The sequence below is a fragment of the Sphingomonas sp. 28-62-20 genome (genome assembly GCF_002281505.1).
Genome location: NZ_NCGH01000006.1, coordinates 114,023 through 204,113, shown reverse-complemented (window position 1 = coordinate 204,113; position 90,091 = coordinate 114,023). Strand labels below are relative to the sequence as shown.

Genomic DNA, 90,091 nt, shown 5'->3' with positions numbered 1-90,091 from the left:
CATCCATGCTGGCCTCCCTACCAGTGGACAGCTTGAATCACAGATCAGCGCGCCTGGGAATCCCCATCGATTCATTCAACTACAGAAAGACTCTAGCGGGACCGGGGAGTGAAGCAATGCTTCTACCCGCGCCTCATAGGAACCAATAGCTGCTTCATTTTCCATCGTTAGCGCGATTTCGTCTGTGCCATGGATCAAACAATCACGACGAAAGGCATCAAGATCGAAAATGAAACGATCCTGATAGGGTGTTGTTACTGTCATGGTCGTCAGATCAATCGTGATCGGCTCCGTCGTCGCGACTTCCATCAGCCGATCGATCGCGGGCTGCGGCAGGACGACGGTGACCATCCCGTTTTTGAAAGCATTGCCCGAGAAAATGTCGGAAAAAGATGGCGCGATCACCGCCATGATACCCCGGTCCATCAATGCCCATACGGCGTGCTCGCGGCTCGATCCGCAGCCGAAATTAGCCCCGGCGATCAGGATCGTCGCCCCCTGATAGGCGGGATCGTCGATCACATTGCCCGGCACACGACGCAGCGATTCCAGCGCATGCGCGCCCAGGCCAAGGCGCGTGACTGTCTTGAGATGATCCGCCGCGATAATCACATCGGTATCGATATTGGCGAGACCAAGCGGGATTGCGCGGCCAGTGACTTGGTCGACGGGGTTCATGCCATCATCTCCCGCACATCACTGAGCCTGCCGTTGATCGCTGCTGCTGCTGCCATCGCCGGCGAGACGAGATGCGTGCGCGCGCCGGGCCCCTGGCGGCCCATGAAATTGCGGTTCGACGTCGATGCGCAGCGCTCGCCCGGCGGCACTTTGTCAGGGTTCATGCCCAAGCACATCGAGCAGCCAGGCTCGCGCCATTCGAAGCCCGCCGCGATGAACAGCTGATCAAGCCCCTCGGCCTCGGCCTGGCGCCTGACCAGGCCGGATCCGGGCACGATCAATGCTTGCCGAATGCCCGGATGGACATGGCGGCCGCCGATGATCGCGGCTGCGGCCCGTAGATCCTCGATCCGGCTATTGGTGCAGCTGCCGATGAAGACATGCTGGACGGCAATGTCGGTCATCGCCGTGCCGGGGGTCAGCCCCATATAATCGAGTGCCTTGGCGGCAGCGGCCCGCTTGACGGGATCAGCAATGGCTGCCGGATCGGGGACCATGCCCGACACACCGACCACGTCATCCGGGCTGGTGCCCCAGGTGACGCTGGGTTCGATGCTGGCGGCATCGATCACGACGCGCTTGTCGAAATGCGCGCCGTCATCGGTCTTTAGCGTGCGCCAATAGCTGACCATCCGGTCCCAATCAGCACCGCTGGGGGCCATCGGGCGACCGGCGAGATACGCAAAGGTCACGTCGTCGGGAGCGATCAAGCCGGAACGGGCGCCTGCCTCGATCGACATATTGCACACCGTTAGCCGCGATTCGATGCTCATCGCTTCAAAGGTCGATCCGCGATATTCGATGACATGGCCGGCACCACCCGCGGCACCAATCACGCCGATAATCGTCAGGATCAGGTCCTTGGCCGTGACCCCAGGGCCAAGATCGCCGTCAACGCGGACTTCCATCGTTTTTGACGGGGTGAGCAGCAAGGTCTGCGTGGCGAGGACATGCTCGACCTCGCTGGTGCCGATCCCAAAGGCCAGCGCACCGAGCGCGCCATGCGCCGCTGTATGGCTATCCCCGCAGACCAAAGTCGTGCCCGGCAAGGTGAACCCCTGTTCGGGGCCGACGACATGGACAATCCCCTGTTCCGCCGCGCGATCAGTGAAATAAGGAACGCCGAACAGCGTGACATTGGCCTCAAGCGCGGCAAGCTGCGCCGCACTCGCCGGATCGGCGATTGGGATGCGCTTGCCATCGGCATCGACCCGCGCAGTGGTCGGCAAATTGTGATCCGGCACGGCAAGCGTCAAGTCAGGCCGCCGCACGCGCCTGCCCGCCAGCCTGAGCCCTTCAAACGCTTGCGGCGAGGTTACCTCGTGAACAAGGTGACGATCGATATAGATCAGGCACGTGCCATCATCGCGTCGATCGACGACATGTGCGTTCCAGATTTTTTCATAAAGCGTTTGCGGGTGCGGCTGCATGGTCATGTTTCCTAAAGCTCTTTTGCCGGGCATTCAGGCCGCAGCATCAGCCGATAGTTGCAGCCGCGCGCGGACGGCATCGCCAAATTCGCTGCATCGCGCGGTACCGCCAAGATCCGCGGTGCGCACCCCGTCCAGCAAGGTATCGCGAACCGCATCGCGCAGCGCCTGCGCGGCTGATGCATGGCCCAACGCGGCCAGCAGCATCGCCGCACTTTCCATCATCCCGGCCGGATTGGCGCGATCCTGCCCGGCAATGTCGGGCGCGGAGCCGTGGATTGGCTCGAATAGCCCTGCCCCGGCCCCGCTAGCACCCGTGCTCGCAGAGCCCAACAGGCCGATGGATCCCGGAATCACCGACAATTCATCTGACAGAATATCGCCGAACAGATTTTCGGTCAGGATCACGTCGAACCGCTTGGGGTTCTTGATCAATTCCATCGCGGCGGCATCGACATAGAGATGATCGAGCGTGACACCCGGATAGGATGTCGCGACTTCCGTGACGACCCGGCGCCAGAGCTTCGATGAGGCGAGCACATTGGCCTTGTCCACTGACGTCACGTTGCCGGAACGCCGCTCCGCTGCCTGGAAGGCAACATGGGCAATGCGTTCAATCTCCGCGCGGCTATACGCGCAGACATCGCTGGCATGATCGTCGGCCAGAATATGCTCGCCGAAATAAAGCCCGCCGGTCAGTTCGCGGACGACTAAAATGTCGATCCCAGCAACCAGTTCAGCGCGAAGCGGGGACAAATCTTCCATCCCACAGATCATACGGGCCGGGCGCAGATTGGCGAACAAGCCGAGTTCCTTGCGCAGCCGCAACAGGCCCGTTTCCGGCGTTATGGCCAGACCAGCCCATTTCGGCCCGCCAATCGCCCCCATCAAAATGCCGTCCGCCGCGCGCGCCGCCGCCAGCGTCGCCTCGGGCAGCGGATCGCCCTGCGCATCGATTGCGACGCCGCCGAATTCATAAGATGTAAAGCGCATACCGATCGCGAAACGTTTGGCCAGGATGGTCAGGCAAGCGATTGCCTCCGCCGTAACCTCAGGCCCGATGCCGTCACCGGGCAGAACCGCGATATCGGCAATCATGCTGGCGTTGCTGGTGGTCAAGAAAGTCCCTTTTCCCCAAAAGAAAGCCCTCGATCCCGATCGGGAATGAGGGCGGATCGGCGGTCTGAATTGGTGCCCGCTCCTTATCAGCAAACTAATATTGCGCAAGAATGGAGTTGGTGCGATGGAAAGTTTCGTCGATTCCGCAAACCTACCCCCAAAGGCGATGACATGACCGATCCCGCGCTCCCCCCGCGTGACTTGCCGTCTCGTGAACTGATCAACGGCGCCGCCCGGGCCCCAGCGCGCGCGATGCTCCGCGCCACCGGGCTTGATGATGCTGCGATGGCCAAGCCAATGGTCGCGATCGTCAATAGCTGGTCGAATGTGTCGCCCTGCAACATCAATCTGCGCGACCTGGCCGAACATGCCCGTGCCGGCATCATCGAAGCCGGTGGCACGCCAGTCGATTTCAACACAATCGTGGTCACCGACGGGATCGCGATGGGCACGCCGGGCATGCGCGCCTCGCTGATGAGCCGGGAATGCATCGCTGATTCAGCCGAGCTCGCGGTGCGCGGGCACATGCTTGATGCCGTGCTGTTCCTGGTCGGCTGCGACAAGACGATTCCTGCCGCTGCCATGGCGGCTGCACGGCTCGATCTGCCTTCCGTCATTCTCTATGGCGGCTCAATCATGCCCGGCAAGCTCGGCAGCAAGGCAATCACCATTCAGGACGTGTTCGAAGTCGTCGGTGGGCACGGCGCCGGCACGGTCGATGATGCCGGCCTGCTTGCCGTGGAAAAAGCAGCCTGCCCCGGTGCGGGTGCCTGTGGCGGGCAGTTCACCGCCAATACGATGGCGCTGGCGATGAGCTTCCTTGGCTTTTCGCCCATGGGGTTGAACGATGTGCCTGCCCCACACCCCAGCAAGAACGACACCGCGCGCGAGGCGGGCCGCATCCTGATGGATGCGGTGCGCGAAGGCCGCAACGCCCGCCAGTTCATCACGCCCGCCAGCCTGAAGAACGCGATCGTCGCTGGCACGGCAACGGCGGGATCGACCAACCTGATCCTGCATCTGCTCGCCATCGCGCGCGAAGCCGGGATCGGCGAAGACCATTTTGCGATCGATCTGTTCGACGACATCTCGCGCAGCACCCCCGTTATCGCTGATCTCAAACCTGGCGGTCGTTTCATGGCGCCGGATATGTCGGCGGCGGGCGGCACCGCATTGCTAGGCCGGCGCTTGATGGAAGCCGGGTTGATCACTGATGCGCCAACGGTGACCGGCAAGAGCCTGTTCGATTATTTCCGCGACGCCCCCGAAACGCCCGGCCAGCAAGTTATTCTGTCGGCTGACCACCCGCTCAAACCGCGCGGTGGCTATGGCATTCTATATGGCAATATCGCGCCCGAAGGCTGTGTCGTGAAGCTCGCCGGGCATCAGCGGATGCAGCATGAAGGCCCGGCCAAGGTGTTTGACGGCGAAGAAGCGGCTTTTGCCGCCGTCTCGGCTGGTCAGATCGAGCCGGGCGATGTCGTGGTGATCCGTGGCGAAGGGCCGGTCGGCGGCCCAGGCATGCGCGAAATGCTGGGCGTGACCGCTGCCATCCAGGGGCGCGGGCTTGGCGACAGCGTCGCGCTGGTGACCGACGGGCGTTTTTCCGGCGCGACCTATGGCTTCATGGTCGGCCATATCTCCCCCGAAATGGCGCGCGGCGGCCCGATCGGCCGGCTCATGACCGGTGACCGGATCCTGATCGATGTCGAAGGCCGGACGATTTCAACCGACGCTGATCTGGATAGCCGCCCGGCGGCATCACCGCCCAAGCGGGTCGTAACCGGGGCATATGCCAAATATGCCGCCCTGGTTGGATCAGCATCGCAAGGGGCAGTGACGAGCGGGGTTTAGCCAGCCCGCCCGCGCCAGCACGCCTGCCCTTAATGCGCCAGCTTGCCGCCCTTACGGGGGATGAAATGCAGGGCACCGGCAATTGCTGCGCCGACTATAAGACCGATAATCGCCGATCCAATAGCGCCGACCAGCCATTCAACCAGCCCGGCCATCATTGGCATGGCAGCTGCCGCGCCATGCGCGGCGCCATGCACCAGATGCGGAATGGCCTCCAGGTGGAACACCTCAAGGCCATGGATGATGATGCCGCCGCCGACCCACAACATCGCCACTGTGCCAATCGTCGCCAGCGCTTCCAGCAGCAACGGCATCGCCTTGACCAGTCCGCGGCCGATCGCGCGCACCATTGGCGGCTCGCGCCGGGCAAGGTTCAGGCCGATATCGTCCATCTTCACGATGATCGCGACCACGCCGTAAACGCCAACCGTCAAAACGACGCCAACCACGGCCAGTACCGTCGCCTGCATGGCAATCGCCATCACCGGCAAGCCCGCCAGCGTGATCGCCATAATCTCTGCCGAGAGGATCAGATCAGTACGGATCGCGCCCGCCACCTGGCGATCTTCGAGGGCGCGTGGATCAGTGATCTCCACGGCCTCGCTAGCATGATCATTACCGGTGAGCGCTGAAATGATCTTTTCCGCCCCTTCGAAACACAGATAGGCGCCGCCCAACATCAAGATCGGCGTGATCGCCCAAGGGGCAAAATAGCTGAGCACCAATGCCGCCGGCAGCAGGATCAAAATCTTGTTGCGCATGGAGCCGATCGCGATCTTGCCAATGATTGGCAGTTCGCGATCCGGCGTCAGACCAATCACATAGCTTGGCGTCACGGCTGTATCGTCGATGACGACACCGGCAGCTTTGGCGCCAGCCTTGCCAGCCGCGCCCGCGACGTCATCAACCGATGATGCCGCCAGTTTTGCGATCGCCGCAATATCGTCGAGTAATGCTACCAAGCCACCTGGCATGTCCGAATCCCCCCAAGACGCGAACTCGCGCCCTTATTCCTTAGCGATCCGCAGCGTCTGCGCAAAAGCCTGTGATCCAAAGAGCGAAGGGTTTTTCGGGGCAGCGGGTTACAGCAAGAGACGCCCAGATCCGGTGAGGAGTTCCCGATGCGCTTGCCCTTGTTGATTGCCGCGATCGCAGCGCTTAGCGGCGCGGCCTTTGCCCAGAACGCCAGTTCGCCCTCCGCGCCCGAAGCGACCAACCCAGCACCGCCCCCGGCCGCTGGTCAACGCGGCGCGGTAATGCAGGCCTGTCGCGTGGACTTTCAATCGCTTTGTGGCGGGATGGTGCCGGGCGATGGCAAGTTTGGCCCCTGCGTCCGTGCGAACCGCGAAAAAGTCTCGCCGAGTTGCCAGGCAGCATTGCAATCGATCCGCGCCACCCGGCTGTCACGCCAAGTGCCCCAGTCCCAGCCCCAACTGGCGCCCCAATAGATTTCAGGCAGCCATCAGCCCAGCGCGTGCTTCGGCGATCTGTTGGGCAAACACCGCTGGCTGATTTAGTGCGCGGGCGACAATCAGCGCCCCTTCGATCCGGCTGATCGCGGTGCTGGCGGCCGTCTGCGCTGATTCTTCTGATGCGCCGGTATCGACCAGCATCGCTTCAAGCGCTGCCAGCCAGTCCGCAAGTGCCGCCGCCAGAATATCCCGCACCGGCGGCGGGGCACCGGCCATCGTCATGCTGGCAATCAGGCACGGGGCCTGGCCATCGCGGAACAAGGTTTCGACACCGGCCAGCATTGCGGCGGTGCGGTGTTCGCGATCGCCGGGTGCGTTGAGCGGTGCAATGACATTTGCCTTGACCCAATCGACCGCCGTGCGCGCGACCGATTGCGCCATATCGTCCTTACCGCCCGGAAAATGGTAATAAAGGCTTGATCGCCCAAGCCCGGTCTGCCGGGAGATATCGCCAATCGACACGCCTTGGAAACCAAGCGTGCGGAACATCTCGTACAAGGTTGCGATCAACGCATCGCGCGGGGTTTCGGAATCGCTGACAGCCATGATCCCTCAATCCTCCCAAAAGGTTGCCCGCCGCAAGCCCAAAGGCTTACGGCGGGCAGGACCATCGCTGTTCCAGTGCGTCAGGCGGCAATTGCCGCGACGGGGAAGTCAACTTCGGTGCCGAACACTTCGTTGACATAGTTGGTCAGCGTGTTGAGCGCGACATGGGCGACAATTTCGACGAGCTGGGCATCGGTGAAACCAGCATCGCGAACCGCGTCGAGATCGGCAGCACTGACCTGGCCGCGCGTCTCCGTAACCTGCTTTGCAAAGGCAACAGCGGCGTTGGCGGCTGCGTCGGTGGAACCACCACGACGATTGGCTTCGATTTCCTCATCGCTCAGTTTGACGAGGTTCTTGGCGATATAGCCATGGGCCGAATTGCAATAGGTGCAGTGGTTTACATTGGCGACGGCCAGCGCGATCCGTTCGCCGGTCTTGGCACCGAGCGTGCCTTTGCCGAGCGCGCCGCTCAAGCCAAGAAAGCCTTCAAGCGCGGCCGGGCTGGTCGAAACCAAGCGAAACAGGTTCGGCACCGAGCCAAGCTGGCCGTGTACCTTGGTGAGGAAAGGCTGCGATGCAGCAGGCGCGGTGTCGATCGAGTCAGGATAAGAAATGCGTGCCATGGAGAAGGTCCTTTGATTGATGCGTGTCCGCGTCACTGCGGATGCACGTCAACTAGACTGTACCGAACGTTCGGTACAGTTAGCTTTGCTATGCAGCGTTAAAGGATAGCTTCGCCATGGATCACAGCAAAAAGGCGGGGGCAGATCGGTCCGCCCCCGCCCTTCCCCAAGGCTGTTGTGACGTCGGAGTGGACCAACCTATCCCCCGTTCGCTCAGGGAGAACGAGTGTGCGGTTCAATCGACCTAACGTCGTCACATGCTATTCGATCAGCGCACGCGCGCTATCAAGCCGGGTGGCATAGGCATTGATCACCGCCGCAGTGCGCACAGCATATGTTGCCGCATCGTCAAAGCGCCGCTCTTCAATCGCTTCCCGCACCCCCGGCAGCGTCTTGGCTCCATAGCCAGTGAAACGACCGGGCGCGTAAATAAGATTGCGGAACCAGGGGCGACCCGGCAGGCCTTTGTCGTCAACCAAAAGCTGATCGATATCGGCAAGCAAAGCGTTGAGCTTCTGGCGGGTGGCGGGCACCAGTCCAGCACCCTTGGCCGCATAGGCGGCATCATAGGCCATTGCGCTCGCCTTGAGACGGGCCACGGCATTTTCCAGCACGGCGAGTTCGATATAGGGTGTCGGCACGACCGGTGGCGGCGCGGCAATGGGATCAAGCGGATCGCTCGCAAGACCGAATGCCCCGTCCGCGATCAGCTTCGACCGCTTCTCATCGGCGACACGGCGGTCGGTCGCAAGCTTCTTCACCTCAGCGAGATAGCCCGACACCGCATTGGCGAAGTCGCCGAACCGCTGCGGCGGGGTATCCGCCTCAGCAATGCGCAGCACCAGGCGGCCGACCGTTTTTGACAGCACCGTGCCATAGACAAGCCCCGGATCGTCAAAGGTCGTAAAATGATGATAGCTGTCGTAGATCGAATGGTAGACGCCGTCGCCTTGATCCTCCCCCCCAAAGCTGATGTTAAGCGCCGGCAGGCCAAGATGCTGCAGGAACGCCGAATAATCGGAGCCTGACCCGAGCGGCCCCATCACCAGATCGCCCCCCGCCTCAGCACCGGCGAGCAAGTCTGCTGGAAAATTACCGCCGACAAAGGCATCCGCCCGTATCCCCTTTTGCAGGCGCTCCAGCACGCTGCGCCCGGTTTGTGGATCGGTCACATCGGCGGCGACGCTGCTGACGAGATGCTGATAGTCATGGCTGCCCAACGCCCCCAGAAACCCGCGGCCAGAGCCATCGGTGTTGATGTAGATCAGCGCCTTGGCCTTGAGCTCCACTGCATGCGTTTCGGCCCATTCGGTCGATCCGATCAGGCCAGGCTCCTCGCCGTCCCAGCTTGCATAGACAATCGTTCGATCGGGTCGCCAGCCGGTTTTGAGCAGCGCGCCAAGCGCCTTGGCTTCTGACAGCATCGCGACATTGCCCGACAGCGGATCCTGCGCGCCGAACACCCAGGCGTCATGATGATTGCCGCGGACAATCCACTGATCGGGATATTTCGCGCCCTTCAGCGTCGCGATTACGTCGTAAAGCGGCTTCAACGTCCAGTCCGACTTAACCGCCAGATGCACCTTCACGCCGCCGTCGCCGCCAAGATGATAGGTCAGCGGTAGCCCGCCCCGGAAATTGGCCGGCGCCTTGCGCCCGCCGAGCTGGCTCAGCAGCTTGGTGGCATCGCCATAGGAAATCGGCAGCGCCGGGATTTTCAAGATCGTCGGTGCGGTTTCCCGTGTGAGCCTTTTGGCTCCCTCGGTCGCGCCGATACCTGGTGTGAGCGGATCGCCGGGCGCCACAACCAGATCGACGACAGATCCGCGCTGCACCCCGGTTGGCGGCCGCGTGCCGCCCTTAGGATAAGTGTCGCCGGCGACATAGCCGTCCTGCGCGGGGTCCGAATAGATCAGGCAGCCGATTGCGCCATGTTCCTGCGCCAACTTAGGCTTCAGCCCGCGCCAGCCGCCGCCATAGCGCGTGATGACGATCTTGCCCTTGACGCTGATTCCGCGCCGCTCAAGCGCTTCATAGTCCTCGGGCAGGCCGTAATTGACATAAACCAGATCGGCGGTGACATCGCCGTCGCCCTGATAGGCGACATAGGGCGGCAAGGCGTTGGCGAGTTTGCCCGATGTATCATCTTCCGCAAGCGTCGGCTCCTGGCCGCCAAGCTTGATCGCATTGGGCGCAATCATCTCGATCGTGGTGGCGATCGGGGTCGGATAGAGCACCTGGAACGTTTCGATATGCGCATCCCAGCCCCATGATTTGAACAGGGCGAGCGTCGCCTCGGCATTGGCTTTGTTATGCGGCGATCCGACCTGATTGGGCTCGGCGGCCATGCGCTTCAGCCACTCGATCTGGTCGCTGGCGCTGATCTGCGCATCGAACGCCGCCTCAAGCGCCCGGCCGCTTTTTGGCCCGGCAGCGGGCGCAGCTGTCGCCAGCGCAAGTCCTGAAATCGCGGCGAGCAGCATCGCATGTCTGGCCATAAATCCCCCCTGTTCGGATGATTGTTATCGGGGAGTTTGGCGGGGCCAGTGCGGACGCGCAAGCACTGTTCCTGTGCGTCGCCAACCGCCGGGGGTCAGGGCAACGGATCAGCCCGGAGCAGCGCCGCCATGTCGGCGACATCGCTTGCCACTTGGTCGGCAAGCCGGGCTTCCATTGCCCGATAGCGAGCCAGAACATCGCGACCCGCATCGGTCAGCCGCGCGCCCCGCCCCTTGCCGCCGCCAGCCGTCGCCTCGACCAATCGATCCTGAAAACAGCGGTTCATGCTATCGACCAGCAGCCAGGTCCGCCGATAGCTCATGCCGAGCGCGCGCCCGGCGGCCGAGATCGATCCGCTGCGGTCAATTGCCTCCAGCAGATCGGCCTTGCCGGGCCCCATCGCGGGTTCATCACCGCAATAGAGCTGCAGCTTCAATTTGAGCGGACCAACGCGCATCACAGCCTCTCCTGGTGCCACCATAGCATTGGTGATGACCCTGGGTAGAACCTGAAGCGGGCCGCGCCTGCGTTGCGTAACGCGCCCTCTTTGCTACGACCTGTCGCCAGCAGAGAGGAAACCCGCATGCCGCTATATGAAGTTGAGGGCAAACGCCCGGTTGTCGCGCCCGAAGGCGCCTGGGTCGCGCCGAGCGCCGATGTGATTGGCGAGGTCCTTCTGGGCGCGCAATCAAGCGTCTGGTTCGGGGCGGTGATCCGCGGTGACAACACCCCGATGATCATCGGCGCGCGTACCAACATCCAGGAATCGGCGATGCTCCATTCCGATTTCGGCGCGCCGCTGACAATCGGCGAAGGCTGCACGATCGGCCATCATGCCATCCTGCACGGCTGCACGATCGGCGATTCGGTGCTGATCGGCATGGGGGCGATTGTCCTCAACCGCGCCGTCATTGGCGCAGGCTGCATTGTCGGCGCAGGGGCGCTCGTCACCGAAGGCAAGGAATTTCCGCCGAACAGCCTGATCGTCGGCAGCCCCGCGCGCGCGATCCGCGAGCTCGATGCTGCAACCGCCGCCATGCTCAAGGCGTCTGCCGATCACTATGTCGACAAGAGCCAAAGCTATGCCAAGGGGCTGACCCGCGTCGATTGACGCGGGCGAATCCTGTCGGCGCTTTTTATAAGGATGGCATAGATGAGGCTTAAATTAGTATTAGCAGCATTTTTGGCAGTTCCATTACTGTCCTGCTCGCACACAAACGGGTTTAGGTTTGTTAACCTGTCTGCGCGCCCTCTTGTTGTGATTGACCGTTATAGGGATAAAAGATCGACCTTTTTGCCAGGTGCTATGAGCAGATTGATCCTCCTAACGAAAACTAATCAATACGAGCTAATACGACCGGAAGAACCTAGCTGCCGTTACAGTTATCCATCAATAACGGGCGGCACATTCCCGATTCCCGATGGCCGAGGGATTCTTGATGGCAATTCCCCATGGACTTTGACTTTAATTACGATTGATCAAAACCTAGTCGCGCGAGCATATGCCTATCAAAAGGGCAAATCTATCGAGCAGAGTGTCGAATTTCAGCGCGGTGGTTTTCCGGCTAAACCGGTACGAGTGTGTTCGGATAGATCACTTTAAACCCCACACAATTAAATTAACGTTTGAATTACTGGATATTGTAGATGCATTGTTGCAAGGCGACAGTCTGTTAGACCTTCTCAATGAGTTTATTTTTTTCGCGCCAAGGTCTCGGAAGGTCGACCTTCTCGCATAAATGGTCGGGTGGTGCTTTCCCAACCTCCGTCGGCAAAGTGGATGAAGGTTGGTCTTGGCGGAATTATCGTTGCTGCGTCCATTTGGGTGACAACGGGTTCCTACGCGCGCATCAAGACTGATCTGGGGGTCATCACTTGACCCAGGCGGTCACCGCTGGCCGAGTCCGATCGGCAAGCTGCTGGCGAATACCCATTACGGCCACTGTCCGCTTGGCCCCGCCCTGCGACGCGACCGGCAGATTCTTTTCGGCAAAGGCAAGGATTTTCGCCGGCATCGCCGGATCGCTCGACCCCGACCCCAGGCTGGGCACATAGCCCGACCGCGTGCTCGTCTCCAAGAAGCTGTTGACCAGATCGAGATGCGCAATCGCATAATCAAAGGCAAGATCAGCGTGACGACCGGAAATTGCGCGCAACAGGCTCGATTTCTGCGGTGCCGTGAAATCATCCGCCGTCAACAACTCCAACGCCCGGTCCGCGAGCGCCGCATCGCGCGCTGAGCCGAGCAACTGCACATAACCGTTGCGCACAACCGGGTTCGTCGTGGCGCGCGTGAGTTTGAGCAACGCATCCCATTCGGCGGGCGTGGCGTTGACGGCATAAGTGGCCAGGATTGGACCGCGAATGGCGGGCGGGATCGCACTGCCATCGGCAATCAGCGCCGCCACATAGCGACGCGCTGCAGCTGCCACTTCGGGATCGCCATTCACGCCCAGGCGCCGGATGGCATTTTCGCGCAAATTGGTGATTAGCGGCGATTCACCCGCCTTTTCCTCAAAGCCGACCCGCTTCATCACTGGCCCCAGAAAGGCGACAGTGCGGGCGCGCACTGGCGTCTCCAGCGGCGTGCCTTCAAACACCCCGATGATCGTGCCGAGTTGGTCGGACACCTTGGCAAGTTCCAGCGGATTTGCGTCGGGCTTCACCTCGCCAATCAAGGCAAGGTACCGCGCCAGATCCTGATCCCCACTGAGCGCCAGCGCAAAATCGTCACCAAGCGTGCCGAGCCGATCGGTGAGTTCCATTTTGGTATAGTCGCGCACCAGCGCGGCATGCCCGGCATCGTCATACCGTGCGCGCAAATAGCTGCCTTTGTCGCGGTTGAGGACAATTGTGCCGCAGCCCTGAACATTGACCAGTGTCGGCGCTTCGCCGCTCACGACTGTGCTCATCACTGGTCCACCAACCATGCCCAGCGTCAGCGGTACGTGCCAGGTTTGCGGCTTTTTCGACGGCGCATCGAGCCCAAACCGGCCTTGCGAGAGCAGCACTTGGGTCTGCCCATTGGCGCAGGTTGCCCCGGTTAGCGTGACCATGGGCACGCCGCCTTGCAGCGTAAAATCATGCGCGCTCGTCACCACTGGCTTACCCGAAGCCTTTTCGAGTTCAGTCCAAAGCTGGTCGGTTTCGGTGTTCCGGTATTTGAATTTCGCCATGTAGTTGCGAATACCTGCCCGGAACGGGTCGGCGCCGATCGTGGATTCAATCATGCCGATCACCGCCTGGCCCTTCTGATAGGTGATCCCGTCAAACGCCTCGCCGATCTGATCGACGGTTTCGACCTTTTGGATGATCGGGTGCGTGGCTGCTGTCGCATCCAGCCCGATCGCGCCCTCGCGATCATTGGCCACCGCGCTGGCCTTCGAAAACCAATCGGGGTTCAGATCATTGCTGGCCTTGTTTTCCATCCATGACGCGAACCCCTCATTGAGCCAGAGATCGTCCCACCAGCGCATCGTCACCAGATCGCCAAACCATTGGTGCGCCACTTCATGCGCAACAACGGTGAAAATGCGTTCGCGCCCGCTTTGCGTTGCGCGCTTGGGATCGAACAACAGGGTTGGTTCAAAATAGAAAATGGCGCCCCAATTCTCCATCGCACCGAAAAACTGGCTGGAGCCGGGCCCGGCAATCATATCGAGCTTGGGCAGCGGATAGGGTTGGCCGAAATAGTCGTTATAATAGGTCAGCAGGCGTTTGGCCGATGCCAGCGCATAATCGCCCTGATCGACCACACCGCGCCGGGTAATCACACCGATCTCGGTTTTGCCGGCCATGACCGTTTTGCGTTCGACATCGCCCATGCCCAAAAAGAGCAGATAGCTGGACATCACCGGCGTCTCGGCAAAGCTGAACAGCTTACGGCCATCTTCCTGGGGGGTGATTGTTGCCGGCATGTTCGAGAAGGCGGTCTGCCCAGAGGGGGCGACGGCGCTCAGCTTGAACGTGGCCTTGAACGCCGGTTCGTCGAACATTGGCGCAAAACGGCGCGCATCGGGCGCCTCAAATTGGGTAGCGAGCATCCGGGCATCGCTGCCATCGGGATTTTTATAATCGATTGCGAAAAAACCAGCGGCAGTGTCGTTGATTTTGCCGCTCCAAGCGAAACTGAGCACGTGCTTGCCCGGCTTGGCAGCGGCGGGCAGCGTGATCGTCATCGTTTGATCATCCGGAGAGAGCGTAAATGCCGCCTTCTCGCCATCAAACATCGCAGAGGTGATGGTGAGGTCGGCTGCATTCAGAATGATCGTGCTGGTCGATTGCTTGACATCGACCGTCAACGTCTCGCGGCCGGTGAAGGTCTTGGCCTTGGCATCCGGATCGATCGTAATGTCATAGACGATGGGCAGCACGGTGCGTGGCAACTCGCCCGCAGCCAATGCCGGCGTTGATACCCCGGCCATCAAAGCAAGCGATAGGAGGGCGGCAGCAGAAACCTTCATCACGATACTCCAGATTGGATGCCGAGCGACCCCTAACCATTTCGTCAAGCGATGCAATTCCAGGGGTGCTGGACAGACTAATCAGTTGCGCTATGAAACGCGCATGAGCCTTCCTTCGCTTTTCGATCGCCTGCGGCTGCCCGTTATCGGGTCCCCGCTCTTCATCATCTCCGGTCCCGATCTGGTGATCGCCCAGTGCAAGGCAGGGATTGTCGGGTCATTCCCGGCACTGAATGCACGGCCGCAGGGGCTGCTGGATGAATGGCTGCACCGGATCACCGAGGAATTGGCCGCCTGGAACCGTGACAATCCCGATCGGCCGGCAGCGCCATATGCCGTCAACCAGATCGTCCACCGCTCGAACGACCGACTGGAAGCCGATCTGGCGACCTGCGCCAAATGGCAGGTACCGATTACGATTACCTCGCTCGGCGCGCGCGAAGACCTGAACGCGGCGGTCCACGGCTGGGGCGGCATCACGCTGCACGACATCATCGATGATCGCTTTGCCCGCAAGGCAATCGAAAAGGGTGCAGACGGCCTCATCGCCGTTGCCGCCGGTGCTGGTGGCCATGCCGGTCGGCTGTCGCCTTTCGCGCTGATCCAGGAAATCCGGCAATGGTTTGACGGCCCGCTGGCGCTTTCAGGGTCGATCGCCAATGGCGGCGCAGTGCTCGCCGCGCAGGCGATGGGTGCCGATCTCGCCTATATCGGTTCGGCCTTTATTGCCACCGACGAGGCCAATGCCGACGCCGCCTACAAGCAGTCAATCGTCGATAGCAAAGCGGCGGACATTGTCTATTCCAACCTGTTCACCGGGGTGCATGGCAATTATCTGCGCAGCTCGATCGAGGCAGCCGGGCTTGATCCCGATAATCTGCCCGAGGGCGATTTGAAGACGATGAACTTCGGCGGCGATAATGGATCAAAAGCCAAGGCTTGGCGCGACATTTGGGGCTCTGGTCAGGGCATTGGCGCGGTCGATGCGATTGAAAGCGTCGCGGTGCGGGTCGATCGGCTCGAAGCGGAATATCGCGCTGCCCTCGCCCGGATTGCGCCAGCGCGGCAATCCGTAGTCGCCTGAACGACCGAAAAGGCTAAAAGGCGACTTCCAGCCGCTCGAGCATCGAGCGCGCCGGGCTCAAGGCGGGCAGCGATTCGACCTGGGCATCGTCGAGCATCGCTGTACGGCGGAACAATTCCACGCTCGCGCCGATCAGCGCCTGCGCTTGTCCGGGCATCGCCGCGAACGCCGCCGCATCGGACACGGGTGCTGCCCCTAATCGGCGCGACGGATCAAGCGCATCCCGCTGGCTCATTTCGCCGGCATCGATCGCCCGCTGGGTCAGCAGCCAGGCGATGACGTGCATCAGCCGAGTCGTCACCTTGAGCGCTTCACAAGAGAATGCCACGCGCGAAAGCGGATCGAGCGCCTCGCGCTCCTGCCGCCCGCCGTCATCGAAATAGGTCCGCGCTTCGTCGGCAAGCAGCATCGCTTCGACATAGAGCGAATCAATTAGCCGACGATGGACGCGCAGTTCGATCACAAAAATCCCCTGTAACGCTTCGTGCCAGAAATGGGGTTGCCCGCAATAGCCCAGTTATTCGGGTCGGTTAGGCCATCCGTCCCATATCGGATCGATTAAGCGATGATATCAGGCACCAGCTGATCGGCGAGCATGGCAATTTCGTCACGCAGACGCAGTTTGCGCTTTTTCAGCCGCGCGATCTGCAATTGATCGGTCGAATTTTGCTCCAGCAACGCGTCGATGGCGGAATCGAGATCGCGATGTTCGATTCGTAGCAGTTCGATTCGCTTCGCGATCAGGCGCTCGTCCATCTCAACTCCTCAACCACCGCCTTCACCCTTAGCAAATTGGTGAAGCATCGCGAGGGGCAAAACCGACTATCGACAAAAAGCGGGGATCCACCGCGATCAACCACACAGGGGGGCGACAAGCCGTCCATTGCGTGATTTACTGAACTTTCGACTCGGTGAAGTCGATCATCAACCAAGGAGGTTCGCTCTCATGCATAGCGCTCATCTTTCGGCACTGGAAGCAAAGCACGCAAAACTCGACAGCCGGATTGCCAGTGAATCGCGACGTCCATTGCCCGATCCACTGACGCTCGCGGCGTTGAAAAAGGAAAAGCTGCGATTGAAGGAAGAGATCAGCATCGGCTGATCAGTCACCAGGGCGATCCGGTTAGGCGCCGGTATCGCCCTGACGGTTGCAGATCCTAGGGTTACAGGTGCAACGCTTCAGCGCGTCGGCAAAATCGGCAGGATTGGCTTCACATAGACCGGGGTTTGGGTGCCACCACCGATTGGCTTGCGCGCCAGAATCGGATCGATCATTTGATCAAAGGCGACGCCAACCCGGCCAGCTGCGTACCAAGCGATTTTGCCGCTGATCCAGCCCACGCCACGGACATCCAGCTCCACCTCTGTGCCTTGAGCAATCGGGCTCGACACTTCTGCCATCAAGCCGCCCGCCGAAAGGTTGCGGATCCGCACCTGTTCGGACTGACGTGACCCGGCCAAGCGAAACTGGGCGACGAGGAACAGGCTGTCCCGAACCTCATGGCGCTGGCTGGCCGCATCATCTGCTGCGGCCATTTTGAAGGGATCGTGTGCGAACTGGTCCATCTATCCTGCTCTGAAAGAAACAAGGCTGATGGGGGCATTTAGACCAGGAAACTTATCAAAAGGCTTAACGCAGCCCCTTCCCGATTACTCTTCGCGCGAAATTTTTTCGTGGCGCTCGTGGCGCTCCTGCGCTTCGACGGTCATCGTCGCAATTGGCCGAGCCTCCAGCCGGGCCAGCGAAATCGGTTCGCCGGTGACTTCGCAATAGCCATATTCGCCTTCATCAATCCGGCGAATGGCAGCGTCGATCTTTGAGATCAGCTTGCGCTGGCGATCACGAGTGCGCAGCTCGATCGACCAATCCGTCTCACTTGATGCCCGATCGGTAAGATCGGCTTCGCGCAAACTGTCGGTCTGCAACTGGGTTAGCGTCCCCTGCGCCTCAAGCAAAATCGCCTCTTTCCAGGCATTGAGCTTGTCGCGAAAATAATCGAGCTGCTGCGGATTCATGAAGGGCTCATCCGCACTCGGACGATAGCCATCAACGCTGCCCGCCTTTGGCAGCGAATCGGATTGGTTATGATCACCCACGCGTTTCAACACCGTTGCCATCCCCACTCTCCGGTCGACCGTAGCCCGGCAACTTAAGCGCCTCGGCTGGCCCTTCGCGGCGCTATACTCACGCAATCAGCGCACCACAAGCAACTGAAACGGCCGAAGCGACGCTTTTCCCGTCCCTTATCGATTTCTGCAACCTGGCGTGCGAATTGAAGCACAAACCCAGATGGACTAGGCTTACGTCCGCATCAATAATCGATACCGAATAGTTAACACTGACCGACCTGACGCTCGATATTATGTCCCGGCATGAAACGTTAACCATAGGGAATGCAGGTCAAGGACAAAGACCTGGCGACCAATGGGCAATTTGTTGGTTAACGCGGTTGAACTTAATATTTTCTTCTGCACTTTGGTTCAACAACGGCACGCCTGCTGCTGACTGAACCAGCGAGCGGCAACGCAGTGCGGTGAAGAAAGTGAGACGTGATGTCTGTTCGGATGGCCTTGGCGAAACTTTGCGCCTGCACCTGCGGGGGTGCCCTGATCGGTGGTGGCGCCGTGCATGTCACCGAATCGGCCCAGCCACGTCACGCCTATGTAAAAAAAGCGCATGCGAAGCGCGTCGTGCGCTCGGTCGCGCGCCGGTCGGCAAGCCGGGTGCGCCGCGTCGTCACGCAAACAACCGCGGCTTGTCCGCCTGCCGTTATTACTGTCGCCAGCCAGGGCACGCCGGTGCCCTTGCCGCCCCCTTATCTCGGCTCCAGCGGTGAATTTCCCGTTGTCTCGAGCAGTGGCGGCGTTGGCGCAGGCCCCGTCCTGATCGGCGGCAGCGGCGGCTTTGGTGGCGGAGGCTTCTTTGCCGGTGGATTCTTTGGCGGCGGCGGTGGCGGCGGCGGTGGCAACATCGTCATTTCGTCGACATCGAGCACCAGCGGCGGATCGACATCGTCAGGGGCGTCGTCAGGGGCATCATCGGGTGCCGCGTCGTCGGGCGCAACGTCGTCCGGCACGACGTCGTCCGGTACCACCTCTTCTGGCACCACCTCATCGGGCACGACCGGGTCCAGCGGGGTGATCATCAATATTTCGTCGACTTCGAGCGGATCAATCTCCAGCGGCGGGACATCGACCAGCACCGGCGGATCATCCACAGGCGGATCATCCACAGGCGGATCATCCACCAGCACAGGCGGATCGTCCACAGGCGGATCGTCCACAGGCGGATCATCCACCAGCACCGGTGGATCGTCCACCGGTGGATCGTCGACCAGCACGGGTGGATCGTCCACCGGCGGGTCATCGACGAGCACTGGCGGCTCCTCAACCAGCACGGGTGGGTCGTCGACGAGCACGGGCGGGTCTTCAACCAGCACGTCAAGCGGTGGCAGTGGGGGTAGCGGCGGCAGTGGCGGCAGCGGCGGATCGTCAACCAGCAGCTCGACCAGCACGGGCGGTCTATCGACCAGCACCACCTCCTCGACTGGCGGCTCATCGACCAGCAGCAGCAGCAATGTCGCCTCCTCATCGAGCAGCAACGTTGCCTCTTCAAGCTCGACCAGTTCGAGCAGCAATGTCGCCTCGTCGAGCAGCACAAGCTCGAGCGGCTTCAGCACCAGCAGCACCGGTTTCAGCACCAGCAATGGCATGACCACCAGCGGCATGACGACCAGTGGCATGACCAGCAGTGGCATGACGAGCAGCGGCGGGCCGCCAACGCCCGTTCCTGCCCCGCCAATGGTATTGCTGTTTGGTGCCGCCGCCGCCGCGCTGGTCGGCCGCAAGCGCTTCGCCAAAAAGGCAGCACCGCCCGCCACCGACGCGTGAAGGCTGCGACGGGAGTCGTTCAGCCCCCGTCGGACAGTGCTCGGTGCTTGCGCGGTGCGCGGCGGCCCGCCATAGCCTGCGGCCATGCACGATATCCGCCTGATCCGCGACAACCCGCACGCCTTTGACACGAGCCTCGCCCGGCGCGGCTTGGCGCCGGTTGCCGCTACGCTAGTTGCGCTTGACGAGCGTCGCCGCGCGCTGATCACCGAAGCCCAGCTCGGCCAGGCACGCCGCAATGAAGCCTCAAAAGCAATCGGCGCGGCGATGGCCAAGGGTGACAAAGATGTGGCCGAGGCGCTGAAGGCTGAGGTTGCCTCGCTGAAGGAACGGATGCCCGCGATTGAGGCCGAGGAAAAGCTGCTCGGCGAGCAATTGCAGGCTGCGTTGGCGATCATCCCGAACCTGCCCGCCGCCGATGTGCCCGATGGCGCAAGCGAGGAAGACAATGTCGAGGTCACCCGTTGGGGCACGCCGCGCGCGTTCGATTTTGCGCCCCGCGAACACGCCGACCTCGCGCCCGCGCTGGGCATGGATTTCGAAACAGGCGCGCGACTTTCTGGTTCACGCTTCACCTTCCTGCGCGGCGATATGGCGCGCCTGCACCGCGCGCTCGGCCAGTTCATGCTCGACGTGCAGACCCGCGAGCACAGTTATGAGGAATGCAACCCGCCGGTACTCGTCAAGGACGAGGCGATGTACGGCACGGATAAACTGCCGAAGTTTGCCGAGGACAGTTTTCGCACCACAGATGATCGCTGGCTCATCCCCACCAGCGAAGTATCCCTCACCGCCAGCGTCATGGGCGAGCTGCTCGACGACAGCGCGCTCCCCATGCGTCTCACCGCGCTCACGCTATGCTTCCGCTCCGAAGCGGGCGCGGCGGGGCGGGATACGCGCGGCTTCATCCGCCAGCACCAGTTCGAAAAGTGCGAGCTGGTCAGCATCGTTCGCCCCGAAGATTCCGAAACCGAGCACCAGCGCATGGTCCGCGCGGCCGAGACGATCCTCGAACGCCTGAACCTGCCCTATCGCAAGCTGTTGCTGTGCACCGGCGACATGGGCTTTGGCGCGCGCAAAACCTATGATCTTGAGGTCTGGCTGCCCGGACAGGGCGCTTACCGCGAGATTTCCTCCTGCTCGAACACCGGCGATTTTCAGGGCCGCCGCATGAACACCCGCTACCGCGTCGCGGGCGAGCAAAAAAAGACCGAGTTCGTCCACACCCTCAACGGCTCCGGTCTCGCCGTCGGTCGGACCTTGGTGGCGGTGCTCGAAAATTACCAGAATGAAGACGGCAGCGTCACGGTGCCAGAGGCGCTGCTGCCCTATATGGGCGGTATCGCCCAATTGGAGCCACAACGCTGATGCGCATCTTGCTCACCAATGATGATGGCTATTACGCGCCCGGCCTGAAGGTGCTGGAGGCGATTGCCGCGACATTATCTGACGATGTCTGGATCGTCGCCCCGGCCGACGAGCAATCGGGCGCTGGCCATTCGCTCACCCTCACCCGGCCCTTGCGCGTCCGCAAACATGGCGAAAAGCGCTTCGCGGTCGCGGGTACACCGACCGATGCAGTGATGATGGCGCTGGCCAAGATCATGAAGGACACCCCGCCTGATCTGATCCTGTCGGGCGTCAATCGCGGCGCCAATCTAGCCGAGGACGTGACCTATTCGGGCACCGTTTCCGCCGCGATGGAAGGCGCGCTGGCCGGGGTGCGATCGATCGCGCTGAGCCAGGTCTATGCGCGCGAGGGCATGGGCGATGTCGTGCCGTTCGATGCGGCGCAGGCATGGGGGGAGAAAGTGCTCCGCCCGCTGATCGATGCGCCGCTGGCGCCGCGCACGCTGATCAACATCAATTTTCCCGCGCTGGCTGCCGACAAGGTGCTCGGCGTGCGCGTCGTCGCTCAGGGTTTGCGCGATTATGGCCGGTTGCAGATCATCGGCAATCGCGATCCGCGCGGCTATGAATATTTCTGGTTCGGGCTTGGCCCGTCGATCGAAACGCCGGCGCATTCAACCGATGTCGAAGCAGTGGCAGACGGGTATATCGCCGTCACGCCGCTGCATCTTGACCTGACACATCGGGATTCGCTCGATATGCTCACCGACATCTATGCATAACGGCGTGGCGATGGGGGGAGGATCATGCGCATAATCGGCAAGATGATTTTTCCCCTGGTGCTGGTCGCGCTGTTGCCCGCCTGCATCCCCAATGGCGGTCGCTATGATGTCTACCGCGACCCTGGGCCGCAAATCGATCCCGGCCCCATCGATCGGGGACCGATTGAACCAATATCGCCGGGGCAACGGCAACAGGCATGGGAAGCGCGCCCGGTTTCACCCGATGCCCAGAATGTTGCCGCTGGCGACTATATCGTCCAGCCCGGCGACACGCTGCGCGGTATTGCCAATCGGACGGGCGCCGGATCGGAAGTTATCGCCCGCGCCAATGGCATTTTGCCGCCCTATACGATTTATGCCGGGCAACGGCTGAATATCCCGGGTGGCCGCTATCACCTTGTTCGCCCAGGTGAGACCGGCATCGCCATTGCCCGCGCTTATGGCGTCAGCTGGTCGCGGATTGTCGCTGACAATGATCTGGTCGAACCCTTTGTGCTGCGCGCTGGCCAGCGCATCATCATCCCGCATGACGGCCCGTTGACCCCGGCCGAGCGCGCCGCAGCCTTCCATCTCGACATTGAGGATATCGTCACCGGCGGTGAACCCGCGCTCGACGCCAATCAGCGCCCGGCGCGCCCGACCACTTCGCCCAGCCGCATCTTGCCGCCCACTGCCGCTGTTGAGCCGCCACTGCGGCGCACCGGCGCGTTCATCTGGCCCGTCAATGGCGCCGTGATCCACAAGTTCGGGCCAGGCGCGAGTGGTGAGCGCAACGACGGAATCAAGATTGCAGTGCCGCTCGATACGCCCGTGCTTGCCACCGCGGATGGCGTGGTTGCTTATACCGGCGATGGCGTCGCCGGGCTTGGCGGGCTGGTGATGCTGAAACATGGCGATGGCTGGACCAGCGTCTATGGCCATAATCGCCAGTTGCTGGTGCAGCGCGGCCAATCGGTTAAGCGCGGCCAGGCGATTGCGCTGTCGGGCGATACGGGTTTTGCTGATCGCCCCGAACTCCATTTCGAACTGCGCAATGGCCGCACCGCGGTTGATCCGCTGGGGCAATTGCCGAAACGCTGAGGCAAGGGCGACGTTGCGCGCGGCCCGGCTCTTCCGGTAAGGGCCGCTGCCATGACCGAATACACCTCTGATCTGCTCCGCCTGCTCGATGCGCGCGGCTATATCCACCAGCTGACCGATGCAGCCGGGCTCGATGCGCTTGCGGCAAAGCAGGTGGTGCCGATCTATGTGGGTTTTGACGCCACGGCCCCCTCGCTTCATGTCGGCAACCTTGTCTCGGTCATGCTGCTCCGCCGCGCCCAGCAGGCCGGGCACAAACCGATCGTCATCATGGGCGGCGGCACCACCAAGATCGGCGACCCGTCCGGCAAGGACGAGGTCCGGAAGCTGCTCGACGATGACGGCATCAACGCCAACATCGCCTCGATCCGCCGCGTGTTCGAACGCCTGCTGACCTTTGGCGACGGGCCGACCGATGCCGTGATGGTCAATAATGACGAATGGCTGAGCAAGCTCGGCTATATCGACATGCTCCGTGATGTCGGCCGCCACTTCACGATCAACCGGATGCTGACCTTCGATTCGGTCCGCCTTCGCCTTGATCGCGAGCAGCCGCTGACCTTCCTCGAATTCAACTACATGATCCTTCAGGCCTATGATTTTCTGGAGCTTTCGCGCCGTTACGGCTGCCGCGCCCAGATGGGCGGATCGGACCAATGGGGCAATATCGTCAACGGCGTTGAGCTTACCCGCCGGATCGACGGCACCGAGGTGTTCGGCGTCACCACGCCGCTGATCACCAAGGCAGACGGCTCCAAGATGGGCAAATCGGTGTCGGGTGCGGTGTGGCTGAATGAGACGCAGCTATCCAACTATGACTATTGGCAGTTCTGGCGAAACACCGATGACCGCGATGTGGGCCGTTTTCTGCGGCTGTTCACCGATGTGCCGCTCGATGAGATTGCACGGCTGGAAGCATTGCAGGGTGCTGAGATCAACGAGGCCAAGATCGTCCTCGCCAATGCAGCCACCGCCATGTGCAGGGGTGATGCCGCCGCGACAGAAGCAGCCGAAACCGCGCGCAAGACCTTTGAGGAAGGCGCATCGGGCGATGCATTGCCCAGCCATAACGTCGCCAAAGGCAACATCACGCTGGTCGATGCGCTGGTCGCGCTTGGCTTTGCCGCGTCCAAAGGGGAAGCGCGGCGCCTGATCAAAGGCGGCGGCGCTCGCGTCGAGAGCGAAAAGATCACCGACGAGAATTTCATGATCGCGATCGGCGCCGAAACAATCCGCATTTCCGCGGGCAAGAAGAACCACGGCCTGCTCAATCCCGTTGAATAGCAAACGGAAAAATTCGCTTAACCCTCTCTGTAGCGATCCTCTTCATCCGCCACCTTTAGTTTCCGTAAGGGCAGCGATGGGAAGGTTGGGATGGCAAGCAGGGCATCCTTTGCACTGAATGACGATCGGTCCGCCGGTCGTGACGAAGTGCATTTCCGGGCCAAGGGCTTCGGGCCTGATGCCAAACCGGTAGCCTTGGTGATCGTCAACATGTCCGCCATGGGGCTGATGGCGAGGTGCGAGATCAGCTATCAGCCGGGTGACCGGATCAGCATTCAACTGCCAATCTTGGGGACCGTCAGCGCCCAGATCCGGTGGTCGCTTGGCGGCCGTATCGGCTGCGAACTGGACCGGTCGATTGAGCTATCCGATTATTATGAACTGCTCGCGGTGATGCTGAAGGCGCGCTGAGGGGTCAGCCAGCCTAGCCTGACCGCAGCAGGGCCACCCCGGCATCGCGCTCGAACAAATAGAGCGCCACCCGCGCCGCCTGGCCGCGCGGACCGCTCAAGCCCCCGTCGCGATCGATCAGCAGGCGCGTATCGTCATGCGCGATCGGCAACAGCTCGCTCAGCATTTCGGGCGTCGCGAGCCGGAACTGCGCTTCACCCGATTGCCTTGTGCCCAGCAATTCGCCCGCGCCGCGCAGCCGCAAATCCTCCTCGGCGATGCGAAAGCCATCATTGGTCTCGCGCATCAAGGCGAGGCGCGCGCGCGACGTTTCGCTGAGCGCGCTGCCCCGGATCAGCAAGCAGTTGGAGGCCCCGCTGCCCCGCCCCACCCGCCCACGCAGCTGGTGGAGCTGGGCGAGCCCAAAGCGGTCCGCCGCCTCGATCACGATCAGCGTCGCATTGGGGACATCGACGCCGACTTCGATGACCGTGGTCGCGACGAGCACGCCAGTGCACCCTTCGGAAAAGGCCGCCATCACCGCGTCCTTTTCCGGCCCCTTCATCCGGCCATGGACGAGCCCGACCTTGTCGCCGAACCGCGCCCGCAACGTCTCCGCCCGCGCCTCGGCGGCGGCGAGATCGGTCTTTTCGCTTTCCTCGACCAGCGGACACACCCAATAGGCTTGCCCCCCGGCCGACAAATGCCGGCCCAGCGCGTTCACGACATCGTCGAGCCGGTCCTCGGACAAGACTCGCGTTTCGATAGGCTGACGGCCCGGCGGCATTTCGTCCAGCCGACTGACGTCCATCTCGCCATACAGCGCCAGCGTCAGCGTGCGGGGAATGGGCGTTGCGGTCATCGCCAGCAGATGCGGCGGGTGCTGGCCCTTGCCCGTCAGCAGCATCCGCTGCGCGACGCCGAAGCGGTGCTGCTCATCCACCACGACCAGCCCCAGATCCTTGTAGCCAACCGCTTCCTGGAAGATCGCATGCGTGCCAATCAGAATATCGATCGAACCGTCCGCTAGCCCCATCAGTGTCGCCTCGCGCACCCGCCCCTTGTCGCGCCCGGTGAGCACCGCAATGTTGACCGGCAGCCCGCTCAGCAACCCGCGCAGGGTCTCATAATGCTGGCGCGCAAGGATTTCGGTCGGCGCCAGAAACGCCCCCTGCGCGCCCGCCTCCACCGCCACCAGCAGCGCCATCGCCGCCACCAACGTCTTGCCCGATCCGACATCACCCTGCAGCAACCGCAGCATCGGCTGCGATTGGCGCAGATCGCCCTCGATCTCGGCAATCGAGCGTGATTGCGCCCCCGTTGGCGCATAGGGCAGGTTGAGCATCGCGCGCAGTCGTCCGTCGCCGATCAGCGCCCTGCCCTTGCGCGCCCGCGACGAGGCGCGGACCAAAGTCAGCGCGAGCTGGTTGGCGAACAGCTCGTCATAGGCCAGCCGTTCACGCGCCTTGGCATCGGACGGGTCAGCATGGATCCGCGCGAGCGCCGCGCGCCAGGCGGGCCATTGATGCTTGGCCAGCAAGCCGGGTTCGATCCATTCGGCAAGCTCGGGCGCGCGCTCCACCGCTTGCGCTGCCATTTGCCCCATCCGCTTCGAGGTCAGCCCTTCGGACAGCGGATAGATCGCCTCGCGTTCGGGCGTATCCCCCGCTTCCTCCAGCGGCAGGACATAATCGGGGTGAACGATCTGTAACTCCTGCCCGTACATTTCCAGCCGCCCCGACACACGGCGCGGCTCGCCCAACGGCAGCAACTTCTTCACCCAGCCCGAATTGCCACCGAAATAGACGAGGGACACATAATTGCCCTTGGCATCAGTCGCCTGCGCGCGGGTCGGCCCCCGGCCCGCGCTCGACCGGTACGACACAGCCGTCAGCGTAATCGCGATCGTCCGCCCGGCATCGACCATATCGAGCTCATCGCGCGCGATCCGGTCGATCCAACCGGTCGGCAGATGGAAGGCGACATCGACGACGCGGCCGAGCCCAAGCCGATCAAGCGGCTTGGCGAGCGCTGGCCCCACGCCTTTCAGCGCGGTGACTTCGGCAAAGAGTGGATTGAGGATTTCTGGCCGCATGACTATCTGGGCTGTCTTACCCCCAGCCGACGGCCCACGCAAAGGACCGTCGGCCAATCGTCGTTGGAAAGCCCATGGACCGCGCCACCCGCCTGAAACGCCTGCATTTCCGCGCGCACCACCGTGGCACCAAGGAGGCCGATTTGCTGATCGGCGGGTTCTTTGACGCGCACGGGACGGCCTGGTCGGAGGAGGAGATGGTGCTGTTCGAGGCACTTCTCGAGGAACAGGATGTCGATATCATGGCCTGGGCGATGGGGACCGATGTTGCGCCAGAGCGTTACGCGGGGTCGATATTGGCGGCGTTGAAGACGCTGAATTACGTGCCGACACTGAACTAACTCCCTCTCCCCTCCGGGGAGAGGGTGGGGTGAGGGGCCGCTAAGCAGCGCAACGCCCGAAACCGCCCCTCACCCAACCCTCTCCCCATAGGGGAGAGGGCTATAGGACCATAAATGCCCAACCTCTCGACCATCCTCGCCGCCAAGGCGCCGCTCACCCTGGCAGGCGTCCCGACCGGCTTCCTCCCCTGGCTGTTGGCCGACCTCGCGCGCGCCGCGACCACCCGCGCCGTTTTCATCGCGGCAGACGAGGCGGAGATGCGCGCGATCGCCACCGCCGCCCACTATTTCGCGCCCGAGCTCGAGACGATCAGCTTTCCCGCCTGGGACTGTCTGCCCTATGATCGCGCCTCCCCCACATTGCGCGTGATGGCCGAGCGGGTGGCGGCGCTCCATCGGCTGCAACAGCCGCGCAAAGGGCCGCAGCTGCTCGTCACCACCGCCAATGCCGCCGCGCAGCGCACGCTGACGCCGTTCCGCGTTCGGCAACTGGTCGCCACCCTCAAGCCCGGCGAGCGCATCGGCCGCGACAAGCTGGCGGGGCTCTTGCAGGCCAACGGCTATCAGCGCGTCGAGACCGTTACTGATTCGGGCGAGTTCGCGGTGCGCGGCGGGCTAGTCGATCTATTCCCGAGCGGCGAGGAGCATGGTCTGCGCCTCGATTTCTTCGGCGACGAGATCGAGAGCGTCCGCACCTTCGACCCTGCCGATCAGCGCACGACGGGCCGGGTCGAGGGCTTCACCCTCCTCCCCGCCTCCGAAGCGCTGCTCGATGAAGAGAGCGTCAAGCGCTTCCGCAGCCGCTACCGCGAACGCTTCGGCGCGAACGCGACTGGCGATCCGCTCTATCAAGCGATTTCCGAAAGCCGCCGCCTCTCTGGCATGGAGCATTGGCTACCGCTGTTCGAAGAGAAATTGACGACGCTGTTCGATCATCTCGGAGACGGCGCGATCGTGGTGCGCGATTCGGGCGTGGCGGCGGCGGCTGAATCACGGTTCGAAGCAGTGACCGACTATCATGCCAACCGCGTGCGGGCGCAATCGAGCGATCCGGGCAGCTACCGCCCGCTGCCGCCTGAAATGCTCTATCTAAAGGCCGATGAATGGGCGGAGCGGCTTCAGCAGTCGGTCGCGCACCTGGTCACGCAATTCCATGAGCCCGACAGCGCGAGCGTGATCGATTTCAACGTCGATGGCGCGAAGGATTTCGGAGCCGAGCGAGCCTCTGGCGCGAATGTCTATGAGGCGGTCGTCGCGCACATCGCCAAGCTGCGCAAAGATGGGCGCAAGCCCGTGCTCGCCAGCTATTCGGTCGGCGCGCGCGAGCGGTTGAGCGGGCTCCTTGCCGATCACGGGCTGAAGGGCGCCAAGACGGCAGAAAGCTGGCAGGAAGCGCTCGGCGTCGCTGACAAGAGCGTCGCGCTGATCGTCCTGCCGCTCGACCACGGCTTTGCCGCCCCTAGCGTCTCGGTACTGACCGAGCAGGATATGCTCGGCGACCGGCTGGTGCGGCGCGCCAAGCGCCGGAAATCAGCCGATGCCTTCCTCGCCGAACTGGCGACACTCTCTCCCGGCGATCTTGTCGTCCATGTCGATCACGGCATTGGCCGCTATACCGGGCTGACATCGATCCCGGTCGGCAACAGCCCGCATGATTGCGTCGCGCTGGAATATGCTGGTGGCGACAAGCTTTATGTGCCGGTCGAGAATATCGACGTGCTCAGCCGCTACGGCAGCGACGACGCCGCCACACTTGACAGGCTCGGCGGTGAGGCGTGGCAGCGGCGCAAGAGCCGGATGAAGGAGCGCATCCGCGAGATTGCGGGTGAACTGATCGCCATCGCTGCCGAGCGCGCTTTGCGCCCCGCCGATATCGCCGAGCCCGATGCGAGCGGCTATCCGAGCTTCGTCGATCGCTTCCCGTACGAGGAAACCGACGATCAGGACCGCGCGATCAGCGAAGTGCTTGAGGATCTGGCGGCTGGCAAGCCGATGGACCGGCTGATCGTCGGCGATGTCGGCTTCGGCAAGACCGAGATCGCGCTGCGCGGGGCGTTCGTGGCGGCAATGGCCGGGCTGCAAGTCGCTGTCGTTTGCCCCACCACCCTCCTAGCCCGCCAGCATTTCAACAATTTCGTCGCCCGGTTTGAAGGCTTCCCGCTCAAGATCGGCCGCCTCTCCCGCCTCGTTACCGCCGCCGAAGCCAAGGCGACGCGCGAGGGGCTGGAGGACGGCACGATCGACATCGTCATCGGCACCCATGCCATCCTTGCCAAGAGCGTCGGCTTCAAACGGCTGGGGCTCGTGGTGGTCGATGAGGAGCAGCGCTTCGGCGTCACTCACAAGGAGCGGCTGAAGGCACTCAAGACCGACGTTCATGTCCTCACCCTCACCGCCACGCCGATCCCGCGCACGCTGCAAATGGCGATGAGCGGCTTGCGCGAATTGTCGGTGATCCAGACTCCACCGGTCGATCGGCTCGCAGTGCGCACCTATGTGATGCCGTGGGACCCGGTTGTCCTGCGTGAGGCGTTGCTGCGCGAACATTACCGCGGCGGGCAGAGCTTCTTCGTCACCCCACGCATCGCCGACCTGCCCGATATCGAGGAATTCCTGACCAAGGAGGTCCCCGAGATCCGCTATGTCGTCGCGCACGGCCAAATGTCCCCGACCGAGGTCGAGGAACGAATGAGCGCCTTTTACGACAAGAAGTTCGAGGTGCTAGTCTCCACCACCATCGTCGAGTCCGGGCTCGACATCCCAAGCGCCAACACAATGATCATCCATCGCGCTGATCGCTTTGGCCTTGCCCAGCTCTATCAGCTGCGCGGGCGGGTCGGCCGCGCCAAGACGCGCGCCTATGCGTATCTGACAACGCCTGCTGACCGGATCGTCACCGAAACCGCCGAGAAGCGCTTGAAAGTGCTGTCGGATCTCGAAAATCTTGGGGCGGGTTTCCAGCTGGCGAGCCATGATCTCGACATTCGCGGCGCGGGCAATTTGCTCGGCGACGAACAGTCCGGCCATATCCGCGAAGTCGGCTATGAACTCTATCAGTCGATGCTCGAAGAGGCGATCATGGACGCGCGCGCGGGTGGCCTGGCCAAGCGCCCGCGCGATTTCTCACCCCAGATCACGATCGACGCGCCAATCCTGATCCCCGACGACTATGTGCCCGATCTTGATCTGCGCATGGGCCTCTACCGCCGCCTCAACGACCTCGACGAGCCGCAGGCGATCGAGGCATTCGCAGCCGAACTGATCGATCGCTTCGGCAAGCTGCCCGACGCGACCGAAAACCTCATCCGCCTGATCGAGATCAAGCTCCACGCCAAGAACGCCGGAGTCGCCAAGATCGATGTCGGCCCGCGCGGCGCCCTGGTGTCGTTCCATGATGACAAGCCGCCCAATATCCCGGGCCTGCTCGCCTATGTCGAACGCGTCGGCGCAATTGCAAAGCTGCGCCCAGACAGCAAGCTGGTGCTGACTCGCGCCTGGGGCGATCCCAAGGCGCGGCTCAACGGTGCCTTGCAGCTGGCGCGAGGGCTAGCGAAGGCGGCGGGATAGGGGTGTAGTTTCGTCTGCAATAGGATATACCCTAAGCACCTCACCGGCTTTTTGGGGAAAGTGAATTGGTGTGCTCGAATTGACCATCGGTGATCGATGGGCCCTTTTGGCCGAAACGCTACGGCAGATGATGCAAGCAAAGAGCATTGCTGAAGCGGTTGAAATCGTTCGGCCTGTCGCCCGCTCGATCGCGCAATCGGATGGCATCACCATCGTCAAAAGGATTGGCCAGGAAACCGATTATCTCGCCGAGGATACGATCGAACCGCTCTGGGCGGGGCTGCAATTCCCGATCGACAAATGTCTCGCCGGCCGGGCGATGGTCGAAGAACAGACCATTTTGGTACCTGACATCACCCAGGTCGAAAATATTCCCCTGAACGTTTACTTGGCCACCTTCATTCGCAGCCTCGTCGCCGTTCCAATTGGCGATGGACGACCGGCATATGCGATCTGCGCCTATTGGAAAGAGGCCGCGCCAATCGAAGAGGAAACACTTGCGCTGATGGAAGCGCTCGGTCGCGGCATGGGCGCTGCTTTTGCGATCATCGATGTGCTTGGTCTCGCACATGGGCAGCCGGGCGGTGCACACGCTGCCTGAAGCGGTAGCGCCTTAAGAACTGTGATCTGCAATGATGCGCCAATCGCCGCCCTCACGGCGGAAAATCAGCGTGGTCGTGCCGCTTTGGGTCTTTCCGTCGTCATAGGTCAGCAGGTAGCGGGCGATGTAGAGCACATGGGTTGGGTCAAGCAGGCGGAAATCCAGCGTCGTAAAGGTCAGCGTGCCGCGCTTGGCAGCATTGTCGAAATCATAGCGAGTTTTGTAGCGCGCCGTCATCGCTGCCTTGCCGCGGAGCACTCCCTCTTTGGTAACGAAGCTGGTTGCCGGATCGTCTGAATAGACGCGCATGAACCGTTCGACATCGCCGGCATTCCACCCGGCGGCGCTATCAGTCATCGCCTTCTCGACTGCCACCTGCTCGGGCGCTTGCGCGATGGCCGGAGCCGCAAGCGCAATCGCGGCGATGGCGAAGAAAACGGGGCTGCGCATCGTCATTCTCCTTGTATTGCCACCAGCGCCTCAAGCGCCGCCACATCAAGCGGCTCTGCGCACAGGAACCCCTGATAATATTGGCAGCCTTCCTTGGCGAGCAGGTCCAGCTGTTCCTCGGTCTCCACCCCTTCGGCAATCACCGCCAGACCGAGCGAGCGCGCCATGTCGATCACGCCGCGCACCACGATCCGGTCGCGGGTCGATCCGGCAATGTCCTGCGCCAGCTTCTTGTCAATCTTGAGATAATCGAGCGGTAGCGCCTTTAGATAGGCTAGGCTCGAATAGCCCGTCCCAAAATCATCAATCGCGACCCGGCAGCCAGCACTGCGCAGCGAAGCGAGCAGCATCGCGGCGATGCCCAAATCCTCAATCAGCCCGCTTTCGGTGATTTCCACCGTCAGGCGGCTGCGCGGAAAACCGCTGCTATCGACCCGATCGAGAAAAATATCAGCAAAGCCCGGCCGGGCGATATCGGCCGCCGTCAGGTTGAGCGACAAGCGGAGGCGCGACAGATTTTTCGGCCAGCCTGCGGCACGCGCAAGCACGATCCGCTGGATATGATCCGACAGACCAATGACCAGATCGGCGCGATCGGCGGCGGCGAACAAGGTCTCCGCGCCCAATGCACCCATCACCGGATGGTCCCAGCGCGCCAACGCCTCCACGCCAGTAATGTCGCCGGTCGCAATCGCCACCTGGGGCTGGAACACAATGTCGATTTCGCCCTGGTCCATCGCCCGCCGAAGATCGACCGCAAGCATATCGATTGGCGCGCCTTCCTGGCCCTCACGACGCGCTGTCTGGATCGTCAGACTGTCAGACGCCTTGGCCTCGGCCAGTGCCTCGCTTGCGCGGCGCAGCAACATGCCAGTGGTGTCGCCCTCCTCTGCCGGGGCAATCCCGATCCGGCAGCCCAATACCGCCACCGCGCCACCCGTGACGAAGGGGCGGGACAGCGCCTCCGCAATCCGGCCAGCGACGAGTTCAACCCGCGCTGGGCTATCAGCTGCCGCGACCAGAAATTCAGATCCCCCCAGCCGCGCGACAATGGCAGCGCGACCCAGCAGTTCAGCGGCAATTTCGTCGATTCGCTTTTGGGCAGTGCGCAGCAGCGCATCGCCCGCGCTGCGGCCATAGGCGCTGTTGACGATGTCGAACCGGTTGAGCGCGATCAGCATCACTTGGACCGGCGGATCGCTAGGATCGGCAAGCTTGCGGTCGAGCCAGCGCCGCGCACTCGCTGCATCGCGCACCCCCGATAACGCCTCACGCAGCACATTGGCGGGATCGGGGATCGACGTGAGCCGTTCGATCACGGCGTCGATATGGCCAGTTTCGGGATCGATTGTGAGGTGCTGAACCATCCGGCCCAGCCCGGCAATATCATGGGCAAAAGCGGTGGTAGCACCGGTTTCCAGCAGCCGCCGCAGCGCGCGGAGTGCGATTGGTCGGTCGGCCGGCGCAAGCTGCCTCAACAGGCCAAGGGCAGAAGGGCTTTCGCCCGCAACGAGCAGATCAGCGAAAGCTGGGGTCAGCAACACAGCCCGTTCTTGCCGGTCAAAACGCCAGCCCAACGGTTCGGTCGATCCTATTTTGGGGTGCCAATCGCCCGCCATCCGTTCCGCATGCCGGGCGGCAAAGCGCAGGGTTTGAATAAATTCATGCTCGCTATGCGGGCTGGACAGAAAATGAGTGGCGCCAGCATCATATAAAGTGCCGATTTCCCCAACATCGCCGCGCGAGACCAGCACAAGCAACGCCCCACCATTGGCGGCAATCACATCGCCCAGTGCCGCCACGGCCGCCAGCCCATCCCCCAGCGCCCCGCGCGCATCAATCACCGCGACCTGCGCCCCGCTCGCCAGATAGCGCCGTTCCGCGCCATCGGCGCGACGCGCGGCGATCACTTGCCAGCCGCCACGCGTGGCCAGCGCTGCCAATTCGTCACGCTGGCGGAACGACAAGACAAAAAGGGCGGATGCCGCTGCCGGTCGCTGGCAGGTTTCTGGATCATTGGCGGCCACGGGGCTGGTCATGCGATCAAGCCTAGCCCGCGCTGGTGACTTCGCCAATCCGCAAACGGCGCGCCGCTGCACTGCCAACACGGTTGAGGGTTGTTTGCATCGGCGTGAAGGCTTAGCTCGTGACCCATGTCTTGCGCCTCCCCTCTTATCGACAGCTTTGGTCGCACGATCAGCTATCTGCGGATATCGGTAACGGATCGCTGCGATCTGCGCTGCCGTTATTGCATGGCAGAGGAAATGACCTTTCTGCCCAAGGCCAAATTGCTGAGTCTGGAAGAAATCGCCATCATCGCCGAGCGATTCATCGCGCGGGGCGTGACCAAGATCAGGCTCAGCGGCGGCGAACCATTGGTGCGGCGCGATGTGGTCGAATTAACGCGGCGGCTGGGTCGGCATGTGGGTGCGACCACGGGTCCGCGGCTGGACGAGCTGACGATGACCACCAACGGCACCCGGCTGCGCGAGCATGCGGCCGATCTCGCGGCGGCCGGTATCCACAGGATCAATGTCAGCCTAGATAGCCGCGATCCCGACATCTTCCGCCACATCACCCGCCATGGCGATGTCGCGCAGGTGCTGGACGGCATTTCAGCGGCGAAACAAGCCGGGTTGGCAATCAAGATCAACATGGTGGCGCTGAATGGCCTTAATGAGAACGAGATCGCGCCGATGCTTTCCTGGTGTGGGGCAGAAGGCTTTGATCTGTCGTTGATCGAAACCATGCCACTAGGCGCCATCGACGAAGACCGCGCGGACCGCTTCCTGCCACTGACCAAAGTGTTCGACGATCTCTCGACCAAATTTGATCTCACCCGCGACGATCATCGCAGCGGCGGGCCCGCGCGCTATTGGCGGGTCGGCGGCAGCGACGCGCGCCTTGGCCTGATTTCGCCCTTGACCAATAATTTCTGCGATGGCTGCAACCGCGTGCGGCTGACGACCGAGGGAAAGCTGTACATGTGTCTCGGCCAAAATGATCAGGTTGACCTGAAGGCTGTGCTTCAGACGGAAGGCGTTGCCGGATTAGATGCAGCTCTTGATGAAGCGATGCGCCTCAAACCAGCGCGGCATGATTTTCAGATTGAGCGCGGTGCCGCCCCGGCGGTTGCCCGTCATATGAGCGTGACCGGCGGATGAGCCGCTATGAACGGCGGGCGCTGGTCGTCTCGCCAACCGCCCAAGCGCAGGCCGCCGCGCATGAGCTTCGCCATAATTATGATTGGGTCCCGATCAATCAGGCCGACATGATCATCGCACTCGGCGGTGATGGCTTCATGCTCCAGGCGCTGCACAGCCAACTGGAAAGCGCGCGCGACCCGCTCCCCGTATTCGGCATGAATCTGGGCACGATCGGTTTTTTGATGAACGAATGGCGGCTGGAGGGGCTCGACGGGCGACTGGACCGCTGCAAGGCGTTCAAAGTGACGCCGCTGCGGATGGTGGCGGAGACGATTGCGGGTGAACGCCATTCGGTGCCAGCAATCAACGAAGTGTCGCTGCTGCGCGAAACGCGGGAGACCGCCAAGATTGAAGTGACCGTCAATGATCGCATCGTCATCCCGGAATTGGTCTGCGACGGCATCCTGGCCGCCACGCCTGCGGGATCGACTGCCTATAACTTCTCCGCGCAAGGGCCGATTCTACCGCTTGGCTCGGCGCTGACCGCGCTGACGCCGATCAGCGCGTTTCGCCCGCGGCGGTGGCGCGGGGCGATTTTGCCCGACAAGGCGCGGATCTCGCTGCGCGTGCTGGAACCTGCCAAGCGCCCGGTCAGCGCCGTTGCCGACCAGCGTGAAATTCGTGATGTCGCCCGGGTCGATATCGCCATGGACCGCAGCCGCGAACTCACCTTGTTGTTCGATCCCGAACATGCGCTCGACGATCGCATCACGATGGAGCAATTCATCTCCTGAGTGGCACTCGCCCAGGGCATTGTCTGGGCATTGTCCGGGCAATCGCGCAAAACCCGCGAAACAGGGGTTGCATCCGCTGCCGACGGGTAATAGAGCCTCGCTTCGCTATTCCCTGATAGCTCAGCGGTAGAGTAGGTGACTGTTAATCACTTGGTCGTTGGTTCGAATCCAACTCAGGGAGCCACTTCTTTCCTCCGGACCGATCCGGGCGTTGCCAGCACGCCCCTACCCGCCCTAGGGTGACGGTCATGAGCCGATGCGATAATCGGCCACGGGGAGAAGAAATCATGCGCCACACTGCCGCCCTTTGCACCGCGTCATTATTCGCCGCCTTGCTGCTCGCTGGCTGCTCAACCGGACCCAAGACCGATGCACAGGGCTTTGTGGTCGATCCCGATTTTGAAAAAAAGCTGCAGGAGCAATTGCTTGATGCAAAGCCCGGCACGGTAGTGACCATCCCGGCGGGCAAATATGCCCTGACGCGCAGCCTGAGCGTCGCCGTGCCCGGCGTGACGATCAAGGGCGCGGGGATGGACAAATCGATTCTGTCCTTCGCGCGCCAGACATCGGGGGCGGAAGGTCTGCTGGTCACCGGGGATGATTTCACACTGGAAGACGTCGCGCTTGAAGACAGCAAGGGCGACGCGCTCAAAATCAATGGCACCAAAAACGCCGTCATGCGCCGCGTCCGGGCGGAATGGACCGGCGGCTCCAAAACCTCGAACGGCGCTTACGGCCTTTATCCGGTCCAGGTCACGAACGTGCTGATCGAGGACAGTGTGGTAAAGGGCGCGTCCGATGCCGGGATTTATGTCGGCCAATCGAGCAACATCATCGTCCGCAACAACCGCGCCGAGGGCAATGTTGCAGGCATCGAGATCGAAAACTCGACCGCTGCGGACGTCTATGGCAATGTCGTCACGGGCAATACCGGCGGCATCTTGGTGTTCAACATGCCCGATCTGCCCGTGCCCGGCAGCAGGACGCGGGTGTTCAAGAACCAGGTGGTCGCCAACAACCTCGCCAATTTCGCCACCAAGGGCACGGCCGTTGCGTCGGTACCGCCAGGATCAGGCGTGATCGTCAATTCAAACGACGATGTTGAGATTTTCGACAATGATTTGAAGGACAACCAGACCGCCAATGTGATCATTTCCAGCTTCTACTCGCTGGGCTTCGAGGCGACACGCGGGATTGCGGCGGCCTATGATCCCTTTCCGGAAAATGTTTATGTCACAGGCAACCGCATTTCAGGCGGCGGCACTGAGCCGGGCGCTAAATATGCGCCATTAAAAGCACTGGGCGGCGGCGCGCTGCCCGCGGTCCTTTGGGACGGCTTCGCCAACCCCAAGATCGCAAAGCCCGGCATTTGCGTGCAAAATGGCGATGCCAAGGTGCTGAATGTCGATGGGCCCAACAAATCCGCCAATCCGCATATCGACACGGGCCTCGATTGCGCACCGGCCACGCGGCTGCCCGAAATCACGCTTCCGGCCATGATGACCAAGGGCTGAGCGTTTCATGATCCGTGCCCTGGTTACCCTGATGATCGCGTTAGCGCTTGGCGCGTGCGCGAGCCATCCGGCGGCGATTACTTTTCATGCCAATGAGAATCCGGAGTCGCTGGCGGACTGGGGCTTATTCGACGTGAAAGACGGCCACATCGCGCCGCGCGCTGGCCTTGTCAGCTACGAACTCGCAACGCCGTTGTTCAGCGATTACGCCCAAAAATGGCGCGCGGTGTTCGTCCCCAAGGGGATGAGCGCGCACTATGATCCGGTGAAGACCTTCGACTTTCCGGTCGGCACGATCATCGCCAAGACTTTCTATTATGCCACTCCGGTTGGCACTGCGCCCGGCACAAGCGAACATGTGCTGAAGGTCACGCCCGCAGGCTATCAGCCAGGCGACAAGGGGCTCGACCTCAGCCATGCCCGAATGATCGAAACCCGGCTGCTGGTGAAGCGCGCGGACGGCTGGCAGGCGCTGCCCTATGTCTGGAACGCAGAGCAGACCGAGGCGACGCTCCAGCGCACGGGGGCTGAAATTCCGCTGGTTTTTGATGATGCTGGCAAATCTACCCGCTTCACCTACACCGTCCCCAATGTGAACCAATGCGCCGGCTGCCACGCCACCGACCGGACCAAGACGCTGATGCCGATTGGCCCCAAGGCACGCCATCTGAACCGCGATTTTCCAGGCATCGGTGGCGACATCAACCAACTCACACGGCTCACAAAGATCGGCTATCTCTCGGGCGCGCCCTCACCCGCTACCGCACCCCGCGATGCCCGCTTCACTGATCTAACGGCCAGTATCGACGCCCGCGCCCGCGCCTATCTCGATATCAACTGCGCGCATTGCCACAGCGCCACCGGCCCGGCCCGCGTTTCCGGCCTTTGGCTCGATTCACCGACAATCGACATGCGCAAGCTCGGCACGTGCAAACCGCCAATCGCCGCCGGCACGGGTACGGGCAACCGCGTTTACAGCATTGTCCCCGGCCATCCCGAGCAATCGATCATGGCCTATCGGCTGGAAAGCGATAATCCCGGCGAAATGATGCCCGAAAATGGCCGCAGCCTGACGCATGCCGAGGGCGTGGCGCTGATCAAGCAATGGATCGCCGGGTTGAAGGGCGGATGTGAGGCTGGAGCTTAGGACAGCGCCTTTTTCAACAGATCATTAACGACCCCCGGATTGGCCTTGCCGCCCATCGCCTTCATCGTCTGGCCGACGAAGAACCCGAATAACTTGTCCTTGCCGCCGCGATAATCGGCGACCTTGTCGGCATTGGCGGCCATTACCTCGGCAATCACCGCTTCGATTGCGCCGGTGTCGCTGGTCTGCTTGAGCCCGCGCTCTTCAACGATCACGCCGGCGCCCTGCCCGGTCTCCAGCATGATTTCGAACACCTGCTTGGCCAGGCTGCCCGACAAGGTGCCATCGGCGACCAGCCCCAGCAACTCTGCGGCCTGTGGCGGGGTTACCGGCGAATTGGCGATATCCTTTCCGAGCCGGTTGAGCGCGCCGAACAGTTCCGACGTCACCCAGTTCGCGCCCGCCACCGCTGGCGATCCCGCTTCGAGCAGCGCATCGAACCAGCGCGCGGCATCGACGTCCGCCGTCAGCACAGCGGCGGCATAAGGCGTAATCCCCAGTGCCTCATAGCGTTTGCGCTTGGCATCGGGCAGTTCGGGCAGGCTGGCGCGGCACTCGGCAAGGAAATCATCCTCCAGCACCAATGGCAGCAGGTCCGGATCGGGGAAATAGCGATAATCATGCGCGTCTTCCTTTGACCGCATCGACCGCGTCTCGTTGCGATCGGGATCATAGAGCCGCGTTTCCTGGACGATCCGCCCGCCATCTTCGAGCACCGCGATCTGGCGCTTCGCTTCCTGCTCGACCACCGCCATCACGAAGCGCACCGAGTTGACGTTCTTGGTCTCAGTGCGCGTGCCGAGCGTCGTATCGCCCACCTTGCGCACGCTGACATTCACGTCAGCGCGCATCGATCCCTGATCCATATTGCCGTCGCAAGACCCGACATAGCGCAGGATCGACCGCAGCTTCGATAGATACGCTCCCGCTTCCTGCGGGGAGGTCATGTCGGGTTTGGACACGATCTCCATCAGCGCGACGCCCGACCGGTTGAGGTCGACATAGCTGCGCGTCGGGTGCTGATCATGCATCAACTTACCCGCATCCTGCTCGACATGGATGCGCTCGACCCCGATCCGCTTGGTCGCGGCATCGGGGTTCTTGTCGTCAAGGCTGATCATGATCGCGCCCTCCCCCACGATCGGGTGGTAGAGCTGGCTGATCTGATAGCCCTGCGGCAGATCGGCGTAGAAGTAATTTTTCCGGTCGAACCGCGACCATTTGTTGATCTGCGCCTCGATCGCCATGCCGGTGCGCACCGCCTGGCGGATGCACTCGCGGTTGGGCACCGGGAGCATGCCAGGCATCGCGGCATCGACGAGGCTCACCTGCGTGTTGGGCTCGGCCCCGAAGGCGGTCGCCGCTCCCGAGAACAGCTTGGCGTTGGACGTCACCTGGGCATGGACTTCGAGGCCGACAACGACCTCCCAATCGCCGGTGGCGCCGGAGAGGGTGTACTGGGGGGATGCGTCAGCCATGATCAGTCTCGGGTGTGATAAGGGTGAGTTCGGGAAAATATTGGCGGTAACGACGCGGATCACGGGTGATCAAGGGTTGTCGCTCAGTCACTGCATGCGCACCGATCAGGAAGTCGGCAAGCAGTTTTTCGCGGGTGCCCCCCGCCCGACGATAAACCGCTTGTGCCAAGCCGGCGCGTAAGCCCGCCTCAACCGTCAGCGCTTGAGGTTCAATCTCGAAAACAGCGAGTTGCGTCATGATTTCGGCTTCCCCAGTACCGCGCGCGACCAGTTCACCCAGCACAATTGCACTGGTCGTCAGCCCGTCTGAGACCAATCGAGCCAATGTGCCAACCGACCACTCGAACCACTCACCATCCTCTTCACGCAGATCGACGATGATATTGGTATCCACCATCATGGCGGAAACGGATCGTCGCCGCGAATGTCGCGCATGATCTCATCCGTCGGTCGGCCTTCCCGCAGATGCGCGAACCGTCGCGACACTTCACGAACGCGGGTCTTGTAGGCTTCGATCTCGGCGGCGCGATCACGCACCGGACGGCGAATCACAGCCTCACCCGCATCATTCCAGTCGAATTCGACAGGTTCCCCGGGTTTCAAGCCAAGCGCGTCACGGACATCCTTCGGGATCGTGACCTGCCCCTTCACGGTTAGGTTGCTTTGCTTGCTCATAACTCAAGTATTACCATTTCAGGTAATACGCGTCTACCACCAAGCCCCCGGTCGCGCCGTAAACCCTGCCCGCTCTTCCAACGCCAGACATGCATTGAGCACGCCCTGCTCGTCCAGCGCACGGCCGATGATCTGCAACCCCAGAGGCAGCCCAGCCTTGTCGAGCCCGCCCGGCACGCTCATCGCGGGGAGGCCCGCGAGCGAGGACGGCACCGTGAAAACGTCGTTCAGATACATCGCGATCGGATCGGCGCTCTTCTCGCCCAATGCGAAGGCGGCACTTGGGGCGGTGGGGGTTAGCAGGTAATCGCACGCCTCGAACGCGCGATCGAAATCGCGGGCGATCAGCGTGCGGACCTTCGAAGCCTGTGTGAAGTACGCGTCGTAAAACCCAGCTGACAAAACATACGTACCGATCATGATCCGGCGCTTCACTTCATCGCCAAAGCCCGATGCGCGCGTCGCCGCATACATGTCCTGCAAGTTCGCGCCGTCGGGCAGGTCACGCAGGCCAAAGCGCACGCCGTCATAGCGCGCGAGGTTGGACGAGGCCTCCGCAGGCGCAATGATGTAATAGGCGGGCAGCGCATATTTGGTGTGCGGTAGCGACACCTCGACGATCTCGGCCCCCGCATCCTTCAACCAGTCGATGCCCTGCTGCCACAGTGCATCGATTTCGGGGGGCATATTATCGACGCGGTATTCCTTGGGGATGCCGATCCGCTTGCCCACCATGCTGGCATTAAGGCCAGCTTCCCATTTGGGCACTGGCAGGTTGAGCGAGGTCGAATCTTTCGGATCGAAGCCCGTCATATTCTCCAGCAGGATCGCGCAATCGCGCACGCTTCGCGCCATTGGCCCGGCCTGATCGAGCGACGAGGCGAACGCCACTACGCCCCAGCGCGAGCAGCGGCCATAGGTCGGCTTGATGCCCGAAATGCCGACAAAGGCGGCAGGCTGGCGGATCGAACCGCCGGTGTCGGTGCCGGTCGCACCCGGGCAGAGCCGCGCCGCGATAGCCGCTGACGAGCCACCCGACGAGCCGCCGGGCGCGAGCGGTGCATTGCCGCCGTCGCTGCGCCGCCACGGCGAGATGACATTGCCGAACGCGCTGGTTTCGTTCGACGATCCCATCGCGAACTGGTCCATGTTGAGTTTGCCGAGCATCCCCGCACCCGCCGCGAACAAATTGCCTGACACGGTGGACTCGTACTGCGGCGTAAAGCCTTCCAGGATCAGGCTGGCGGCGGTGGTCGGCACGCCTTTGGTGCAGAACAAATCCTTCATGCCGATCGGCACACCCGCCAGCGGCTTGAGGACTTCGCCCGCCGCGCGCGCGGCATCAGCTTCCTTGGCGGCAGCGATCGCATGATCAGGGGTTTCGACAAGGAAAGCGTTGAGGGGCTTGGCCTTGCTCACCTGAACGATGAACGCGTCGGCAACTTCGCGCGCCGAAAAACTGCCGCTGCGCACGCCATCACGAATGGCAGCAACGCCGAGATCGGTGAGGACGGTCATTATTCGATCACCTTCGGCACGGTGAAAAAGCCATGCTCCGCCTGGGGCGCGTTGGCGAGCACAGCGTCGCGGACATCGCCGTCCGTCACGACATCGTCGCGCAGCCGCAGGGTGTTGGCGATCACGGCGGTCATCGGCTCGACATCTTTCGTGTCGACCTCGCCGAGCTGCTCGATCCAGCCCATGATGTTTTCAAGCTCGGGCGCAATGCGCGCGGCTTCTTCCTCGGTGATCGCGATCCGGGCAAGGCTCGCAATCTTGCGGACGGTGGTGATGTCTACTGCCATGATGCCCTTGTGCTTGTCACAATATGTGACGGGCGGCTAGCATCGGACGCGCGCCTTGCGCAACCTATTCGAACGGTTCGCCGACGGGCTTGCCGTCGATATAGACTTGGCGGCGCGGAACCGGCCGGATTTCAAAGCCGCGCTTGGCAAGGGCATCTTTCAGCGCTTCATTATCTTCAGCGAGCCGAGCCGAGGATGGCGCAAAGCCGTTATCGCTCTTCCACTCTCCCTTGGCGTCGCGCCGCGTGACCTTCACATATGGCCGACATCGGTCACAGTCACTGATGACGAGTACTGCGGACGAGCCGCCGGGTTCGTACCAAAGCACGGCAGTGGCAGTGTCGTGGGCTCCAGCTTGGAAAGACAGCAGCAGCCCGTCCGGCAGTGGCACCTCGCGGGGCTGGACGCGGGTCCGCTTCGCAAGCGCGTCGGCGCCGTCCGCCATCGTTTCGATACTCGCCACATCCGAACGGTCGTTGGCCTTGATCGCGCCCCGGGCACGCTCGGCGGTGGTTGCGTTTGCGCTGCGGCTCAGCCGCGTGAGCGCGGCCCTGCCCGGCGCGCCAAAATCGAAGGCGAGTGCCGCCCAGTCGAACTTCTCAGGCTTGATTTTGCCCGATGTCAGCCTTGCAACCTGATCGGCCGTCGAAATCGCGTTGAAACTCAGGATCGGGGTGGCGAGGAACAGCGCCACCGCCGCCACTGCAAAACCGAGCAGCACATTGGCCGACCGTGCATAGGGCGCCCAATCGACCCGCCCGCGCGCCAGCGACACCAGATAGGCCAGGCCATAAGCACTCGCCAACACCACAAACGTCAGCGCCCAGAGCCGGTCGGGCGTAAAGCCATATTGATTGATTCGCAGTCCTGTCGCGATCGCCGCGATGATCACCAGCGGCAGCATCACCAGCGCGAGTATCATTGCCCCGAAGCGCAGCACCGGGTTCCGCGCTTCATCGTCGCCGCCATTGCCGATGACGGCATTGGCGAGAATCAGCGCCCCGATCACGCAGCTAAGCAGGATCGGCGTGGTCGATCGCGTCGCCTCCCACAGCGCGCCAAGCCCGGTAAAGGGGAGCGCGACAAGGAACAGCAACAAGCCTAGCCCTAGCACCGGCGCAAGCACGCCGAGTACTGCCGTCACCACCCGCTGCAACAGCCGCACGATCCGGTCGCGCTCGCGCAGCAACCCCACCGCGCCGCCAAAGGCTGCGCCAATCAGCAGCGCGATCACCCAGTCCTTCTGCAGCAGCTTGTCAAGGAAATCGATTCTAACCAGATTGAATAATGCCGCGAGCAGCCAGGCCATCGCAAACACAACGCCGACGAAAATCCAGCCAGCAAACCACAGAACAACATTGGTCCAGGCATGGCCGTGCAGATCGGCATAGGGGAAGTGCCACCGGCCCTCGTCGCGTGCGGTCTGAAAAATCGGGGCGGCGATGGCAATCGCCAGGAACAGGCTGGTCAGCCGCCAGTTCCAAAAATCGGGCGAGCCGCCCGGCGTCCCCTGCCAATAAACGATCAGCCCCGCCGCCAGACCAATCACGATTGTGAACGCAATCGCCCAGCCGAGTCGGACCTTTTCAGCGACGAACCCAAAGCCGACCGCCGCCGTACCGATGCCGATCGCCACCGCGACCCGATCAACCGGTGGGGCAGAACCCTGGCCAAGCAATTGCTGGATAGCCAGCGCAGCAGCGGCGCCAATGCCCGCCAGCAATAATGGCCGCACTGGCCATGCGCCACCTGCCGGGCCATCCTGCTCCGTGACAAAGGCATCCATGTCTGCAATTCCTTCTGGCACAGCCACCTTCTCCATAGCCGAAGCCGCGATTGCAGGCGACACATTCGTCGGGCACAGGAAACGCAGTTGCGATCGGCGGGCTTTTGCTGCACCGCACAATCATCCGGAGTATCTCGTTTGGCGCGCAAGTTTCTCTATCTGATGGCGGTCCTCATCGTCATGGTCATTGCTGGTCTTTTCGCGTTCAGGATGTTCGGCCCGCAGCTGATGCGGGTCGCCTTCGTGCCGTCGGCGCAGTTCGAGCGTCTGCCCGGCGTCAATTCGAGCGTCTATAAGAACGCGAACATGTGGCTGGCGCGCCCCGACAAGCCCGGCAATCCAGCGCTGTGGACACCGTCGGGCGAAAAGCCGGCCGCCAATCCGCAAGCCGTGATGTTCTTCATTCACCCGACCTCTTATCTTGACCGGACGAGCTGGAATGCCCCGCTTGGCGACAAAATCGCCAATGACAGGGCGGCGTTGTTCCTGCGCGGCCAGGCAAGCGCATTCAACGCCAGTGCCGCCATCTGGGCGCCGCGCTATCGCCAGGCGACCTTCGGGGCGTTCTTCACCGGCCTGGCGGAAGCGCAACAGGCGCTTGATCTCGCTTATGGTGATGTCAGCGCGGCATTCGACGAATTCCTGCGCGAAATCGGCCCCGATCGGCCCATCATTCTCGCGGGCCATAGCCAGGGCGCGCTCCACCTGATCCGGCTGCTGCGCGAACGGGTGGCGGGCAAGCCGATCGCCCGGCGGATCGTCGCTGCCTATGCCGTGGGCTGGCCAATCTCGCGCAACACCGATCTGCCCGTGCTCGGACTGCCCGAATGCAGCGCCGCCGATCAAACCGGCTGCATTCTGTCCTGGCAAAGCTTCGCAGAACCCGCCGATCCCAGCCTGATCCTCGATACGTACGATGCTTCGACCGGGCTGAACGGCGCGCCGCGCAAGGGCAGCGCGATGATCTGCACCAATCCGATTACCGGCACGCCGGGTGCGAGCGCGCCGGCAACCGCCAATCTCGGCACGTTGGTGCCATCAACCGACATGAAAACCGCCACGCTTGTCGCAGGCGGCCTTCCAGCGCGCTGCGACGGGCGCGGCTTTCTGCTAATCGGGCCGCCGCCTGCGCAAATTGGGCAATATGTGCTGCCCGGCAATAATTATCATGTGTTCGATTACAGCCTGTTCTGGGGTAATGTGCGGGCCGATGCCGCGCGGCGGCTGGCCGCGTTTGGCAAAAAGTGATCACCACCGCCGCCGCTGATTTTCGCGCTGTCCTTCCCCATGGCGGGCGACTGATCGGGCTTGATGTCGGCACCAAGACGGTCGGCACCGCGCTTGCCGATGCCGGGTGGAGCTTCGCCTCACCTGCCCTGCTGATCCGGCGCACCAAATTCACCGCCGACAAGGCCGCGATCGTCGCGCTGATCACGCAGCAATCAGTGGTTGGGATCGTCATCGGCCTGCCGCTCAATCTCGACGGCACGGATAGCCCGCGCACCCAATCTACGCGCGCCTTTGCGCGCAATATGGACGATCTGGGCCTGCCGATTTTGCTGTGGGACGAACGTTGGTCAACCCAGGCGGTCGAACGCCAGATGATCGCTGAGGATATCAGCCGCGCCAAACGCGCCGAACGAATCGACAAGATCGCCGCCAGCTACATCCTGCAAGGCGCGATCGATGCGCTAATGATGGGCTGAGATGAGGTCAGTCCGCGTTTGTCGATCAAGGTGAGCCGACAGGCCAGATCAGCCTCCCCACTGGCGACCATCCAGGCGTCTCCAGCTTCGACAATCCCGGTCGTGAAGACGATGTTGTCCAGATACATCAGAATCTTGATCGGATCAGTGAGCGTTGGCACAGGCTCAATCAGCGGCGCATTCCCGCCGGCAATCGTCCGCCAAGGTTCATCGCGATCAAGCAGCGACCAATAGGTGCGATAGATACCCACGCCCCCATCCGGCTCCACCCCATGCCACAGGCTCAGCCATCCAGCGGGCGTCAGGATCGGCGGGGCACCACCGCCGATGCGCACCGCGGTCGGCATCGCGACTGCCGGGCGGATACCGGGCTGCGCATGCGGCTTCCAGTGGCGCGCATCGGGCGAGGTGGCGAGGTTGATCGATGGCCCCGCGCACCACGGACTGTCCGGCGGATAGGTGAAATAGCCATCGCCCAGCGGCCGGGTCTGCGCCCAATATTGGCTGCCGATCAGCCCCTGGAAGATCAGCATGTCCTTGTTCTGGTGATCAAGCACGATCCCCTCAAGCTGCCAGTCAAGCGCATCGGCTGAGCTATAGAGGATGGTACATTGGCGTTCCGGGCTGACCGCGCAGGCAGTCATCAAATATTGATCGCCAACCCGAGCAATCCGCGCATCTTCAATACCATAGCATTGATAGGGCGCGATCGGCGCAATCGCGCGGTCATAATGCACCGCAACCACGGCATCGCCCTCCGCCGTCAATTCAACGGGTAAAAGCCAGGACAGGGAGGTAAGCCCGAACAATGGCCAGTCCTGGCCATAGCGCCTGAAATTGCGCGGATCGCTGGTGTCGACAGCATCAAGCGGCCAGGCATCGAGCCGATAACACTCATCTGCCCAGCGGATCGCATGGACATGGCCGTTCCAAATCGGCGTCCGGAGTGCCTCCGCCACCCGCACCATCAGCAGCAAATGGCCATTGGCCAGCCGCGCCAGCCCCGGGTTGAACGCGCCCAGCACATAGGTTTCGGCATCGACGCGACCCGAAAGCGGCGATCGTGACAGATCAACGTCATTCGGCGTGAAAACCAGTCTGTCGAGCAAAATCATCCGGTTTTCCTTTGCCGCCGACCCTTTGGCTGGCAAAGAACCAGACGGTTCACGCCACGACAGGTTCCCGCGCAACCCCCGCCAGCAGGCGGTCGATTGCCGCCGTCGCTTCAGGCTCATCCAGCGTCGGCGCATGGCCGACATCAGGCACCGTCACCAAGGCAGCATCGCCCAGCACCGCCGCCATCCGTTCCGCGACCGGCGCGGGCAAAATATCAGACAGGCCACCGCGAACGATCAGCACCGGGATTTCCGACAACCGATTAAGCGCTTGCCACATATCCGGCCCCGCCTCATTCCCCGGCAGCCGGAACGGTTCGGCGATCTTCATATCATAATCGAGCACAATCCGGCCCGACGCATTGAGTCGATAGAGCCGCTTGGCCATCGCCAGCCAATCGCCAATCTCATAATGCGGGTAGGCATCGGCATTGCTCTCAGCCACGGCACGTGCGGCGTGCATCCAGGTGGGCCAAGCGCTGGTCTTGCCAACATAGGAACGGATTCGCGACAAACCGATCGGATCAATCTCTGGCCCGACATCATTCAGCACCGCGCCAACGATCGTCTCGCGCGCGGCCCCCGCCAGCAGCATCGTCACAATCCCGCCCAGCGATGTGCCGATTGCCAAATAGCGCGTACAGCCAAGCTCGCCGAGCAGCTTTTCGACATCCTGCACATAGACAAGCGGCACATAGCTCATCGGATCCTTGGCATAGCCGCTGTCGCCCCGCCCGCGGAAATCAACGACAACCACGCGCCATTCGGCCGAAAGCCGCTGCGCCAGCGTATCGAAATCGCGCGCGTTGCGGGTCAGGCCCGGCAGGCAGAGGATGGGTGGTCGCCCAGCAGCGGCGACGGGATCGCGTGGCGCATAATCGCGCGCGTGCAGCCGGATCCCATCGTTCGACCACCAATATCGATTTTCATATGCAGCCATGGTTGCGTCCTTGCGCGCCTAGCCTCCATATCGCCGGATGACCGCCAACCCGCAACCCGCCGCATTCCGCCCTGCCACCGCGATTCTGTCGCTGGGGGACAGTTTCTATGATTCTGTGACAGCAGCGCCGTTCCCGCAAACGATCCTGCGCTTTCGCAATGATCGGGCGGCCGCGACTGTCGGGCTCGATTCGCTGAGTGATGTGGCATGGGTCGCGCATTTCGGTCGGTTCGCGCCGCTGCCCGGCAGCCTGACGACGCCGCTGGCCTTGCGCTATCACGGCCACCAGTTTCGCAATTATAATCCCGAAATTGGCGATGGCCGTGGTTTCCTGTTTGCCCAGATGCGCGATGATCAGGGCCGACTGATGGACCTGGGCACCAAGGGATCGGGGCAGACCCCGTGGAGCCGTTTTGGTGACGGTAGATTGACGCTGAAAGGCGGCGTTCGCGAGATTTTGGCGACCGAGATGCTCGAAGCATTGGGCGTTTCGACTTCGCGCAGCTTTTCGCTGATCGAGACCGGTGAAGCGCTGGAGCGCAATGATGAACCCTCCCCCACGCGCGGCGCGGTCCTCGTCCGGCTCAACCACGGCCATATCCGCATCGGCACCTTCCAGCGGCTGGCCTATATGCGCGACGAAGACGGGATGCGGCGACTGACCGATTATGTGCTCGGCCATTATTTTGGCGATTTCAGCGAGGGCGACGACGGCCCGGTGCGCCTGCTTGATCATGTCGTGCGGCGCACAGCGCGGCTCGCGGGGCAGTTCATGGCGGCGGGCTTTGTCCACGGCGTGCTCAACAGCGACAACATCAACGTCACTGGCGAAAGCTTTGATTACGGGCCGTGGCGCTTCAATCCCAGCTGGGATCCCGATTTCACCGCCGCCTATTTCGATCATGCCGGTCTGTACGCCTTTGGCCGCCAGCCCGAGGCAATTTATTGGGATGTCATGCAATTGGCCGTGTCGCTGCGGCTGATTTCCCCGGCTGAACCCTTGATCGCGGTGCTCGATAGCTTCGGCGATCATTATCAACCCGCCGTGACGGGCGCCATCCTGTGGCGGCTGGGCGTGGTGCCGCGGTCCAGTGCCGATGATCGAGCGCTGATTCAGGCGATGGAACCCGCCTTGCGCGCAGCCGAAACGCCGCTTGATCGATTTTTCCAGGCCAGCTTCGGTGGCCAGATCCCCGACAGCTTCGGTCCCGGCTTTACCGAGGCAAGGGCTATAGCGGCGCATTACACGCCACGAAAACCCCGCGACCACGGCTATTGGCAAGAACAAGCCCCTTGTTCGATGCTGATCGATGAAGTCGAATCGATCTGGTCCGACATCGCAGAGCGCGATGACTGGGCAGCACTGCATGCCAAGGTCGTGAAAATCCGCGAATTCGGCGCCGCGCTTGCTGACTGAATGACGCCAGTTGGCATTCTCTATTAAAATCGGGCAAGAGCGCGCATCAATCGAGAAGAAAGACCCAATGGTTGGACAGGAAATCGTCTCCATCGAACCCGCAACCGGGGCCATTTTGTGGCGCCAGATGCCCGGTGACGCCGATACTGAAATAGCCATTGCGCGCGCCAGCTGGGCAGGCTGGGCAGCGCAACCGCTCGCCTGCCGGCTTGAAGTGCTGCGCCGCTTTGCCAATGTCGTGCGCGCCAAGGCAGAACCCTTTGCGGATTTGATCGCGCGCGAAACCGGCAAACCTTTGTGGGAGGCGCGAACCGAGGTCGATTCGGTGATCGCCAAGGTCAATATCTCGGCCACCGCCTATGCCGAGCGCAGCGCCCAGCGAAAAATCGAATCGCAAGGCGGCCGGCTCGCGGTTCGCCACAAGCCGCACGGCGTGCTGGCGGTGCTTGGCCCCTATAATTTCCCGGCCCATCTGCCCAACGGCCATATCATTCCCGCCTTGCTGGCCGGCAATGCCGTGGTGTTCAAGCCGTCGGAGAAGACCCCGGCGACGGGCGCGTTCCTGGTGGATTGCTTGCGCGAGGCGGGCGTCCCCGATGGCTGTATCCGGCTGCTGATCGGCGGCCCTGCAGAGGGCAAGGCATTGGCGGGGCATCCCGACATCGACGGGCTGTTATTTACGGGATCGGCCCGCACCGGCATCGCGCTTAACCGCGCCTTTGCTGATAAGCCCGAAAAAATCCTTGCGCTCGAAATGGGCGGCAACAACCCGATTTTGGTGTGGGATGCGCCTGATCTTGCCTCGGCAGCCGTGCTCATCGTCCAATCGGCCTTTACCAGCGCTGGCCAGCGCTGCACCGCCGCGCGGCGCCTGATCGTCGATGAACGGCTCCACCAGCCGCTAATGGCCGAACTGTCGAAACTGCTCGATCGGCTGATCGTTGGCGATCCGCATGCTGATCCACAGCCGTTCATGGGTCCGGTGATCGACAATGAAGCCGCCGATCTGCTGACCGAAAGCTTCGTGACGTTGATGTCGCGCGGGGGGCGACCGGTGCGGCACATGCAGCGCCCGATCGACGACCGCCCTTTCCTCACCCCCGGCGTGATCGACGTCACCGAGATGAACGATCGTCCCGATATCGAATTGTTCGGCCCGATTCTGCAAGTCGTCCGCACCGCCAGCTTTGAAGACGCCATCGTCGAAGCGAACAATACCCGTTACGGCCTCGCCGCCTCGCTCGTGAGCCAGGACCCGGCTCTGTACGATCAGTTCTGGGCCAATGCCCGCGCCGGAATCGTCAACTGGAACAAGCCGACCAATGGGGCGTCGTCGTCCGCGCCCTTCGGGGGCATCGGCTGGTCGGGCAACCACCGCCCGAGCGCCTATTATGCCGCCGATTATTGCGCCTATCCGGTCGTGTCCTCCGAAGCAGACCAGGCACGCGCAACGATTGGCATCGGGCTTAAGGACGCCTGAAAAGCTAGGCTACGTCGCCCCCAAGCAGCCCTGAGTTGCACCCAACACCCAGGGCGATCATTAGGCCAGTCATGATGACCGATTTCTCCACCTCTATCGGTAGCGTGCTGCTCGTCGGCGCCGGCCCGGGTGACCCAGGCCTGCTGACCGTCGCGGCGCGCGATGCGATCCTCGCGGCCGACCTGATCGTGCATGACGGGCTGGTTGATCAGCGCATTCTCGACCTCGCGCCTGCCACCTCGCGCGTTTCGGTCGCCAAGAGCCGCAGCCGACACACGATGCGCCAGGAAGCGATCAACGACCTGCTCGTTGCCGAGGCAAAGCGCGGCAAACGCGTGGTGCGGCTGAAGGGCGGCGATCCCTTCATCTTTGGGCGCGGCGGTGAAGAGGCCAATGCCTGCTTGGCCGCTGGTGTGCCCGTCCATGTCATCCCCGGCATTTCGGCGGCGATGGGGGCGGCCGCCGGTGCGCTGATGCCGCTCACGCACCGATCGGTATCAAGCGCGGTCACCTTTGTGGCGGGGCAGTGCCAGGGACTGTCCGAACAGAATTGGGCAGGCCTAGCCGGCAAGGGCCGCACCCTGGTGATCTATATGGGCGTCGCCACATCCGATCTGATCGCCGACAAGCTGATCGCTGAGGGAGTGGCCCCCGACATGCCTGTCGCCGTGCTCGAAAATGGCACCCGGCCTAATGCCCGTGCCGTGCGTACACTCCTCGCCGATCTCGGCGCGATGATCGCGCGCGAAGGCGTCAAGAGCCCGGCAGTGATCGTCGTCGGCGACGTTGCCGCGCGCGGTTCGGCATTCGACGCGCTCCAATCCCTTGCCATCGCAGCGGAGGCTATTTCGTGAAGATCTTGACCGGTAATGATCTATCTTCGGGCGATGTCGTCTGGTGGAGCGGCACCGGCTGGTCGCGCCATGTCGAGGACGCGGCCGATGTCGGCGAAGGCGGTGAGAGCATCGCCCGCGCTGAGGAAGGCGCGCGCCGCGTCAACGTGCCCTATGTGATCGATGCGGAAGCTACCCCCGATGGCCCCCGCCCTGCGCACATCAAGGATCGCGTCCGCGCGCTTGGCCCCACCGTCCGCCCCGATCTGACGCTAAAGCCCGCCGACCCATTAGCCGGCGAATGGGTGATATGATGGTCCCCCGCCTTCTGCTGGCAATTGCGATGGCGACCGCGGCGCCAGCGGCGCTGGCTGCCCCCTCTGCCGGACCAACAGCCCAAGCGACCAAAGCCCCGACGCTGCACGTCACTCACACATATTTACGCGCCGCCCCCGGCAAGCGCGCCGCGCTGATCGCCTATATCAAGCAAAACTGGTTCGCGATGGACCGCGCCGGGATCGATCAGGGGCTGTTCACGAGCTATGCGCTGCTGGAGCGGGCAGATGACAGCGACGCCGACTGGGATGTCATCGTCGCGGTCGGTTATCCGACGGCGCAAGGCCATGATGCGCCCGGCGTCGCTGATGCCTTCAAGGCCATCCGGGCCGCGCACCGCGAAATCAAGATCGACGGACTCGGCCTGGCTGAACTGGGCACAATCGTCCGCCACTATCCGCTCACCCTTGTTGATCAGGGCCGATAACCGACATGTATAAATATGACCATTTCGATCAGGCGATCGTCGATGCCCGCGTCGAGGAATTTCGCGATCAGGTAAGCCGTCGCCTCTCCGGCGCGATGAGCGAGGATCAGTTCAAGCCGCTCAGGCTCATGAACGGCCTCTACCTACAGCTCCATGCCTATATGCTGCGCGTCGCCATTCCATATGGCACGCTCGACAGCCGCCAGATGCGGATGCTCGGGCATATCGCGCGCAAATATGATCGCGGCTATGGCCATTTCACCACGCGGCAGAATCTCCAGTTCAACTGGATCAAGCTCGCCGACACGCCCGATATCCTCGCCGAGCTCGCGACCGTCGAGATGCATGCCATCCAGACCAGCGGCAACTGCATCCGCAACATCAGTTCGGACCAATATGCAGGCGCCGCCGCCGATGAAGTCACTGACCCGCGCCCCTGGGCCGAGCTGCTGCGGCAGTGGAGCACTTTCCACCCCGAATTCAGCTATCTCCCGCGCAAGTTCAAGATCGCGGTAATCGCAGCAGATGAGGATCGCGCGGCGATGCGGCTGCATGATATCGGCATCCAGCTACTTGAGCGTGACGGCGTGCTCGGTGCCAAGATTTTCGTGGGCGGCGGGATGGGCCGCACGCCGATGATCGGCCCGGAAATCAAGGATTTTATCACCGCCGAAGACCTGCTCAGCTATCTCGAGGCGTGCCTGCGCGTCTACAACCGCTACGGTCGGCGGGACAATATGTACAAGGCGCGGATTAAGATCCTGATCCATGAAATCGGCGCCGATTCCTATCGCCAGCAGGTCGAGGCGGAATTTGTCCAGGTGAAGGCGCTCGGCATCGATCCGCCCGCTGCTGAGCTTGCGCGGATCACCGCGATGTTCGCGCCGCCCGCGTTCGAGACCGATGCTGCCGACACCATCGACCGCAGCGATCCCGATTTCTCGGTCTGGCTCGACCAAAACGTCAAGCGCCATAAGGCACCCGGCTATGCCATCGTCAATATCAGCCTGAAGCCGATTGGTGGCATCCCCGGCGATGCCAGTGCCGAACAGATCGACCTGATGGCCGATCTCGCCGAGCGCTACGCGTTCGATGAACTGCGCGTCACTCATGCCCAGAACATCGTCCTGCCGCATGTCCGCAAGGCCGATCTCTACGCTGTGTGGGCCGCACTCAGCGACGCGGGTCTGGCAAGCGCCAATCTCGATCTGATCAGCGATATCATCGCCTGCCCCGGTCTCGATTATTGCAGCCTGGCCAATGCCCGGTCGATCCCGGTCGCGCAGAAAATCGCCCAGCGCTTCGGCGATCTCGGTCGCCAGCGCGACCTTGGGGAGTTGAAGCTCAAAATCTCGGGCTGCATCAACGCCTGCGGCCACCACCATGCCGGGCATATCGGCATCCTTGGCGTCGACAAAAAGGGCACCGAAAACTACCAGCTCTCGCTCGGTGGATCGGGCGCGGACGATGTCAGCATCGGCAAGATTACCGGCCCCGGCTTTGACGAGGACGGTGTGGTCGATGCGGTCGAAAAAGTCACCGACGTCTATCTCGCCACCCGCACCGAGGGCGAGCGTTTCCTCGACACCTATCGCCGCATTGGCATCGAGCCCTTCAAGGAGGCGATCTATGGGTGACACCGTTAGCATGCCGACGTCCGTCGGCGGATTGCTGCGTTTCCGGGACGATCCGGCGCATGACGAACCCGCGATCACCCTCGACAGCTTTGTCCAGGGCCAGTCCAACGCTACCGCCGTCCGCATCGAGGCGGGTGATGATGCGCGCGCACTGATCCCGCATCTCGGCCAGCTCGCGCTGATCGAGGTGAGCTTCCCGGCGTTCCGCGACGGGCGCGGTTATTCCGCCGGCCGGGTGCTCCGCGAGGCGGGCTATCCCGGCGAACTCCGCGCGGCGGGCGATGTGCTGGTCGACCAGATTCCGTTGATGCGTCGCTGCGGGTTTGACAGTTTCGCACCCCAGGCCCCTGTGGACGAAGCGGTGCTGAAGGCGTCACTCGAGCGCTATGACAACGCCTATCAGGCTGCTGCCGACAGCGTCGTGCCGGTTTGGAAGCTGCGGCATGGCTAAGACGCTCGCCCGCGCCGTCGATATGATCGACAGCGCGCCGCGCTTTACAGCGGCGGATGTGGCAGCGCTCAATGCGCGCTTCGCTGATGTCGATGCGCGGGAAATGCTGGCGGCGGTGCTGGCCGAAGGATTGATAGGCCGGGCAGCAATCGTTTCCTCGTTCGGCGCAGAATCGGCGGTGTTGCTGCATTTGGTCTCAAGCATCGATCCGTCCGTGCCGGTGCTCTTTCTTGAGACGGGCAAGCATTTCCCCGAAACACTCGCCTATCGCGACCAGCTCGCCAGCCAGCTCGGAATCACCGATCTGCGCAACTTGACGCCCGATGCCGACGCTATCGTCAAACGCGACGAAAGTGGCCTGCGCTGGTCTTTTGACCCGGATGGCTGTTGCGAAATCCGCAAGGTCAAGCCGCTCTCCGCCGCCCTTGCGGGGTTCGACACGACAATTACGGGGCGAAAAGGCTTCCAGTCGGCGACCCGCGCCAATCTCCACCGGTTCGAAATTGATACCAGCGACACGGCTGGACGCCTCAAGATCAATCCGCTCGCCAGCTGGTCAAAAGCCGATCTCGACGCCTATGTCGCCGCGCAGCATCTCCCGCCGCACCCATTGGTAGACGCAGGCTATCTCTCGATCGGCTGCGCGCCCTGCACCAGCAAGGTCCTACCCGGCGAGGACGCCCGCGCGGGTCGCTGGCGCGGTTGGGAAAAGGTAGAATGCGGCATCCACGTGCCCGAAAAGCCGGGCGAAGAGCCGAGCTTTTAGGCTGGTTTCCGGTCTAACAGGATTAGCTCCAAGCGCGCCTTTGTCTTCTGCCGTTCCGTAAGCGCAGAACGTGATGAAACATCGGCAACATTTGTCTCGGCGCCCGTGCGAATTAAGGACGCCGCTGGATAAGGGCGCTCCCTTGGTAAGGACAGCTTTCTTCGGCCCTTATCTGTTATTCAAAAATTTCATCGAAACACAAGATCCATAAAATACAGCCGGAATTATCTGATCTTCATAAAGTTAATCACCTTTAGGGCCAGTCGGGGTAGCAGTTTCAGCACACGCGCCACGCCCCTCCTCCTTTTGAATAATCGTTTCGCCATTACGGCCCGGCAGTTCAATAACATTTACACGCGAAAATAGATACGATCCTGTTTCTCGATTGATTGACCAAGATAGATCAGTATGCATTTGAACATTTTTTATTGTACCGAGCGTAATGGTATCCGATTTCTTATCAGTTTTGTTTATATAGGTTGACTCAATCGAGCAGTAACCGGTCTCACATATGTTAGCGCTCCATGACCTACCATCATTTTCTAATGTCGAGATATTATTCGGATGCTCTAATCTATATGTCGCAGAAGTAGATCTTCTTACAGACTCAACAGCATAATCACTCTTATATGTCCTGTATGTTGTTATCTGGTCAAAGTCACATTTCAGAATTATCAGATTCTCACCATATGCCGATGACGTAATCATCATAAATATCGCGGCTATCAGAACTACAGTCACTACCCCATAGACTGAATCTTTAAGTCGTTTGCCACCATCATTTCTAGAGCTCATCAAATTTAATGGGATGGCCGTCGCCATAATGGATGGATCTTGATTTTGATCGTGAGTCATCTTTTTACCGAAAATGCTCTGCAGATAATATGTATGTTTATTTGTCCACAGCTTATTTTTACAAACCACGACTCGAATATTTTATACGACATTTGTATTGTATCATTAATCAAATATCGTGAATAGTAAGCGATCATATTTGTACACTCAAGAATGAGGCGATGCCTTTTTAGTACAGATGTTATGATTGCTCTGATTTATGAATCTTCCGCCTTCACCCATCTTTGGGTCAGCGCGTAATGCTAATTTGCTGATTCTGCCGGTTGTCGCGATGCCGCATTCATCAGGCAGTCACGCTCGAGCCTGAACTGAATTGATTCCCCACAGATCGAGAAAGCTACCGCCAGCTATGAGGTGGCGGGCTGACTTTAAGAGGGATCGCGCGCCATGCCTTTGCAGGCCGAATACTATCCTGGCTTGCGCGCTGAGCGTGATTATCGCGCCGAACCGACACGCACTGCCTTGGCCCGTGATCAGGCGTTTCTAAAAGCCCAGAAGGCCGATTGGGAGCACGGCGGCAGTCATACAGGGGGTCGCAGACGCCGCGCGAGGAACCGAGTTTCTAACTCAATAGCTCGGCACCGGCCCCGCATAATCGCTGAACCGGGTAATCTCCGGCTCAAAGCGCAAGGTCACCTTGCCGGTCGCGCCGTGGCGCTGCTTGGCGATGATCAGTTCGGACAAGCCCGCCACTTCGGCATATTTCTGCGACCACTTCGCGTGCTTGTCCTCAACGTCAGCCGTGCTGCCCGCGCGGGGCACTTCGGGTTCGTGCATCGCGATGTAATAATCCTCGCGGTAAACGAACATCACGATATCGGCGTCCTGCTCGATCGATCCCGATTCGCGCAGATCCGATAGCTGCGGGCGTTTGTCCTCGCGCTGTTCGACCGCACGGCTGAGCTGCGAGAGCGCCATGACCGAGACGTTCAGATCCTTGGCCATCGTTTTGAGCCCACGGCTGATTTCCGAAATTTCCTGCACGCGATTATCGTTGGAGCCGCGCCCGCTGCCCTGCAGCAGCTGGAGATAATCAACCACCACCAGCCCGATTTGCTCATTCTGCCGCCGCTGCAGCCGCCGCATCCGCGTGTGCAGCGCACCGATCGACAGGCCGGCGGTGTCATCGATAAACAACGGCAGATGCTGCAATTCCATCGACGCCTGCACCAATCGGCTCATCTCGGCATTATTGATCTTGCCCATCCGCAGCCGTTCGGAACTGATCTGCGATTGTTCGGCCAGGATACGCGTTGCCAGCTGATCGGCCGACATTTCCAGGCTGAAAAACGCCACCTTGGTGCCAACCGAGCGATCGGGCGCAAGGCCGTCGGCCATGTCGCGCATCCAGCGTTGCGCGGCGTTGAAGGCGATATTGGTCGCCAGCGCGGTCTTGCCCATGCCGGGGCGCCCGGCCAGGATCATCAGATCGCTATGGTGCATGCCGCCCATCTTGGCGTTGACCGAATCGAGGCCCGTCGTGATGCCCGACAGATTGCCGCCTGCATTCAGCGCGCGCTCTGCCATTTTGACAGCGGCCTTGGCGGCATCACCAAAGCTTTTGACAGTGCTCTCGGCCCCGCCATCAGCGGCGACCTTGAACAGCTCCTCCTCGGCTTCCTCGATCTGCTTGCGCGGGTTGACCTCTTCCGACGTGTCCAGCGCGCGCTCTACCAGCTGGCGGCCGACCGAAACGAGCGTGCGCAGCATCGCCAGGTCATAGATTTGCTTGGCGAACTGGCGCGCGCCGATCAGCCCCGCGCCACTCCCCGTCAATTGCGCAAGATAGCTTGGCCCGCCCAGCGCACGCATCCCCTCATCCGCCTCAAACATCGGGCGCAGCGTAACCGGCGTCGCCAGGCTCTCGGTCTTGCGGAGCGTCTTGATCGCGGCAAAGATACGGCCATGGACGGGTTCATAAAAATGTTCGGGCTCAAGCCGGTCGGTTAGATCATCGGCGAGCCGGTTATCGATCATCATCGCCCCCAGCATCGCTGCCTCCGCCTCCACATTTTGGGGAAGCGACATGGGGACATTATGCCCGGAAGGAGGGATCATCGCGGTGGCCATTGCCCCTCTTCCCAGAGCATTGCCCGGGGCTCAACCCGTCCCGCGCGTAAATAGCGTGGATAAGTCCGCACCCACTGCGAAACACACCGTTGATCTTCCCCGTTGATTCCCGGCAAGCCAACCCCGATAGCAGTATCATGGCCGATCCCCGGATCATTGATGTCTCCCTCGACGAGCGCACCATCCTTTGGCGCAGCGCCGACATCGAGCAGGAAAGACGCATTGCGATCTTCGATCTGATCGAGGGCAATTATTTTGCGCCGGTGCGCGACTATCCGGATGGCTATGCGGGCCCGTTCAAAATTCAGCTGAGCGTGGAGGAAGGACGGCTGGCGATCTCAATCTCGCGTGAGGACGGATCGCTGCTTGAAACCTATGTCCTTGGGCTGGGTCGCTTTCGCCGCCCGATCAAGGATTATTTCGCGATTTGCGACAGCTATTATCAGGCAATCCGCGCCGCGACGCCACAACAGATCGAAACGATCGATATGGCGCGGCGCGGCATTCATAATGAGGCGGCCGAGCTACTGAAGGAGCGGCTGGTGGGCAAGATCGATATTGATTTCGATACCGCACGTCGCCTCTTCACGCTGATCTGCGTGCTGCATATCAAGGGTTGACGGCGTGCGCCAACGCCTTGTCCATCGCCGCGCCCGACAGCTTGTGGCGACCGCCATTGGCCTCATCCTGGCGGTGATTCTTGCCCTGGTGCTTGGCATTGGCTGGTCGCCATCGCCGCAATCCTATCGGTTTCAGGGCGTCGATGTCAGCGCGGCGAATGGCACGATCGAATGGCCGGTGCTGCGCGGCGGCGGCGTTTCCTTTGCTTATCTAACCGCTACGGTCGGTGCCGACGCGCGCGATCCAATGTTTGAAACAAATTGGCGGGAGGTTTATGCCGCCGGGCTCAGGCGCGGGCCGCTGCATGTCTATTCGCTGTGTCGGCTCGCGGCCGACCAGGCCAATAACTTCAATACCACGGTGCCAAACACAGCAGACTCGCTGCCGCCGGCCATTTGGGTGGATTTCGAGGACGGTTGCGCCGCGCGTCCCGACCGGGCCGTCGTGATCGGTGAGCTCGAACGGCTGCTGTCGACGATCGAATCGCATATGCGCAAACCCGCGTTGATCAAAATATCCCGCCGGTTTGAAAGCGCCTATCGGGTTACCGCCGCGATTCCTCGGCCGATCTGGGCAGTGCAGGCCTATTTCCCGCCCGACTATACCGCCCGATCCTGGCGGATGTGGCAAGCCAATGCCATGCGCCGAATCGATGGCGCACCCACTCTAGTCCACTGGAATGTCGTCGCCCCATGACCGATACCGAAACCGGCACCCGATTAATCGCTGCCGCCCGCGTCGCTGCGCGCCACGCCCATGCCCCCTATTCGCGTTTCGGGGTTGGGGCAGCTGTGCTGCTGACCGATGGGTCAATCGTCACCGCCGCCAACTTCGAAAATGCCAGCTATGGCCTCTCGCTCTGTGCCGAAACGGTCGCTCTGGCGACGACGAGCGCGGCGGGGCGGCTGGCGGATGTCATAGCGATTGGCGTGATCGGTGGCGCAATGGATGCTGAAGGAATCGCGCGTGGTGTTGCTCCGGTGGGGCCCTGTGGTCGCTGTCGCCAGGTGATCAACGAAGCGGCACAGATCGGGAAGCGCGACATCGTCGTGTGGTGCGGTGCTGCAGAGGGCGATGCCATGACTCGCTATCTTCTGTCAGAACTCCTCCCCCACGCCTTTGGGCCAGCCGATCTGGGTATTGGTTAAGCACTTGCCGGCCAGGGTAACCGCTCGGCCTGCTGCGCGCCCTTTGGCAGCGCCAGTGGTATTGGCTGTGGCTTCCCCCTTGCTCCCGCCGCGCTAAGCCGCGAAAGCTGCGCTCTCATTGAGCCGGGAGGATAACCAGATGTCCGTCATGTCCGATCGCTGGATTCGCGAACAATCCCTATCCACCGGCATGATCGAGCCCTTTGTCGAACAGCAGCGGCGCGATGGCTGCATCTCTTATGGCCTGTCGTCCTATGGCTATGATGCGCGGGTCGCCGATGAGTTCAAGATCTTCACCAATGTCGATTCGGCAATCGTCGACCCGAAGAACTTCGACGCCAACAGCTTTGTCGATCGCAAGACCGATTGCTGCGTCATCCCGCCCAACAGCTTCGCGCTAGCGCGGACCGTGGAATATTTCCGCGTGCCCCGTGACGTGTTGGTGATCTGCCTGGGTAAATCAACCTATGCGCGCTGTGGGATCATCGTGAACGTTACCCCGCTCGAACCAGGCTGGGAGGGGCATGTGACGCTGGAGTTTTCGAATACCACCCCACTCCCGGCACGAATCTATGCCAATGAGGGGGCCTGCCAGTTCCTGTTCCTGCAGGGTAATGAGCCCTGCGAAGTCAGCTATGCTGATCGTGCCGGGAAATATATGGGGCAACGCGGCGTCACCCTGCCCAAGCTCTGACTCGATGGGTAATAGCTATAGGTGACCGGCCGCCAGCAGCTTGATCATCCCTGCAAACAGAAGCGCCGACGCATGGAGCGCCGGCGCCTTGAGCACAGCGGTACCAGCCGCCGGCAAGAGCGATGTGCTGATTAGCGCACCGAAACCTGGGTAGTGCCCAGCCGCTGCAACCCGCGACGAGCGATGTCGTGCGCCGATGCCGTCCGATTTTGCGCGAGCACCAGGCTCTGGTCGGCATGATCGAGCACTTCGTTATAGAGCGAGCGCGCCTGACTAATCCGGCCGGTTTGCGCGTAAATCACCGCGAGGTTCAGCATCAAATCGGCGTCATCGGGGAATTCATTGCGTTGCTTTTTCACCATCTTCTCAGCTGCAGCAAAGTCCCCATTCATGATCTGGCTGTAGCCGCTATGGTCTTCAATGGTTGTCGTTTGGGCATAGGCCGGCATGGCCATCAGCCCCGTGACAATCAGCGCGCTGAAAAATATGCGCATCGTTCCTTCTCCTTGCCTTACTCCCCACCATGGAAAGTTTCACTTTTGTGACATTAACGTGTCACTTTAGTGAAATATGTGCAAGAACAATAAATAATCTCATTGTTTCAACATGTTATACCGCATCAGTGCGCCCACATGTCGCCAAACGGCCCAGCCCGAAAACAAAAAAGGCGGCCCAAAAAGGCCGCCTTTGAAGACTCAACGATGCTGAAAAAAATCAGAAATCGTTACGGTATTGCTCATTGCCGATGAAGCCGAGCTTGGTCACGCCGGACCGCTTGATCACCGCTAACACACGATCGACCGTTTCATAACGAGCAACAGCATCGGGCTGAAAGTGCAATTCGGGCTCCGGATCAAGCTGCGTGGTTTGATCAAGATATTGACGCAACGTGATATCATCGACGGGTGCACCGTTCCAAGAAACCACGCCGGCTGCATCGATCGAAATCTTGTTCTTATCGGGTTCGATCGGTTGTTGCACCGCATTGGGGTCGTTCTGCGGAAGATCGACCTTAACGGCATGCGTCTGGATCGGGATGGTGATGATGAACATGATGAGGAGCACGAGCAAGACGTCGATCAACGGCGTCATGTTCATGTCCATCATCGGCTCGCCGTCTTCGGTGCCGCCGCTCATTGCCATGTCGAATTACTCCTGACTTTCCGGGGCGCCATTACTGGCGAACCACGCCGCCGCCCGCAGGCGGCTCTGAAATGAAGCCCACTTTCGCGAAGCCGGCCTGTTGCATCTGGAAGATCGCGCCGCCGACACATTTATAAGGCGTGTCTACGTCACCGCGGATGTGCGCTTCCGGCAATTCCACGTCGGGGGCGTTGGGGCCACCCTGACGCGCAATCTCAAGCTTCAGCTTCGCCACTGCCTTATCAAGCAGCTCTTCACTGGTGACCTTAGTCCGGTTCCAATAGATTTCACAGCCATCGTTGCCATCACCCCGGATCGAGAGCGAGACATTCTCTGGCTTTGTCGTCGTTGGATCGAACCGCACGTCGGGCAGCTTGAGCTTGATATTCTGAACCACGACCGGAACCGCGATCAGAAAAATAATCAGCAGCACCAACATCACGTCCACCAAAGGGGTGGTGTTGATATCCGACATGGGTTTGTTGGTGCTATCGCCACCAATGCTAATCGCCATTGCGAACTATCCTATCTGCAATCGTCTTGCCGCACGATCATCTCGTGCGGCGGCGCACCGGGGGCATACAGCTGCGCGCATGCCCCCGGTCCGTCATTCTGTTCAGGCGGTCTTGGCAGGCGCTGCCTTGGCGTTGGCCATCATCGGGCGAACCGCACCGTTAGACGCCAGGTAACCAAGCACATCGTTCGAAAAGGCCGACAGGTCTTCTGCGATCGACTTGTTGCGACGCTGCAGCCAGTTATAGGCAAGCACTGCAGGAACCGCGACGACCAGACCAAGTGCGGTCATGATCAGTGCTTCGCCGACCGGGCCAGCAACGGCGTCGATCGATGCCTGACCCGACGCGCCGATCTTGATGAGCGCGCGATAGATGCCGACCACGGTGCCGAACAGACCGACGAACGGCGACACCGAACCAACCGTAGCGAGGAAGGCGAGACCGCCACCCAGCTTCGAGTTGATCGCAGCTTCCGAGCGCGCGAGCGAGCCGTGCAGCCAGTCATGCGCTTCAACCGGATCGGTCAGCTTGGTGTGCTGGTCCTGCGCCATCAGGCCGTCATCGACGATCTGCCTGTAGGCAGAATTCTTCTCCAACTTCGCCGCCGCTTCCTTCAGGTTGTTGCTGTTCCAGAAGGCCGCGCGAACGCGCTTGGCCTGGCCCATGATCTTCTGCTGTTCGAACAGCTTGGTGAACATGATGTAAAAGGTGCCAACAGACATGACGACCAGAATGCCGAACACGGTCTGCGCGATGATGCCACCCTGCTGCAGTGCTTCCTGCAGACCATAGGGATTGGCGGATGCCGCGGCCGGAGCAGCAGCGAGGATGGTCGTGAGCATAAAGATATCTTCCTCTAAAATATGTCGGCTGGGGCCCCAGGCTCCGGCCGGACGGATCGTTACTGCGGGATAACCCAGCGCACGCGACGCTGCTTCGTGGTGGAGATCGGATTGCCATCCTGATCTTTCGCGGGCGTGTAGCGCCCCCGTCGGGTCAGGGCTCGGCAGGCCGCGTCATCGAGATCACTCGATCCGCTTGACTGCACAGTGCGACAATTTTCGATTCGGCCCTGCGTGTTGATGGTCCACGCGATAACCGAGGTACCTTCCTTCTCCTCGCGGAGTGCAGACGGCGGATAATCGTCCTGCGTCACCCAGCTCGCTTCATCGCCACGGGCACCGGCCGCCTGGCTAACGCGTGGTGGCGGCGGCGGCGCCGGCGGTGCTGGCGGCGCAGTCGTGTATTGCTGCTGTGGCGGCGCTTCCCGAACGGTCACCACCGTTTGCGGCGGCGGGTTCGGATTTTGCACGATCGGCGGCGGAGAAACCACGGGCGGCGGCGTCTGCGGCTGATCTGGTGGTGGCGGCGGCGGCGGTTCGTCTGGCGGCGGCGGTGGGGGTGGCGCCACGTCAAATGTGTTGAGTTTTTCCGAGACCTTCTTGACGTATTGATACGCAAGGCCGGTCACGAACGCATAACCGATTACGGCATGGATAAGGGCGACGATAATGATCGCCACCACTTTGTTGCCGCCATCTTTCCGATCTGCATATGCCATTCAGGTACGAAACTCCAATTGCACCGACAGTCTGCCCCTGTGGCACCCGTTGCGACGGGTTGCCTTAGGGCTGCCGTGAGCCGTTATATCCTTCACCGAGGCAAAAGTCTCTATCGCCACCACTGTGACGACGCAAACGCTTTGTCGGGCGCAACAAACGTACAATCTCAGCGTGGCAGAATTATTTCTGTTCGAGCGGACGTCAATCCACTAACGATTCGGTCATGAGCAACATTTCGAGAAACATGCCAATTTTGGCAATTGCCTTGATTGTAAGCGGTTCAGGTGCGGCGCCTGCGCAGCGTCGGCCAGCGCCCGCATCACCACCGGTTGCCGTCGCTGCGCCGCCTTACGCTGCCGTTGCAGACCTGGTCTTGCGATCGCCGGTAATTGTCGATGCTGCGATCCGCACCACCGAAAAACTAAAGGGTCCCGAAGCCGCCGGTGCGCCGCAGGGCTATGTCAGGCTGTATGTGCAGGCCGATGTGCAAGCCTTGGTCCGCGGCACTGATCCCGTGCCGTCACGCATTGGCTATATTCTTGATGTTCTGCCCGATTCGCGCGGCAAGATTGAAAAACTGAACAAGCGCCGGGTGCTGCTTTATGCGCGCCCAGTGCCCCGTCTTGGCGGGCAGATTCAGCTCACGGGCCCCGATTCGCAGCGTAACTGGACTCCCGCGCTCGATTCGCTCAGCCGCCAGATCGCCAAAGACGCGCTTGCCGCCGACGCACCGCCTATCGTCACGGGCATCGGCAATGCCTTCCATGTGCCCGGTTCGCTGCCCGGAGAAGGCGAAACCCAGGTTTTTCTGACCACGCGCGATGGTCGCCCCGTCTCAATCAGTATCCTGCGGCGCCCCGGCCAGGCACCGCAATGGGCAGTAGCGCTCAGCGAAATCGTCGATGAAGCCGCGGCCCCACCGGCACGTGATACGTTGCTCTGGTATCGCCTAGCCTGTGCCCTTCCGGCACAATTGCCCACCGGCGCGACAGAAAAAATGAGCTCTGGCGACGCTAGCGCGGCGGTCGAGGATTACCGCTTCGTCCTTAGCTCGCTGGGGCCCTGCAACAGGAACTGAGTTGCTCGTGCTCCTCAGCCAGAAACCGAGCGCGGGTCGATCGTCAATATCTGTCCGGTAACCGATTGCGCTGACAGCAGATACTCTACTGCAGCCACGGCATCAGCAAGGTCGCCATCAGCCGCAAGCTGCACGGCGCAGACCCGGGTGGCTGGTGCGCGCGCAACCGCCAGCGGTTCAATCGACGCAAGCAACAAGTGCCGATCGATCGGCGTCCACCCTGCGTCTATAATCACGATGACAACGCCAGCTAGAGCCTCGCGAACCCGTTCAATTATCGCTGTAACGCTGCCGCCGTCGACAAGAACGAGATGGTCGCCGCTGACATCGGCGCCAGGGGCTCCCTCGGCCAGTGCAGCCGCAATCGCACGGGCAAGTGCCCCTTGTCCCTCAACGGCGGTTGCGATCATCGACGATGGCGCGTCAGGGTCATGCCGATGGCTTCGCCCTGCTCCGAAATCGCGAGTTTGACGATTTTGACCCGCACCGCTTGCACGCGCGAATCTTCGCGCAGCAATGTCGTCGCGATGTGATCGGCAACGCCTTCAATCAGCGTAAAATGAACACCTTGCGGCAAGGCGCTGGTCGCCGCCTGTTTGAGATCGAGGTAATTTTTCGACGCGGACAAGGGTGTATCAGGCGCAAAAAAGGTCGCGCATTCAAGATCGACCGTCATCGATATCAGCAGCGGCTGGGGCAGATGCGTTTCCTCCGAATAAATGCCCGTCAAAACGGACACTTCGAAATCATGCACTTCCAGCTGTAGTCGATCGTTCAAGCCAATGGCCCTTTGCGTGATGAGTGGCGCGCCATAGCAGGTTGCCGCTTGGTGGGAAGCGGCTCGCCCGCCTCAGGCTGCAGCACTGGGCCGGGCAGACATCATATCATGCCATTTCTTCAATGCCTTATGGCCATCTGAAACAGTCAAACCCGAACGCGCGGCAAAGTCGATTGTGACCAGCGCCGTGATATCGGCAAAGCTGAAAGCATCCCCGGCAATCCACGAAGACTCACCAAGCCGCGTCTCGAGCGCGTTAATGAACGCGCGCCACATAATCGCAGCTCGCTCAACCAGATCAGGGATAATCGATGTCGGCGGCAATTTTCCTGGAAGCGCCCTCCCCTCCATTTGCGGCTTGCTGTTGCGAAACGCATAAACCGCCGCCGCATAGCCATCCGATTCAATCTGGCGGGTCCATGCCTCGATCCGCGCGATGCTGAGCGGATCTGTCCCAAAAAGGGGCGGTTCAGGGTGGAGCGCTTCAAAATATCGGCAAATCGCCGTCGATTCGCAAATCACCTCTCCGTCGTCGAGCACAAGGGCCGGCACGACACCACGCGGATTGATTGCCAGATAGGCGGGGTCCAATTGCTCATTCTGGCGCAAATCGATGCTAACATATTCAACTGAAATATTTTTTTCTGCCAGATATATCCGCACCCGCCGCGGACTTGGGGCCCAGGCCGAATCATAGAGTTTCATTCCAGAATCCTCGTTCCGCTTGTGTTCAGCACGGCGGAGGCTAAATCGCGCGACCCTGGGCGTCCATTGCCCACCCCCATTTTAAGGGCCTGTGTCGGTGATCAACCTTGTGCCCCTCATCGAAATTGCAGCGGGCGAAATCGAATCGCTGCTCGATTCGGCGTTCGGCGCTAATCGGCACAATCGTACTGCTTATCGGATTCGTCTTGGCGTGAGCTTCCTGCCCGCGCTGAGCTTTGCTGCGATCGAATCGGGGCAGTTGGTGGGCGCCATCCAGTGTTGGCCTGTCGCCCTCGTCCTTGATGATGGCGATTCGGTGCCGCTGGTGATGGTGGGGCCGGTCGCTGTGCGCCCCGATCGTCAACGCGACGGCATCGGGCGGCAATTGATGACGCATATGCTTGGGCACGCCGAAGCAACCGGTGACGCCCAGGCGCTGATGCTGATTGGCGACCCCGAATATTATGGTCGTCTTTTCGGCTTTACCGCCGATCAAACCGCGCTGTGGCGAGCACCGGGCCCGGTCGAGCAGCGTCGGCTACTCGCACGGGGTGATCAGGTGCCGACCGCAGCCGGTATGCTGGGACCCGGCGTGACGATCGCTGCCTGACGCTTTACGCCGTCCACCGGCTGGCCTACCCAATTTCCATGCCGATGGAGCCGCCCCCTGATCTTGCCGCGCTGTCGCTCGCCGATATTGCGCAGCTGGCACGGGACAAAAAGCTACCGCCCGTCGAACGCTGGAACCCCAGCCATTGCGGCGATAGCGAGATGCGCATTGCCCGGGACGGCACTTGGTTTCATCAAGGATCGCCGATTGGCCGGGCTGCTATGGTGCAGTTGTTTTCAACGATTTTGCGGCGGGAACCGGACGGCGGCTATGTCCTTGTTACCCCCGCCGAAAAGCTTGACATCGCCGTTGAAGATGCGCCGTTCGTTGCCGTCGAAATGAAGGTCGAAGGATCAGGCCGCAGCCGAAAGCTCGCTTTCCGGCTGAATACCGGCGAGTTGGTTAGCGCCGACGCCGATCATGGCCTGCGCTTTGCCGATGGCGAGTCCGGCCCACGCCCCTATCTCCATGTCCGCGCCGGACTCGAAGCATTGGTGGTGCGATCGGTTTATTATGAAATCGCGACGCTGGCGCTGGAAGGGGATGACGAACCGGTCGGCCTGTGGAGCAACGGCAGCTTTTTCCCGATTGAACCCGCCGCATGACGTTGGCTGAACGGTTGCGTCGTGCACTGGAAGCCGCGCCAGCCCATGACACCGTCTTGTTGACCGGCGATCATCATGACCTTGATCTCGCCGCGACGGAAACTTTGCTCGCCGCGGCCGTGCTTGTGCCCATCACCGACCGGCCACAGCCTGGCGTGATCCTTACCCAGCGCACCAATACACTGCGCCGTCACCCCGGCCAGGTCGCTTTTCCCGGCGGGCGAATCGATCCGGGCGACGACGGGCCAATCGCCGCCGCGCTGCGTGAGGCGGAGGAAGAAATCGCTTTGCCGCCCAATCAGGTCACGATCATTGGCCAGGCCGACCAGTACCGCACCGTTACCGGCTATGATGTAACGCCGGTCATTGGCGTCGTGCCCCCTGATCTGGTGCTGGTGGCAAGCGAGGCAGAAGTTGCCCATGTCTTTGAAGTGCCCTTGACCTTCATCCTGGACCCCGCAAACCACCTCCAGGCAAGCATCGACTGGCAGGGCCGTCAGCGCCATTACTACGAAATCCTCTGGGCAGATCGCCGGATTTGGGGCGCAACCGCCGCAATGATCGTCAACCTTTCGCGGCGGCTGCAGTGGAACGGCTGATCCTGCCCCAGGCCGCCTGGCGCGACCGGGCCGGCTTGGCAGCGTTGTGCGACGCTCTTGGCGCAGCGCAGGGCGATGCGCGGTTTGTCGGCGGTGCCGTGCGTGACACGTTGCTGGAATTGCCCGTCCAGGATATCGATATCGCGACCAGATTAACGCCTGAAACCGTCCTCCAGCGGCTTAAAGACGCTGATATCCGCGCCGTCCCAACGGGTCTGGCGCATGGCACAATAACCGCAGTGCTGCCCGATGGTCCAGTCGAAGTGACGACACTGCGCCGCGATATCGCCACCGATGGCCGCCATGCCACGATCGCTTTTACTGATGACTGGAAAGACGACGCGGCGCGGCGCGATTTTACGATCAATGCGCTTTATGCCGATCCGTTAACCGGGGCCTTATTTGATTATTTTGGTGGCCTTGATGACTTGGCGGCGCGCCAGGTTCGATTCATCGGCGATCCATTACAGCGTATTGCCGAAGATCATCTGCGCATCCTGCGATTTTTCCGTTTTCTGGCACGGTTTGGGGATGTTGCCGACCCCGCTGGCATCGCCGCCTGCACCGCCCGCGCCAATGATCTGATGGCGCTGTCGCGCGAACGGATTGCGGACGAACTGCTCAAGCTGCTGCGCGTGCCGGGCGCGGCGACGATTGTGCCGATGATGATCGACAATGGGATCTTGGCCCCAGTGCTGCCTGAAATTACCAGCGCCAACCGGCTGATTCGCCTCATTTCGTTGGAAAAGGAAGCTGGAATAGCGGGCGATCCGATCCGGCGGCTTGCAGCGTTGCTCACCAATCAACCCGCGCTGGGCGAAGCAATCGGCGCGCGCTTGAAGCTTTCAATCGCCAACCGCAAACGCCTGATGCTGGCACTAGATTCGACACCCCCGGCGAACCCGCGCGCGCTGGCCTATCGCATTGGCGTTGAAGGCGCGATCGATCGGCTGTTGCTGCATGGCGCGGCTAAAAACGCAATCGAACAGCTCGGGCTTCTATCGAATTGGGGCCCGCCCCGGCTCCCAATCTCAGGCGGCGTGCTGGTAGAACGCGGGATTGATCGCGGCCCCGACGTTGCGCGCACGCTGCGGCAAATTGAGGACCAATGGGTCGCCGAAAATTTCCCGGACGATGCTCGACTAACATCGATCATTGACGCTGCGGTCGATCAGGCGTTGCGCGCCACCAGAAATTGATAGGCATCATCTGCCTCAAGCGGCCGGGCGTAGAAAAAGCCCTGGCCATAAGTGCAGCCCAACGCGGCCAATGTTTGCGCCAGCTCGTGTGATTCGATGCCCTCGGCGGTGGTCTGCATGCCAAGCGCCTGTGCGAGGGACAAAATGGCGCGCACAATCGATATCTTGTCGCGGTCAGCAAGCATGCCAGTGACGAAACTGCGATCCATCTTCAGCACGTCAATTGGCAGTTTCTGAAGATAGGCCAGGTTTGAATAGCCGGTGCCGAAATCATCCATCGCAACCGTTGTGCCGAGTGCCTTCAGCGCCTGCATTGTTTGGGCGACCAGATCGGGATCGGAAATCAGGGCGCTTTCAGTAAGTTCAAGCGTGAAGCGCGCGCCGGGGAGGCCAGAGGCGGCAAGCGCGTTTTCGACAAGATGCGGAATATTGTCGCGCTGCAGCTGAATCGCAGAAAGATTGACGGCAAGTTTGGTACCGCAATTGCCGCCAAAGCGCCTATCCCAGCTTGCTAGCGTCGTGGCGGCCGTACTGATCGCCCAACGGCCAAGGGGCACAATCAACCCAGATTCCTCGGCAACAGGAATAAAGTCGGTCGGCGATATTTCCCGTCCGTCTTCCATCTGCCATCGGGCAAGCGCTTCGAACGAAACCACCCGCCCGGTCGCGAGATCGCAAATCGGTTGATAGGTTAGCCGCAGCAGATCGGCATCAATCGCCCGACGCAGGCTGGTTTCCATACCGAACTGTTCGCGAACGACGTGGAAAGCCTGGGTTTGGTACGATTCGACGCAGCCGCTGGCCTTTGACCGTTTCACTGCAAACTGGGCGTGGCGAATCAGATCTTCCGAATCATCAAACCCGTCTGATCCAAAGGCGATGCCAATCGAACAGGAGACGCGAATCTCGAAATCCGAAAGCCGGAATGGTGTCGCAAGCGCGCCCTGTATTCGCTTGGCGACATGATCGGCATCACTGCGGCCTTCATCAAGGCTCATCAAAATGCCGAACTCATCGCCGCCGGTCCGCGCCAAAACATCACGCCCGCGCAAGGCGCCCTTCAGGCGCCGCGCCACGGTGATCAGCAACTCATCGCCGGTCATTGAGCCCATACAGGCATTGACCCGGCTGAATCGATCAAGATTGACGATCAGCACAGCAAAGCGTTCGCGCTGATCGGTGCGGTCACCGATCGCTTCCTCCAGCAATTCGCTAAAGCCCGCGCGATTAGGCAGCCCGCTCAGGCTGTCTGTCATCATTTCGCGCCGCAGATTTTGCTCGGTGCGCAATTCGGATGTGTGATCGATCAGCGTTAAAAGGCAGCGATAGGCATCGGGGCCAGACGCCCGCGCCAGATGAACCCGGTAATGGCGGCAATCGACGACATCACCGAATTGCCAGTCAAATGCCTCCGATGTCGCCGCTGATTCCAGAAATGCAGCGATCCGCCCGCCCAAAATTGCCACCAATGGCGAACGATCAGCGCTTCGCCCGAAGCTGGCAGAAAACGCATTGGTCACCGCTTCGAAAGCGAATTGGCCATCGACCATCGACAGCATGGCTGCAGGAATGGGCAGCAATTCAACCGCTTGGCTGATACAGGCCGGGAGACGCTCAGCAATAGCAGGCTGCTCGCTCGCAACGGCCTTCGCCGTGCGATCACTTGTCTTGCTAAATCGGGCCTGGCCAAACACCATATCTTCATTGCGGTAACCGCAATTGGTTAAAGCCTGTTGAACTCGTTAGCGACGACGTAGGCCAATCCCAACCCCGCCCAGAACATTAGAAAAGATTGTCGCGCGGAAATCCATTGGGCGGCATCCGTCCTGCTGCGCCACGCGCCGCTCGCCACGGGCCCATATCGGATTCACTCCGGGTACGGCCACTTTCCCCACCCATTGCCCAGCTTAGCCCTTGGGCAAAGGCAAAGGTCGTCACATCCGCCAGTCCGCCATCGCGGTAACGCTGCAACTGCACCCCCTGCCCGCGTGCCATTTCCGGTAATTCCGTGATCGGGAACACCAGCAGCCGCCGATTATCGCCAATGACGCCGACATAATCGGCCTGCGGATCAACTGACTTCACGCGGGAAAGTCGCGCGCCCAAACGCGGCGTTACAACCGTCTTGCCCTTGCGGGTTTCGGCGATCAGATCGGCGGTCTTGACGATGAAACCCCGTCCGTCAGTGGCGGCAACCAGATGGCGTTCGCTGCGGCTCGCCGGGAAAAGGTCGACGATTCCCGACTCTCCCTCAAGGTCGATCATCAGCCGCACCGGCTCGCCAAAGCCGCGCCCGCCGGGCAGCTTGTCGGCAGCGAGCGTATAGAAACGCCCGGTTTCGGCCGCGAGCAATATCTTGTCAGTGGTCTGCGCGTGGAAGGCGAAGGCGGGGCCGTCGCCTTCCTTGAACTTTAGCGCCTCGGTCCCTGCCGTATCGATATGCCCCTTCATCGCCCGTATCCAGCCGCGCTGCGACAGGATGACAGTGATCGGCTCACGGTCGATCATCGCCTCGAGCGGAATGTCGCGCGCCGGTGCCGCCTCGGCCACGGTCGTGCGGCGCTTGCCGAGCGCTGTGTCATCGCCATAGCGGACCAGCAGCTTGCCAAGGTCCTTCTTCATCCGCGTCCGCTGGCGCGCATCGCTGCCCAGCAACGCCTCAAGCCCGGCGCGCTCCTCGAGCAGCTTGTCGCGTTCCTTGCGCAGTTCCATTTCCTCAAGGCGGCGCAGCGACCGCAGCCGCATGTTGAGCACCGCCTCGGCCTGCCGATCGGTCAGCGCGAACTCGGCCATCATGACGGGCTTTGGCTCATCCTCAGTACGAATGATCTCGATCACGCGATCAAGATTGAGGAAGGTGATAACATAGCCGTCGAGCAATTCGACCCGGTCGCTGATCTTGTCGAGCCGGTGCTGCGACTTGCGCTGCAGCACGATGAACTGGTGATCGAGCCACGCCGACAGCGCCTCACGCAGGCTCATCACCCGCGGCGTCCGGCGCGCGTCGAGGACGTTGAGGTTGAGCGGCACGCGCACCTCAAGATCGCTTAAGCGGAACAGGCTTTCCATCAGCATGTCGGCATCGACGGTGCGGCTGCGCGGTTCGATGACGATCCGGATCTCGCTGTCCGATTCATCCCGGACATCGACAAAAATCGGCAGCTTCTTGTCGTTGACGATCGCCGCCAGCGCTTCGATCAGCTTGCCCTTCTGAATGCCGTAAGGAATCTCGGTGACGATCGCGTTCCAGGTGCCCCGCCCCAGATCCTCGATATGCCAGCGCGCGCGCACGCGGAAACCGCCGCGCCCGGTCGCATAGGTCTCAGCAATGCTGGCCGCACTATCGACCACCAGCCCGCCGGTCGGAAAGTCAGGCCCCGACACTTTGGTCATGATTGCCGCGTCATCGGCCTTGGGATCATCGATCAGCAGCAGCGCCGCCTCGATCAGCTCGGCGGCATTATGCGGCGGGATGCTCGTCGCCATGCCGACCGCGATGCCGCTTGCGCCATTCGCCAGCAAATTGGGGAAAAGGCCCGGAAAAAGCTCGGGCTCTTCCTCCTCGCCATTATAGGTCGGCTTCAGGTCGGTGGCGTTCTCGTCGAGCCCGTCCATGAGGTCGACCGCGACCTGGGTCAGCCGCGCCTCGGTATAGCGATAGGCAGCGGCGTTATCGCCATCGATATTGCCGAAATTGCCCTGCCCGTCGACCAGCGGATAACGCAGCGCGAAATCCTGCGCGAGGCGGACCATGGCGTCATAGACCGACTGATCGCCATGCGGGTGATACTTACCAATCACATCGCCGACGACGCGCGCGCACTTTTTATAGCCCTGCGCCGGGTCAAGCTTGAGCAGCCGCATCGCCCAGAGCAGGCGGCGGTGCACCGGCTTTAGCCCGTCGCGCACATCGGGCAGCGAGCGCGCAGTGATCGTCGACATCGCATAGACGAGGTAGCGTTCCGACAGCGCACTATCGAACGGCGCGTCGGTCTGGCCGGGGATCGGGTCGGGCTGCGGCGCGGGAGCGTCGGGGTCAATCAGGTCGGTGGTCATCGTCCCGAGGTCGATAGCTTCAACCAAAAGGCAAAGCTAGTGACGGACGGACCCTCGAACCATGGCACGAATATTTGAAATACGCTATTAAGGCGTCGCTGGTGGGGGAGCAGGAACGCCATAGCCCGACGCCTTGGCCCGGGCCTGATGGAGCGCCTGAACCAGATTTGTTAAATCGGCTTGGGCCGACTGCACAGCAAGCCTGTTGGAATCTAGAGCGAGCTGATTCCCTTGCAGGGAATCATCTCGTTTCTTTAGCTCATCGATCAGTTTTTGCTGGCTTGCGATCGCCGATGTCAGTTTGCCGACGTCGATCTCACCCTGCGTACGATCGGCAAACGCCTTCAGCTTCGGATATTCAGCGACAGATGTTAGCGCGAGCTCTAATCCTTTGTAAAAAGAACAAGCCTGATGATATTCGTTCACCGATCGGACCATGTCATCTACTGTAAAAGTGGCGACCGGATCGTTACGATGTGAATCGATAACCCCCTTCAGCCGAACCCGCTCTGCCGCTATTGACGCCGTTATCGCCTGAGAAACTTGGTTCCGGTAAACAGCGGCATTCACATGGTCCCGACTCCCACTGACGGCCGTCGCGACACCCGCCAAAATTGTTTTGGCTCGCTCACCCGATACGATTGTGCCGGCGGCAGATACGCCAGTAATCAGAATGTTCAGTATCCCGTTTATCGCTGCTTCATTGGCAACAATTGCCGCGCTATCGTGCACACAAATCGCATCGGACTGAGTCATTAGGATCGCGGCTAACCTGTTGCGTGCAGTCATGTCCGTTACTGCGAAATCATAGGCAGGCCCATCGTTGTCAAACGAAGCCCCGGATACTTGTGCTGTGATCTTTCCGCCAACCAAGGTCGGGTTTGACAATGTGCCTTTAACTAAGCGACCCGATATAACCGTACCGTCCTTTCCGGAAGCAATCACATCTCCATCGGCCTCGGGAAATCTAAAGCAATCCAGATCGATGGCGCCTTTCAGATTCTCGCCGCATATTTTCTTTGAAGTCGAATATTGACCAATACTGGCTGGTTCGACACGCGCGGTGGTTCCCAGGCTACTACAAGCCGACAGGGTCAAAAACACTCCACACAACATAGCCTTAGCAATGGACATTTTCATTCCTCCCCCACAGTATGTAATCCACTGCATCAGTTGTTTTCAGTCAAGCATTTAAATTGGTACGGGTCTGGATTGAAGCATATTGTGAATTCCCTAAACTGTCGGCGAAGATGCTAGGCCGTTCGTCCATAACGACTGGTCCCATACGCCAGCAGCCGCAGCCAACAGGTCGACAGCCTGGCCACCACGCCGATGAGCTTCCGCTACACCGCCTCGAGCGCCATTCCTGGCTTCGATTCGGGCGCACCGCTTTATACCGGCTACCTAATTGGCAAGCAGTCGCTGCTCTTCGCGCTGACGGTGCTGATCGTCGTCATCGGCGTCGGCGCGCCCTGGATGGCCTTCGCGCTGCTGTTCGGCTGGCTCTACCGCATCAGCGGATTGCGCGCGCTGCGCCGTCGCTGGAAGGACGCGGCCCAGGCCTGATTATCATCACCGGCGGACTCGCCTGCGTCCGCCGGTCGGGCTAGTTGAGGGGCATGAAGCTGAAACATCTTGCGCTGTTGGCCCCCGTGCTGCTCGGGCTGGCAGCAATGAGCGAAACGCCGTCCCTGCTTACCTGGCCCGATCTGACCAGCCGCTCCCGCCCGACGGCCGACGCGACGGTCAGCTACGGCCGCGATCCCTATCAAAAGGTCGATGTCTGGCTCCCTAAAACGCCGGGCGAGCATCCAGTCGTGCTGATGGTCCATGGCGGCTGCTGGACAACCAGCATCGCCGATCGGACACTGATGAACTGGATCGCCAGCGATTTGCGCGGGCGCGGTATTGCGGTGTGGAACATCGATTACCGCGGCGTTGATCGGCCGGGCGGCGGCTATCCAGGCACGTTCAGCGATGCAGCGCAGGCAGCGGATGCGCTCGCCGCCAACGCCGCTCGCTATGACCTCGACCTGCGCCATGTCGTTGCCGTCGGGCACTCGGCAGGCGGGCATCTCGCGCTCTGGCTGGCGGCGCGCCCCAAATTGCCCTCGGGCAGCGCGCTTCACGCCGACCATCCGCTGAAGATCGGCCATGTTATCAGCCTGGGCGGCCTGCCCGATCTGGAGGCGACGGCGGCAAGCCCCGATAATGGCTGCGGCACCGAGGTGGTCGCCGCGCTGATTGGCCCCGCCACCCCCGCACACCCTGATGTGTACGCCGACACCTCGGTTCCGCGCCTGCTGCCGCTCGGCGTGCCCGTCGATCTGATCAATGGCGAGAATGATCGGATCATCCCGATGCGCCTCGGCACTGGCTATATCGACCAGGCAACCAAAGCGGGCGACGCCGCCGTTCTCCACCGCATCGACAAGACCGGTCATGTCGAGCTGATCGCCCCCGAAACCGCCGCCTGGTCAAGAGCGGTGGAGCGCATCGAAGCGGCCCTCAAACGATGACCCGCGACGAAGCACGTGCGCTCGACGCCGCCGATCCGCTTCGCCATTTTCGCGGCAAATTCGCGTTGCCCGAGGGCGTGGTCTATCTCGACGGCAATTCGCTCGGTCCCCTGCCCCGCGAAACCGCGCCAAAGCTCGGCGATATGGTTGATCGCCAATGGGGTGAGCGACTCATCCGCAGCTGGAATGAAGGGTGGATTGAGGCTCCGCAGCGCATCGGCGGGAAAATCGCGCGGCTAATCGGTGCCCAGCGTGATGAGGTGATCGTCACTGATTCGACGTCGGTTAATCTCTTCAAGCTAATCGTCGCCGCACTCCGGCTTGATTCGTCGCGCACCACCATTGTTACCGAAGCCGGTAATTTCCCCACCGACCTGCATGTTGCAGAAGGCGCTGTCGGCTGTGTGCCTGGCGCGACGCTGAAACTTGTCTCCCGTGACCAGATCGCAGAAGCAATTGACGAGACCACTGCCCTGCTGTTGCTCACCCACGTCCATTACAAGTCCGCCGAACGCTTCGACATGGCGGCCTGGACGGCCCGCGCGCATGCACGTGGCGCGCTGGTGCTGTGGGACCTTAGTCATAGCGCTGGCGCTGTGCCGATCGACCTCAACGGCGCGGCGGCCGATCTGGCGGTTGGATGCGGCTATAAATATCTGAATGGCGGACCCGGCGCGCCAGCCTATCTCTATGTCGCTGCACGGCTGCAGAAACGGCTCGCCAACCCCGTGTCGGGCTGGATGGGCCATGCCGCCCCCTTTGCTTTTGCTGATGCCTATGCGCCGGCCCCCGGCATGGCGCGCTGGCTGGCAGGCACACCGCCGATGCTTGCCATGGCGGCGCTTGAAAGCGGGGTCGATCTGATGCTTGAGGCCAACCCGGTCGCCATCGCCACCAAAAGCGCCGTGCTATTCGATCTGATGCGCTCGATCGGCGATACGCTTGGCCTCGATTGCATCAGCCCCGGCGATCCTATGATGCGCGGTAGCCATATCAGCTTCCGCCACCCCCACGCCTATGCGCTCTGCCAGGCGCTGATCGCCGAGGGCGTGATCGGCGATTTTCGCGATCCCGATATCCTGCGATTCGGGCTGACGCCGCTCTATCTTGGCTATGAAGATGTCGTGATCGCTGGCGAAAAACTGGCCGCCATCCTTGCCGGTCAGCGCCACCTCGCACCGACATTCTCAAAGCGGTACGCGGTCACCTGATCTTCGATTGGTCCTAAAGCCCGTCTGCGATATGGTTAACGCTGGGTTGAAGGAGACGGTAATGCGATTCGCCATCACTGTTGGGGGCAAGATTGCGGGGCTGTTGCTGCTGCTGGCGGGGTGCGCCCCGATCGGCGTTGATCCTTCTGGTGGGGCCAATGGCGGCGGATCGGTTGGCATTAATCGCAGCGAAGGCACCGCGATCGGTGATGATTTCGATTATCGCTATGCCTTCCGCTTGCCGGCCGCCCGGATAGCCGAAGTGCAGGACAGCCATGTCCGCGCCTGCGATCAACTGGGTCGGCAGCGTTGCCGCGTGCTGACGAATCGCTACCATGTCAACGATCAGGACAACAGCGTTTCGGCGGTGCTGGCCTTCCAAATCGATCCCATGATCGCACGGACTTTCGGCCGGTCTGCAGGCGCTACGGTCAAATCGGCAGCGGGTCTCGTCATGGATTCGCGGATGATCGGCACAAATGAAGCGATGCGCGCAGGCGGTGTGATCGCGCGAATTCGCGAAGAGATCACCAAGATCGACATGCAGCTCAAGGGCTCGCTCAGCGATGCGCAGCGTGCCGAGGCCACTGAAAAACAGGCCAGGCTGCGCGCCGCCGTTGCGACCATTAGCGATCTGGATCAGGCCTCTGCACAGGGGGTAGCAACGACGCCGATGTTGTTCACCTATCAATCTGGCTTGGTGATCCCTGCATTGGGCGGGTCCAGCACCGCGACATTCGACAATGCCGGACAAGCCTTCATCCAATCAGCCGCCGCCATGGCGCAGGTGCTTGCCGGGGTCGGCCCCTGGCTGCTGGTCCTGCTGGGTGTCGCGCTGATCCTGCGTCAATTCGTCCAGCCCGAGGAGCCAGAGCCTGCCCGCACGGCCGACGTTCCCCTGCCCGCCAAGGAGGAAAGCCGTAACGTCGTCCGGCGCTGGTTCGGTCGCGACGCTGAACCTGCGGAGGAAACTGAACCGGTCAGCTGAGCCATTGCCGCGATTGCGCGGCCCCGGTGCTTTCTATATAGGGGTACCTCTTGCCCCGGCCCGCGCGACCTTGTTGACCGCGTGGCCGGGGCCGATCTTTTTTATAAGGTATCGCCGCCATGGCACGCCGCCGCCAAATCTATGAAGGCAAGGCCAAAATCCTGTACGAGGGCCCGGAACCCGGCACCCTCATTCAATATTTCAAGGATGATGCGACCGCCTTCAACGCCCAGAAAAAGGGCACGATCAGCGGCAAGGGCGTGCTGAACAACCGGATTTCCGAGCATATCTTCACCCTGCTCGCAACAATCGGCGTGCCGACGCATTTCATCCGGCGGCTCAACATGCGCGAACAGCTCATTCGCCAGGTGGAGATCGTGCCGATTGAGGTCGTCGTCCGCAACGTTGCGGCGGGATCGCTCAGCAAGCGGCTCGGCATTGAAGAGGGCACCCAGTTGCCCCGCACGATCATCGAATATTTCTACAAGGATGATGCGCTGGGTGATCCGATGATCACCGACGAACACATCTCTTGCTTCGGTTGGGCCAGCCAGGAGGAAATGCACGACATCGCCGATCTGGCGATTCGCGTGAATGATTTCCTCTGCGGCCTGTTCGCCGGAATCGGCATCCGTTTAGTCGACTTCAAGCTCGAATTCGGGCGGATCTGGGACAATGACTATGCCCGGATTATTCTTGCCGACGAAATCAGCCCCGATGGCTGCCGGTTGTGGGACATGGCGAGCGGCGAAAAGCTCGACAAGGATCGCTTCCGCCGCGATCTTGGCGGGGAGGTTGAGGCCTATCAGGAAGTGGCGCGCCGCCTAGGCCTGCTCCCCGAAGGGGCAGACAGCGCTGTGCTCGATCTGGAAGAACATCGGCTGAAACGCGGCAAGTGACGGTTGCAGCCTTGCGCTGCCCTCGGCATAGGACCCTGGCATCAGCCATTATGTGAGCCTGTCCGATGAAGTTGCGCATTTTTGTGACCCTGAAGCCAGGCGTGCTCGATCCCCAGGGTCGAGCGATCCATAAGGCGCTAGATGGGCTGGGCTTTAAGGGCATCAATGATGTCCGCGCCGGTAAGCTGATCGAACTCGATGTTGCCGATGACACGACCGACACCCAGATCGACGAGATGTGCCGCAAACTGCTCGCCAACACGGTGATCGAGAATTACCGCGTGGAAGCAGCATCGCCAGAAAAAGTGGGAACCGGTTTTTCGTCCGGCGATGCGCCCAACGAGAAAACTGCATGAAAACTGCTGTTATCGTCTTCCCTGGCTCCAATTGTGACCGCGACATCGCTGTCGCGCTGGAAGCGGTGACAGGGGTTAAACCGGCGATGGTTTGGCATGGCGATACCGCTCTGCCCGATGGCGTTGGCGTCATCGCGCTGCCGGGCGGCTTTTCCTATGGCGATTATCTGCGCTGCGGCGCGATTGCCGCGCGCTCTGCGATCATCCCGGCGGTGGTAGCGGCGGCGAACCGCGGCGTGCCGGTGATCGGCATCTGCAACGGCTTTCAGGTGCTGACAGAAATCGGCCTGCTGCCCGGCGCACTGATGCGCAATGAAGGGCTGGATTTCGTTTGCCGCGATATCGCATTGACCGTCGACAACGCCCAAAGCGCCTTCACCAGTCGCTATACACGCGGCGAGCGCGTTATCTTCCCCGTCGCGCATCATGACGGCAATTACTTTGCCGATGCGAACACGCTCGACCGGCTTGAAGGCGATGGCCGGGTCGCGTTCCGCTATGCCGAAAGCGTCAATGGCTCGGCGCGGCAGATTGCTGGCGTGCTCAACGCAGGCGGCAACGTGCTTGGCATGATGCCGCACCCCGAACGTCGTATCGAAGCCGCGCATGGCGGCGATGATGGCCGTCGGCTATTCGAAGGGCTGCTGGAAACCGTTAGCGCCTGACGGCACGAACAAGGGTGTCGTTCGGGCCAGCATCAGGATCACGCTCGGCCAGAACAGGGTGTTCCAGATATCGTGCACATTGCCGGCAAGATCGAGCGGCACCGCCGTCAGCCTAAAATCGGCAATGTCCCAAGCCTCGCCCAGCAGCGCTGCCGCCAGCACAACCAGCCAGGGCCGCCAGCTGGTCATCGGCCATTTGAACAGCAATGCCGACCCAAAGAACAAGGTGAGCGCGACATAAATGTGCAGCGCATCCTTCGCCAGGCCGGTCAGCCCCATCAGCCAGAGCTTCGCATCCTGAAGCGGACTTACAATCACAGCGCGGCTTTGAACGGCGTGAAATCGGTATCCTCGTCAAACACATCGACCCCCTCACGCCGCTTCAGGAAGTTGACGACGAGATAGGTGACGGGCGTCAGGATCACTTCCCAACTGACCTTCAGCACCCATTGCGTAACGAGCACTTTGATGACGAGATCGTTGGTCCAGCCTTCCGCGCCCCAAAAGGCGAGCGGATAGAAGATCAGGCTGTCAACGGCTTGCCCCGCAAAGGTGGATCCGATCGTGCGGGTCCACAGCATCTTGCCCCCGGTCCACAATTTCATCCGCGCGAGCACATAGGAATTGACGAATTCGCCAGCCCAAAAGGCGCAAACCGACGCAAAGACAATGCGCGGCACCTGGCCGAAAATCACCTCATAAGCGGCTTGGTTCTTCCAGTCGGGCGCGGGCGGCAGCGCGACGACGACGAACGACATAAAGGCCATGAACAGCACCGCCACGGTGCCCGCCCAGATGACGCGTCGTGCGCGCGCATAGCCATAAACCTCGGTCAGCACGTCGCCGATGACGTAGGAGATGGGGAAGAACAAAATCCCGGCGCCAAACGGCCAGTAACCCACCCCCGGCAGCCAGATTTGGGCGACCTTGCCCGCCCCAATGACGTTCGACAGCAGGATGATCGCAACAAACGCCGCCATCACAAAATCAAAATAACGAAACTGCCCGCCCACCAGCTCACGCGCCGAAACTGCCTTCAAACTCATTGATTACCCCCAACGATGAGGATGCGGTTATGATGCCGGTTTCGCGCCCGCGCAATCCGCGCTAACGGACGTACCGCGCGCGCCCGTAGCTCAGTTGGATAGAGCACGAGACTTCTAATCTTGAGGCCGCAGGTTCGACTCCTGCCGGGCGCGCCAAGTGGCTTTCGAACGCATCGGCATCCTCATTGCTGCCCCATCAGATACCACTGGCCACTTCCCGATCATCGCCCTAGAAATTGCGCATCGCCGGGGATGACCATCGCCAGCGTCGCCCGTGAACTGCTGCTGCGAGAGACACCATGCGCCGATTAATCCTTGCTGCATTGATTACCGTAGCGATCCTGCCTGCCGCGCCCGCCACCGCAGCACCGGCTGAAGAGCTGAAAAGCGTGATTACGGATCATTGGGCCTGGTATCTGAAATCGAACCCGATCTTCGCGACGGCGCTCGGCGTGCATGATTTTGATGATCAGATTGGCGATTTCTCGCTGGCCGAATCTGATCGCCAGGCGAACCAAGCCGCTGCCTTCATCAAGCGGCTCGATGCCATCCCGGCGGCGGCATTGACCCCGGACGATAGGACTAACCAGGCGATCTTGCGCCGGATGCTGTCCGAACAGATCGAAGCGAACAGCTTTGGCGAACGCACAATGAATGTCTCGACGCTGGGCAGCTGGTTCCAGTTCTTTGCCGGGTTCGCTGATGCCGTGCCGCTGCGCAGCAAGGCTGATATTGAAAGCTACCTGACCCGCCTCGCGCTGTTTCCCAAGGCCAACGCGCAGGCGCTCGACATCACCCGCGCGGCGGTGGCCGGTGGGTTTGTGCAACCCTGCGTCACGCTGTCGGGCTTCATGCAGACAATCACTGGCGTGATCACCGACCGGCCCGAAGACTCGCGCTTCTATGCGCCGTTCAATGGGCCGAAACCTGCCGCGATCAGCGATTCCGACTGGTCGGCGATGCAGGCGCGGGCCAAGTCGCTGATTACGGGCACGCTCAACCCCGAATATCGCAAGATTGAGGCCTATTTCAGCGCCAGCTATTTACCGAAATGCCGCAAGGATGTCGCCGCGACCAGCCTGCCCGACGGCCAGCGCTATTACGCCTTTCTCGTCCGCCAGCAGACCACGACCGATTTGACCCCGGCGCAAATCCACCAGATCGGCCTTGACGAGGTCACCCGTATTCGCGCGGAAATGGATTCAGTGGCGGCAAAGGCTGGCCAACCCAGCCGCGCTGCATTTATCCAGGCGCTGCGCACCGATCCCAAATATTATGCGAAAACGGCCGAGGAGCTGATGGCTGCCGCCGCCCTGCAGGCCAAGATCAACGACGGCAAAATGCCCGGCCTTTTCGTCAAGCTGCCCCGCCTTCCCTATGGCGTGCGTGCCATTCCAGCGGAGACGGCGGGCGGCACCACCACCGCATATTACAACCCCGGATCACCCCCCGCTGGCCTTGCCGGCACCTATTATGTCAACACTTCGAAGCTTGACCAGCGGCCGCTCTATGAACTCGCCGCACTGACCAGCCATGAAGCGGTTCCCGGCCATCACCACCAGATCGCGCTGCAACAGGAAATGGACCTGCCCAATTTCCGCAAATATCAGGCGTTCTTCAACGCCTTTGTCGAAGGTTGGGGCCTGTATTCAGAGCATCTCGGCATCGAAATGGGCATCTATGACACCCCTGAAAAGGATATGGGCCGTCTATCCTATGAAATGTGGCGCGCATGCCGACTGGTAGTCGATACCGGGCTTCATGCGCAGGGCTGGACCAAGGATCGCGCGGTCGCCTTCATGAAGGACAATACCGCGCTCACCGATGCCAATATCGATGCCGAGGTGAACCGCTATATCAGCAGCCCCGGCCAGGCGCTCGGCTACAAGCTCGGCGAGCTCAAGATCAAGGCGCTGCGGAAAAAAGCAGAGACCGCGCTTGGGCCGAAGTTTGACGTCCGCCGTTTCCACGATGCCGTGCTTGGCCAGGGCGCGCTGCCGCTGGACGTGCTTGAGGTGCAGATCGACGGCTGGATTGCGGCGGAACAAAAGCGCGGGTGATCCGCCTCTATACGGCATTGATCCCGCCGCCGATCGCGGCCATTCCCGCGCGATGATCATTGGGGAAGAGCAATTATGCCGGGCGCGCTTTCAGGCATTCGCATCATCGAATTTGCCGGCATTGGGCCCGGCCCGTTTTGCGGGATGATGCTGGGGGATCATGGCGCTGAGTTGATCCGCATCGATCGACCCGGTGCCGGGCTCGATCCGCGTGACGCATTGTCGCGCAATCGCAAATCGGTGCTGCTCGATATCAAGACGCCCGAGGGTCTTTCCGCCGCCAAGGCATTGTGTGCGACCGCGGACGGGCTGATCGAGGGGTTTCGCCCCGGTGTAATGGAGCGGCTTGGGCTTGGCCCCGATGTGCTGATCGCCGCCAACCCCAACCTCGTTTACGGGCGGATGACGGGCTGGGGACAGACTGGCCCCTATGCGCAGGCGGCAGGGCACGACATCAACTATATCGCGCTGTCAGGCGTGCTCCACACGATCGGCGTGGCGGGCGGCAAGCCTGTTCCACCAGTAAACTATGTCGGCGATTTCGGCGGCGGGGCGATGTTTCTGGCGTTTGGGATGGTCGCAGGGTTGCTGGCGGTAAAGAATGGCGCGCCTGGCCAGGTGATTGATGCGGCAATGACGGACGGCTCGGCGCTGCTGGCGGGGATGAGCTTTGCGATGCTGGCCCAAGGCACCACCAGCGACGTGCCCGGCACCAACCTGCTCGACGGCGGCGCCCCCTTTTACGACAGCTATATCTGCGCCGACGGCAAATGGGTCTCGATCGGCTCGATCGAGCCGCAATTCTATGCGCTGCTTCGGGATAAGCTTGGTTTGGCCGATGATCCTGATTTCGCCGCGCAATTTGATCGCGCCGCATGGCCCGCGCGCAAGCAACGCCTCGCCGCCATTTTCGCAACCAAAACCCGCGACGAATGGTGCGCGCTGATGGAGATGACGGACGTCTGCTTTGCCCCGATCCTGTCGATGACCGAGGCTCCAGCCCACCCGCACAATATGGCCCGCGAAACCTTTATCCAGCTGGGCGGCGCCACCCAGCCAGCGCCTGCCCCGCGCTTTTCGGCGACGCCTGCACCGGTGCCGTGCGCAGCCCCCAAGGCGGGCAGCGACAACGCGGTGCTGGACGACCTGGTAAATCGCTGATCGGCCGCGCTTGCCGATGGTCAGCAGGCCCGATACGCTGACGATATGATGAAGAAATTCTTTGCCGCCGGGGCCTTGCTATCGACCTGTCTGAGCGGCCCCATTACCGCCGCACCGATCGGCGACGCGACCCAGCGCCGCGCCCAAGCGCACGACGTGCGCATTACCCGCGACGATTGGGGCATCGCCCATGTTCAGGGTAAAACCGATGCCGATGCCGTGTTCGGGATGATGTACGCCCAGGCAGAAGACGACTTCAACCGGATCGAGACCAACTATCTCGTGTCGCTTGGGCGGCTGGCCGAAGCGGAAGGGGAAAAGGCGCTTTGGCAGGATCTGCGCCAACGCCTCTATATCGATCCCAATGATCTGCGCCGCCACTATGCCGCATCGCCTGCCTGGCTGAAGGCGCTGATGATCGCCTGGGCTGACGGTCTCAACCATTATCTCGACACCCACCCCAATGTGCACCCGCGGGTCATCCGCCGCTTCGAACCCTGGATGGCGCTGAGTTTTTCGGAAGGCAGCATCGGCGGCGATATTGAGCGCGTTGCGCTGAAACCGCTTGAGGGGTTTTATGGGCCAAAGCGGCTGGCGCTCACCGATTCCACTAATCCCCGCGCCTTTAAAGAGCCCTCAGGCTCAAACGGCTTTGCGATTGCCCCTGCGAATACCAGGGACGGCCACGCGCTGCTGCTGATCAACCCGCATACCAGCTTCTTCTTCCGCAGCGAGTTGCAAGTCACCAGCGATCAGGGCCTGAACGCCTATGGTGCCGCCACCTGGGGGCAATTCTTCATCTATCAAGGGTTCAACCAGCATGTTGGCTGGATGCACACATCGAGCGGTGTCGATTCAGTTGATGAGTTTCTGGAAACAATTGTCGAGCAGAATGGCCGCCCTTTCTATCGTTACGGCAAGGCGCTGCGCCCGGTGACGACGAAGAAGATTACCCTCGCTTATCGCCAGCCCGATGGCTCGATGGCCGAGCGTAGTTTCACGGGTTACGCCACGCATCACGGCCCCATCGTGCGCGCTGAGGGCGACAAATGGGTGGCGATGGCGCTGATGAACACGCCGGTGCCCGCGCTCGAACAGAGTTTCCTGCGCACCAAGGCGAACGATTTTGCGTCTTATATGAAGGTGATGGCGCTGAAGGCGAATTCGTCGAACAACACCATCTTCGCTGACGACAAGGGCGAGATTGCCTATCTGCACCCGCAATTCGTGCCCAAGCGCGACAATCGGTTCGATTATGCCAAGCCGGTCGACGGCAGCGATCCAGCCACTGACTGGCAAGGGCTCCATGCCCTTTCCGAACTCCCGCAGCTGGTCACCCCTGCCAATGGCTGGATCGCCAATACCAACAACGCGCCTTGGTCGGCAGCGGGTAGCGAAAGCCCGAAACAAGCCAATTATCCGCGCTACATGGATACCGCCGGCGAAAACCCGCGTGGCCTGCACGCAACGCGGGTATTGAGAGACCGTAAGGATTTCACTTTAGATGGCCTTCGCGACGCCGCTTATGATCCCTATCTCACTGCCTTCGCGCCGCTGATCCCGTCGCTAGTTACCGCCTGGGATGGGCTGGCAACTGATGATCCGCTGAGGGCCAAGCTCGCTGATCAAATCGCCGCCCTGCGCGGCTGGGATTTTACCTGGAGTGCTGATTCTATCCCCACTTCCCTTGCGGTGTTCTGGGGCGAGGCTCTGTGGGGTGATACGATCAACGATCTCGATCTCGAAACGGCGGGCCTAGGGCGTTATCAGCACATGCTGGCAGTCGAACCAGCGCGCAAACTGGCCGCTCTCGTCAAGGCATCCGACCGGCTGACCGCCGATTTCGGTAGCTGGCGGACGCCCTGGGGCGAGATCAACCGCTTCCAGCGTAACGACGGCGCCATCACCCAGCAGTTTGACGATGCCAAACCGAGTATCACTGTGCCCTTTGCATCAGCCCAATGGGGCTCGCTCGCCTCGTTCGGGGCGCGGCGCTATCCAGGGACGAAGCGCTATTACGGCACAAGCGGCAACAGCTTCGTTGCTATCGTCGAGTTCGGCGATCGCGTGAAAGCGCGCGCCGTGACGGCGGGCGGCGAAAGCGGTGACCCCGCTTCAAGGCATTTCGGCGATCAGGCAGCACGCTATGCCAGCGGGGCCCTTCGCCCCGTCTATTTCTACCCCGACGAATTGGCGGGGCATATCGCGCGCAGCTATCACCCGGGGCAATGACGCCATGACAGTCGACAGCAACCCCGGCGCGCCTGGCCCCAAGGTCACCCTCCCCGCCCGACCCGAAGCGGTCCGGATGTCGGCCAGCGATACGGCGGTCGTCGTGATCGACATGCAGAACGCTTATGCATCGCCCGGCGGCTATGTCGATCTCGCCGGGTTCGACATTACGGGCGCGGCGGGGACGATCGGCAAGATCGCCACTGTGCTGGATACCGCCCGTAAGGCCGGGGTGCAGGTGATCTATCTGCAAAATGGCTGGGACCCCGATTATGTCGAGGCGGGCGGGCCGGGATCACCCAATTGGCATAAATCGAATGCGCTAAAGACGATGCGCGCCCGGCCGGAACTGTCGGGGCAATTGCTGGCGCGTGGCGGGTGGGATTACGACCTTGTTGATGCGCTGAAGCCGCAGCCGGGCGATATCTCGCTCCACAAGACGCGCTACTCCGCCTTCTTCAATTCGCAGCTCGATAGCGTGCTGCGGGCGCGCGGCATCCGCCACATCGTCTTTGTCGGCATTGCGACGAATGTGTGCGTCGAAAGCACGCTGCGCGACGGCTTCCACCTCGAATATTTCGGGGTGATGCTGGAGGATGCAACGCATCATCTGGGCCCGCCAGCGATGCAGGAGGCGACCGTCTACAATGTCGAGAAATTTTTCGGCTGGGTGTCGACCGTCGCCGATTTCTGCGGCACTTTTGGCCAAATGCCCGAACAACAAGGATAAACACCGTGCCCTTCGAAGCAATCAACCCGCCGCAATTCCCAACCCCCATCGCGCCGTTTTCAGCCGGGACCAAAGCTGGGAACACGGTCTATGTCTCGGGCACGCTCGCGCTCGGTGAGGGCGGCGTCGTGCTCCATCCGGGCGACGCGACCGCGCAGACCCGGCATGTGCTTGAGGTGATCAAGACGACCCTGGAAGCGGCTGGCGCGACGTTGGCCGATGTGGCCTTCAACCACATCTTCCTGAAGGACTGGGCAGATTATACCGCAATGAACGCGGTCTATGCCGAGTATTTTCCGGGTGCCAAGCCTGCGCGCTATTGCATCCAGTGCGGGCTGGTGAAGCCCGATTGCCTGGTCGAGATCGCGAGTGTTGCGCACATTGGCTGAGGCCTCACATTCCTCCCCGGTACGGGGAGGTGGCGGCCGCAGGCCGACGGAGGGGGTGCGCCACGCAACGCAGCCTTTGCGGCTCGCCCCCTCCACCATGCCTTGCATGGTCCCCCTCCCCGTACCGGGGAGGATTTGAGTGCCGCACGCTGTCGGCCTTTACTACGAAAAGCACGGTGCCGAAGACGCGCCGCCGCTGATCCTGTCCTCCGGCCTTGGCGGATCGGCGAATTACTGGAAACCCAACATCCCGGCACTCGCCGAGCATTTCCGCGTCATCGCCTATGACCATCGCGGCACCGGGCGCAGCGATCGGGCGCTGCCTAACGTGGTGACAGTCGACGATTTCGCCGACGACATCCTTGCGCTGATGGATGCGCTTGCCATCGAGCGCGCGCATATCGTTGGTCATGCGGCAGGCGGGGTCGCGGGGCTGGCGCTCGCACTGAAGGCACCGCAGCGGCTCAACAAGCTGGTCGTCGTCAACGGCTGGGTCGCACCCGATCCGCATTTCGCGCGCTGTTTCGATGTGCGGCTTGCCCTGCTGCGCCACGCCGGCCCCGCCGCTTATGTCCGCGCGCAACCGATTTTCTTGTTTCCAGCGCAATGGATTTCCCGGCACAGCGATCGTCTTGATGCGGAGGAACCCCTGCATCTCGCGCACTTCCCGGCGTCCGAGAATATCGAGCGACGTGTCGCCGCGCTCAAGGCCTTTGACATCGCCAATCGCCTGGGCGCGATCAACACCCCGATATTGGCGCTGGTGTCCGCAGACGACATGCTGGTGCCCGCTTATTGCTCTGACCCGATCGAGGAGCAAATTACCGGGGCACGGCGCGTAACGATGCCGTGGGGCGGCCACGCCTGCAACGTCACCGACCCCGATACCTTCAACCACATCGTCATCGAATTTCTGGGAGCATAACCACCATGCAAGTCGGCGTTTTCGTGCCCATCAACAATAATGGCTGGCTGATTTCGGAGAATGCGCCGCAATATATGCCAAGCTTCGATCTCAACAAGGAGATCGCCCAGCGCGCCGAAAAATACGGGCTCGATTTCCTGCTCTCGATGATCAAGCTGCGCGGCTTTGGCGGCAAGACCGAGTTCTGGGAATATGGCCTTGAAAGCTTCACGCTGATGGCCGGCCTCGCCGCGGTGACCGAAAAGATCAAGATCTACGCGACCTGCCCCACCCTCATCATCCCGCCCGCCTTTGCGGCGCGGATGTGCAACACGATCGATTCGATCAGCCATGGCCGCTTTGGGCTCAACCTGATCACCGGCTGGCAGAAGCCCGAATATTCGCAGATGGGGTTGTGGCCGGGCGAGGACCATTTCCGCAATCGCTACAAGATGTTGGATGAATATGCCCATATCCTGCGTGAATTGTGGGAGACGGGGCGCAGCGACTTCAAGGGCGATTATTACCAGATGGACGATTGCCTCGTCCGACCCAAGCCGACCGGCGACATGAAGATCATTTGCGCAGGCTCCTCCGACGACGGCCTCGCCTTCTCGGCGCAATGGGCGGATTATGCCTTTTGCCTCGGCAAGGGCGTGAACACGCCGACCGCCTTTGCCTTCAACAACGAACGCCTCGCCGCCGCCACCGCGAAGACAGGCCGCAATGTGTCCGTGTTCGTGCTCGTCATGGTCATCGCCGCCGAGACCGACGAAGAAGCCATGGCCAAGTGGAAATCCTATAATGACGGCGTCGATCACGCCGCCATCGCCTGGCTCGCCGATCAGGGCGCAGCTGACAAGGTCAACGCGACGACCAATGTTCGCCAGCTTGCCGCCCCCGAAGGCGCCGTCAACATCAACATGGGGACGCTGGTCGGATCGTATGCGAGCATCGCGCGGATGCTCGACGAGATGGCCGAAGTGCCGAATACTGGCGGTGTGTTGCTGACTTTCGACGATTTCATCGAAGGGGTGGAGGCATTTGGCCAGCATATCCAGCCGCTGATGAAGAGCCGGGGGTAATCCCCTCCCCTCTGTCACCCCGGACTTGTCCCGGGGCCTACCGCGCCGCAAACACAACAGCCGAGGTGCACGAACCACGATGGGCCCCGGAACAAGTCCGGGGTGACGCTGGGAGCCTTTGGGAAGTCGCGGACGCTCTTTGACATTGCCCGTGATGGCATTTGTCTTCGCGGACGTTTAGGACCCCCCTCATGGCTATCCTGAAATCGCACCGTTTCTATTCCATCCACGCGCAGGAAATGGTGCGCGTCGCCGCGACCACACCGCGCGCGACGGTGGGCGATCCCGCGACCAATGCGGTTGCGGCGATCGATCTGGTCAAGAAATCGGCGGCGAATGCGGTCGACTTGATCGTCTTCCCCGAACTCAACATGTCGTCCTACGCGATCGATGACCTCCACATGCAGGCCGCCCAGCACAGCGCGACCGAAGCGGCCATCGCGAAGCTTGCCAAGGCGACCGCAAAGCTGCCGACCGTGATGCTGGTCGGTGCCGCGATCCCCCGCAATGGGCGGCTTTATAACTGCGCCATTGCAATCGCGCGCGGCAAAAT

90 protein-coding genes, 2 tRNA genes and 1 pseudogene (1 of these 93 only partly in view) are annotated in these 90,091 nt (G+C 61.5%); 53 read left to right on the top strand and 40 right to left on the bottom strand.

The window, feature by feature from the left end; translation table 11 throughout:
• Positions 1-75: 75 nt before the first annotated feature.
• The 3 genes from leuD to leuB are packed head-to-tail and all read right to left on the bottom strand — an operon-like array spanning position 76 to position 3,206.
• A complete protein-coding gene (gene leuD / locus B7Y43_RS06605; protein ID WP_374130823.1) occupies positions 76-678 on the bottom strand; it encodes a 3-isopropylmalate dehydratase small subunit in 603 nt (200 codons plus the stop codon).
• Positions 675-2,108, bottom strand: a complete 1,434-nt coding sequence (leuC, locus tag B7Y43_RS06600) for a 3-isopropylmalate dehydratase large subunit (protein WP_374130837.1) — start codon at positions 2,106-2,108, stop codon at positions 675-677. The genes leuD and leuC overlap by 4 nt, the downstream gene beginning before the upstream one ends.
• Before the next feature lie 33 nt (positions 2,109-2,141).
• On the bottom strand, positions 2,142-3,206 hold the full coding sequence (leuB, locus tag B7Y43_RS06595) for a 3-isopropylmalate dehydrogenase (RefSeq protein ID WP_374130836.1): 1,065 nt from the start codon (positions 3,204-3,206) through the stop codon (positions 2,142-2,144).
• Positions 3,207-3,398: 192 nt separating this feature from the next.
• Between leuB and B7Y43_RS06590 the strand changes: the two genes are divergently transcribed.
• On the top strand, positions 3,399-5,081 hold the full coding sequence (locus B7Y43_RS06590; RefSeq protein WP_374130822.1) for a dihydroxy-acid dehydratase: 1,683 nt from the start codon (positions 3,399-3,401) through the stop codon (positions 5,079-5,081).
• A gap of 29 nt (positions 5,082-5,110) precedes the next feature.
• Here B7Y43_RS06590 and B7Y43_RS06585 read toward each other — a convergent pair whose 3' ends face one another.
• Complete coding sequence (locus B7Y43_RS06585; RefSeq protein WP_374130821.1) at positions 5,111-6,055, bottom strand: DUF808 domain-containing protein; 945 nt, start codon at positions 6,053-6,055, stop codon at positions 5,111-5,113.
• Between the two features lie 147 nt (positions 6,056-6,202).
• On the opposite strand from B7Y43_RS06585, the gene B7Y43_RS06580 reads away from it, so the two are divergent.
• Positions 6,203-6,529, top strand: a complete 327-nt coding sequence (locus tag B7Y43_RS06580; protein ID WP_374130820.1) for a hypothetical protein — start codon at positions 6,203-6,205, stop codon at positions 6,527-6,529.
• A 3-nt stretch (positions 6,530-6,532) separates the two neighbouring features.
• Here B7Y43_RS06580 and B7Y43_RS06575 read toward each other — a convergent pair whose 3' ends face one another.
• The 4 genes from B7Y43_RS06575 to B7Y43_RS06560 form a co-directional block, all read right to left on the bottom strand.
• Positions 6,533-7,099: a TetR/AcrR family transcriptional regulator gene (locus B7Y43_RS06575; protein WP_374130819.1), complete on the bottom strand. Its 567-nt coding sequence runs from the start codon at positions 7,097-7,099 to the stop codon at positions 6,533-6,535.
• 80 nt (positions 7,100-7,179) lie between these two features.
• Complete coding sequence (locus tag B7Y43_RS06570) at positions 7,180-7,725, bottom strand: carboxymuconolactone decarboxylase family protein (protein WP_374130818.1); 546 nt, start codon at positions 7,723-7,725, stop codon at positions 7,180-7,182.
• A gap of 260 nt (positions 7,726-7,985) precedes the next feature.
• Positions 7,986-10,223 carry a transferrin receptor-like dimerization domain-containing protein gene (locus tag B7Y43_RS06565; RefSeq protein ID WP_374130817.1) on the bottom strand — a complete coding sequence of 746 codons (2,238 nt, stop codon included), beginning with the start codon at positions 10,221-10,223 and terminating at the stop codon, positions 7,986-7,988.
• A 95-nt stretch (positions 10,224-10,318) separates the two neighbouring features.
• The gene (locus B7Y43_RS06560; protein ID WP_374130816.1) at positions 10,319-10,681 is read right to left on the bottom strand and encodes a winged helix-turn-helix domain-containing protein; all 363 of its coding nucleotides are present in this window, start codon (positions 10,679-10,681) and stop codon (positions 10,319-10,321) included.
• A 126-nt stretch (positions 10,682-10,807) separates the two neighbouring features.
• On the opposite strand from B7Y43_RS06560, the gene B7Y43_RS06555 reads away from it, so the two are divergent.
• Positions 10,808-11,335, top strand: a complete 528-nt coding sequence (locus B7Y43_RS06555; protein ID WP_374130815.1) for a gamma carbonic anhydrase family protein — start codon at positions 10,808-10,810, stop codon at positions 11,333-11,335.
• A 760-nt stretch (positions 11,336-12,095) separates the two neighbouring features.
• Here the strand turns inward: B7Y43_RS06555 and B7Y43_RS06550 are convergent.
• Complete coding sequence (locus B7Y43_RS06550) at positions 12,096-14,687, bottom strand: M1 family metallopeptidase (RefSeq protein ID WP_374130814.1); 2,592 nt, start codon at positions 14,685-14,687, stop codon at positions 12,096-12,098.
• A 103-nt stretch (positions 14,688-14,790) separates the two neighbouring features.
• Here B7Y43_RS06550 and B7Y43_RS06545 point away from each other — a divergent pair, with 103 nt between their 5' ends.
• Entirely contained in the window at positions 14,791-15,771 is a 981-nt protein-coding gene (locus tag B7Y43_RS06545) for a nitronate monooxygenase family protein (protein ID WP_374130813.1), read from the top strand.
• Between the two features lie 13 nt (positions 15,772-15,784).
• Here the strand turns inward: B7Y43_RS06545 and B7Y43_RS06540 are convergent, their stop codons facing one another.
• On the bottom strand, positions 15,785-16,234 hold the full coding sequence (locus tag B7Y43_RS06540; protein ID WP_374130812.1) for a DUF1465 family protein: 450 nt from the start codon (positions 16,232-16,234) through the stop codon (positions 15,785-15,787).
• Between the two features lie 95 nt (positions 16,235-16,329).
• The gene (locus tag B7Y43_RS06535; RefSeq protein ID WP_374130811.1) at positions 16,330-16,527 is read right to left on the bottom strand and encodes a YdcH family protein; all 198 of its coding nucleotides are present in this window, start codon (positions 16,525-16,527) and stop codon (positions 16,330-16,332) included.
• Between the two features lie 190 nt (positions 16,528-16,717).
• On the opposite strand from B7Y43_RS06535, the gene B7Y43_RS06530 reads away from it, so the two are divergent.
• Complete coding sequence (locus B7Y43_RS06530; RefSeq protein ID WP_374130810.1) at positions 16,718-16,873, top strand: YdcH family protein; 156 nt, start codon at positions 16,718-16,720, stop codon at positions 16,871-16,873.
• A gap of 77 nt (positions 16,874-16,950) precedes the next feature.
• Here B7Y43_RS06530 and B7Y43_RS06525 read toward each other — a convergent pair whose 3' ends face one another.
• From B7Y43_RS06525 to B7Y43_RS06515, 3 genes are all read right to left on the bottom strand, one after another.
• Entirely contained in the window at positions 16,951-17,337 is a 387-nt protein-coding gene (locus B7Y43_RS06525; RefSeq protein ID WP_374130809.1) for a PilZ domain-containing protein, read from the bottom strand.
• 84 nt (positions 17,338-17,421) lie between these two features.
• The gene (gene dksA, locus B7Y43_RS06520; RefSeq protein ID WP_374130808.1) at positions 17,422-17,889 is read right to left on the bottom strand and encodes an RNA polymerase-binding protein DksA; all 468 of its coding nucleotides are present in this window, start codon (positions 17,887-17,889) and stop codon (positions 17,422-17,424) included.
• Between the two features lie 698 nt (positions 17,890-18,587).
• Complete coding sequence (locus B7Y43_RS06515) at positions 18,588-19,748, bottom strand: hypothetical protein (RefSeq protein ID WP_374130807.1); 1,161 nt, start codon at positions 19,746-19,748, stop codon at positions 18,588-18,590.
• On the opposite strand from B7Y43_RS06515, the gene serS reads away from it, so the two are divergent.
• From serS to B7Y43_RS06490, 5 genes are all read left to right on the top strand, one after another.
• Complete coding sequence (serS, locus tag B7Y43_RS06510; protein WP_374130806.1) at positions 19,747-21,030, top strand: serine--tRNA ligase; 1,284 nt, start codon at positions 19,747-19,749, stop codon at positions 21,028-21,030. The genes B7Y43_RS06515 and serS overlap by 2 nt on opposite strands.
• Positions 21,030-21,794 carry a 5'/3'-nucleotidase SurE gene (gene surE, locus B7Y43_RS06505; RefSeq protein ID WP_374130805.1) on the top strand — a complete coding sequence of 255 codons (765 nt, stop codon included), beginning with the start codon at positions 21,030-21,032 and terminating at the stop codon, positions 21,792-21,794. The genes serS and surE overlap by 1 nt, the downstream gene beginning before the upstream one ends.
• Before the next feature lie 24 nt (positions 21,795-21,818).
• On the top strand, positions 21,819-22,874 hold the full coding sequence (locus tag B7Y43_RS06500) for a M23 family metallopeptidase (protein ID WP_374130804.1): 1,056 nt from the start codon (positions 21,819-21,821) through the stop codon (positions 22,872-22,874).
• Positions 22,875-22,925: 51 nt separating this feature from the next.
• Positions 22,926-24,158: a tyrosine--tRNA ligase gene (gene tyrS / locus B7Y43_RS06495; protein WP_374130803.1), complete on the top strand. Its 1,233-nt coding sequence runs from the start codon at positions 22,926-22,928 to the stop codon at positions 24,156-24,158.
• 90 nt (positions 24,159-24,248) lie between these two features.
• A complete protein-coding gene (locus B7Y43_RS06490; protein ID WP_374130802.1) occupies positions 24,249-24,569 on the top strand; it encodes a PilZ domain-containing protein in 321 nt (106 codons plus the stop codon).
• Positions 24,570-24,582: 13 nt separating this feature from the next.
• Here B7Y43_RS06490 and recG read toward each other — a convergent pair whose 3' ends face one another.
• Positions 24,583-26,643 (bottom strand): ATP-dependent DNA helicase RecG, encoded by a 2,061-nt coding sequence (gene recG / locus B7Y43_RS06485; protein WP_374130801.1) that lies wholly within the window; start codon positions 26,641-26,643, stop codon positions 24,583-24,585.
• A 74-nt stretch (positions 26,644-26,717) separates the two neighbouring features.
• On the opposite strand from recG, the gene B7Y43_RS06480 reads away from it, so the two are divergent.
• From B7Y43_RS06480 to B7Y43_RS06470, 3 genes are all read left to right on the top strand, one after another.
• On the top strand, positions 26,718-26,984 hold the full coding sequence (locus B7Y43_RS06480) for a succinate dehydrogenase assembly factor 2 (RefSeq protein WP_374130800.1): 267 nt from the start codon (positions 26,718-26,720) through the stop codon (positions 26,982-26,984).
• A gap of 114 nt (positions 26,985-27,098) precedes the next feature.
• On the top strand, positions 27,099-30,551 hold the full coding sequence (mfd, locus tag B7Y43_RS06475) for a transcription-repair coupling factor (protein WP_374130799.1): 3,453 nt from the start codon (positions 27,099-27,101) through the stop codon (positions 30,549-30,551).
• A 127-nt stretch (positions 30,552-30,678) separates the two neighbouring features.
• The gene (locus tag B7Y43_RS06470; protein WP_374130798.1) at positions 30,679-31,152 is read left to right on the top strand and encodes a GAF domain-containing protein; all 474 of its coding nucleotides are present in this window, start codon (positions 30,679-30,681) and stop codon (positions 31,150-31,152) included.
• Between the two features lie 12 nt (positions 31,153-31,164).
• On the opposite strand, the gene B7Y43_RS06465 is transcribed toward B7Y43_RS06470, so the two are convergent.
• Both B7Y43_RS06465 and B7Y43_RS06460 read right to left on the bottom strand, forming a co-directional pair.
• The gene (locus B7Y43_RS06465) at positions 31,165-31,602 is read right to left on the bottom strand and encodes an SgcJ/EcaC family oxidoreductase (RefSeq protein WP_374130797.1); all 438 of its coding nucleotides are present in this window, start codon (positions 31,600-31,602) and stop codon (positions 31,165-31,167) included.
• 2 nt (positions 31,603-31,604) lie between these two features.
• The gene (locus B7Y43_RS06460) at positions 31,605-33,641 is read right to left on the bottom strand and encodes a bifunctional diguanylate cyclase/phosphodiesterase (RefSeq protein ID WP_374130796.1); all 2,037 of its coding nucleotides are present in this window, start codon (positions 33,639-33,641) and stop codon (positions 31,605-31,607) included.
• Between the two features lie 114 nt (positions 33,642-33,755).
• Here B7Y43_RS06460 and moaA point away from each other — a divergent pair, with 114 nt between their 5' ends.
• The 5 genes from moaA (at position 33,756) to B7Y43_RS06435 (ending at position 38,203) form a co-directional block, all read left to right on the top strand.
• Positions 33,756-34,766, top strand: a complete 1,011-nt coding sequence (gene moaA / locus B7Y43_RS06455; protein WP_374130795.1) for a GTP 3',8-cyclase MoaA — start codon at positions 33,756-33,758, stop codon at positions 34,764-34,766.
• Positions 34,763-35,542, top strand: coding sequence for an NAD kinase (locus tag B7Y43_RS06450; RefSeq protein ID WP_374130794.1), 780 nt, complete (start codon positions 34,763-34,765; stop codon positions 35,540-35,542). Before moaA ends, B7Y43_RS06450 begins: the two co-directional genes overlap by 4 nt.
• 109 nt (positions 35,543-35,651) lie before the next feature.
• A tRNA-Asn gene (locus B7Y43_RS06445) sits at positions 35,652-35,726 on the top strand.
• Positions 35,727-35,829: 103 nt separating this feature from the next.
• A complete protein-coding gene (locus B7Y43_RS06440) occupies positions 35,830-37,056 on the top strand; it encodes a parallel beta-helix domain-containing protein (RefSeq protein WP_374130793.1) in 1,227 nt (408 codons plus the stop codon).
• Between the two features lie 7 nt (positions 37,057-37,063).
• The gene (locus B7Y43_RS06435; protein ID WP_374130792.1) at positions 37,064-38,203 is read left to right on the top strand and encodes an SO2930 family diheme c-type cytochrome; all 1,140 of its coding nucleotides are present in this window, start codon (positions 37,064-37,066) and stop codon (positions 38,201-38,203) included.
• On the opposite strand, the gene gatB is transcribed toward B7Y43_RS06435, so the two are convergent.
• From gatB to B7Y43_RS06405, 6 genes are all read right to left on the bottom strand, one after another.
• Positions 38,200-39,681: an Asp-tRNA(Asn)/Glu-tRNA(Gln) amidotransferase subunit GatB gene (gene gatB, locus B7Y43_RS06430; RefSeq protein ID WP_374130791.1), complete on the bottom strand. Its 1,482-nt coding sequence runs from the start codon at positions 39,679-39,681 to the stop codon at positions 38,200-38,202. The genes B7Y43_RS06435 and gatB overlap by 4 nt on opposite strands.
• Positions 39,674-40,081, bottom strand: coding sequence for a type II toxin-antitoxin system VapC family toxin (locus tag B7Y43_RS06425; RefSeq protein WP_374130790.1), 408 nt, complete (start codon positions 40,079-40,081; stop codon positions 39,674-39,676). Before B7Y43_RS06425 ends, gatB begins: the two co-directional genes overlap by 8 nt.
• The gene (locus tag B7Y43_RS06420; protein ID WP_374130789.1) at positions 40,078-40,332 is read right to left on the bottom strand and encodes an AbrB/MazE/SpoVT family DNA-binding domain-containing protein; all 255 of its coding nucleotides are present in this window, start codon (positions 40,330-40,332) and stop codon (positions 40,078-40,080) included. Before B7Y43_RS06420 ends, B7Y43_RS06425 begins: the two co-directional genes overlap by 4 nt.
• 57 nt (positions 40,333-40,389) lie before the next feature.
• Entirely contained in the window at positions 40,390-41,874 is a 1,485-nt protein-coding gene (gene gatA / locus B7Y43_RS06415) for an Asp-tRNA(Asn)/Glu-tRNA(Gln) amidotransferase subunit GatA (protein ID WP_374130788.1), read from the bottom strand.
• Positions 41,874-42,161: an aspartyl/glutamyl-tRNA amidotransferase subunit C gene (gene gatC, locus B7Y43_RS06410; RefSeq protein WP_374130787.1), complete on the bottom strand. Its 288-nt coding sequence runs from the start codon at positions 42,159-42,161 to the stop codon at positions 41,874-41,876. Before gatC ends, gatA begins: the two co-directional genes overlap by 1 nt.
• A gap of 64 nt (positions 42,162-42,225) precedes the next feature.
• A complete protein-coding gene (locus B7Y43_RS06405; protein WP_374130786.1) occupies positions 42,226-43,947 on the bottom strand; it encodes a DUF4153 domain-containing protein in 1,722 nt (573 codons plus the stop codon).
• Between the two features lie 138 nt (positions 43,948-44,085).
• Between B7Y43_RS06405 and B7Y43_RS06400 the strand changes: the two genes are divergently transcribed.
• Both B7Y43_RS06400 and ruvX read left to right on the top strand, forming a co-directional pair.
• Complete coding sequence (locus B7Y43_RS06400; RefSeq protein WP_374130785.1) at positions 44,086-45,195, top strand: DUF3089 domain-containing protein; 1,110 nt, start codon at positions 44,086-44,088, stop codon at positions 45,193-45,195.
• Positions 45,192-45,653 carry a RuvX/YqgF family protein gene (gene ruvX / locus B7Y43_RS06395; RefSeq protein WP_374130784.1) on the top strand — a complete coding sequence of 154 codons (462 nt, stop codon included), beginning with the start codon at positions 45,192-45,194 and terminating at the stop codon, positions 45,651-45,653. The genes B7Y43_RS06400 and ruvX overlap by 4 nt, the downstream gene beginning before the upstream one ends.
• On the opposite strand, the gene B7Y43_RS06390 is transcribed toward ruvX, so the two are convergent.
• Positions 45,611-46,768, bottom strand: coding sequence for a glycosidase (locus B7Y43_RS06390; RefSeq protein ID WP_374130783.1), 1,158 nt, complete (start codon positions 46,766-46,768; stop codon positions 45,611-45,613). The genes ruvX and B7Y43_RS06390 overlap by 43 nt on opposite strands.
• 49 nt (positions 46,769-46,817) lie before the next feature.
• Positions 46,818-47,708, bottom strand: a complete 891-nt coding sequence (locus B7Y43_RS06385) for an alpha/beta fold hydrolase (protein ID WP_374130782.1) — start codon at positions 47,706-47,708, stop codon at positions 46,818-46,820.
• A gap of 37 nt (positions 47,709-47,745) precedes the next feature.
• Between B7Y43_RS06385 and B7Y43_RS06380 the strand changes: the two genes are divergently transcribed.
• From B7Y43_RS06380 to B7Y43_RS06345, 8 genes are all read left to right on the top strand, one after another.
• Positions 47,746-49,125 (top strand): protein adenylyltransferase SelO family protein, encoded by a 1,380-nt coding sequence (locus tag B7Y43_RS06380; protein WP_374130781.1) that lies wholly within the window; start codon positions 47,746-47,748, stop codon positions 49,123-49,125.
• A 67-nt stretch (positions 49,126-49,192) separates the two neighbouring features.
• Positions 49,193-50,605 carry a succinylglutamate-semialdehyde dehydrogenase gene (gene astD, locus B7Y43_RS06375; protein WP_374130780.1) on the top strand — a complete coding sequence of 471 codons (1,413 nt, stop codon included), beginning with the start codon at positions 49,193-49,195 and terminating at the stop codon, positions 50,603-50,605.
• A gap of 71 nt (positions 50,606-50,676) precedes the next feature.
• The gene (gene cobA, locus B7Y43_RS06370) at positions 50,677-51,459 is read left to right on the top strand and encodes a uroporphyrinogen-III C-methyltransferase (protein WP_374130779.1); all 783 of its coding nucleotides are present in this window, start codon (positions 50,677-50,679) and stop codon (positions 51,457-51,459) included.
• Entirely contained in the window at positions 51,456-51,752 is a 297-nt protein-coding gene (locus B7Y43_RS06365; protein WP_374130778.1) for a DUF2849 domain-containing protein, read from the top strand. The genes cobA and B7Y43_RS06365 overlap by 4 nt, the downstream gene beginning before the upstream one ends.
• Positions 51,749-52,201 carry a hypothetical protein gene (locus B7Y43_RS06360; protein ID WP_374130777.1) on the top strand — a complete coding sequence of 151 codons (453 nt, stop codon included), beginning with the start codon at positions 51,749-51,751 and terminating at the stop codon, positions 52,199-52,201. The genes B7Y43_RS06365 and B7Y43_RS06360 overlap by 4 nt, the downstream gene beginning before the upstream one ends.
• 5 nt (positions 52,202-52,206) lie before the next feature.
• A complete protein-coding gene (locus B7Y43_RS06355) occupies positions 52,207-53,838 on the top strand; it encodes a nitrite/sulfite reductase (RefSeq protein ID WP_374130776.1) in 1,632 nt (543 codons plus the stop codon).
• Positions 53,831-54,289, top strand: coding sequence for a DUF934 domain-containing protein (locus B7Y43_RS06350; protein WP_374130775.1), 459 nt, complete (start codon positions 53,831-53,833; stop codon positions 54,287-54,289). Before B7Y43_RS06355 ends, B7Y43_RS06350 begins: the two co-directional genes overlap by 8 nt.
• Positions 54,282-55,055, top strand: a complete 774-nt coding sequence (locus tag B7Y43_RS06345; protein WP_374130774.1) for a phosphoadenylyl-sulfate reductase — start codon at positions 54,282-54,284, stop codon at positions 55,053-55,055. Before B7Y43_RS06350 ends, B7Y43_RS06345 begins: the two co-directional genes overlap by 8 nt.
• A 243-nt stretch (positions 55,056-55,298) precedes the next feature.
• Here the strand turns inward: B7Y43_RS06345 and B7Y43_RS06340 are convergent, their stop codons facing one another.
• Together B7Y43_RS06340 and B7Y43_RS06335 are read right to left on the bottom strand one after the other, a co-directional pair.
• The gene (locus B7Y43_RS06340) at positions 55,299-55,877 is read right to left on the bottom strand and encodes a hypothetical protein (RefSeq protein ID WP_374130773.1); all 579 of its coding nucleotides are present in this window, start codon (positions 55,875-55,877) and stop codon (positions 55,299-55,301) included.
• A gap of 600 nt (positions 55,878-56,477) precedes the next feature.
• Positions 56,478-57,980 (bottom strand): replicative DNA helicase, encoded by a 1,503-nt coding sequence (locus B7Y43_RS06335; RefSeq protein ID WP_374130772.1) that lies wholly within the window; start codon positions 57,978-57,980, stop codon positions 56,478-56,480.
• A 137-nt stretch (positions 57,981-58,117) separates the two neighbouring features.
• Between B7Y43_RS06335 and B7Y43_RS06330 the strand changes: the two genes are divergently transcribed.
• The 4 genes from B7Y43_RS06330 (at position 58,118) to dcd (ending at position 60,443) form a co-directional block, all read left to right on the top strand.
• Positions 58,118-58,600: a UPF0262 family protein gene (locus B7Y43_RS06330; protein WP_374130771.1), complete on the top strand. Its 483-nt coding sequence runs from the start codon at positions 58,118-58,120 to the stop codon at positions 58,598-58,600.
• 4 nt (positions 58,601-58,604) lie between these two features.
• Positions 58,605-59,297: a glycoside hydrolase family 25 protein gene (locus B7Y43_RS06325; RefSeq protein WP_374130770.1), complete on the top strand. Its 693-nt coding sequence runs from the start codon at positions 58,605-58,607 to the stop codon at positions 59,295-59,297.
• The gene (locus tag B7Y43_RS06320; RefSeq protein ID WP_374130769.1) at positions 59,294-59,749 is read left to right on the top strand and encodes a cytidine deaminase; all 456 of its coding nucleotides are present in this window, start codon (positions 59,294-59,296) and stop codon (positions 59,747-59,749) included. The genes B7Y43_RS06325 and B7Y43_RS06320 overlap by 4 nt, the downstream gene beginning before the upstream one ends.
• A gap of 139 nt (positions 59,750-59,888) precedes the next feature.
• Positions 59,889-60,443, top strand: a complete 555-nt coding sequence (dcd, locus tag B7Y43_RS06315) for a dCTP deaminase (protein ID WP_374130768.1) — start codon at positions 59,889-59,891, stop codon at positions 60,441-60,443.
• A gap of 131 nt (positions 60,444-60,574) precedes the next feature.
• Here the strand turns inward: dcd and B7Y43_RS06310 are convergent, their stop codons facing one another.
• The 5 genes from B7Y43_RS06310 to B7Y43_RS06290 form a co-directional block, all read right to left on the bottom strand.
• Positions 60,575-60,937 (bottom strand): tetratricopeptide repeat protein, encoded by a 363-nt coding sequence (locus B7Y43_RS06310; protein WP_374130767.1) that lies wholly within the window; start codon positions 60,935-60,937, stop codon positions 60,575-60,577.
• A 220-nt stretch (positions 60,938-61,157) separates the two neighbouring features.
• On the bottom strand, positions 61,158-61,586 hold the full coding sequence (locus B7Y43_RS06305; protein ID WP_374130766.1) for a biopolymer transporter ExbD: 429 nt from the start codon (positions 61,584-61,586) through the stop codon (positions 61,158-61,160).
• A gap of 31 nt (positions 61,587-61,617) precedes the next feature.
• A complete protein-coding gene (locus B7Y43_RS06300; RefSeq protein WP_374130765.1) occupies positions 61,618-62,100 on the bottom strand; it encodes a biopolymer transporter ExbD in 483 nt (160 codons plus the stop codon).
• Between the two features lie 102 nt (positions 62,101-62,202).
• Positions 62,203-62,943: a MotA/TolQ/ExbB proton channel family protein gene (locus tag B7Y43_RS06295; RefSeq protein ID WP_374130764.1), complete on the bottom strand. Its 741-nt coding sequence runs from the start codon at positions 62,941-62,943 to the stop codon at positions 62,203-62,205.
• A gap of 59 nt (positions 62,944-63,002) precedes the next feature.
• The gene (locus B7Y43_RS06290) at positions 63,003-63,662 is read right to left on the bottom strand and encodes an energy transducer TonB (protein ID WP_374130763.1); all 660 of its coding nucleotides are present in this window, start codon (positions 63,660-63,662) and stop codon (positions 63,003-63,005) included.
• 224 nt (positions 63,663-63,886) lie between these two features.
• Here B7Y43_RS06290 and B7Y43_RS06285 point away from each other — a divergent pair, with 224 nt between their 5' ends.
• Entirely contained in the window at positions 63,887-64,741 is an 855-nt protein-coding gene (locus B7Y43_RS06285) for a hypothetical protein (protein WP_374130762.1), read from the top strand.
• A gap of 14 nt (positions 64,742-64,755) precedes the next feature.
• On the opposite strand, the gene B7Y43_RS06280 is transcribed toward B7Y43_RS06285, so the two are convergent.
• From B7Y43_RS06280 to B7Y43_RS06270, 3 genes are all read right to left on the bottom strand, one after another.
• Complete coding sequence (locus B7Y43_RS06280) at positions 64,756-65,151, bottom strand: Rossmann fold domain-containing protein (RefSeq protein ID WP_374130761.1); 396 nt, start codon at positions 65,149-65,151, stop codon at positions 64,756-64,758.
• On the bottom strand, positions 65,148-65,519 hold the full coding sequence (locus B7Y43_RS06275; protein WP_374130760.1) for a dihydroneopterin aldolase: 372 nt from the start codon (positions 65,517-65,519) through the stop codon (positions 65,148-65,150). The genes B7Y43_RS06280 and B7Y43_RS06275 overlap by 4 nt, the downstream gene beginning before the upstream one ends.
• 72 nt (positions 65,520-65,591) lie before the next feature.
• On the bottom strand, positions 65,592-66,224 hold the full coding sequence (locus tag B7Y43_RS06270) for a glutathione S-transferase family protein (protein ID WP_374130759.1): 633 nt from the start codon (positions 66,222-66,224) through the stop codon (positions 65,592-65,594).
• 97 nt (positions 66,225-66,321) lie between these two features.
• Here B7Y43_RS06270 and B7Y43_RS06265 point away from each other — a divergent pair, with 97 nt between their 5' ends.
• From B7Y43_RS06265 to B7Y43_RS06250, 4 genes are read left to right on the top strand one after another with little or no spacing between them, the layout of a single operon-like run.
• The gene (locus B7Y43_RS06265) at positions 66,322-66,834 is read left to right on the top strand and encodes a GNAT family N-acetyltransferase (protein ID WP_374130758.1); all 513 of its coding nucleotides are present in this window, start codon (positions 66,322-66,324) and stop codon (positions 66,832-66,834) included.
• Between the two features lie 38 nt (positions 66,835-66,872).
• Entirely contained in the window at positions 66,873-67,439 is a 567-nt protein-coding gene (locus B7Y43_RS06260; protein WP_374130757.1) for a DUF1285 domain-containing protein, read from the top strand.
• Positions 67,436-68,038 carry a CoA pyrophosphatase gene (locus B7Y43_RS06255; protein ID WP_374130756.1) on the top strand — a complete coding sequence of 201 codons (603 nt, stop codon included), beginning with the start codon at positions 67,436-67,438 and terminating at the stop codon, positions 68,036-68,038. Before B7Y43_RS06260 ends, B7Y43_RS06255 begins: the two co-directional genes overlap by 4 nt.
• Complete coding sequence (locus B7Y43_RS06250) at positions 68,026-69,237, top strand: CCA tRNA nucleotidyltransferase (protein WP_374130755.1); 1,212 nt, start codon at positions 68,026-68,028, stop codon at positions 69,235-69,237. Before B7Y43_RS06255 ends, B7Y43_RS06250 begins: the two co-directional genes overlap by 13 nt.
• On the opposite strand, the gene B7Y43_RS06245 is transcribed toward B7Y43_RS06250, so the two are convergent.
• The 3 genes from B7Y43_RS06245 to B7Y43_RS06235 all read right to left on the bottom strand — a co-directional run bounded on the left by B7Y43_RS06245 (position 69,210) and on the right by B7Y43_RS06235 (position 74,433).
• Positions 69,210-70,796, bottom strand: coding sequence for a putative bifunctional diguanylate cyclase/phosphodiesterase (locus B7Y43_RS06245; protein WP_374130835.1), 1,587 nt, complete (start codon positions 70,794-70,796; stop codon positions 69,210-69,212). The two genes, B7Y43_RS06250 and B7Y43_RS06245, sit on opposite strands and share 28 nt — an antisense overlap.
• A gap of 223 nt (positions 70,797-71,019) precedes the next feature.
• The gene (gene parC, locus B7Y43_RS06240) at positions 71,020-73,293 is read right to left on the bottom strand and encodes a DNA topoisomerase IV subunit A (protein ID WP_374130754.1); all 2,274 of its coding nucleotides are present in this window, start codon (positions 73,291-73,293) and stop codon (positions 71,020-71,022) included.
• Positions 73,294-73,380: 87 nt separating this feature from the next.
• Positions 73,381-74,433, bottom strand: coding sequence for a hypothetical protein (locus B7Y43_RS06235; protein WP_374130753.1), 1,053 nt, complete (start codon positions 74,431-74,433; stop codon positions 73,381-73,383).
• Positions 74,434-74,625: 192 nt separating this feature from the next.
• Here B7Y43_RS06235 and B7Y43_RS06230 point away from each other — a divergent pair, with 192 nt between their 5' ends.
• The 7 genes and pseudogenes from B7Y43_RS06230 to purQ all read left to right on the top strand — a co-directional run bounded on the left by B7Y43_RS06230 (position 74,626) and on the right by purQ (position 79,931).
• Positions 74,626-74,859: a hypothetical protein gene (locus tag B7Y43_RS06230; protein ID WP_374130752.1), complete on the top strand. Its 234-nt coding sequence runs from the start codon at positions 74,626-74,628 to the stop codon at positions 74,857-74,859.
• A gap of 53 nt (positions 74,860-74,912) precedes the next feature.
• Complete coding sequence (locus B7Y43_RS06225; RefSeq protein ID WP_374130751.1) at positions 74,913-75,812, top strand: alpha/beta hydrolase; 900 nt, start codon at positions 74,913-74,915, stop codon at positions 75,810-75,812.
• The gene (kynU, locus tag B7Y43_RS06220; protein ID WP_374130750.1) at positions 75,809-77,023 is read left to right on the top strand and encodes a kynureninase; all 1,215 of its coding nucleotides are present in this window, start codon (positions 75,809-75,811) and stop codon (positions 77,021-77,023) included. Before B7Y43_RS06225 ends, kynU begins: the two co-directional genes overlap by 4 nt.
• Before the next feature lie 61 nt (positions 77,024-77,084).
• On the top strand, positions 77,085-78,011 hold the full coding sequence (locus B7Y43_RS06215; RefSeq protein ID WP_374130749.1) for a hypothetical protein: 927 nt from the start codon (positions 77,085-77,087) through the stop codon (positions 78,009-78,011).
• Between the two features lie 119 nt (positions 78,012-78,130).
• Positions 78,131-78,910, top strand: a complete 780-nt coding sequence (gene purC / locus B7Y43_RS06210) for a phosphoribosylaminoimidazolesuccinocarboxamide synthase (RefSeq protein ID WP_374130748.1) — start codon at positions 78,131-78,133, stop codon at positions 78,908-78,910.
• Between the two features lie 65 nt (positions 78,911-78,975).
• Positions 78,976-79,197 (top strand): annotated as a pseudogene (purS, locus tag B7Y43_RS06205) (phosphoribosylformylglycinamidine synthase subunit PurS); the annotation flags it as partial.
• Positions 79,198-79,262: 65 nt separating this feature from the next.
• Positions 79,263-79,931 carry a phosphoribosylformylglycinamidine synthase subunit PurQ gene (gene purQ / locus B7Y43_RS06200; RefSeq protein WP_374130747.1) on the top strand — a complete coding sequence of 223 codons (669 nt, stop codon included), beginning with the start codon at positions 79,263-79,265 and terminating at the stop codon, positions 79,929-79,931.
• On the opposite strand, the gene B7Y43_RS06195 is transcribed toward purQ, so the two are convergent.
• Together B7Y43_RS06195 and B7Y43_RS06190 are read right to left on the bottom strand one after the other, a co-directional pair.
• Positions 79,896-80,249, bottom strand: a complete 354-nt coding sequence (locus tag B7Y43_RS06195; RefSeq protein WP_374130746.1) for a hypothetical protein — start codon at positions 80,247-80,249, stop codon at positions 79,896-79,898. The genes purQ and B7Y43_RS06195 overlap by 36 nt on opposite strands.
• Complete coding sequence (locus B7Y43_RS06190) at positions 80,246-80,977, bottom strand: VUT family protein (RefSeq protein ID WP_374130745.1); 732 nt, start codon at positions 80,975-80,977, stop codon at positions 80,246-80,248. Before B7Y43_RS06190 ends, B7Y43_RS06195 begins: the two co-directional genes overlap by 4 nt.
• Positions 80,978-81,056: 79 nt before the next feature.
• On the opposite strand from B7Y43_RS06190, the gene B7Y43_RS06185 reads away from it, so the two are divergent.
• The 9 genes from B7Y43_RS06185 to B7Y43_RS06145 all read left to right on the top strand — a co-directional run.
• Positions 81,057-81,133: transfer RNA gene (locus B7Y43_RS06185), tRNA-Arg, on the top strand.
• Positions 81,134-81,276: 143 nt separating this feature from the next.
• Complete coding sequence (locus B7Y43_RS06180) at positions 81,277-83,037, top strand: DUF885 family protein (RefSeq protein ID WP_374130744.1); 1,761 nt, start codon at positions 81,277-81,279, stop codon at positions 83,035-83,037.
• Positions 83,038-83,112: 75 nt separating this feature from the next.
• Complete coding sequence (locus tag B7Y43_RS06175) at positions 83,113-84,198, top strand: CaiB/BaiF CoA-transferase family protein (protein ID WP_374130743.1); 1,086 nt, start codon at positions 83,113-83,115, stop codon at positions 84,196-84,198.
• A gap of 48 nt (positions 84,199-84,246) precedes the next feature.
• Positions 84,247-86,430, top strand: a complete 2,184-nt coding sequence (locus tag B7Y43_RS06170) for a penicillin acylase family protein (protein WP_374130834.1) — start codon at positions 84,247-84,249, stop codon at positions 86,428-86,430.
• A 4-nt stretch (positions 86,431-86,434) separates the two neighbouring features.
• Positions 86,435-87,160 (top strand): peroxyureidoacrylate/ureidoacrylate amidohydrolase RutB, encoded by a 726-nt coding sequence (gene rutB, locus B7Y43_RS06165; protein ID WP_374130742.1) that lies wholly within the window; start codon positions 86,435-86,437, stop codon positions 87,158-87,160.
• Positions 87,161-87,165: 5 nt separating this feature from the next.
• On the top strand, positions 87,166-87,549 hold the full coding sequence (gene rutC, locus B7Y43_RS06160; RefSeq protein WP_374130741.1) for a pyrimidine utilization protein C: 384 nt from the start codon (positions 87,166-87,168) through the stop codon (positions 87,547-87,549).
• Between the two features lie 139 nt (positions 87,550-87,688).
• On the top strand, positions 87,689-88,474 hold the full coding sequence (gene rutD, locus B7Y43_RS06155; RefSeq protein ID WP_374130740.1) for a pyrimidine utilization protein D: 786 nt from the start codon (positions 87,689-87,691) through the stop codon (positions 88,472-88,474).
• A gap of 5 nt (positions 88,475-88,479) precedes the next feature.
• On the top strand, positions 88,480-89,538 hold the full coding sequence (gene rutA / locus B7Y43_RS06150; RefSeq protein WP_374130739.1) for a pyrimidine utilization protein A: 1,059 nt from the start codon (positions 88,480-88,482) through the stop codon (positions 89,536-89,538).
• Between the two features lie 191 nt (positions 89,539-89,729).
• Positions 89,730-90,091: the 5' portion of a glutamine-dependent NAD(+) synthetase gene (locus B7Y43_RS06145; RefSeq protein ID WP_374130738.1), read on the top strand. 1,696 nt of this gene lie beyond the right edge of the window; 362 of the gene's 2,058 nt are visible here — the first part of the coding sequence; it begins with the start codon at positions 89,730-89,732; the stop codon falls past the right edge of the window.

What these genes read in the sequence shown, in the direction of transcription:
- leuD (WP_374130823.1), bottom strand. Translation starts at nt 678, where the DNA reads ATGAACCCCGTCGACCAAGTCACTGGCCGCGCAATCCCGCTTGGTCTC.
- leuC (WP_374130837.1), bottom strand. Translation starts at nt 2,108, where the DNA reads ATGCAGCCGCACCCGCAAACGCTTTATGAAAAAATCTGGAACGCACAT.
- leuB (WP_374130836.1), bottom strand. Translation starts at nt 3,206, where the DNA reads ATGATTGCCGATATCGCGGTTCTGCCCGGTGACGGCATCGGGCCTGAG.
- B7Y43_RS06590 (WP_374130822.1), top strand. Translation starts at nt 3,399, where the DNA reads ATGACCGATCCCGCGCTCCCCCCGCGTGACTTGCCGTCTCGTGAACTG.
- B7Y43_RS06585 (WP_374130821.1), bottom strand. Translation starts at nt 6,055, where the DNA reads ATGCCAGGTGGCTTGGTAGCATTACTCGACGATATTGCGGCGATCGCA.
- B7Y43_RS06580 (WP_374130820.1), top strand. Translation starts at nt 6,203, where the DNA reads ATGCGCTTGCCCTTGTTGATTGCCGCGATCGCAGCGCTTAGCGGCGCG.
- B7Y43_RS06575 (WP_374130819.1), bottom strand. Translation starts at nt 7,099, where the DNA reads ATGGCTGTCAGCGATTCCGAAACCCCGCGCGATGCGTTGATCGCAACC.
- B7Y43_RS06570 (WP_374130818.1), bottom strand. Translation starts at nt 7,725, where the DNA reads ATGGCACGCATTTCTTATCCTGACTCGATCGACACCGCGCCTGCTGCA.
- B7Y43_RS06565 (WP_374130817.1), bottom strand. Translation starts at nt 10,223, where the DNA reads ATGGCCAGACATGCGATGCTGCTCGCCGCGATTTCAGGACTTGCGCTG.
- B7Y43_RS06560 (WP_374130816.1), bottom strand. Translation starts at nt 10,681, where the DNA reads ATGCGCGTTGGTCCGCTCAAATTGAAGCTGCAGCTCTATTGCGGTGAT.
- B7Y43_RS06555 (WP_374130815.1), top strand. Translation starts at nt 10,808, where the DNA reads ATGCCGCTATATGAAGTTGAGGGCAAACGCCCGGTTGTCGCGCCCGAA.
- B7Y43_RS06550 (WP_374130814.1), bottom strand. Translation starts at nt 14,687, where the DNA reads ATGAAGGTTTCTGCTGCCGCCCTCCTATCGCTTGCTTTGATGGCCGGG.
- B7Y43_RS06545 (WP_374130813.1), top strand. Translation starts at nt 14,791, where the DNA reads ATGAGCCTTCCTTCGCTTTTCGATCGCCTGCGGCTGCCCGTTATCGGG.
- B7Y43_RS06535 (WP_374130811.1), bottom strand. Translation starts at nt 16,527, where the DNA reads ATGGACGAGCGCCTGATCGCGAAGCGAATCGAACTGCTACGAATCGAA.
- B7Y43_RS06530 (WP_374130810.1), top strand. Translation starts at nt 16,718, where the DNA reads ATGCATAGCGCTCATCTTTCGGCACTGGAAGCAAAGCACGCAAAACTC.
- B7Y43_RS06525 (WP_374130809.1), bottom strand. Translation starts at nt 17,337, where the DNA reads ATGGACCAGTTCGCACACGATCCCTTCAAAATGGCCGCAGCAGATGAT.
- dksA (WP_374130808.1), bottom strand. Translation starts at nt 17,889, where the DNA reads ATGGCAACGGTGTTGAAACGCGTGGGTGATCATAACCAATCCGATTCG.
- serS (WP_374130806.1), top strand. Translation starts at nt 19,747, where the DNA reads ATGCACGATATCCGCCTGATCCGCGACAACCCGCACGCCTTTGACACG.
- B7Y43_RS06515 (WP_374130807.1), bottom strand. Translation starts at nt 19,748, where the DNA reads ATGGCCGCAGGCTATGGCGGGCCGCCGCGCACCGCGCAAGCACCGAGC.
- surE (WP_374130805.1), top strand. Translation starts at nt 21,030, where the DNA reads ATGCGCATCTTGCTCACCAATGATGATGGCTATTACGCGCCCGGCCTG.
- B7Y43_RS06500 (WP_374130804.1), top strand. Translation starts at nt 21,819, where the DNA reads ATGCGCATAATCGGCAAGATGATTTTTCCCCTGGTGCTGGTCGCGCTG.
- tyrS (WP_374130803.1), top strand. Translation starts at nt 22,926, where the DNA reads ATGACCGAATACACCTCTGATCTGCTCCGCCTGCTCGATGCGCGCGGC.
- B7Y43_RS06490 (WP_374130802.1), top strand. Translation starts at nt 24,249, where the DNA reads ATGGCAAGCAGGGCATCCTTTGCACTGAATGACGATCGGTCCGCCGGT.
- recG (WP_374130801.1), bottom strand. Translation starts at nt 26,643, where the DNA reads ATGCGGCCAGAAATCCTCAATCCACTCTTTGCCGAAGTCACCGCGCTG.
- B7Y43_RS06480 (WP_374130800.1), top strand. Translation starts at nt 26,718, where the DNA reads ATGGACCGCGCCACCCGCCTGAAACGCCTGCATTTCCGCGCGCACCAC.
- mfd (WP_374130799.1), top strand. Translation starts at nt 27,099, where the DNA reads ATGCCCAACCTCTCGACCATCCTCGCCGCCAAGGCGCCGCTCACCCTG.
- B7Y43_RS06470 (WP_374130798.1), top strand. Translation starts at nt 30,679, where the DNA reads ATGATGCAAGCAAAGAGCATTGCTGAAGCGGTTGAAATCGTTCGGCCT.
- B7Y43_RS06465 (WP_374130797.1), bottom strand. Translation starts at nt 31,602, where the DNA reads ATGCGCAGCCCCGTTTTCTTCGCCATCGCCGCGATTGCGCTTGCGGCT.
- B7Y43_RS06460 (WP_374130796.1), bottom strand. Translation starts at nt 33,641, where the DNA reads ATGACCAGCCCCGTGGCCGCCAATGATCCAGAAACCTGCCAGCGACCG.
- moaA (WP_374130795.1), top strand. Translation starts at nt 33,756, where the DNA reads ATGTCTTGCGCCTCCCCTCTTATCGACAGCTTTGGTCGCACGATCAGC.
- B7Y43_RS06450 (WP_374130794.1), top strand. Translation starts at nt 34,763, where the DNA reads ATGAGCCGCTATGAACGGCGGGCGCTGGTCGTCTCGCCAACCGCCCAA.
- B7Y43_RS06440 (WP_374130793.1), top strand. Translation starts at nt 35,830, where the DNA reads ATGCGCCACACTGCCGCCCTTTGCACCGCGTCATTATTCGCCGCCTTG.
- B7Y43_RS06435 (WP_374130792.1), top strand. Translation starts at nt 37,064, where the DNA reads ATGATCCGTGCCCTGGTTACCCTGATGATCGCGTTAGCGCTTGGCGCG.
- gatB (WP_374130791.1), bottom strand. Translation starts at nt 39,681, where the DNA reads ATGGCTGACGCATCCCCCCAGTACACCCTCTCCGGCGCCACCGGCGAT.
- B7Y43_RS06425 (WP_374130790.1), bottom strand. Translation starts at nt 40,081, where the DNA reads ATGATGGTGGATACCAATATCATCGTCGATCTGCGTGAAGAGGATGGT.
- gatA (WP_374130788.1), bottom strand. Translation starts at nt 41,874, where the DNA reads ATGACCGTCCTCACCGATCTCGGCGTTGCTGCCATTCGTGATGGCGTG.
- gatC (WP_374130787.1), bottom strand. Translation starts at nt 42,161, where the DNA reads ATGGCAGTAGACATCACCACCGTCCGCAAGATTGCGAGCCTTGCCCGG.
- B7Y43_RS06405 (WP_374130786.1), bottom strand. Translation starts at nt 43,947, where the DNA reads ATGGATGCCTTTGTCACGGAGCAGGATGGCCCGGCAGGTGGCGCATGG.
- B7Y43_RS06390 (WP_374130783.1), bottom strand. Translation starts at nt 46,768, where the DNA reads ATGATTTTGCTCGACAGACTGGTTTTCACGCCGAATGACGTTGATCTG.
- B7Y43_RS06385 (WP_374130782.1), bottom strand. Translation starts at nt 47,708, where the DNA reads ATGGCTGCATATGAAAATCGATATTGGTGGTCGAACGATGGGATCCGG.
- B7Y43_RS06380 (WP_374130781.1), top strand. Translation starts at nt 47,746, where the DNA reads ATGACCGCCAACCCGCAACCCGCCGCATTCCGCCCTGCCACCGCGATT.
- astD (WP_374130780.1), top strand. Translation starts at nt 49,193, where the DNA reads ATGGTTGGACAGGAAATCGTCTCCATCGAACCCGCAACCGGGGCCATT.
- cobA (WP_374130779.1), top strand. Translation starts at nt 50,677, where the DNA reads ATGATGACCGATTTCTCCACCTCTATCGGTAGCGTGCTGCTCGTCGGC.
- B7Y43_RS06360 (WP_374130777.1), top strand. Translation starts at nt 51,749, where the DNA reads ATGATGGTCCCCCGCCTTCTGCTGGCAATTGCGATGGCGACCGCGGCG.
- B7Y43_RS06355 (WP_374130776.1), top strand. Translation starts at nt 52,207, where the DNA reads ATGTATAAATATGACCATTTCGATCAGGCGATCGTCGATGCCCGCGTC.
- B7Y43_RS06350 (WP_374130775.1), top strand. Translation starts at nt 53,831, where the DNA reads ATGGGTGACACCGTTAGCATGCCGACGTCCGTCGGCGGATTGCTGCGT.
- B7Y43_RS06345 (WP_374130774.1), top strand. Translation starts at nt 54,282, where the DNA reads ATGGCTAAGACGCTCGCCCGCGCCGTCGATATGATCGACAGCGCGCCG.
- B7Y43_RS06340 (WP_374130773.1), bottom strand. Translation starts at nt 55,877, where the DNA reads ATGGCGACGGCCATCCCATTAAATTTGATGAGCTCTAGAAATGATGGT.
- B7Y43_RS06335 (WP_374130772.1), bottom strand. Translation starts at nt 57,980, where the DNA reads ATGGCCACCGCGATGATCCCTCCTTCCGGGCATAATGTCCCCATGTCG.
- B7Y43_RS06330 (WP_374130771.1), top strand. Translation starts at nt 58,118, where the DNA reads ATGGCCGATCCCCGGATCATTGATGTCTCCCTCGACGAGCGCACCATC.
- B7Y43_RS06320 (WP_374130769.1), top strand. Translation starts at nt 59,294, where the DNA reads ATGACCGATACCGAAACCGGCACCCGATTAATCGCTGCCGCCCGCGTC.
- dcd (WP_374130768.1), top strand. Translation starts at nt 59,889, where the DNA reads ATGTCCGTCATGTCCGATCGCTGGATTCGCGAACAATCCCTATCCACC.
- B7Y43_RS06310 (WP_374130767.1), bottom strand. Translation starts at nt 60,937, where the DNA reads ATGCGCATATTTTTCAGCGCGCTGATTGTCACGGGGCTGATGGCCATG.
- B7Y43_RS06305 (WP_374130766.1), bottom strand. Translation starts at nt 61,586, where the DNA reads ATGGCAATGAGCGGCGGCACCGAAGACGGCGAGCCGATGATGGACATG.
- B7Y43_RS06300 (WP_374130765.1), bottom strand. Translation starts at nt 62,100, where the DNA reads ATGGCGATTAGCATTGGTGGCGATAGCACCAACAAACCCATGTCGGAT.
- B7Y43_RS06295 (WP_374130764.1), bottom strand. Translation starts at nt 62,943, where the DNA reads ATGCTCACGACCATCCTCGCTGCTGCTCCGGCCGCGGCATCCGCCAAT.
- B7Y43_RS06290 (WP_374130763.1), bottom strand. Translation starts at nt 63,662, where the DNA reads ATGGCATATGCAGATCGGAAAGATGGCGGCAACAAAGTGGTGGCGATC.
- B7Y43_RS06285 (WP_374130762.1), top strand. Translation starts at nt 63,887, where the DNA reads ATGAGCAACATTTCGAGAAACATGCCAATTTTGGCAATTGCCTTGATT.
- B7Y43_RS06280 (WP_374130761.1), bottom strand. Translation starts at nt 65,151, where the DNA reads ATGATCGCAACCGCCGTTGAGGGACAAGGGGCACTTGCCCGTGCGATT.
- B7Y43_RS06270 (WP_374130759.1), bottom strand. Translation starts at nt 66,224, where the DNA reads ATGAAACTCTATGATTCGGCCTGGGCCCCAAGTCCGCGGCGGGTGCGG.
- B7Y43_RS06260 (WP_374130757.1), top strand. Translation starts at nt 66,873, where the DNA reads ATGCCGATGGAGCCGCCCCCTGATCTTGCCGCGCTGTCGCTCGCCGAT.
- B7Y43_RS06255 (WP_374130756.1), top strand. Translation starts at nt 67,436, where the DNA reads ATGACGTTGGCTGAACGGTTGCGTCGTGCACTGGAAGCCGCGCCAGCC.
- B7Y43_RS06245 (WP_374130835.1), bottom strand. Translation starts at nt 70,796, where the DNA reads ATGCTGTCGATGGTCGATGGCCAATTCGCTTTCGAAGCGGTGACCAAT.
- parC (WP_374130754.1), bottom strand. Translation starts at nt 73,293, where the DNA reads ATGACCACCGACCTGATTGACCCCGACGCTCCCGCGCCGCAGCCCGAC.
- B7Y43_RS06235 (WP_374130753.1), bottom strand. Translation starts at nt 74,433, where the DNA reads ATGAAAATGTCCATTGCTAAGGCTATGTTGTGTGGAGTGTTTTTGACC.
- B7Y43_RS06230 (WP_374130752.1), top strand. Translation starts at nt 74,626, where the DNA reads ATGAGCTTCCGCTACACCGCCTCGAGCGCCATTCCTGGCTTCGATTCG.
- B7Y43_RS06225 (WP_374130751.1), top strand. Translation starts at nt 74,913, where the DNA reads ATGAAGCTGAAACATCTTGCGCTGTTGGCCCCCGTGCTGCTCGGGCTG.
- kynU (WP_374130750.1), top strand. Translation starts at nt 75,809, where the DNA reads ATGACCCGCGACGAAGCACGTGCGCTCGACGCCGCCGATCCGCTTCGC.
- B7Y43_RS06215 (WP_374130749.1), top strand. Translation starts at nt 77,085, where the DNA reads ATGCGATTCGCCATCACTGTTGGGGGCAAGATTGCGGGGCTGTTGCTG.
- purC (WP_374130748.1), top strand. Translation starts at nt 78,131, where the DNA reads ATGGCACGCCGCCGCCAAATCTATGAAGGCAAGGCCAAAATCCTGTAC.
- purQ (WP_374130747.1), top strand. Translation starts at nt 79,263, where the DNA reads ATGAAAACTGCTGTTATCGTCTTCCCTGGCTCCAATTGTGACCGCGAC.
- B7Y43_RS06190 (WP_374130745.1), bottom strand. Translation starts at nt 80,977, where the DNA reads ATGAGTTTGAAGGCAGTTTCGGCGCGTGAGCTGGTGGGCGGGCAGTTT.
- B7Y43_RS06180 (WP_374130744.1), top strand. Translation starts at nt 81,277, where the DNA reads ATGCGCCGATTAATCCTTGCTGCATTGATTACCGTAGCGATCCTGCCT.
- B7Y43_RS06175 (WP_374130743.1), top strand. Translation starts at nt 83,113, where the DNA reads ATGCCGGGCGCGCTTTCAGGCATTCGCATCATCGAATTTGCCGGCATT.
- B7Y43_RS06170 (WP_374130834.1), top strand. Translation starts at nt 84,247, where the DNA reads ATGAAGAAATTCTTTGCCGCCGGGGCCTTGCTATCGACCTGTCTGAGC.
- rutB (WP_374130742.1), top strand. Translation starts at nt 86,435, where the DNA reads ATGACAGTCGACAGCAACCCCGGCGCGCCTGGCCCCAAGGTCACCCTC.
- rutA (WP_374130739.1), top strand. Translation starts at nt 88,480, where the DNA reads ATGCAAGTCGGCGTTTTCGTGCCCATCAACAATAATGGCTGGCTGATT.